Source organism: Pantoea sp. OXWO6B1, assembly GCF_001641135.1.
Lineage (GTDB): Bacteria > Pseudomonadota > Gammaproteobacteria > Enterobacterales > Enterobacteriaceae > Pantoea > Pantoea allii.
In genome coordinates this window covers 598,853-714,195 of sequence record NZ_LWLR01000001.1, presented here as the reverse complement: position 1 = coordinate 714,195, position 115,343 = coordinate 598,853, and the positions used below count along the sequence as shown (strand labels likewise).

Sequence of the window (115,343 nt, the reverse complement as noted above, 5' to 3'; positions counted from 1 at the left end):
GCGATTAACCACGGCATTTTCTCGCCGCTGGGTATTCAGCAGGCGAGCGAAGCAGGCAAATCGATTTTCTTCCTGATCGAAGCAAACCCAGGTCCGGGTATGGGCGTACTGATGGCCTATATGTTCTTTGGTCGGGGCAGTGCTAAGCAGTCTGCTGGCGGTGCAGCGATTATCCACTTCCTTGGCGGTATCCACGAAATCTACTTCCCTTATGTGCTGATGGCACCGCGCCTGCTGCTGGCGGTGATCCTGGGCGGTATGACCGGCGTATTCACCTTAACCGTGCTGCATGGTGGCCTGGTCTCGCCTGCTTCACCCGGTTCAATTTTAGCGGTATTAGCGATGACGCCAAAAGGCGCTTACTTCGCCAATATTGCTGCCATCTTTGCTGCTTTTGCCGTGTCTTTTGTTATTTCTGCCATTTTGTTGAAAACGAGCAAAGTGAAAGAAGATGACGATATCGAAGCCGCGACGCAACGTATGCACGACATGAAAGCGCAGTCGAAAGGACAGAGTCTGGCAGGTGCCCCGGTTGCCAGTGATGCGATGAGCGTTGACCTGGACCATGTGCGCAAAATCATTGTCGCCTGCGATGCGGGCATGGGGTCGAGTGCAATGGGCGCAGGTGTGCTGCGTAAGAAAGTCCATGATGCCGGGCTGAGTAATATCTCGGTGACCAACAGCGCCATTAATGCGTTACCGGGCGATGTTGATTTGGTGATTACCCATCGCGATTTAACTGAGCGGGCTATCCGTCAGGCACCTCATGCTCAGCATATTTCCTTAAACAACTTCCTGGACAGTGCGCTCTACAGCACGCTGACAGAGCGCCTGGTCGCGGCTAATCGCAGTGAAGCCAACCGTGAAGCCGTACAGAAGACGCTGGGTGACAGCTACGATAACAGCCATGCCAACCTGTTTAAGCTCGGTCACAGCAACGTTTTCCTGGGACTGAGTGCCAGCAATAAAGAGCAGGCGATTCGCTTCGCCGGTGAGCAGTTGGTCAAAGGCGGCTACGTAGAACCTGAATACATTGATGCCATGCTGGAACGCGAAAAGCTGACCCCGACTTATCTTGGCGAGTCGATTGCCGTGCCACACGGTACCGTTGAAGCGAAAGATCGTGTACTGAAAACGGGCGTGGTTTTCTGTCAGTATCCTGCCGGCGTACAGTTTGGCGAGGAACCTGATGAAGTGGCGCGTCTGGTGATTGGTATTGCTGCCCGCAATAACGAACATATTCAGGTGATCACCAGCCTGACGAACGCGCTGGATGATGATCAGGTCATTGAAAAACTGGCACACACTGAGAGCGTACAGGATGTTCTGGATCTGTTATCAGGCAAGCCCGCTGTAGCATAATCCGGTTCGACATTTTCCCTGGGGCGGTTGTGCCCGTCCCACTTTTTTGGGGCGGACATGCCCGCCCCATCGTCATTTGATATGGGTCAATTTTATGAAAGCGTTACATTTCGGAGCAGGCAACATTGGTCGCGGTTTTATTGGCAAACTCCTGGCAGATGCCGGTATTGAACTGATTTTTGCAGATGTCAATCAGGCAGTGCTGGATGCCCTTAATGCACGTCATGAATATCCCGTCCACGTCGTGGGTGAACAGGCCAAAGTTGAAGTGGTTAAGGGCGTTAGCGCCGTTAACAGTACCAGCGACGAGATTATCGAATTGGTCGCTGACGTCGATCTCGTTACCACTGCCGTTGGTCCGCAAATCCTTGAGCGTATTGCTGCCAGCGTGGCAAAAGGTCTGGCCAAACGCAGTGATAACGGCAATGTTCGGCCGTTAAATATTATCGCCTGTGAAAACATGGTGCGCGGCACCAGTCAGTTAAAACAACATGTACTGCAAGCGCTGCCCTCTGAGTATCATGTCTGGCTTGAACAACATGTCGGCTTTGTGGATTCAGCGGTAGACCGTATCGTTCCGCCTTCAGAAGCAGGCAGCCAGGATCCGCTGGAAGTCACGGTCGAAACCTTCAGCGAATGGATTGTGGATAAAACCCAGTTTAAAGGCGAGCTGCCTACTATTCCGGGCATGGAACTGACAGATAACCTGATGGCATTTGTGGAACGTAAACTTTTCACACTGAATACTGGTCATGCTATTACGGCCTACCTGGGGCAGTTGGCGGGTCACCAGACTATTCGCGATGCGATCCTCGATGGTAAAATTCGTGCTGTCGTTCAGGGTGCGATGGAAGAAAGCGGCGCGGTGCTCATCAGACGTTATGGTTTTGAAGCGGATAAACATGCTGCCTATATTCAAAAAATTCTTGGTCGCTTTGAAAATCCGTATCTGAAAGACGACGTTGAGCGCGTAGGCCGCCAGCCACTTCGCAAGCTGAGCGCGGGCGATCGCCTGATTAAACCGACCCTGGGGACGCTGGAATACGGTCTGCCACACGCGAACCTGGTGCAGGGGATTGCGGCTGCCATGCATTACCACAGCGATCAGGATCCCCAGGCACAGGAACTGGCTACGCTACTGGCAGAAAAAGGCCCACAGGCGACCCTGGCGCAGGTTTCAGGACTCGATCCTGAGAGTGAAATTATCAAAGAGGCCGTGAGTGCCTGGCACGCCATGGCATAACAGGCCCATGTTAGCGACCCAGATCGGGGGCGATGAACGGGCCCTCGACAGCAGCACTACATTGACGCAGGCAATAATGGAAGAGAAGCAGGCTTTTGAAAACCGGGTGCTTGAACGCCTGAACGCTGGACGCTCGGTGAGAAGCTTTTTGTTCGCCGCCGTCGAGCTGTTAGCTGAAGCTGTCAATTTGCTGGTACTGCAGGTATTCCGTAAAGATGACTACGCGGTGAAATACGCCGTGGAGCCCCTGTTGCTGGGCGATGGTCCGTTAGGGGAACTCTCTGTCCGGCTCAAGCTGATTTATGGCCTTGGCGTTATTAGCCGGCATGAATATGAAGACTGCGAGTTACTTCTGGCCCTGCGCGAAGAGCTCAATCACGATGCAGGCGATTACCGCTTTACCGACGATGAAATCCTGGGGCCGTTTGGTGAGTTACACTGCGTAGCGGCCTGGCCGCCGGTGCCCGCGTTACATGCTGAGGATGCTGCACTGCAGGCTATGCAGCAGCAGCGTTATCTGCAAATGGTGCGCTCCACCATGGTCCTGTCACTCACCGAACTGATTTCCCGCATCAGCCTGAAACAGGCTTTTAAGAAGTCAGCCAGCTAAATCCTGCCGGGAGTCTGACGGCTCCCCTTTTCGCGCTAACCACCGAGAATCTACGTTAAATTTGGTGTATCCTTAGCCTGTTTTCCTCAACGAGTTGTTGTCATGAAAGAGCAAGAAAAGAACGAAATTAAACGCCTCAGCGATCAACTGGACGCCCTGAATCGTAAAGAACCTCAGTTGCTAGAATCCGGTGATGCTGAAAAGCTGGGTGCGCTACTGAAAGAGAAAGAAACGCTGGTGACTGAAATCGAGCGTCTTCGCAGTCAGCGCGAGGTTAAACTGAGTCTGGAAGCGCAGAAACTGCAAAAGCTACCGTTTAGCCGGGCGATTACCAAAAAAGAGCAGGCAAATTTAGGCGCATTGAAGAAAAGCGTGCGCGGCCTGGTGGTGGTACATCCAATGACCGCGCTGGGACGAGAAATGGGTCTTGACGTCATGACCGGATTTGCGAAAAGCGCCTTTTAATATCGGGGTCAGGCGGCGGCCTGTTCGCTATTTTGCTGGCCAGTAGCAGTCCCTACCTGCTCTGCCAGCGAATCCAGCAGCGTATAACGACGACGGTACTCTGCACGCTTCTTGCTGGCAATGTCCTCCAGCGTTTTACGCGGCAACGTCAGCGGCAGTATAAAGATGCCATCTGCACGTTCTTGCCCGTTAACCGTCAGCCAAAATTCACTGTAGCTGGCATGGAATTTATCCCCTTTACTCTGGCGATAACGCAGGCTACGAAAAACATGCGTCTTATCTCCTACCGCTGCTATTTTTCGGACGCCGCATTGCTGCGCTAAAATAAACACGACTTCCATCAGTAAGCGTTTAGGAAATAAGCCATGCGCCGCTTTGGTTGCATCGCGAATAACATCATTACTGATGCTTTTACGCGGTCCCTGTAAACCACCGATTAATAAAGTCCGTGCGTTTTCCTCATTTAAGATCGTAAATGTCAGAGACGCAATGCCTTCATCCTGATAACGCAGCACTAAGGTTACTTCCCCCTCGCGATCGTAATAGCCCGCACTACAGGCAATGACGAATTCTTCGTTATTTTTGCCCGACAGTCTGGCCAGAACATTCTCTTCACCGCTTTGCAGGATCTGACGGAGTGACATGTTTTCCAGATTACTCAGCAAATGGTAGTGATCAAGAATAGCCTGCGCACGTGCTGCTACGCGCATTCCGGCGTGCAGATAAGGGCGATGTAACTTAGCGGGTAATAAACCCTGTACGCGCATTAATTGCGAAATTCTGGGTAACTCAGAGAGCTGCTGTAAATAGCGCAACGTGGTAATGGGTGCAATCAGCGTCCTTAAGGCAAATTTGAGACGAAAACGACGACTCAGCCAGATTTTATTGGGTACGTACTTTCCGCTGATTAATTGAAAAAATAAAGAGGTATACGAATCGGCAACCGGATCGTGTGTAGTGTAAATGGACATGGTGTAAGTTCTTATTAGTCTGATCGTGGCATTGATGATAAAACGACCGGCATCAACGACAGGTTAATGACTCAAATTGTTAAAAACTTAACGGGGTCAACTTACGCTTCGTTTAAAAATGGTTTAACTGATTTATCGCAAGGGACTTTTCTATTGCGGCGATTTGCAGGCAGCCCGCCTGCAACGGAAAACTGCACCGGCAATCGGCAATCGGCAATCGGCAATCGTAGTGGCATCATGCCAACGGCGAAGAGAGAAAACGTGACGTTCAGGCGAAAAAAAACCGGCAGAACAGATTCTGCCGGTTGAGACTCGTGTGGTTATCGCTTACTTAGCGGAGGCAAAGCGGGCTGCCGCTTCGTCCCAGTTAACCACGTTCCAGAATGCTTTAATGTAATCTGGACGCTTGTTTTGGTACTTCAGGTAGTATGCGTGTTCCCACACATCCAGACCGATGATCGGATAACCTGAAACGCCAGCGATAGCCTCACCCATCAGTGGGTTGTCCTGGTTAGCGGTCGAAACCACGGCCAGTTTGTCACCTTTTTTAACCAGCCAGGCCCAACCAGAACCGAAACGGGTTGCCGCCGCTTTCTCAAACTCTTCCTGGAATTTTTCAACGCTACCAAAATCTTTCTCAATCGCCGCCTTCAGCTCACCCTGAAGCGTTGTGCCCGTTTTCAGGCCTTTCCAGAACAGACTGTGGTTAGCATGACCACCTGCGTTATTACGCAGTGGGCCTTTTTTGTCTGCTGGCAGCTGATCCAGTTTCGTGATCAGTTCATCAACAGGCAGATCAGCAAATTCAGTGCCTTCCAGCGCCGCATTGGCGTTGTTGACATAGGTCTGATGATGTTTGGTGTGATGGATTTCCATCGTCTGCTTGTCAAAGTGCGGTTCCAGTGCGTCGTAAGCGTAAGGCAGGGATGGCAGTGAATAACTCATGTTCTTCCTCTCCATTTAGTGTTTGAGCAGCACGACAATATCGGCACGTGCCGCGTAAGCAGTCGTATCATTATAGTTAAATTCATGATCGGTAAAAGCGTAATCAATGCCCTATTAAACATAAGGTTTTGAAAAAACATGCAAAGACTGCGCAATTTTAAGTTTTATGCTGCCCGCAAAATGGCCGATGCGGCGGCTGATCAGCAGGCGCGTGTCGCCGCACTCATTGGTTCTGCGCGCAACGCAACTGCACAGAACAGGATTTACATGAGCCGCTGTGGATGGCTGTAAATGGTTGCACGGCCCGGCTTACTGAACCCCACCAGGGTAAGGTTACAGCGTTCTGCAACCTCTACGGCCAGTCGGGTTGCTGCGGAAACGGCAAACAGAATTTCAACGCCACACATGGCTGATTTCTGCACCATTTCATAGCTGGCGCGGCTGGAAACCAGCAGAGCACCGTCGCCCCACGTGGCCTGACTGCGATAACCCAACAGCTTGTCGAGCGCGACATGACGGCCCACATCTTCGCAGCCGTGAACAAGCTCACCTTCAGGCTGTATCCAGGCGGCAGCATGAGTGCAGCCCGTTTTTTGCCCCACGGGCTGAAAATGCTTCAGTTGCCCCAGCGCGCGGTCCAGGTGCGCTAACGTGAAGCGCTGAGTGAACGGCAGCGGCGTAAGCGGCTTACCAATCTGGTCCAGTTGCTCCACGCCACAAACGCCGCAGCCCGTTCGCCCTGCCAGAGCGCGCCGATGCGCCTTCAACGCCATAAAACGGCGGCTGGATAGCTCAATCTGCACCTCAATACCATTGCAACCCGCGACGACATCCATACCGAAGATATCTGTCGGCGCGTCAATAATGCCCTCTGAGAGAGAAAAACCGATGGCAAAAGCCTCCAGGTCTTTGGGCGTCGTCATCATCACGACGTGAGAAATGCCATTGTAAACCAGCGCCACCGGCACCTCTTCTGCTAACCAGTCAGCCTGGGAATGGTGTAAATCGTCACGTTGCCACACCTGAGTTTCACGCAGACCAGCCAGCTCGCTTACACCAGCATCACATCTCGCTTTGTTTTGATTCACTTTGTTCTGATCCTGGCTAATTCCGCATGGATTAAAAGGTAATAGTATTCCGCTATCCTGAATAGTGCCTATTCTGAACCGGGTCAAAGGCGGCAACAAGCGCATGTCACCCCGAGAGCATAAAGCGTGAAATTGCTCCCTGATGGCCTGGCATCCGTTATGCAAGTCGATGTTCAATCATCCGGTTCACGCGCAGTCAGTCAGGGAAAAAATGCATTTCACACAGAAGGACAGGATTTGGGCTGCTATGATCAGCCTGTCGGGTCGGATCGTGGCATCCAGCCGTGCCGCAGTCTCCTGACTCACAAATATGATTGCTTTGATGTCAGCAGCCGGCGTGACAAGCTGCGAGAACAGAAAGAGCAAACGGGCAAGAGCGCACGTCAATATGGCGCGCGTGAGTACCGAGAACCCTATTCTTGCTGGTGTCGTGAGTAGCGTAATCAGCCAACAAAACAGGAAAATGCCCTCTATGAGCATCCGCATTATCCCGCAAGATCAGTTGGAGAAGAGCGAAAAAAACCCAGCGGAGACGATTCCGCCGTTACTTTTTCCCCGGCTGAAAAATTTATATAGCCGTCGTGCTGCGCGACTGCGCGACCTGGCTGCTAAAAATCCCCTTGGGGATTATTTACGCTTTGCCGCGGTGATAGCACAGGCACAGGAAATTGTCCTGTACGACCATCCCCTGCAGATGAATCTGCACGCGCGTCTGGTGCAAAGCAATCAGGAAGCTAAGCCGCCACTGGATATTCATACCTTACCGCGGGACACGCACTGGCACCGCCTGCTGCATTCGCTGATTGCCGAGCTCAAGCCCGAGATGAGCGGCCAGGCACTGGCGGTACTGGAGAACCTGGAAAAAGCCTCTGCCACTGAGCTGGAAACGATGGCCAGCGCGCTCTTTGCGGGCGAATATGCTCAGGTCAGCAGTGACAAAGCGCCCTTTATCTGGGCTGCACTGTCGATCTACTGGGCGCAAATGGCGGCCTTCATTCCCGGCAAAGCTCAGGCGGAGATGGGCAACCAGCGCCAGTTCTGCCCGGTGTGCAACAGCATGCCGGTTGCCAGCATGGTGCACATGGGCTCACATGAAGGGGCGCGTTACCTGCATTGCAACCTGTGCGAAAGTGAGTGGTACGTGGTGCGGAGCAAATGCACCAACTGTGAGCAATCCCGCGATCTTCACTACTGGTCGCTGGACAGTGAACATGCGGCGGTTAAAGCTGAAAGCTGTGGTGATTGCGGTAGCTACCTGAAAATGTTGTATCAGGAGAAGAACCCGGCAATGGAACCCGTTGCGGACGATCTCGCCTCATTGGTGCTGGATGCCCGCATGGAGCAGGAAGGCTTTGCACGAAGCAGTCTGAATCCCTTTATGTTTCCCGGTGAATAGTTTTTTGCTGAAGAAACCCCGCTCAACCGGAGTCACGCAATGAAACTGATTGGCAGCTATACCAGCCCTTTTGTACGAAAGATCTCCATCATTATGCTGGAAAAAGGCATGATGTTTGAATTCGTCAATGCTTCGCCCTATAGCGACGACAGCCACGTTCCGCAATACAATCCGTTAGGGAAAGTCCCTGCGCTGGTTACTGAGGATCAGCAGACCTGGTTTGATTCCAGCATCATTGCTGAGTACCTGGAACAGCGCAGCCAGGTTCCTGCTCTGCTGCCGGGTGACCCACTTGAGTCACTGAAGGTTCGTCAGTTAGAGAAGCTGGCTGATGGCATCAGTGATGCGGCGCTGGTGATTGTGCGTGAGCAGTTGCGGCCTGGCGATATGCAGTCAGAAGAGGTTTTGCTGCGCCATCGCGAGAAGATTCAGCGTGGGCTGGACAGCCTGGAAGGCTACGTGACGGAAGGAAAATGGATTAACAATGGCACGCTTAACCTGGCAGATATTGCCACGGGCTGCATGATTGGCTATCTGAATTTTCGTCGCGTCGTGCCAAACTGGTGTGTTGAACGCCCGGCCTTAGTCAAACTGGCAGAAAATCTGTTTCAGCGCGAAAGTTTCGCCCGTACTGCGCCACCCACATCCTGATGGGCGAGGCAGATGATCAGCCCTGATGCCGCTAGCAGGGCTGACAGCCTGTTTCGAAAGGATTACACAGTGCGCATTTTCTGCATTACCCGTCTTCTGAATGGCATAAGGTGCAGTTCGCGCATGATGCGATGCACAGCTGGCTTGCAGTGCTGGCCGTCGGACTAAAGGTGTAATCAGAAACGGTAACCCACACCGATGTTAATACCATTAACTGCGCGCGGCTCATCTTCAACCCGGGTTCGGGAACCTTCATAACCCAGCGTAACAGACAGATAATCAACCGGATTAATGATAATGCCGGCACCGTAAGCAAACGCATTAGTGCTGTCTGAAAAATCAATATGCTGAGGCATTCCCTGATTATCATAACCGTTATAATGACGGCGCATGGCGGTATGGGAAAAACCCGCAAGCGCGTAAAGACTCACCATGTTATTCAGGCGATATGCCGGGCCCGCCAGCAAAGAATAATATTCTGCGCTGACATGATCGGACGTATTTAGCGAGAAAAAAGAACGGTTGCTGTCTTCACTGTTCTCCAGCGTGGTGAAAGAAGCAAGCACGCTAACCGGTGAATCCCACTCATAGCGATATTGCAGATTTACACCGGGCATATTTTTAAAATCTTCCGCTTTACTCTGCGCATAGCCTACTGACAGGGTTTGCGTCGCCAGTGCTGGCACCGCATCACTCAGTAAGGCGAGGAAAAGAGTGGAAATAATAATCTTCTTCATAAAACTGTCCTGATATAACAAGGCAGGCGGCGCATAGCCTCTATACAGACGCGCGCGTCCTGTTCATTCTCTGCGACTGACAGCGTGATCCTTTCAAGAAAAATGCTGTGAGCCCGATAGTATTCAGCCCTTTTTCATTCGAAATAAAACAGGCTATTTACGCCAGACACCGTTTTTTCAGCTTTACTACAGATAACAAAAGACGTGATTAACTCACGGCAAAGTAACGGTAATTAACGGCTATCTGGCGGAGCAGGACCTTAACAAAAAACACGACATTCCCACAATAAACGAAAGGGTAATAGTCGCTTAAATCAGAACTGATTGAGAACAGGTTGATGTTGAGTCACCGCAGCCCGTTAATAACCCGTAATGGCGAAAATAAGCGGACGATAACCCCGTGACAATAAGTATCGCCATATCTTGCATTGCGGCATCGAGTCCGATATATCTTTTGCCATCGCCTTTTCCTGAGCCTGAACGGCACGCGCAGGCCGCAAATCAGGGGAAAAGGCGACACAAAGCAGGCTGAATGTTGTTATTTACGCGCATTCCTTTTACGGGCTGTGAGACCTGACAGTCCATCGCCTCAGGCAGACGAAAACCGGATAAATATCTATCATGCAATCACTCTTCAGAACGGCATTGTGTTGCCTCCTGGTCGGTAATATCACGCACGCCTGGGCTGAGGGGCTGACCCTGGGTGCACAGGGCGAAGCGAACTTTACGCCTTATCACCAGTACAAAACCCAATATTCAGGCCTGCCTTATGTGGGCTATGACAACAATCATGTCTACATTGATGGCACCGAAGTTGGTGCGTATTTCATCAAGGATGACACCACACAATTCAAAGCGCGCTGGTGGTATCTGGATAACGAATTCGATCCCGGTCAGTCATCTGATTCGGCGCTGCGGCAGTTACGTATTCGCCACAGCACCATGATGGGCGGCATTAGCTACCAGAAAATAACGCCTGTGGGTGCCTTCAGAACCGAACTGTCTGCCGATACGCTGAATGAAAGCCGGGGAGTGCTGGGGACGGTCGCATGGGCGGGACAGGTCTCTTTCATGCAGCTAGATGTTTATCCACAGGTCGGCGTTGACTGGCTTAATAAGCAACAGGCAAGCTATTACTATGGTGTGAACGCACAGGAATCTGCCCGCAGCGGTTTATCTTCCTGGAACCATCAGGGCGTTACGCCGTGGCTTGCTTTGGCATTTGACTGGCATCCTGTTACGCCTTTGCATATTTATCTGCAACCCAAAGTGACCTTCCTCACTGGCGCACTTCGCGACAGTCCGATGACGGATCAACAGTATTACTGGACGCTCTCTTCCGGTGTGACCTGGACATTTTAAGGCGGGCGTTCGCTTTGCGGGCTATCTGGCCGATAACGCCGGGCGAGGTTGATTCATCAAGCGGTGATCTCCGCAACGCGTGCTGAAACGGGTTGCGGATAAAAATGGCCGTCTTGACGCTGACGAAAGAAAAAATGTGCTGCTATTGCACTCTGTTGTGAAAAGGATGCCCGTTCAAAAGACGGACGGCACAAAATCTCCTGCCGCAGCAGCAATGCTATTCAGGCATGACTAACTGTTCTTCAAATTTGAGATATCTCAACGCTATTCAGGACGGGACACACTGAATAAAAAAAGGGACGATTTCTCGTCCCTTTTTTAGCGCTTCGCATGGGTTACTGCAGCAGTGAAATATCGGCGACCTGCAGGAACAGTTCGCGCAGTTTCGACAGCAGCGTCAGACGATTAATCCGCACCGCCTGGTCTTCTGCATTCACCATGACTTTGTCAAAGAAGTTGTCTACTGCTTCACGCAGTTGGGCCAGCTCAATTAACGCATCCTGATAGCGACCTTCTGCAAAGTAAGGCTGCAGTTTGCTGCTCAGGGCGGTAACAAAAGTGGCCAGCTGGATTTCTTCGTTCTCTTTCAACAATGACGCCTGCACGCTGTCATTCAGCGGTTCGGTCGATTTCGCCAGAATGTTAGAGACGCGCTTGTTGGCAGCGGCCAGTGCGGCAGCCTCATCCAGCGTACGGAAGTGTGATACCGCCTTCATGCGTGCATCAAAGTCTGCCGGACGGGTCGGACGACGTGCCAGTACCGCCTGCAATGTATCAATGCTGTGACCTTCTTCCTGATACCAGGTGCGGAAGCGCCCCAGCATGAAGTCGATGACGTCATTAACCGCATTAGCATTGCTCAGCTTGCTGCCATACAGGCGCACGGCTTCTTCCGTCAGCGTTTGCAGGTCGAGCGGCAGATTTTTCTCTACGATAATGCGCAGTACGCCAAGGGCGGCACGACGCAGTGCAAAGGGATCTTTATCGCCTTTAGGATGTTGACCAATGCCGAAAATACCGGCCAGGGTGTCCATCTTATCGGCGATCGCCAGTGCGCAGGCTACCGGGCTGGAGGGCAAATCATCCCCCGCAAATCGCGGCTGATACTGCTCGTTCAGCGCCACGGCAACATCTTCGGCTTCGCCGTCATGACGCGCATAGTGCATGCCCATCACGCCTTGCGTGTCGGTAAACTCAAACACCATGTTGGTCATCAGGTCACACTTCGACAGCAAGCCTGCGCGCGTCGCGTGGTTCACATCCGCCCCCATCTGCGCCGCAACCCAGCCTGCCAGAGCCTGAATGCGGTCAGTTTTGTCACGCAGCGAACCCAGCTCTTTCTGGAACAGCACGGTGTCGAGGCGTGGCAGATGATCTTCAAGGCGTTTTTTGCGGTCGGTATTAAAGAAAAATTCGGCATCCGCCAGACGCGGGCGAACGACCTTTTCATTACCTGAAATGATCTGCTGCGGATCGCTGGACTCAATGTTGGTCACAAAAATGAAGTTCGGCAGCAGGTTGCCAGCGGCGTCATAAACCGGGAAGTATTTCTGATCGCCCTTCATGGTGTAAACCAGCGCTTCAGAAGGTACTTTGAGGAATTTTTCCTCAAAGGTGGCAGTTAATACAACCGGCCATTCCACCAGCGACGTTACCTCTTCCAGCAGGCTGTCACTCAGGTCGGCTACGCCGCCTAAACGACGTGCCGCGGCTTCCGCATCGGCTTTGATCATGGCTTTGCGGACCTGATAGTCGGCAATCACCTGGCCGCGCTTTTCAAGCACATCCGGATACTGATCGGCGTTCTCGAGCGTGATTTCACTTTCGCCCATAAAGCGATGACCACGAATAACGCGGTCTGACTGAATGCCCAGAATCGTACCGGGGATCAGTTCATCACCGAGCAGCATGGTAACGGTGTGCACCGGACGCACAAACTGCACGTCGCTGTTACCCCAGCGCATCAGTTTAGGCACAGGCAGTTTGCTCAGGGCCGTGGCAATCATTCCCGGCAGTAATGCCTGAGCGGCCTCACCTTTAACCTGGGCACGATAAACCAGCCATTCGCCTTTATCGGTGCTCAGGCGTTCAGCCTGATCAACCGTAATGCCATTACCGCGCGCCCAGCCTTCTGCGGCTTTCGTCGCGTTGCCGTCTGCATCAAACGCTGCGGCTACTGCAGGCCCGCGCTTTTCAACTTCACGGTCAGGTTGGGCGGCACTCAGATTCGCGATTTTCAGCGCCAGGCGACGCGGCGCGGCGAACCAGAGCACCTCGCCATGGTTCAGATTGGCCGCATCCAGCTCGGCCGTAACCTGCGCCGCGAAGGCTTCCGCCAGGCTACGTAATGCTTTCGGTGGCAGCTCTTCGGTGCCGATTTCCACCAGGAACGTTTTCTCAGTCATGGCTGCCTCTTACTTTTTGTTATTGCACATCGGGAAGCCCAGCGCTTCACGAGAAGCGTAATAGGCTTCAGCCACGGCTTTGGTCAGGGTGCGAATACGCAGAATGTAGCGCTGACGTTCAGTCACCGAGATCGCTTTACGCGCGTCCAGCAGGTTAAAGCTGTGCGCGGCTTTCAGGATGCGCTCGTAAGCAGGCAGTGGCAGCGGTTTTTCCAGCGCCAGCAAATGCTGCGCTTCTTTCTCATACTGTTCAAAACAGGTGAAGAGAAAATCCACATCGGCGTATTCGAAGTTGTAAGTAGACTGCTCGACTTCGTTCTGGTGGAACACGTCGCCGTAGGTCGTTTTGCCTAGCGGACCGTCGCTCCAGACCAGATCATAAACGCTGTCAACGCCTTGAATGTACATGGCAAGGCGCTCGAGACCATATGTGATCTCGCCGGTCACCGGTTTGCACTCCAGGCCGCCGACCTGCTGGAAATAGGTAAACTGCGTCACTTCCATGCCGTTCAGCCACACTTCCCAGCCGAGTCCCCAGGCGCCCAGCGTCGGGTTTTCCCAGTTGTCTTCGACAAAGCGAATATCGTGCACAGTCGGATCCATACCCAACTCTTTCAGCGACCCAAGGTACAGCTCCTGAATGTTGTCTGGCGAGGGCTTGATGATCACCTGAAACTGGTAATAGTGCTGTAAGCGATTCGGGTTTTCGCCGTAGCGACCGTCGGTAGGACGGCGGGACGGCTGCACATAGGCAGCGGCAATCGGCTCCGGGCCAAGTGCACGCAGGCAGGTCATTGGGTGTGAAGTACCAGCGCCCACTTCCATGTCCAGTGGCTGAACAATGGTGCAGCCCTGGCGCGCCCAGTAATCTTGCAATGTCAGGATCAGGCCCTGAAAGGTCTTGGTATCAAACTTTTGCATGATGAGTTCGCACGCGGTTCGGCTAGATAAAAAAAGAGTGCGACAGTATACCCTTTGACCGCGCGATGTGCAGCCGGAAATCCTGCCGTGCAGCCCCAAACGTAGATTTTAGGACGCCGTTCGGCACCCAAGCGCCGCTGAACGGCGAAATTAACCTGTGCCGTTTGGCTTTTTTCATGCGATCTTGCGCACAGAGGGTTCTGAATCCCTGTCAACGCGCTTGTTGACTGCGACGCGACTGGCTACGCTTTGCACCGGGACGCACTGCGCCAGAGGAAACCATGTCGCAAAAGATTTACTGGATAGATAATTTGCGGGCGATTGCCTGCCTGATGGTCATCGTCATTCACACTACCACCTGGTATCTGGCCGGGCCGATGGCGATAAAAGGTCACTGGTGGGACGTTGCCAACCTGTTCAACTCGACGTCGCGCATCTGTGTGCCGCTGTTTTTTATGATTTCCGGCTACCTGTTCTTTGGGGAGCGCAGTGCGCAGCCACGTCATTTATGGCGGCTTGTGGGGTGCCTGCTGTTTTACAGTGCCGTCTCGCTGGTCTATATCAGCCTGCTGACGCCCATCGGTGAAGGACGCTCGATTTTAAAAATGCTGCAGAAGCCGGTGTTTTACCATCTGTGGTTTTTCTTCGCGCTGATCGGCATTTACCTGCTGTCGCCACTGATTCAGGTAAAAAGCGTACGACCGCGCTACGTCGCGTTGCTGGTGTTGGTTTTGGTGGTGCTGGCGAATCCCAATACCATGGATCAGTCATGGGGACGATTCCACTGGTTGCCGATTAACCTGTATATGAGCGGAGACAGTATTTACTACCTGCTCTACGCGCTGTTAGGCCGGGCTATCGGAACCATGGAAACAGACAGGCGCGGCGTGACTGCGCTCGCGGCGGTGGCTTTCCTGGCCTGCGTGACCGGCATTATGCTTGGCACCAAACGGGCGCTAATCGTCAACGGCGCGTTTAACGACACCTGGTATCTCTACTGCGGACCGCTGGTTTTTATTGCGGCTATCAGCGCCCTGCTGGTGTTCAAAAATGCCTTTAATCAACGAACCTTGCCCGGTTTAGCGACGATTTCACGTTACTCGCTGCCCATTTACGGTTTTCACGCGCTGTTTATTCATTTCATCCGCACCAACCACTATGACGATATGACGCGGCCCTGGCTGGATCTGCCTGCCGTGTTCACCGTCACCCTGGCAGGCAGTTTACTCCTGGCGATGATACTCAGTCGGATAGACAGACGGCACTGGGTGACCTGAGGGCTATGTTGTCAGATTCCAACCCCGGGCGCGCCATAGCCCGGGCAACGCGGCCATATCCGTGAACACCGTGACCAGTGGATGATCAAGCGCCGGGTTATGTGCATCGGCACAGTAATAGAACACCGGCATGCCGGCGGCGATACCGGCCTGCGCGCCCGCTTCAGAGTCATCCACCAAAATACAGCGTTCAACAGGGACCTGCATGTGCCGGGCGGCGTGAAACATGAGTTCTGGCTCGGGTTTCCAGTGGCCAATGTCGTAACCGCTGTAAAGATGATCGGCAAAATAGTCCAGCATGCCGGTCAAGCCCAGCGAGTGCTGCATCTTCTTGACCGTGCCGTTGGATACCACACACACCGGCACCTTCATCTGCTCCACCAGCGCCTTCGCCCCGGCGATCGGCTTCAGTTCAAGATCAAATAATCGCGCCACTTCGCTGCGGTAGGCAGGTTCAACCTCCTCCAGCGGTAAGGTTATCCGGTGCGATTCCGCGACATCGCGGATAATGTCATACAGTTTTACCCCTTTATACTTTTCAAACATCTCCTGCAGGGAGAGCGTAATACCGTAACGGGCAAACGTGGTGACATAAGCGCGGGTGCACAGTACTTCACTGTCTACCAGGGTACCATCGCAATCGAAAAAGACGCATTCTGCTGACATCTGACTCAATCCTTTTATGTGGGTGCCCTTACACTTTAACGTAACCCTGTCGAATTGCGATAATGGCAATCGGTTGCGAAAAATCATTGTATTGCAGGGGCAAAATCGCCAGGATACGCGCCGGTGAAATTTTCTTCTGGATAAATGGCATGAACAAACACGGCCTTTTTCAGCGCGTATTTAAGCTGCAGGAACATGGTACAACGGTTCGTACCGAGGTCATCGCAGGCATTACCACGTTTTTGACCATGGTCTACATCGTCTTTGTTAACCCACAGATTTTGGGTGTCGCAGGCATGAATACCCAGGCGGTGTTTGTGACCACCTGTCTGATTGCCGCGTTCGGTAGCATTCTGATGGGCCTGTTCGCTAACCTGCCGGTGGCGCTGGCACCCGCGATGGGCCTCAATGCCTTTTTTGCTTTCGTCGTCGTGGGGGCCATGGGCTACTCATGGCAGGTAGGAATGGGCGCAATCTTTTGGGGGGCGCTGGGGCTGTTGATCCTGACGCTGCTGCGCGTCCGCTACTGGATGATCGCCAACATTCCGCTCAGCCTGCGCGTCGGCATTACCGCTGGCATTGGGTTATTTATTGCGATGATGGGGCTAAAAAACGCCGGCATCATTGTGGCGAACCCGGATACGCTGGTCACTGTGGGTAATCTCAGCTCACATCATGTCCTGCTGGGCGCATTGGGTTTCTTTATTATCGCCATTCTGGCGTCACGCAATATTCACGCCGCCGTGCTGATTTCGATGATCGTCACCACGGCGATTGGCTGGATGCTGGGCGACGTTAAGTTTGTTGGCGTATTCTCTGCGCCCCCTTCCATCACCTCGGTGGTCGGTCAGGTCGATATTAAAGGTGCATTTAATGTTGGCATGGCCGGCATTATCTTCTCTTTTATGCTGGTCAATCTGTTTGACTCGTCCGGTACGCTCATTGGTGTTACCGATAAAGCCGGAATCGCCGATGAAAAGGGTACTTTTCCACGGATGAAGCAGGCGCTGTATGTCGACAGTATAAGCTCTGTGACCGGCGCGCTGGCGGGCACCTCGTCCGTTACGGCCTATATTGAAAGTACCTCTGGCGTCGCCGTAGGCGGTCGTACCGGCCTGATGGCAGTGGTTACCGGTCTTCTGTTCCTGCTGGTGACGTTTTTGTCGCCGCTGGCGGCCATGGTTCCGGCTTATGCCGCAGCAGGCGCGCTGATCTACGTTGGCGTACTGATGACGGCCAGCCTGTCTCGGGTGAAATGGGACGATCTGACGGAAGCCGTCCCTGCGTTCGTTACGGCAGCAATGATGCCCTTTAGCTTCTCAATCACCGAAGGCATCGCGCTGGGCTTTATTGCTTACTGTGTGATGAAGCTGGGCACGGGGCGCTGGCGTGAAATCAGTCCCTGCGTGGTGATCGTCGCATTACTGTTTGTGCTTAAAATCGCGTTTATCGACGGACACTAAGCGGCGATAAACGACTTTGCGCGTGCTGGCGACTGGCCTCAGCGGTCAGGATAAGGCCAGCGCGCGTCCATTCAGCGTCGTCAGACGTATCATCTGCGTACCGGCATCCGGCTTGTCCAGGGTGATATCACGCAGTTCAGACCACTGGCCGTCGCCGGTTATTTCCCATAAGTGCAAGTGCCGTATCTGAGGTGATAAAGCACAGGACCACACCAGCGTGGGCTCGGCATCACACAGAATTTGCAGATCGGTATGAAGCGTTGAACGCAGGCGTCCGGCGCCGGGTAACAGCTGGAGCGACGTCAGTCCTGTTTCATCTCCCCCCTGGAGTTTCATCACGCTGCGACGTAGCGTCCAAATCTGCGTCACCGCCTCAGGCACGTCTTGCTGGGCATTAATCCAGGTGATTTCTCCCGAACTTAAGCCCTGCATCATCTGCTCCTGCGTCTGACGACTGTGCGCCCGCACGATATCAATCTCCAGCCCAACCTGACTGCGCTCTTCAGCCAGCAGTACGCCAACGGTATTCCCTGCGTAGGCAATATTAAAGTCCGGGAGATCGGGGTCCACGAAGGCCGGGCGGCCGTTATGGCAGTTAACTATCGGAGGAAGATGATGAAGGCCATAAACGCGTTGCATGAGCTGCTTCAATATAATGCGCGCCGCCAGAAAGCGCTCGCGACGTTTATCCGCCACGTGTCGCACGCTGTCGATAACGTCCTGCGTCATTGTCATGTCAACGAGCCGTTGGCCGGGGTTGCCTGCCCAACGAACAAAATGACCAGCCATCTGTCGCTCCATGAGAATGGTCAGATAATCATCAGCAGGATTATAAGCGCTTTCTCTGGCTGCCGCATTCGGCATACCGTAAACCCTTCGCTTTTCAGAAAAGCATCAGGCTGACACCCGCACGGCAGGCAGCATAAACCGTCAGGGATGGGCGCTACGAAACGACCGCAACGCTCGTGGATATCAGACGAACTGGCACGCCTGCTCAAGGCTCAGACGGGGTAAACGGGGATGAAGCTTATCCGGGATGCCATAGCCCAAATTAATTAACAGATTGGCCTGCCAGGTGGTATCGGCAAAAAAGGCCTCGTTCACTTTTAACGGATCGAAACCCGACATCGGCCCGGCATCCAGCCCCAACGCGCGCGCTGCCAGAATAAAATATCCTGCCTGCAGGCTACTGTTACGAAAGGCCGTCTCTTTGACTAAATCCGGTGTGTTGGTAAACCAGTTACGCGCATCGGCATGTTGAAACAGCATCGTCAGGTGCTGATAAAATTCGCTGTCCCAGGCAATAATAACGGTGACCGGGGCATTCATGGTTTTCTCAAGGTTGCCTGACGCCAGCGCCGGTTTCAGCTTTTCTTTCCCCTCCGCTGAGGTGACAAAAACGAAGCGTCCCGGCGAGCAGTTTGCAGAAGTTGGGGCCAGGGCAACGAGCTGATAGAGTTGCTCCAGCAGGGCCGGGTCCACGGGTTTTTGCTGCCAGTGATTGTGAGTGCGGGCATGGTAAAAAAGGGTATTGAGCGCGTTATCATCAAGCGATGTAGTCATTATAACTCTCCAGGGAAGACATCCAGTATTCAACCTATACGGTGAGTTCAGGTTTTTGGATGCATTCCGGCCCGTCTTATCACGTTTTTTGACCGTCAATGCACAGCAAAAAACGCGGGGCAGAGCATCCTTAACAATAATAACCTACGCCACAATAACGAATAAGCAACACATTACGGTTTATCCCCTGAGCGGCGGCGTTCTGTTTTTGCCATGCCGCTGACGGGTTACGTGCTGTACATCATTTGCCGATACAGAAGCTCGAAAAAATGCGTCCCAGCAAATCGTCCGAGGTAAATTCACCGGTAATTTCGCTGAGCGCCTGCTGCGCAAGGCGCAACTCCTCTGCCAGCAACTCGCCTGCCCAGGCACCTAAGAGCTGAGATTTGCCCTGTTCCAGATGCGTCGCAGCACGCTCCAGTGCCTGCAGATGACGACGGCGTGCCAGGAAGCCACCTTCCATATTATCGGCAAAGCCCATGGTCTGTTTGAGATGGTCGCGCAATGTGTCCAGGCCTTCGCTGGTTCTGGCTGAAAGCCTGATAAGCGAATGACCATCGACTTCTGTCAGGCCCAGTGTTTCACCGGTGATGTCGGCTTTATTGCGCACCACGGTAATCGGCAACTGGGGCGGCAAGCGTGCGACAAAATCTGGCCAGATCTCAGCCGGTTCGGTTGCGTGAGTAGTGGTGCCATCGACCATAAACAGCACTCTGTCGGCCTGTTCGATTTCGTGCCAGGCGCGTTCAATACCAATACGCTCCACTTCATCGCTGGCTTCACGTAACCCGGCGGTATCAATGATATGCAACGGCATACCGTCAATATGAATGTGCTCACGCAGTACATCGCGCGTCGTACCGGCGATATCGGTCACGATGGCCGCCTCACGTCCGGCAAGCGCATTAAGCAGGCTGGATTTTCCGGCATTCGGCCGACCGGCAATGACAACCTTCATGCCTTCGCGCAACAGGCTGCCCTGTTTGGCTTCGGCACGCACGGCATCAAGATCGCTGATGACCTTATTCAGCTGCCCTTCGATTTTACCGTCAGACAGAAAATCGATCTCCTCATCGGGGAAATCAATCGCCGCCTCAACATAGATACGCAGATGAGTCAGTGCTTCCACCAGATGATTAATACGGACAGAGAATGCGCCCTGCAGTGAGTTGACCGCCGATCGTGCCGCCTGTTCTGAGCTGGCATCAATCAGATCGGCAATGGCTTCTGCCTGCGCTAAATCGAGTTTGTCGTTCAGAAAGGCACGCTCAGAGAATTCACCCGGTTGGGCAATGCGCAGACCCGGCAGCGCCACAATCCGTTTCAGCAGCAGATCCAGAATCACCGGGCCGCCGTGCCCCTGCAATTCCAGCACGTCTTCCCCGGTGAATGAGTGGGGGCCGGGAAACCATAGCGCGATCCCCTGATCCAACACGCTGCCGTCACTATCGTTAAACGATAAATAGTCGGCATAACGCGGTTTGGGCAGTTTACCCAATATCTGCTGCGCAACCTCGGCGGCTCGCGGACCGGAAATACGCAAAATGCCAACGCCGCCGCGTCCGGGCGGGGTTGCCTGAGCAACAATGGTATCGCTATGGCTCATAAATTCTCTCTCACTACAAAAAACAAAGGCGGTCGCTTTGACCGCCTGAGCATAACCGTTTTTATCGCGGGAGACCTCCCGCGACGGCTTTACGCTTTCTTCTTGTCGCGGCTGTGTAAGCCACGTTTTTCCAGCCCGCGATAAATCAGCTGCTGCTGGAGGATGGTCACCAGGTTACTGACGATGTAGTACAGCACCAGACCTGACGGGAACCACAGGAAGAACACGGTGAAAATCACAGGCATATACGTCATGATCTTCTGCTGCATCGGATCGGTCACGGTGGTCGGTGACATCTTCTGAATGAAGAACATGGTGATGCCCATCAGAATCGGCAGAATATAGTACGGATCCTGTGCTGACAGATCGTGGATCCATAAAATGAACGGCGCATGACGCAGTTCTACCGAGCCGGACAGCATGTAGTACAAGGCAAGGAAGATAGGCATCTGAATCACCAGCGGCAAACAGCCACCCAGCGGATTCACTTTTTCTGCTTTATACAGCGCCATCATTTCCTGGCTCTGCTTCTGCTTATCGTCACCTAAACGCTCACGCATCGCCTGAATCTTCGGCTGCAGCATGCGCATTTTCGCCATCGAGGTGTACTGCGCTTTGGTCAGCGGGTACATGATGCCACGCACGATGAACGTGATGATGATGATGGAGAAGCCCCAGTTACCGATAAAGCTGTGAATGAACTTCAACAGTTTAAACAGTGGCTGAGAGATAAACCATAACCAACCGTAGTCAACCGTCAGGTCAAGGTGAGGCGCAATGGCAGCCATCTTGTCCTGAATTTCCGGGCCAACCCACAGCGTGGCATCCAGCGTCTGTTGTGCACCCGGCGCAACGGTTACCGGCGCGGATTTATAGCCGATGGCGGCAACGCCATTACCCAGATTACTGGTGTAAAGCGTATTCGCGCCCTGGGTGCGCGGCACCCATGCGGTGGCAAAATACTGCTGCAACATCGCTACCCAACCATTGCTGGTATTGGTATTGAGGTTTTCGTTATCCGCGATGGTATCGAACTTAATCTTTTCGTATTTCGATTCGCTGGTGGAGTAAGCCGTACCGCGGAAGGTGTGCAACGCAAAGTTGTTGCTGCCGGTATCACGGTGTTTAGGCAAATCGATGGTCTGCTTTAACTGGCCAAACATCGACAACTCCAGCGGCTGCTGGCTGGTATTGTTGATGTTGTAGTCAACATTAACCGCATAGTCGCCACGCTTGAACACGAATGTCTTGGTATAGACAACGCCGTTTTCAGCGGTGAACGTCATCGGCACACGCAGTTCGCTCTGACCGTCAGCCAGTTCGAAATGGTCCTGGGCGGTGTTATACAGCGGACGCGCACCATTGTTAGGATTATCCGGACCATTACGACCCGTTAAGCCACTTTGCGCCTGGTAAACAAACGACGGTGTGGTTTCCAGCAGCTCGAACGGCTTATCAGAACCCAGCTTATCTGGGTAAGTCAGCAGTTGTGCCTGGTCAACATCGCCACCGCGGGTGTTGATAGTTAATGACAGGACATCAGTCTTAACGGTGATCGTTTTACCCTGGCCGCTGGCCGGTACACCCTGGCCTGCAGCATCACCGGCTGCACTGTTTGTGTTCTGCGTGGTCTGGGTCTGCAAAGGCTTCGGAGCATGGTCCGTCTGCCAGGCTTGCCAGATCATGAAAGACACGAACAGAAAAGCGATGAGAAAGAGATTGCGTTGCGAATCCATCGTTAATGTTCTCTGGTATCAAAGGTTTTTGGCGGCACAGGATCGTCACCACCCGGGTTCAAAGGGTGGCATTTTAATACGCGTTTTAAAGTCAACCAACTGCCTTTTATCACGCCAAACCTGCGTAAGGCCTCAATTCCGTATTGAGAGCAGGTCGGATGAAACCGACAGTGTGGCCCCAGTAATGGACTGATGCCGCGTTGATAAACGCGTATCAGGACGATCAGGAACCGCGCGCCAGGCGACAGTGACGACGCCATAATTTCTCCAACGCTTCCGCCAACATACGGTTATCGAGATCGGCAACACCCTTCTTCGCAACCACCACAAAGTCCATCGACGGTAATTCATGCTGACGCAGACGAAAGCTTTCGCGGGTCAATCGCTTGATCCGGTTGCGTTCGTGGGCGCGTTTCACATGTTTTTTCGCGACAGTAAGACCGATGCGGGGATACCCCAGCGCGTTGAGGCGGCCGAGAATAGTAATTTGCGGCGTGCCAGCCCGTTGTGGCTGCTGAAAGACGAAAGTGAAATGAGTGGGAGTTAACAAACGTAACTCCCTGGGAAATGCGAGCTTACCCACCAGGGTTAGCTTTATTACTTAGAAACGGTCAGACGAGAGCGGCCTTTAGCACGACGACGTGCCAGAACCTGACGACCATTTTTAGTTGCCATACGAGCACGGAAGCCGTGTGAACGGTTGCGCTTCAGTACGGACGGTTGAAAAGTGCGTTTCATGGCGATTTCTACCTAAACTTGAAAATTTTCACTGGGTGACGCGTTTCCGGACCAAAAAACAGACCGACGCCTCAATGTGTCTTTAATAAAGAGGCGGGATTGTAATAATTGTACAGTCCCGAGTCAATTTACTTCGCTTGTCGCGGTACCAGAAACCCGGATTACAGCCCGCTGAGTCCGGGCATTGAGCATGACGCGACAACGCCGGGGGAAGAATTATACGGGGTCTGTGTTAAAGCGCAAGGATCGCGCAGGATCTTATTGCGATCAAATGGGCGCGTTAGTAAGCAAAAACGAGAGCTCGTCCGAAAAATTGAATCATTCAGCGCGATCCCAGGTGGTTTTTTCTACCACAAGCGTAAACTTTCTTCCGCGTTCATGTCCTGTGGATAAAAAGGATAAAAACTGTGTAGAAAGGGAAGATCTCTGTCGCGCTTTGCGCTATGATCCGCCCTTCCTCTGACGATCCTCCAATGATTGCAGGATGGAAAACCGCTGATAGCGGTCGCAGGCGCTTTCTTTCGTCTGTGTCAAAAATGAACGTTTCTTAGATTAGCGCCTACTTTTCTTATCGAATTTGTACGAGTGGAGTCCGCCGTGTCACTTACGCTTTGGCAACAGTGTCTTGCCCGTTTGCAGGATGAGCTTCCTGCCACCGAATTCAGCATGTGGATCCGTCCACTTCAGGCTGAATTAAACGACAATACGCTTGCCTTATATGCTCCTAACCGCTTCGTACTCGACTGGGTTCGGGATAAATACCTTAATAGCATCAATGCATTGCTGAATGAATTCTGCGGTGTCAACGTACCGTTGTTGCGTTTTGAGGTGGGCACGCGCCCGGTTCAACAAGCCGCAGCGGTCAATCAGCCTGTCATGGCCAGCGTCAGCGCTCCGGCTGCACCCGTTCAAAACCGCCCGGCGCCTGCGCAGATTATGCGCCCAAGCTGGGATAATGTGCCTGCGCCAGCGGATGTGACTTATCGTTCTAACGTCAATAATCGCCATAACTTCGATAACTTTGTCGAAGGTAAATCGAACCAGCTGGCACGCGCGGCGGCACGCCAGGTGGCTGACAATCCTGGCGGGGCCTATAACCCACTGTTTCTCTATGGCGGTACGGGCCTGGGTAAAACCCACCTGTTGCATGCGGTAGGTAACGGCATTATTGCGCGTAAACCCAATGCCAAAGTGGTTTACATGCACTCCGAGCGCTTTGTGCAGGACATGGTTAAAGCGCTGCAAAATAATGCTATCGAAGAGTTTAAGCGCTACTACCGTTCGGTTGACGCGCTGCTGATCGATGACATTCAGTTCTTTGCCAACAAAGAGCGTTCTCAAGAAGAGTTTTTCCATACCTTTAATGCCCTGTTAGAAGGCAATCAGCAGATCATCCTGACCTCGGATCGTTATCCTAAAGAGATCAACGGCGTCGAAGATCGTCTGAAGTCACGCTTTGGCTGGGGCTTAACGGTAGCGATCGAACCGCCAGAACTGGAAACCCGCGTCGCGATCCTGATGAAAAAGGCGGATGAAAACGATATCCGCCTGCCGGGCGAAGTAGCCTTCTTTATTGCCAAGCGTTTACGTTCCAACGTGCGCGAGCTGGAAGGGGCACTGAACCGGGTCATCGCCAACGCCAATTTTACCGGCCGGGCGATTACGATCGATTTCGTTCGCGAAGCGCTGCGGGATCTCCTGGCGTTGCAAGAGAAGCTGGTCACTATTGATAATATTCAGAAGACCGTTGCTGAGTACTACAAAATTAAAGTCGCAGACCTGCTCTCTAAGCGCCGTTCGCGCTCGGTAGCACGTCCGCGTCAAATGGCGATGGCGATGGCTAAAGAGCTGACCAACCACAGTTTGCCGGAAATCGGCGACGCTTTTGGTGGTCGCGACCATACCACGGTGCTTCACGCTTGCCGTAAGATTGAGCAGTTGCGTGAAGAAAGCCACGACATCAAAGAAGATTTCTCAAATCTCATCAGAACATTATCTTCGTGACGCTATGAAATTTATTGTTGAACGTGAACAGTTGCTAAAGCCGCTGCAGCAAGTCAGTGGTCCATTAGGTGGTCGCCCGACGCTGCCAATCCTCGGCAACCTGCTGATGCAGGTTAATGAAGGCTCTTTGTTGCTGACCGGCACCGATTTAGAAATGGAAATGGTCGCACGGGTTGCGCTAACCCAGGCGCACGAGACCGGCGCGACGACCGTTCCGGCACGCAAATTCCTGGATATTTGCCGTGGCCTGCCGGAAGGCGCGGAGATAAACGTAACGCTGGAAGGCGAGCGCATGTTAGTGCGCTCTGGCCGTAGCCGCTTTTCGCTCTCTACGCTGCCCGCCAGCGATTTCCCCAATCTGGATGACTGGCAGAACGAAGTTGAATTCACGCTGCCTCAGGCCACGCTAAAACGCCTGATCGAAGCCACCCAGTTCTCTATGGCCCACCAGGATGTACGTTATTACCTGAACGGCATGATGTTTGAGACGGAAGGCGAAGAGCTGCGTACGGTTGCTACCGACGGACACCGTCTGGCGGTCTGCTCAATGCCCATTGGCCAGGCGCTGCCAAGCCATTCAGTGATTGTGCCGCGTAAAGGGGTCATCGAGCTGTTACGCCTGCTGGACGGCGGCGATACGCCGCTTCAGGTGCAGATTGGCAGCAGTAATATCCGCGCGCACGTTGGCGACTATATTTTTACCTCCAAGCTGGTAGATGGTCGTTTCCCTGATTATCGTCGGGTATTGCCTAAGAACCCGGATAAAGCCCTGGAAGCAGGCTGCGATCTGCTGAAACAGGCTTTTGCCCGTGCGGCGATTCTCTCTAATGAGAAATTTCGCGGCGTTCGGCTGCATATCACCGAAAATCAGCTGAAAATTACCGCCAATAATCCTGAGCAGGAAGAAGCGGAAGAGATGCTGGATGTCAGCTATAACGGCAGCGAACTCGAAATTGGCTTCAACGTCAGTTACGTACTGGATGTGCTGAATGCCCTTAAGTGCGAGAATGTGCGTCTGTTGCTGACGGATTCGGTATCAAGCGTGCAGATCGAAGATGTGGTAAGTCCGGCAGCGGCCTATGTCGTCATGCCAATGCGTTTGTAGAACACGGGCTCATCGGTTCGCTATTTTCATCCGTTCAGTGCGCCTCTCTGGTTACATACGTTGTATGCGCCAGGCGCGCTGAGCGTGTGAAAACAAGCAGAACCGCTAACGTCCGGAACCACTGAGATTTGATAAACCTCATTTGCCCTTCACGCTGGATTGATTCATGGCTTTAACCCGCCTGCTGATAAAAGATTTTCGTAATATTGAACAGGCCGACTTAGCGTTAGCGCCAGGGTTTAATTTTCTGGTGGGTGCGAATGGTAGCGGTAAAACCAGCGTGCTTGAGGCGATTTATACACTGGGACACGGCCGTGCTTTCCGCAGTTTACAGGCGGGCCGGGTGATTCGTCACGATCAGGCAGCGTTTGTGCTGCATGGTCGGCTGGAAGGTCAGGAACGCGAGCTCTCGGTGGGGCTGAGTAAAAACCGGGCCGGAGAAAGCAAAGTCCGCATTGATGGCAGCGATGGTCACAAAGTCGCTGAGCTGGCGCAGCTGTTGCCGATGCAGTTAATTACGCCAGAAGGTTTTACTCTACTAAACGGTGGCCCCAAATATCGCAGAGCCTATGTGGACTGGGGCTGTTTTCATAATACGCCAGGCTTTTTTAATGCCTGGAGCAACCTCCGCCGCCTGCTTAAGCAACGCAATGCGGCGTTGCGTCAGGTCACGCGCTACAGCCAGATTCGCCCCTGGGATCAGGAACTGGTCCCGCTGGCCGAGCAGATCAGCCAGTGGCGCGCTGAATACAGCGCGGCCATCTCAGCCGAAATTGTCACCACCTGTGGACAGTTCTTACCCGAATTTGATCTGCGTTTTTCGTTCCAGCGTGGCTGGGACAAAGAAAGCGATTACGGCGAGCTGCTTGAACGCAACTTCGAACGCGATCGTGCCCTGACTTATACCGCCAGCGGCCCGCACAAAGCGGATTTCCGTATTCGTGCCGAAGGTACGCCGGTGGAAGATTTACTCTCACGCGGTCAGCTTAAGCTACTGATGTGTGCATTGCGTCTGGCGCAGGGCGAGTTCCTGACCCGCCAGAGCGGACGCCGTTGTGTTTACCTCATTGATGACTTTGCTTCTGAACTGGATGACAGCCGTCGTCGCCTGCTGGCGCAACGACTGAAAGCTACCCAGGCACAGGTCTTTGTCAGCGCCATCTCTTCGGAGCATGTAATCGACATGACTGACGAAAAGGGCAAGATGTTCCGCGTGGAACAGGGTAAAATAGCGGTTCAACCTAAAGATTAAATGAGCGAGAAACGTTGATGTCGAATTCTTATGACTCTTCAAGTATCAAAGTCCTGAAAGGGCTTGATGCGGTACGCAAACGCCCGGGCATGTACATCGGCGATACCGATGACGGAACCGGTCTGCATCACATGGTATTCGAGGTCGTGGATAACGCAATCGACGAAGCGCTCGCCGGTCACTGTAAAGATATCGTCGTCACCATCCATGCGGATAACTCTGTCTCCGTACAGGATGACGGACGTGGTATCCCAACCGGCATCCACGAAGAAGAAGGTGTGTCGGCAGCGGAAGTCATCATGACCGTCCTGCACGCCGGTGGTAAGTTTGATGACAACTCTTATAAAGTGTCTGGCGGCCTGCACGGCGTGGGTGTTTCCGTTGTTAACGCCCTGTCGCAGAAGCTGGAGCTGACCATTCGTCGCGAAGGCAAAGTGCATCAGCAGATCTATGTGCACGGGGTGCCTCAAGCGCCACTGGCGGCCACTGGCGATACCGACGCAACCGGTACCCGCATCCGTTTCTGGCCAAGTCATGACACCTTTACCAACGTTACCGATTTCGAATACGACATTCTGGCGAAACGCCTGCGTGAACTGTCCTTCCTGAACTCTGGCGTGTCGATCCGTCTGGAAGACAAGCGTGATGCAAGAAATGACCACTTCCACTATGAAGGCGGCATTCGTGCTTTTGTTGAGTATCTGAATAAGAACAAAACGCCTATTCACCCCACCGTATTCTATTTCTCGACCGAGAAAGATGGCATTGGCGTAGAAGTGGCACTGCAGTGGAATGACGGCTTCCAGGAAAACATTTACTGCTTTACCAACAATATTCCACAGCGCGACGGCGGTACGCACCTTGCCGGTTTCCGCGCGGCGATGACGCGCACCCTGAATGCCTATATGGATAAAGAGGGTTACAGCAAGAAAGCCAAAGTCAGCGCAACCGGTGACGATGCGCGTGAAGGGCTGATTGCAGTGGTTTCGGTAAAAGTACCGGATCCGAAATTCTCTTCACAGACCAAAGACAAACTGGTTTCTTCAGAAGTGAAATCGGCCGTTGAACAGCAGATGAACGAACTGCTGGCTGAATATCTGCTGGAAAATCCGGGCGATGCAAAAATCGTTGTCGGCAAAATTATTGATGCTGCACGCGCCCGTGAAGCTGCACGTCGTGCCCGTGAGATGACCCGCCGTAAAGGCGCGCTGGATCTGGCTGGCCTGCCAGGCAAACTGGCGGATTGTCAGGAGCGCGATCCGGCGCTGTCAGAAATCTACCTGGTGGAGGGTGATTCCGCAGGCGGTTCTGCCAAGCAAGGCCGTAACCGTAAGAATCAGGCCATCCTGCCGCTTAAAGGTAAGATCCTGAACGTCGAGAAGGCGCGCTTCGATAAGATGCTGGCTTCTCAGGAAGTGGCAACGCTGATTACCGCGCTCGGCTGCGGCATCGGTCGCGATGAATATAATCCAGATAAACTGCGTTATCACAGCATCATCATCATGACCGATGCGGACGTCGACGGCTCACACATTCGTACGCTGCTGTTGACCTTCTTCTATCGCCAGATGCCAGAAATTATCGAGCGTGGCCACGTTTATATCGCGCAGCCGCCGCTGTACAAGGTGAAAAAAGGCAAGCAGGAGCAGTACATCAAGGACGATGAGGCAATGCTTCAGTACCAGATTGCTATTGCCCTTGACGGTACCTCGCTGCACACCACCGCCAGCGCACCGGCGTTAGGCGGCGAACCACTGGAAACGCTGGTGGCTGAATTCAACAGCACCCAGAAGATGATCAAACGTATGGAGCGCCGTTATCCGGTCGCCATGCTGCGTGCGCTGATTTATCACGATACCCTGAGCGATATCAGCAACGAAGCGCAAGTGACCCTGTGGATCAACGGCCTGGTTAGCTACCTGACCGAACGCGAAGCGCACGGCAGCACCTATCTGGCACAGGTTCGTGAAAACCGTGAGCAGAGCGTCTTTGAGCCAGTTTTACGCGTCCGTACGCATGGCGTGGATACCGACTATCCTCTGGATGCCGAGTTCCTGCAGGGTGCAGAATACCGCAAGATTTGCACTCTGGGCGGCAAACTGCGCGGTTTGCTGGAAGAAGATGCCTATATCGAACGCGGCGAACGCCGTCAGCCTGTCAGCAGTTTTGAACAGGCGATTGACTGGCTGGAGAAAGAGTCGCGTCGCGGTCTGTCGGTCCAGCGCTATAAAGGTCTGGGCGAGATGAACCCGGAGCAGCTGTGGGAAACGACCATGGACCCGGACAGCCGCCGTATGTTACGCGTGACCATCAAAGATGCGATTGCTGCCGATCAGCTGTTCACCACACTGATGGGCGACGCGGTTGAACCACGCCGCGCCTTCATCGAAGAGAATGCGCTGAAAGCCGCAAATATTGATATCTAATCGCCCTGCGATGAGCAAAACCCTTCCTCTGGAAGGGTTTTTTTTTGCCTGATACCGCTGCCCGATTTGCGCATCGCCAGACGGGCGGTGGCCAGATTATGGTGTAAGCGTGCGATAAAGCGCCGACGAACTGGTCAATATGCGCTGAATCGCGCTAGCATTGCAGCAAACCTGACACAACGAGGATGCTATGGCTATAAAACTGATCGCAATTGATATGGATGGCACGCTGCTGAATCCGCAGCATGAGATCACGCCAGGGGTAAAAACAGCGCTGAACCGCGCCCGGGAAAAGGGTGTTTCCATTGTGTTAGCGACCGGCAGGCCTTTCGTTGGCATTGAACGTTATCTGATGGAGCTGGATCTGCAAACCAGCGGACAGTTCTGCATCAGCAATAATGGTGCCCTGGTTCACCGGGCCGAAGATGGCGAGGTGGTCGCGGATGTGACGCTGGGTTATGACGATTATCTGTATGTCGAGAAGCTGGCTCGGGAACTGGGCGTGCATTTTCAAGCCTTTGATAAGTCGCATCTTTACACGCCAAACAAAGACATCAGCGAATTCACTATTCACGAATCCAGCCTGACCGGTATTCCGGTACGCTATCGCGCCGTGGAAGAGATGGACCCGACCACTCGCTTCCCGAAACTGATGATGATTGATAAGCCCGCCCTGCTCGATGCGGCGATTGCAAAGTTACCTCAACATGCACATCAAACTTACACCATCCTGAAGAGTGCGCCCTATTACCTGGAGATCCTCGATCGCCGGGTGAATAAAGGCTACGGTGTAAAAATGCTGGCTGAAAAACTGGGACTTAAAGCGGAAGAAGTGATGGCGATAGGCGATCAGGAAAACGATCTGGCCATGATTGAATACGCAGGCACCGGTGTGGCAATGGGCAATGCCATTGAATCGGTTAAGCAGATTGCGCAGTTCGTCACCAAAACCAACAGGGAAGATGGTGTTGCGCACGCGATTGAAAAATGGGTGCTTTAGCCTGTTCTGACGCAGGGTGAGGCCGCCGTTGATTGCCTCTTATGAGGCTGTTTCATCCATAAATACACGCGCGTAATTTGCCGCCCCCTGTTCACTGGATTTTGCTATGTCTGAAAAACAGATCACCTTTGCATCGCGCCACCATCAGTTGACGAACATCAACGTCTGGACCGCTGACAGCCAGTGGCTGGCATTTGATGTGCGGCCTTCCGGCGCTTCTTTTACCAGCCAGACCATTGAGCGCGTGAATGTGAACACGGGCGAAGTGGAGGTGGTATATCAGGCAAAGGATGACGCGCACGTTGGCGTCGTCACCGTAAGTCCGACATTGCCCCCACGTTACGTTTGTATCCATGGGCCTGAGCATCCTGACGAAAGCTGGCATTACGATTTTCATCATCGGCGCGGCGTGATCGTGGCAGAGGGCCAGGCCGAAAACCTGGATGCATGCGATATCACGCCGCCCTTCACGCCAGGTGCCCTGCGTGGCGGCTCCCACGTGCATGTTTTTAGCCCGGATGGCACACGCATTAGCTTCACCTATAACGATCACGTAATGCACGAACGGGATCAGCGTCTTGACCTGCGTAATGTCGGAATCGCCGTACCACTGCGATCGGTTAAGCCAGAAAAGCAGCACCCGCGCGAATACGATGGCAGCCATTTTTGCGTGTTAATTAGTGAAACAACCGCCAGTCCGCAGCCGGGTAGCGACCACATCAACCGGGCATATGAAGAGTGCTGGATTGGCAACCAGGGCTATCAAAAACCTGACGGTAGCTGGCAACGCTGGGCCATCGCCTTTATCGGTGACACCCTTTCCGCTACAGGGGAAAAGTGTCCCGAAGTGTTTGTCGTCGATCTGCCTGAATCGCTGGAAGCGTATGCAATGCCGGGAGGTTTACCGCTGGAAGGTGATAACGATCATCTACCTGCGCCGCCGGCTGGCGTTCGGCAACGCCGCATAACGACGACTCAAGGACTGGCGTTACAACCTCGCCACTGGCTGCGAAGTTCGCCAGATGGCAGTGCGATAGCGTTTTTAATGGCAGACAGCCAGCAGGTGATCCAGCTTTGGCACGTGTCGCCTAACGGCGGCAAACCCCGTCAGGTAACCCGCCTGCCCAGCAGCATCCAGTCGGCGTTTAGCTGGCGGCCCTGTGGCGAAGCCATTGCCTTTATCTGCGATAACAGCGTTATGCTTTGCCGCGTGGCAACCGGTGAGTGTCAACGCTTAACGGTACGACGTCGTGAGGCACCGTCCGGTGAGGCCGTGGTCTGGTCACCAGACGGAAAGCAGATTGCTTTTATGCGTGAAAAAGAGGGCTGGCGGCAACTGTTTACCGTTGCGGTTGCATAGCGGGCATGGGTTGAGCATGGGACAGGTTTTCCTCGGTGTGCGCCAGCTTTTCGCTCTGCAGCACCCGGGCGCGCGGTGAATCCAGACGTTGGTCGCTATCGCTACGATAATAATCCCAGGGTAACAACAGCGTATCCATTACCGCAGAAAAAGGCAGGTCAACCAGCGCCAGCGGCTTAAGCGCCCAACTGGCATTGCTGTCGGTAAGGATATCAGCGCTGGCGCGCGTGCCCGGATAATAGCCCTGGCTTGCTCCGGTATGCGTCATCACACTGGAACATCCACTTGAAACGACCGCGCAGCACATCACGCCTGCCAGCGGTAACCTTTTCATCATTTTCATATCGTCATCCCTTCAGTCCTGGCAACACCTGACTGAGTTGGCTCGCCAGAATACCTTATCACCCGCTAGTGAAGTCCGTTCTGGTCCGGCTATGTACCCCTGAGTGTATGTCATTTCACCGATTTGGCGAAAAAAATACGTACGGCACCTTGAAAGCATGTTACCTGCACCCATTTTTATAGCAGGCCGTTAAGGTTGCCGCCGTAAGGGGCAATGCGGTACGACACAACCTGTCCACTGCTGGAAGGTTGCCAAAACTTGCTGACATTCAGGAGTATTTTTATGCGTAACTTTGATCTGTCTCCACTTTATCGCTCTGCTATCGGTTTTGATCGTTTGTTCAACCTGCTTGAGTCCAATCAAAATCAGAGCAACGGGGGTTATCCTCCTTATAATGTCGAACTGGTTGATGAAAACCATTATCGCATTACCATCGCGGTGGCCGGTTTTGCCCAGAGTGAACTTGATATTACTGCCCACGATAACGTGCTGATCGTGCGTGGTGCCCATCCAGAAGAGCAGACTGAACGTAAGTATCTCTATCAGGGCATCGCCGAGCGTAATTTCGAGCGCAAATTCCAGCTGGCTGACCATATCGTCGTGCGTGATGCGCGTCTGGAAAATGGGTTATTGAGCATCGATCTTGAGCGTCTGGTGCCTGAAGAAGCAAAACCACGCCGGATTGAAATTCTGAAATAAAACGGCCGTAACGGCTGAGTCATTCTGGAGAACGGCCACAGCATTGCTGCTGTGGCCGTTTTTTTATGGATGACATTGGCAATAAAGACGTTTTGCAGCCCTGCCTCGTTGAAGCGTGTATCAGGGCGATGCGGCGACTGACGCGGGAACGGGCAAAGCGAAGCATAATGAGGCATCAGGTTTGCAATAGCCTCATGGAGCACGTTGCAGTGGCGTTAAAATCAGTGCTGAATCTGTGCCAGCTCTTCTTCGCTCAGGCCCGTCATTTTCATTACGGTAGAGAGATCGAGACCATTCTGCAGCATGGTTCGCGCGACTTCGCGTTTACCTTCATTGCGGCCTTCCTGTCGTCCGAGCTGAATCCCTCGCTCAATGCCTTTCTGAATGCCTTTCTGAATGCCTTTTTGTTCAAGCTGCTGTGCGATAGTCATTAGCGCGTCTCCGTGTTGCGGTACCCGCCGGGCGAGTTCCTGAATAAAAGCCTCGACGGCCAGGGTTTCCCCCGCCTGCATAATATAATGTACTAAGGATACGACCTGTGATGATGAAAGATAACCGGACAGCAGCACAGGGACAAGTCTGTCCATCAGATCGGCGAGATCGCGCTGATGGATGTGCTTTTGCAGCAGGGTCAGTGCGGCCATACTGCGATGGCCCGCGATTTCATCATCAGGTATAACCGTGATATCAACCAGGGGAAAACATGTACTGTACAGTTTGCTGGCCAGCGCCGGCTGGATAAATTCATCCAGCCAGCAGGTGGAATAAGGATAGGGCCGGCGTTTACCCATATAAAACAGCACCGGTATAACCAGCGGCAGCTTTTTATGACCGGCGTCGAGATGGCGCTGCATCGCCGCAACCGCATAGCGCAGAAGCCGGAACGCCATATGTTTATCGGGTGAAGACTGGTGCTCAATCAGCACATGAATATATCCCTCACCGCATGCGGTTTTCAGGCTATAAAGCACATCGCTGAAATACTGACGCAGATCCGCTTCGACAAAGGAACCTGACTCCAGCTTTAAGGTACTCAGATCACAAATAGCATGCAGCTCGTCAGGAAGATGAAGATTCATGAAATCGCGCGCAATCTCAGGCTGGGTTAAAAACTGGCGGAAAGTCGCATCGTGTGGTGTTGGCGTTGAGTTTTTCTTCTTCATGGCATCGGGCCTGAATGATAAGAATCAGCGTTTCTCAGCCCGGGAATAACGCAAAAGGTTGAGAGCGTCGTGCGATGTATCTGGTCTTTTATCTTGCCAGGGAGGGTGATACTTTCATGCAGAAGGCGAGGTGTCCAGGTTAACGCTCTTTTATGAGCAATGGGTTCCATATTAGCGCTTGCCAATCGGGTTCTACTAAAAAAGACCAGCGCCGCCATGATTTTAAAAAAGCAGATACATCACAAAAAATTCCATGATGAATAATACTTAGATAACTTAATCTATATTTTCATGTAAATCATGTGTATGTAATAACAACTTATTCAGAAGTTGATCATAAGAATTAATTTTTTGAAAAAATTATACTGTTTAATTCCCATAGGCTCATACAGGATCACGTTTAGCCTGATCAATCATGTTGACGAAAAACGCTTATTGCTAAAGGCTACCAAAAGGACAGGTTAGATTATTATCGAATACGACACTGCATTAAACGTCCTTTCCGACATACGTGGAGTCTCTTTATGGCAATAACCCGACGCTTTATTTTACAAGCCGGAGGTGCACTAAGTGCGCTTACCGTTTTTAACGCCCTCAGCAACACGCCTTTTAGCTCAGGGGAAAAACAACCTGTGTTGAACGTCCCCGTAGGCAGCGTGGACTGCCATATGCACCTTTATGACGATAAATATCCTGCTGCACCCGGTGCAAGCTTACAACACGCCAATGCATCGCTTGCCGATTACTCCTCGTTGCAAGCCCGCCTGGGACTTCACCGCATGGTCATTGTCACGCCTTCAACCTACGGCACAGATAACCGGCTGTTGATGGAGGGCCTTAAGCAGAGTGCAGGCCGCGCAAGGGGCGTGGCCGTTATCGATACGTCAGTGAGTGATGCAGAGCTACAAGAAATGGATCGGCATGGCGTACGTGGTATTCGTTTTAATCTGAGCAGAGGAGGAACATCTCTGGATAATCTGGAGCCTCTTGCTTCCCGAATAGCACAGTGGGGATGGCATATTCAGGTCGTTGCGCCCGGCGAAAAACTGGCTGAGCTGGAATCGCGCCTGGCGGCGCTGCCCACAAAACTGGTTATCGATCATATGGGGCATATTCCGCAACCAGAGGGAATCACATCTCCTTGTTTCCAGACAGTAACCCGTCTCCTTGAAGCAGGTAACACCTGGGTAAAACTGTCTGGGCCATACATCAAGTCCCGCGTCGGCTCACCGGGCTATGAGGACGTGGGTCAGGTCGCCGCGGAACTGGTAAGGATTCGGCCTAACCGCCTGTTGTGGGGAAGTGACTGGCCACATCCTACAAAAGAAGAACACGATAAGCCCGATGATGCCGCCATACTCGATTTACTGGCGCGATGGGCACCCTCGTCCGCAGACAGGATGTTAATTCTGCGTGATAACCCATCTGAGCTCTACGGCTTTGATAACCGCGCCCTCGGATAAACATGCAGTAAAGGAGATGGTACGCTCATCAGATGCCTGCAATCTCAGCCGGATGATTTATGTTTGCGAACGCATAAACCATCGCTGCCTGATCATGCCACCAAACATATTCACCAGGAGCCCGACAATAATTACCGCTGCGCCCACAACCTGCTGGAGTGATAGCGTTTCCCCCAACAACAAGGCCGCACTGACGATCCCCACCACAGGCACCAGCAGAGACAACGGCGCAACGCGCCATGTTTCATAGCGGCTGAGCAAGGTACTCCAGATGCCGTAGCCCATAATGGTCGCGACAAACGCCAGATAAACGAGCGCCAGTATCGTTTGCAGGTTAATCTGCGTCAGACTACTCATTATCGCCGATTCACCGTCGAACAGCAGCGAACAGCCAATAAAAGGAAGAACCGGAACCAGGGCGCTCCAGACCACCAATGACATCACCGGTACGGGATAGTGACGCGTAATGATCTTATTGGTGATATTGCCCAGTCCCCAGGAGAACGCCGCCGCCAGCATCAGCATCATCGTCGTCAGCGTAATACCGGCTGCACTCTGGCCCGCCATTCCCGAGGTCGCCAACAAAAACATACCCAGAGTGGCGATAATAATACCCACGATATGATTCCAGCGGAGTTTCTCTGCCAGAAACAGCGCCCCGAGTAGCAACGTAAAGAACGCCTGTGCCTGAAGCACCAGCGAGGCCAGGCCTGCCGGCATGCCCAGCTTGATCGCCAAAAACAGAAACGCAAACTGCCCAAAACTGATGGTCATGCCGTACAGTAAAATCCAGCGCAGTGGTACGGCAGGACGACGCACCAGCAAAATGGCGGGAAAGGCGACCAGAGCAAAACGCAGTCCGGCCAGCAAGAAGGGCGGCATATTCTGCAGGCCCAGTTTGATCACCACAAAGTTCACGCCCCAGGCAACCACCACGCAAAGGGCCAACAGCATATCTTTTCCCGACACAGCACACTCCTTTTGCTCGTCTCAGGCCACAACAGCCATGAGCCCAACCGCGTTGACCGATAATGCAAAAATAGTCGTCTACTGCCCGGCAACACCAGGTTGAGGCAGCTTCACGTTAAAGCACAGGTTAGCCATGGGCACACGGCGGCCTTTTGTGATGATGCAGGCGCAAAATCAGCTGTCGCGCCAGGCGTTTTCCACTTCTTCTGCAAGGATCTGTACCGCTTTTTCAATATTTTCAGCATCCGGCACATAGTTCATACGCATGCACTGATGCGTGTGCGGCCAGTCATGTTCCAGCCCAGGGAAGAAAAAGTGTCCGGGTACCATCAGCACACCTCGCGCCTTAAGTCGTTGATACAGCAACTCCGTACTGATCGGCAAATCGCGAAACCACAGCCAGAGGAAAATTGCCCCTTCGGGTTTATGTATCAGGCAGCGATCCGCAGTTAAGTAACGACGAATAATGGCGATCGTCTGCCTAACCTTGTCCTGATAGAAAGGCTTGATCACCGCTTCAGACAGTCGCAGCAAATCGCCACGCTGGATCATTTCACAGGCGATGGCCGGGCCAATACTGCCCGGTGCCAGACTGATAATGCCGTTCATGTTACCAATCGCCGCAATGGTGCTTTCATCAGCGATGATAATGCCGCAGCGCGCGCCAGGCAGACCGAGCTTGGACAGACTCATGCAAAGAATGATATTGGGATTCCACAGAGGCCGGACATCGCTAAAAATAATGCCCGGAAACGGCACACCATAAGCATTGTCGATCAGTAGCGGAACCTCATGCTGCTGCGCCAGCGCATCCAACTGCAGCAGTTCATCATCAGTAATCACATTGCCGGTGGGATTCGTTGGGCGCGAGACACAAATCAGGCCGACGTCGTCATTCATAGGTAAATGTTCAAAGTCGACGTGATACTTGAACTGTCCTTCCGGCAACAACTCAATATTCGGTTTAGCCGAAATAAACAGGTCCTCATCCAGGCCCGCATCGGCATAACCCAGGTATTCTGGTGCCAGTGGGAACAGCACACGTTTTTTGCTGCCGTCACTGCGGCGGCCCGCAAACAGATTAAACAGATAGAAAAACGCGCTCTGGCTACCATTGGTCAGGGCGATATTCTGTGCAGTGATGGACCAGCCAAGCTGCTCGCGCAGCATCGCCGCCAGCGCATCCAGCAGCACCGCTTTACCGCGTGGGCCATCGTAATTGCACAGGGCCTCACTCAGCTTGCCCTCGTCATGCATATGCTGCAGCAACTGCTGAAAATAGTCGTTCATTGCCGGGATCTGCGCAGGATTGCCGCCGCCGAGCATGATAGTGCCAGGCGTACGTAAGCCTGCGCCCATGTCTTCCATCAGACGTGAGATGCCAGAATGCTGAGTAAATTTGTCGCCGAACTGAGAAAAGGCCATAACGGTTAAAAATTTGTAATAAAGAATGGGTGAACCACCATAACGCCCGCTCCCGGCGGGCGCAATGGAAAGCCGTAGGGATTACGTCAGCACATGCGGATTAACGCAGTTTTTTTCTACCTTGCCGTTCAGCGCTGCGATCAGATTTTCTACCGCATCCTGCATCATCCCGTATCGGGTTTCATGGGTTGCTGAACCAATGTGCGGCAGCGTCACCACATTCGGCAACGACAGCAGTGGCGAGTCAGTGGGTAAGGGCTCTTTCTCGAACACATCCAGTCCGGCGGCACGAATAGTACCGTCCTGCAGGGCGGCAATCAGCGCCTTTTCATCCACCACCGGGCCACGACCGGCATTGATCAGTATGGCATCAGGCTTCATCAGCTTTAACTGTTCCGCGCCAATCAAATGGTGGGTTTCTTCGGTCAGCGGCAGGCTGATGCAGACAAAGTCGCTCTGTTTTAGCAGCGTTTCCAATTCACAGCGTTGCGCCGCGAACTGTGATTCGGCCTGCTCATGCTGGCGGCGAGCCTGGTAGATAATTTTCATGCCAAAACCGAAATGCGCCCGCTGGGCCAGCGCCATTCCAATGCGGCCCATCCCAAGGATTCCCAAGGTTTTATGGTGCACATCGGTGCCAAAGCGATCCGGGCCAATGCCTTTTTGCCAGTTACCCGCCTTTACCCAGGCATCCAGTTCCGGAATGCGTCGTGCGCTGCTGAGGACCAGCGCCATAATGGTATCAGCGACTGTTTCTGTCAGCACCGTTGGCGTATGCATTAGCACCACGCCACGTTGATTTAGCGCATCTACATCAAAGTTGTCATAGCCCACAGAAACGCTGGAACAGGCCCGTAGCTTAGGCATTTTTGCCAGCAGCGCCTCATTGACTTTACCGCCCGAGCCTAATAATCCTTCGGCCTGTTGCAGCGCCTTTTCATGCTGCTGCTGGCTTTCTGGCGACAGATCGTCGATTTCGGTCACCGTGGCATGTTCTGCAAGGCGCGCACGCAGATCGTCAGGCAATTTTTTATAGAGAATGACGGCGGGTTTCATCAGATAGCTCCCTGTAAATGAATGACGGGCAACGCTAAGGTCGCCCGGAGAAGGTGCTAACGCTTACGCTTTCAGGCCGGTTTCGCCCCGTGAAGCGGCGGCGTCTTATTCTGTGCGGGTTTGACGATAAGCGTCAGTACCACTGACAGCAGTAACGCGCCACCCATAAAGATATAGGAGGCAGAAGGACTGCCGGTCGCACCATTCAGATAACCCACAATCCAGGAACCGATAAAGGAACCCAGCGCGCCCATACTGTTAATCAATGCCATTGCACCACCCGCGACATTACGCGGCAACATTTCCGGAATAATGGCAAAGAACGGTCCATATGGCGCGTACATCGCCGCCCCCGCAATCACCAGTAATGTATAGGATAGCCAGAAATTGCCGGAGCCGACCAGATACGAGCCCAGGAACGCCAGTGCACCAATCAGCAGCAGTGGCCAGACAAACAGCTTACGGTTTTGCGTTTTGTCTGAGGCCCAGGAAACCAGCACCATCGCAATGGTGGCCGCCAGATAAGGTACGGCTGACAGCCAGCCGGCTTCAACCATGCCCATTTGAGTGCCATTACGCAAAATTGAAGGCAACCACAGTACGAAACCGTAAACGCCAATGCTCCAGGCAAAATATTGCAAACAGAGAATGATGACATTGCGGTTGCGGAAGGCTTCGCCGTAGTTGCGTACCGCCTTAATACTTTCCTGCTCTTTTTGCAGCTCAGCCTGCAGCGCGGCTTTTTCTGCCTCGCTCATCCAGCGCGCCTGCGACGGTTTGTCCTGCACTAAGAACCACCAGGCCACGGCCCAGATAACCGCGGGAATGCCTTCAAAAATGAACATTTCCCGCCAGCCGAAGGCCTCGATTAAATAACCGGACACCACTGACATCCACAATACCGTGACCGGATTGCCCAGGATCAGAAAGGTATTGGCCCGCGAGCGTTCAGATTTAGTAAACCAGTTACTGATATAAATCAGCATGGCGGGCATCACAGCGGCTTCGACAACGCCAAGAACAAAACGAATGGCCGCCAGCATGGGAATGTTACTGACGATACCGGTCAGTGAAGCACAGCCGCCCCACAGAATCAGGCACCAGAAAATCAGTTTTTTTACACTGCGGCGTTCGGCATAAATTGCCCCGGGGATCTGGAAAAAGAAATATCCCAGAAAGAACAGGGCGCCCAGTAATGATGACATGCCTTTCGTGATGCCCAAATCGTCATTAATGCCCGCTGCCGACGCAAAACTAAAATTTGCCCGGTCGAGGTAGGCAAGGCTGTAAGTAATAAACACGATGGGCATGATGAACCACCAGCGTTTTGGCGCGATAGTCTGCGTTTTCATCGGAAACTCCTCTGTCTGTGTTTGCGGGCTGGGCTACGCATCGCCTAACTGCTGACGTGTCGGCAAACCTTCGCTATCGCCAATAACCTGAATCGCCAGTGAGCCTATTTTGTTACCCCGGCGAATCGCCTGTACCAGTGGCTTCCCTTCCAGCAACGCACTCACCACACCCACGGCAAAACCATCTCCCGCCCCCACAGTATCAACGACGTTATCGACTTTCATCGCCTCAACCTGGCCCTGCTCACCGCTGGCCGTTTTGTACCAGGCACCGTCACAACCGGTTTTAATGATGACCGCTTTCACGCCCTTATCGAGATAAAAATCGGCAATATCCTGCGGCTGACGATAGCCGGTTAAGATATAGCCCTCTTTTTCTCCAGGCAGTACCCAGTCCGCGTATTCCGCGAACAGATTGAGCTGCTTGCGCATTTCATCTTCGCTGCGCCACAACACAGGTCGCAGATTGGGGTCAAACGAAATAGTTTTGCCTCGTGCCCGCATCTCTTTAGCCGCATGCTTTGTCAGCGCAAGCGAGCTGTCTGAAATCGCCGCCGCCACGCCGCTAAGATGCAAATGGCGCGCGGAACCGAAATAGTCGTGGTCAAAATCCTTTGGCGACAGATGACTGGCAGCGGAGCCTTTACGGAAGTACTCCACAAGCGGATCTGAACCGTCATCGACTTTGGATTTAAGCTGGAAACCGGTGGGATAGTGCGAGTCGACGATCACCTGGCGGTGGTCAATATTTTCCTTATCCAGCACCTGACAGATAAAGCGACCAAAGGCGTCCTGCCCAATGCGGCTTACCCAGCCCACTTTCAGGCCAAGGCGCGCCAGACCGATTGCCACATTCAGTTCAGCGCCAGCGGCGCGCTTAACAAAGGTTTCTACAGCAGCCAAATCGCCCGTTTCACGGGCGACAAACATGGCCATGGCCTCACCGATGGTGATCACATCAAGCGTGCCGTTTGGATGGGTTGTCATATGTACTCCTCAGACGTTACGCAGCAGCGTCACGTAATGGCGCGTAACCGCAATCAAATCGTTGCCTTCCAGCGGAAACTCAATGCCGCGAGGCGCTGTTGCAGGTAACCGGTGTAACAGGCTTTGCCAGCCAGGCGGAGCGTCATCCAGCGCTATCGCGCGGTAGCTGGTCCCCTGCGGCGCCGCCGCTTTGACATGCACGTAACCCACATGGCCCGCCAGCAGGTCCGCCGCCTGGCGCGGGTCTTCATCCGTCCAGTACCAGTTGCCCATATCAAACGTCATGCCGATCGGCAGCGCCGCCTCCTGGGCAGTGTTGAAGAAACGCAACATGGGCTGCTGCTTACCAAAGCGCGTTTGATCATTTTCTACGGTGAGGGGAATGCCATATTCCGTCATAAGCTTACGCAGCATTTCGCTGTACAGCGCACCTGTGAAGTTTCCCAGCGCCACTTTCAACCGTTGTGCATTGAGCTGAAGTGCTTCGCTAAAGTAGCTTTTCAACAGTGGGTTTAGCCTGCCGTCCTCGCTGAACAAGGTGTCGGGCACCGAATAACTGACGCGTAACTGGTGCTGCCGCGCCGCCTGCGCCAGCGCGGGTAAATGCGTTAGCGTGGTGTCATCACACAGTTCACGGCGGATTTCCACACCGTCGGCACCGGCCTGCTGGATAATGGGCAAAAGCGCTAACTGCCCGCCCAGTGCAGCAACCTGTTGATGACCATAAGCAGCGGTCACGACGATGATTTCGGGCTTCATTACGGGCTCCTGATGTGAAAATCGGCATTTGCGTTACAAAAACGTTAAATGGAACCGGTTCCAAAGCAAAGTAGCAAAACGCGGAATTATGATCGTGCTCACGAAGTGAGCACGTAATCGAAAGGAAGAGTCTGAAAATCAGCGCAGGCGTTGGCTGGAACCGCGAACAATCAGTTCGCCCGAAAAAACCTGTTCGCAAGGGGGATGATCGTGACCGTCGATACGGGAAATAAGACGCTCAAGCGCGTGATAACCGATTTGCCAGGTCGGCTGCTTTAAGGTGGTAATACCCACCCCGGCCAATGCAGCCCACTCAAGCTCGTCAAATCCCAGCAGACCAATGTCGCTGCCCCAGTGCAGCGCAAGACGCTGGAGAGAGCGGGCCACCTGCAGGGTTAGCGCGCCATTGGCAACCATTACCGCACAGCGTTTTCCCGCATGGCGCTGATGAAAGTCGCGCAGGACGTTATCCATCAGCTCCGGTTGGTGCAGCGCGACCTCAGCGTTCTCATGGACGATCGCGGGATGCGCAGCCAAACGCTGGCGAAACGCCTGTAGCCGTTCCCGACGCGTATTCACGCTTCCAAGCGGTTCACTGAGAAACAGCAGTGACTCATAGCCGTTATCAATAAGATGGCCGGTGGCCGTTTCTGCCGCTTCGGCATTATTCAGCCCGACAACATCGCACGGGAAATCAGGGATTTTTCGATCGATCAGTACCATGGGCAGCAACGACTGTTGTAACCGGCTCAGGACCTTTTCATGCATGCCAACCGCATTGACCACAATGCCTTCAACCTGATAGCTGCTCAGCAACTGCAGGTAATGTTGCTCCAGATCGACTTCGTTATTGGTATTACACATCAGCAATGTAAAGCCACATTCGCGGCAGGCGGCTTCAATGCCGCACATCACGTCCACAGAATAGGGATTCGTAATATCGGCGATGATCAGGCCAATCAGTCGGGTACGCCCGCGTTTCAGGCCACGCGCCATCTGACTTGGCCGATAGTTAAGATCGCTAATCGCCTGCTCGATGCGCGCTTTTAAATCGGCAGAGAGCAAATGTTGCTCGCCGTTTAAATAGCGTGAGACGCTGGTTTTACCGGTTTTTGCCGCGTGAGCAACATCGCTGATCGTGGCGCGAGACGGCCTGGTTTTCATAAAGTCTTCCGCAAATTAAGCATCCGGCGAGACTACCACAGGCATACAACATGGCAAAAAAGATAGCGTCATTGGGGAAGTTGCAGCCAGGGTTGCCACAGTACCTGCAGTTGCGCCAACGGCGCGCCTTCCAGCAGGCGCATTATCATCGTCGCTACCTGCTCCCCTCTCTGCTGCTCGCTGGCCTGGCGAATGGCGATAATCGGGTAATCGATAATGGCATCAGCCGGTAGCCCGTCCCACGCAATTAAGGTGATGGCGTCTTTACCCTGCAGGCGACCCGCCTGCTGCAATGCCATTAGCGCGCCTTCCGCCAGCGCACTGCAATCGGTGATAATTGCCTCAGGTTGCAGCCCTTGCGCCAGCCAGTCTGTAATTTGTTGATAACCCGCCCGACGCGACGGTTCAACCACGGCGGTGGCATAAGGTGGCACGGAATCCAGCGCATTCAGATAACCCTGGCGGCGATCGCGCACAAACGTGCAGGTCTCGTTGCCACCGAGCCAGGCGATACGTTGCATGCCGAGCGCCAGACAGTGCTTCACGGCCAGAACCGAACCGGCGGCATTGTCGACGTCAAACCAGGCATGATCCTGCTGTGCATCACTCCGTCCCAGCGTAAGAAAATTAAAACCTTTCTGCTGCAGGCTGAGCAGGCGCTCGTCATGAGGTAAGGTGTGCGTCACGACGATCGCATCGACCGCCCGGCTGCGCAGCATGCGAATCAGTGAACGCTGCCCGTCATGCGGTTTATCGGTTAATAACAGGAGATCGATATCGTAGTGAGAAAGACGCTGATCGAGCGCCACTAATATCTTGTTAAAGTGCGTGTCGCTGAGTGGCGGAGCGCTCATCGGATAAACCAGTCCTACCGCGTTGGCACGCCCGGTTTTTAAACGTCGGGCGGCAACATTGGGACGGTAGCCGCGTCGCTGTGCTTCTTCTTCCACACGCTGGCGTGTTTGTTTGGCCACATCCTCATAACCGTTGAGTGCACGGCTCACTGTGGTAACGGAGAGACCTAATACTGACGCAATGGCTTTCAGTGACATGATGCGTTATCCATTGTTCAATTTGAATCATTCTGGCATAAAGCGTTGACAGGCACCGTGCGCAGGTTCCCAACTGGAACCCTTGCCAATTTTATTACCGAAAATTGTCGAAAAAATGACAGCGAGCCGTATTTCGCCCCCGGAGACGGGGGCGGGATAATCAATTCAACGGACTGAGCGTAATTTCAACGCGACGGTTCTGCGCTTTACCGGCTTCAGTACTGTTAGTGGCAATCGGGCTGTCTGGCCCTGCGCCCTGAGTATGCAAACGATTCTCTGCGACACCCTGAACGATCAGGGCACTGGCAACGCTCTCGGCACGCTGCTGCGACAGACGCATGTTTAACGCACGCGAGCCGGTGCTGTCAGTATGTCCCACAACATTGACGGCCGTTTTGGGATACTCTTTCAGCACCATTGCCACACCGGTCAGTGTATTGGCCCCCGCCGGTTTCAGGCTGCTGCTGCTGGAATCAAAGGTCACATTGTTCGGCATGTTCAGCACGATGTTATCGCCCTGACGGGTCACACTAACGCCGGTTCCTTTCATTTTGTCGCGCAGCTTCGCTTCCTGGACATCCATGTAATAACCCACGCCGCCGCCTAATGCCGCGCCGCTGGCCGCACCAATTAATGCCCCTTTACCGCGATCTTTCTTCGAGGAAGAAAGTACGCCAACGCCTGCGCCCACTAATGCGCCAAGGCCTGCACCTACACCGGATTTACCGGCCTGAGATTCGCCAGTGTAAGGATTGGTGGTACAACCCGATATCACCAGGCTACCGCTTAACAACAGGGTGAGAGCAATTAACTTTTTCTGCATTATTTATCCCTTACGTTCATCACAACGAGGCATCTTATCCCCTAAGTGGTACTGATTATGCCGCGCAAAAGTGAGGAAAATCCTGAGACAATGTCTTATTTTGTAAAGGATCGGCGTTAAATGTTGTCAGGATGGCAAAAACAGTTGGTTTGATGATCGTTAATCAGGCCGCAGGCCTGCATAAATGAATAACAAATTGTCGGGCCGATGAATTTAAAACCACGTGTTTTGAGTGCTTTTGAAAGCGCAATGGCCTGCGCGGAGGTTGTCGGGCTCTGTTTATAGTCGGCGAAGTGATGGACAATGGGCTGATTATCGACGAACTGCCAGACAAAACGGGCAAAATCCTCGCCTTCTGCTTCCATTGCCAACATGGCTCGGGCATTTGCAATAATCGCCGCGATTTTGCCTGGATGACGGATAATGCCGCTGTTCTGCATAAGCTGCGCGATATCCTGCTCATCCATCAACGCAATGGCCTGCGGATCAAACTGGTGAAACGCGGCGCGGTAATTTTGGCGTTTTTTCAGCACGGTAATCCAGGACAACCCCGCCTGCTGGCCTTCCAGGCACAGCATTTCAAACAGCGCCTGTTTATCTCTCTGCGCGATGCCCCACTCCTTGTCATGGTAGGCCAGATAGACAGGATCTTGCGTTACCCAGCCACATCGTTGCATTGCATTAGTCCTTATATAGCGCGCTATTTTGATTTCCCCGATAGTAGAGGCAATCCCTGACGTTTTGAACCCTAAGGCGCGTAATTTGCGAGACCGCTTCGGCTATCAACGCAGGTTATGTTGTTCGCTGAATCGATCACGCATAAAAAGCGAAGGCAGGTGCGACGAATAAAAATATAATGATAACGATAGTCATTTTCAGGTAACTCCATGCGTAACGATGTAATCCTTATTGGCCGTGAGCTCACGGTATTTCTTTTTACTTCTCTGTTTATCACCTTAATGATCGGCCCCCTCTATGTGGATGTGGTCTGGATGGATAATGCGCTGCATGAAGCGTCTTTTACCGAAACCGTGCAGGAATTGTTATTGGTCAGTCTTGCCGCGCTGTTTTTTATTGCCGCCCGTCATCGGCCCGAACAACGGGGTGGATTAACCTTAATTGCCGGTTTTTACAGTTGTATGCTTATCCGTGAACTGGATTTTTTCTTCGATCTCATCCGTCATGGTAGCTGGGTGTGGTTTGCGCTGGCGATTGCGCTGGGCAGTGTAGCGGTAGCCATGCGAACCCCGAAGCAAACCATCAGCGCGCTGGCGGATCTGCTGAATCACAATCGCTGGCCCGTCATGGCGGCCGGATTGATGATTGTGCTGGTTTTCTCCCGGCTGTTTGGTATGAACACGCTGTGGGAGCACCTGATGCCCGATCACTATAATCGAGGCGTCAAAAATATGGCTGAAGAAGGCGTTGAACTGCTGGGTTACAGCCTGTGCTGGCTGGCCGGGCTTCGCTATCTGTGGCAAACCCGGCGCTAAACGCGCCAGGTAAACACTGCCACGTCAACCCAACGGTTGTGCTAACGCATTAGGTTGGGTTGCTATCCACAACGCTTTTTCAGCGATCCTGCGCGTTAAAAAAGGTACAATATGCGCTTCTGCACCGGGTTATTTTATCCGGTGTTCGGTGTAAGTTAACCGCAGGTCTTTTCATGTCAGTCAAAATCTTAACGTCAACGCTTATTGGTCTTGAGGCTTTCCGTCAGGATCCACTCAGCGCCTTGCAGCAGGCTGAAGACGGCACGCTGGCGGTGCTGGAAAATTACACGCCCGTGATGTACGCCATCACGCCAGCACGTCTGGCACGGCTGCTGGCACTTGAGGCAGCCTCTCAGCAACCCACTGATGTGGCGCTGGATGACAGCCTGTATGACGATGTTTCTGCTACGCTGCATACACCAGTGGGTAAATTTGCCATGTATGATGGCTGGCAACCGGACGCTGACTTTACGCGTCAGGCGGCCATCTGGGGCGTGGCGCTAAGCGAGCCGGTCACGGCGGCCGAACTGGCTGCCTTTGTGGCTTACTGGCAGGCCGAAGGCCGTCTGTTTCATCATGTGCAGTGGCAGCAGAAACTGGCGCGCAGCCTGCAGATGAACCGCGCCGCGAATGGCGGACAGCCCAGACGTGATATTACACAGTTGCCGAATCCTGACAGCACAATTCCTGATGGTTTCCGGGGTGAATAATGAAAACGCCGAACGATCTGTTTAACCGTCTGAAACGGATGATGCCCGCGGGCACTCGCCCAAAGTTCACCAATGGTGAAGAGTTACTGGCCTGGAATCAGGAACAAGGCCGCCTGCGCTCAGAATCCATTGTGCGTGAGAACCGCGCCATGAAAATGCAGCGCATCATGGGCCGTTCTGGTATTCGCGAGTTACACATCAATTGCTCGTTCGATAACTATCGGGTTGAAAACGAAGGCCAGCGCAAAGCCCTGGAACTTGCTCGCCAGTACGCGGCAGAATTTGACGGCAGTATTGCCAGCTTCGTTTTCTCAGGCCGTCCCGGTACCGGTAAAAATCACCTGGCGGCAGCCATTGGTAACGACCTGATTTTACGCGGTAAGAGCGTGCTCATCGTCACGGTAGCTGACCTGATGTCGAGCATGAAAGGCACCTTTAGCGGCAGCAGCGGAATCACGGAAGAGCGACTGATTCAGGATCTCAGCAGCGTTGATTTGCTGGTGATCGATGAGATCGGTATGCAAAGTGAATCGCGCTACGAGAAAGTGATTATTAACCAGATCGTGGACCGCCGTTCATCCTCAAAACGCCCCACAGGTATGCTCTCTAACCTTGATCACGCCGGTATGAATGCGTTGCTGGGTGAGCGCGTTATGGATCGTATGCGCCTGGGCAACAGTTTGTGGGTTCGCTTTGACTGGGAAAGCTATCGCAGCCGCGTTCGCGGTGATGAATACTGATATTTGCTGCCCGCTAAGGCGGGCCAGCGCGTTATCCTGCCGTTACAGGATCGTGTGGCCTGGCACCCATTTCTGACTTAATTCCCCCGTCCAGATGCTATTGCCGTTTGGCAGCCTATCTGCCCAATGCTAAGTTTTGATTAGACATCAAACTAATAAGACTTCATCGTTGGTAGGTCCGCTACCGATTTTCACATCTGGGGTAAGCCGCCATGAAAGTAACTGGCAAAGGGCCTGCATTAATGCGGCTGAATAACCAAAAGCGGGTGATGGCACAACTGCGTCAGCTGCGTATCACGTCGCGTCAGGATCTGGCACACATACTGGCAATCAGTAAAAATACCGTGTCGCAGATTATTGATGACCTGCTGGAACAGGATTTAGTGCAGGAGCTGGGAAAGGCCAGCGTCTCTGCGGCGGGCCGCCCTAAAATCCATATCACCCTGCGCCCGGAAAAGCTGGTCAGCGCCGGCATCATGGTGGAAAAGAACCTGATTCACTGGCAGGTGTGTGATTATTTTTCCCAGACGATTGCCGAGCAAACCCTGCGTACAGATACCAGCAGGCCGGAGCCGCTGTTGGCCGAGGTGGCCGCCTTATGTGACAAACTTACCGAGGCGTGGCCGGGTCTGTTAGGCATCGGGCTGGGTTTTCCTGGCGTCGTTGATCCCAGGCGGGGCTGGATGCATTTATCCACCCATTTGGGCTGGCAGGACGTTGACCTGGCGAGCAACCTACGCAAACAGGTTCAGTTGCCGATTCGCATTATGAATAACGTCAGAGCGGCTGCGCTGCTGTCTGTGCAACAACTCAAATTGCCCGCCGAGAGCGGGCATTTTTATTTACGTATCGCTGAAGGCATTGGCGGTGCGCTGGTACAGCACGGTGTCGTTTTCACGGGCAACAGTTGGACCGCAGGTGAAGCCGGTCACCTTACTGTGCAACCTAATGGCCCTCGCTGTAGCTGCAACCGTCAGGGTTGTCTGGAAGCCATGATCAGCAAACCCGCCATTAATCAGCAACTGGCTCAGCGTCAGCCGGGATTGACCTGGCAAAGCCGTGACAGCGCACCTAACGTGGTGAACGAAGTCATGCAACTGGCGGGCAACTATCTGGGCATCGCGCTCAGCCAGATCATGTTGTTACTGAATCCCGCCAATATCATTATTGATTGCCCCTGGAGCATCAGTCCGACATTTTGCCAGGCCGTACTCAATCAGACGCAGGCAAACAAACTGGCGTTTATTGCCGCTCATACTCAGGTGCATTTCCTGACCTCACATCTTGCGCCGGCAACAGGCCTGGCGCTGGCAATCATTGAGCAGATGGAGCAACGTATGGATTAACGGTGCTCGCGCTGGCGAAAATCGGGAATAATCAGGTCACCCCGCATCACATAGGCGTTTAGCACGCTTCGCGTCTGTTCCGTCAGTGCCTTCACGATGCGCGCAGCCATGGCGTCCATTGAATACTCAATCGCCGGAATGGTTGGGATGCCAGGCAAATTCAGCGATCCAGCCAGGCTAAAAACCATAATATCGGTGGGAACCTGTTTGTTGAATGCCTGCAACTGTGGAATGACTTTTTGGGCCTGCTGTTCATCCGCCACCAGCAATGCGCTAAAGTTCAGCGTGGACGCGTTATTCAACAACTCCTGTAGGGCGACCGAGGAGGATGTGGAGTCCATAAACACCAGGTTACGGTTAAAAGGCAGAAAGTTTTTTTCCAGGGCGTGCTTATAGCCCAGCAGCACCTGCTCGGAAAAACCCATTCCGTCAGAATGGATCAGGGCGATCTGGCGGCGATTCTGGCTTATCAGATAGTGACAGGCGGTTTCAGCAGCGAAAGCGTGATCGAACTGAATACTGCTCACGTCATCCCCTGTTTCCAGACAATCCACCAGAATCACGTTTTTTTGCTGAAGATTGAGCGGGAAGCGAGCGCCGATAATCAATACATCATCACACAAGCCACAGGTCAGCTCATTCAGACAGTGCATCACTTCTGATTTGCTGTTCGCGAAACGGAGCAACAGGTGTTTTTGGTGCTGACTAAGATGTTTTTCCAGCGCATAAAGATAACCGGTCGTCTGGTTAATATTGTCCTGCGCGCAAATTACGCCAATACAACCGGTGGACTGACTCAGCAATGACTGAGCGATCACGTTTGGACGATAATTCAGTTCATCCACCGCTTTTAATACTGCGACGCGGCTGGCTTCTTTTACGCCGCGTGACCCACTCAACACGCGTGACACCGTGGCTTTTGACACACCAGCCAGACGCGATACATCGTTGATAGTAGACATCATTTTCCCCTAAAAAAACCACAGGCCCCCTGAATTACTGACTAACGCTGCGGCTCAAATTATCACCATTGGCAGTATAGCGTTTTCATTTTTTTGTGGAAACCGATTTTCCATCTCTTCTCAATTTCCGACAAAAAACCCCAATTACGTGATCTGAATCGTAATAAAACACCTCGTTTCCTTAAGATCATGACGCCTGTCACAGTTCCTTTTGCGACAAATGGAAACCGGTTTCCGTATCGTATCAAATCATATCCGTCCACGTTTTCATTTAAAGGAGCGTTACTCATGATCAGGATTATGTTGTGTTGTTCAGCGGGCATGTCCACCAGCCTGCTGGTACGTAAAATGGTAGAGGTTGCGGAACAGCGTGGTCTCAGTGTGCAGATCGATGCCTGGGGCGTTTCAGAATTTGATACGCAGTTTCCACACTATCAGGTTGTCCTGCTCGGCCCACAAGTAAAGTACATGTTAGCCATGCTCTCTGAAAAAGCTGCCACCCACGGCATTCCTGTCCGGGCTATTGATATGACGGATTACGGCATGCAACGCGGTGACAAGGTGCTGGATTACGCTCTGTCGCTTATTGAAGCGGCACACTAGAAAGGTGTCATTATGAGTTCGTTATATCAGTCGATGGTGACGGTAATTGAACAGTCCATTACGCCACTCGCCGGAAAGTTAGGTCAGCAAAAGTATGTGATAGCGATTCGTGACGGCTTTACGGCGGCACTGCCGTTTATGATTATCGGGTCGTTTATGTTGGTATTTATCTTCCCGCCATTTTCAGCGGACACCACTAACAGCGTTGCCCGTGCGTGGCTCGACTTTTCCATCACCTATCGCCAACAGCTGATGCTGCCATTTAATCTCAGCATGGGCGTTATGACCTTTTTCATCTCGGTCGGGATTGGTGCCAGCCTGGGCCGTCAGTTTAACCTTGATCCCATCATGTCGGGTTTGCTGGCGTTTATGGCGTTTTTACTGGTGGCCGCGCCCTATGCGGATGAAAAGATCTCAACCCAGTATCTTTCCGGTCAGGGGATTTTTACTGCCTTGATTACCGCCATTTACGCCACCCGGGTTTATGCCTGGCTAAAGCAAAATAATGTCACTATCCGACTGCCTAAAGAAGTGCCCACCGGCGTGGCCCGCTCCTTTGAGATTCTGATCCCAGTCCTGGTGATTATCGCAACGTTACATCCGCTCAACCTGTTTATCGAAGCGCAAACCGGCATGATTATGCCGCAGGCCATCATGCATTTACTGGAGCCGCTGGTCTCTGCTTCGGACTCCTTGCCCGCCATTTTACTTTCCGTACTGCTCTGTCAGATTTTCTGGTTTGCCGGTATTCACGGTGCCCTGATCGTCACCGGCATTATGAACCCCTTTTGGATGGCTAACCTGTCTGCTAACCAGGCAGCTCTGGCAGCCGGTGCCGCCCTGCCGCATGTTTACCTGCAGGGCTTTTGGGATCACTACCTGCTGATTGGCGGCGTGGGTTCCACCTTACCCCTGGCCTTCCTCCTGCTGCGTAGCCGGGTGCTGCATCTGCGCACCATCGGTAAAATGGGCGTGGTACCCAGCTTTTTTAATATCAATGAACCGATCCTGTTTGGTGCCCCGGTCATTATGAATCCACTGCTGTTTATCCCCTTCGTGTGCGTTCCGATGATTAACGCCGTGCTGGCGTACACCGCGACAAAACTCGGCTGGATCGCTCAGGTGGTTTCGCTCACGCCCTGGACCACACCCGCCCCGATTGGTGCATCCTGGGCAGCCAACTGGGCGCTCAGCCCGCTGGTAATGTGCCTTGTTTGTATGCTGATGTCGGCGCTGATGTACCTACCCTTCCTGCGAGCCTATGAACGCAGTCTGATTAAGGCTGAAGAGAAAAAAATCAAGGATGCCGCGCCAGCAGGCCATCCCGTGCACGGTCATCCACACGCTTAAGGAGCCAGTGACATGAACTACCGTTTTCCTGAAAATTTCTGGTGGGGCAGCGCCAGTTCGGCGTTGCAAACCGAAGGTGACAGCCTGAATGGCGGTAAAAGCCCGACCACCTGGGATCGCTGGTTTGCACGGCAACCCCACCGTTTCCATCAGGGCATTGGCCCGCAGAACACCTCTGGCTTTTACCAGCACTGGCAGCACGATATCGCGTTACTGAAGCAGTTAGGACACAACAGCTTTCGTACGTCGCTGAGCTGGGCGCGCCTGATGCCTGACGGCACCGACACAGTGAATCCCGAAGCCGTGGATTTTTATAACAAGGTGATCGATGCGTTACTGGCGCAAGGCATTACGCCCTTTATCACCCTGTTTCATTTCGATATGCCGTTGGCCATGCAGGAAAAAGGCGGCTGGGAGAACCGTGAAGTGGTGGAAGCGTTTAGCCGCTACGCCCAGCGCTGTTTCGACCTGTTCGGTGACAGGGTGAAGCACTGGTTTACCTTTAACGAGCCGATTGTGCCGGTCGAAGGTGGCTATCTGTATGATTTTCACTACCCGAACGTGGTGGATTTCAGACGCGCCGCGACCGTGGCCTGGCACACTGTGCTGGCTCACGCGCTGGCGGTGCGGGCCTGGCGTAACGGCGGTTATGACGGCGAGATTGGCGTGGTGCTGAATCTCACGCCGTCCTATCCGCGCTCGGCGAATCCGGCAGATGTACAAGCCGCGCATCATGCAGACCTGCTGTTTAACCGCAGCTTTTTAGATCCGGTTCTTAAGGGCGAATACCCAATGGATCTGATGAGTTTACTGAGTCAGTACCATCAGCTTCCGCGCTGCCAGCCCGGGGACCGCGAAGTCATGGCCGATGGCATCATCGACCTGCTGGGCGTTAACTATTATCAGCCGCGCCGTGTTAAGTGTCGGGATAGTGCCGTCAATCCTGAGGCACCTTTTATGCCGGAATGGTTATTCGATCATTACGAAATGCCAGGACGAAAAATGAATCCATACCGCGGATGGGAAATTTACGCGCCCGGTATTTACGATATTCTGACCAACCTACGCGTTAATTATGGGAATCCACGCTGTTTTATTTCTGAAAATGGCATGGGCGTAGAGAATGAACAGCGTTTTATCCAGAACGGTGAAATACTGGATGATTATCGTATCGAATTTGTTTCCGAACATCTTAAATGGCTCCATAAAGGCATTAGCGAAGGCTGTAACTGCCTGGGTTATCATATGTGGACATTTATCGATAACTGGTCATGGCTGAACGGCTATAAAAACCGTTACGGTTTTGTGCAGTTAGATTTGGCAACGCAAAAACGTACGATTAAAAAGAGCGGCAAATGGTTTGCTGAGGTTGCCGCAAATAACGGTTTTAATTGAGAGCAGCGATTATGATTGAACTTGAAGAGGCCGTAATGACGATCATCGTCAATGCAGGACATGCCCGCAGCCTGTGTTTCGAAGCCCTGCAGGCGGCAAGAAAGGGTAACGTCGACGAGGCCAAAGATCGACTAAGGGAAGCCGATGACTATTCTCGTCTGGCTCATCAAATGCAAACCCGATTAATTGAGCAGGACGCTGGCGAAGGGCGACAGCCTATGACGTTAATTATGGTTCATGCTCAGGATCATTTAATGACGTCGTTACTGGCGCGTGAACTCTCAGAAGAAATTATTCATCTCTATCAACGGCAATAAAAATATATATCACAGGAGAAAAACGGAAAAATAAGCGTCCTCTGGAAAAAACCATAATATAAAAATCAACTTGTTCTGGTGATCAATTGACCGGTGCAGGATGGTTATTGTCTGTTCATTAACACACGCCGTTATTCGGATTGAACATAATCAACCTGAAGGACGCTGTGCAAACGAGACAACCATGAATATTATTCGAAACCTTCCATTACCTCTGGCGGTGGTCGCCGCGCTGTGCCCTGCTGTGAGCGCAGCACAGGAATTTACGCAGGAACAAATCGACGCCATCGTCGCCAAAGCCGTCGATAAAGCCCTGGCAGAACGTCAGGCAAAGAGGGATGCAGCAGTGGCGAAGACAACGGATGAGGTGACCGAACCACAAAGTCCGGTTCAGTCACCGGACCGGGCTATTCCGTTTGGGGTGACGTTCAGCGGCTACGCACGCTACGGTGCGCATTACCAAAGCGGCGATCAGAAATATGTTGGCGTGGACGGCTCTTACAACGGGGCCTCCGGTATTGGCCGCCTGGGCAACGAAGGCAACGGTGGCGAGTTCCAGCTCTCCAAAGCATTTAAGAGCCAAAGTGGTGCCCTCTGGGACGTCAATGTGATGATCGATCACTGGGGCGATGAAGTTAACCTGAAAAAAGCCTATGCCGGCGTCACCAATGTGCTGGCATCAAATCCTGACGCCTATCTCTGGGCCGGACGGGACTTTCATCAGCGTCCACAGCAGAACATCAATGATTATTTCTGGATGAACCATGATGGTCAGGGCGCGGGGGTGAAAAACTTCGACGTGGGCGGGATAAAATTTGACGTCGCTGCTGTTGCTGCCGTGGAATCCTGTAGCCCTGAAGTGCTCAGCGACGAGTCCAATCCGTCGCGCATCACCTGTACGGGCGGTTCGGGTACCGGGGATAAAGGCAACTACGCCGCGACGTCTAAAATTCACGGCATGAAGCTGGGCGCACTGGATCTGGAGATCTACGCTAATTACGGTTTCGACTCCAAAGCGGTGGACAGTGACGATCGCCTGAAAGCCTGGCAGGGCGCGTTTGTGCTGAGCCACACCAACGACCACGGCGTGAATAAAGTGATTACCCGCTACTCTGACAACTCGGATAACAGCGTTTTCAGCAAAACCGAGGGCCTTCGCACTGTCTACACCAGCTTTGAAGGTAAGCATCAGTTTACCCAGCAGGCACAGGTGGAGTATTTGCTGGGTTATCACGATTACGACAACCGTCGACTGAAAAGCGATAATCGGAAAAACTACGCCGCGATTGTTCGCCCGATGTATTTCTGGAATGACGTCCATTCAACCTGGCTGGAAGCCGGTTATCAGCGCGTAAACTATGATGAAGGCGGCAGTAACAATGGCTGGAAATTGACCCTGTCGCAAAACATCGCCATTGATATGGGACCGGAGTTCCGCCCCATGCTGCGCTTCTATGTCACCGGCGGCAAAGTCGACGATGCGCGCACCGCGCGCGTGAATGGTCGTGAAAACGACATCCAGGACGACTTCAATCTGGGTGCAATGTGGGAAGCCTGGTTCTGAGGACAGGCGACAAGCCTTATGACCCCGTTCTCACGAATGACAGGCACAGAAGTTTATCCGCAACGTTGATAAAACCGCTCCGTTCGGGCGTTTCTGCCGTATGCCCGATCGGCTTTTATGTCGTCAGGATCACGCTTGCTGTCACGCCCTGCTGTCTCAACGGTATCCCTGCTGTTTCACATCATGACCTCAGATAAGAAATGTACCCTGATGGCTATCAGCAACAACGTCATCGGTTCAGGCTATTCAGGACAGCGAAGCCAGATATGTCGACATACGGGGATTTTCTCGCCTGTGTGGTCAGGGCTGGGCAGAACGTTGATAGCGCGAGGCACCGTGGAAACGGCGCTTTTTCAGCCGCGCTGATCGCCTGGTTAGCGGCGCTGGCACGTCTTACTGCTCTCCCTTTTTTGCGGCCATTACGCCCTGAGCGCCCGCATCGACTGATATAGCCTTACAAACGCTTTACGCTGTGCTTTCTGATTCAAATACCCGTATGAACCCTGTCACAAAACGCGCATTAAGTTTCCCGGCCCTGATCTGTAAGCGCTTATCTCGCCATCTTGTTAAAGGCTTGTTGCGCATAGCCTCAGGTAATTGTTAACTGCCATTGATGCACAGTGCGCATTAGTCGATGAGTTTATTGCGCTTATTTACTTTATTTACCTGATCCAGTCTTCAGCAACAGACGCGGCAAAAAGCGTCAACGATAAACTGGAGATACCGATGCATTCCTCGACTTCACCGATGACCACCCGCGCCAGAGCCGGCGCAATATTACGCGTTACCTCGGGCAACTTTCTGGAACAGTTCGACTTTTTTCTGTTTGGGTTCTATGCCACCTATATCGCCCACACTTTCTTTCCGGCGAGCAGTGAATTTGCCTCGCTGATGATGACCTTCGCCGTCTTCGGCGCGGGCTTTCTGATGCGTCCTGTCGGCGCAGTGGTGCTGGGCGCTTACATTGATAAGGTCGGCAGACGTAAAGGCCTGATCGTCACCCTGTCGATTATGGCGGCAGGTACTTTTCTGATCGTCCTGATTCCGTCTTATCAAAGCATTGGGCTTTGGGCACCGATGCTGGTGTTAATCGGCCGCCTGCTGCAGGGTTTCTCCGCTGGAGCGGAGTTGGGTGGCGTTTCTGTGTATCTGGCTGAGATCGCCACACCGGGCCGCAAAGGCTTTTATACCAGCTGGCAGTCAGGTAGCCAGCAGGTGGCCATTATGGTCGCCGCCGCGATGGGCTTTGCCCTGAACGCCGTGCTGGAAGAGAGCGCGATTCGTGAATGGGGCTGGCGGATTCCGTTTCTGTTTGGCTGCATGATTGTGCCTTTCATTTTCTTCCTGCGCCGCAAGCTGGAAGAAACCCAGGAGTTCAACGCCCGCCGTCATCATCTGGCGATGCGCGACGTGTTTAAAACTCTGCTGGCCAACTGGCAGGTTGTGATTGCAGGCATGCTGATGGTGGCCATGACCACCACAGCGTTTTATCTGATCACCGTTTATGCGCCGACCTTCGGCAAGAAAGTGCTGATGCTCAGCGCCTCCGATAGCCTGTTAGTCACGCTGCTGGTTGCCATCTCTAACTTCCTTTGGTTACCGGTTGGCGGGGCGCTGTCTGACCGTTTCGGACGTAAACCTGTACTGGTTACCATGACGCTGATCGCGCTGGCGACCGCCTACCCAGCCCTGTCGATGCTGGCTGCTGCACCCAGCTTTTCCATGATGCTCAGCGTTCTGCTGTGGCTGTCATTTATCTATGGTCTGTATAACGGCGCGATGATTCCGGCACTGACTGAAATCATGCCAGCGGAAGTTCGGGTGGCGGGCTTTTCACTGGCCTACAGCCTGGCAACCGCCGTCTTTGGCGGCTTTACACCGGTGATTTCAACCGCATTGATTGAGTACACAGGCGATAAAGCCTCCCCGGGTTACTGGATGAGCTTTGCTGCCGTCTGCGCCTTACTGGCAACGCTGTATCTGTACCGTCGCAGCACTGTAAATCTTCAAACCGCCGTTAAACACTAAGTCAGGGATTCCATAATGAAAATAATTTACCGTTCACTCCTTGCCACGCTGGTCCTTTCCTCCGTCAGCACCAGTGTGCTGGCAAAAGAGGTGACCGTGATGATTTCTGGCGGCTTTAAAGCCGCACTGGAAAAACTCACACCGCAGTTTGAAGCTAAAAGTGGCGACAACATTATTCTGGTGTCCGGGCCGTCGATGGGTAAAACACCGCAGGCGATTCCCAACCGTCTGGCGCGCGGGGAAAAAGCCGATGTGGTGATTATGGTCGGCGATGCGCTTAGTCAGCTGGAAAAAGGTAAGTGGATAAAACCGGACTCCCGCGTTGAGCTGGCTGACTCGCCGATCGGGATTGTCGTGAAGAAAGGGGATGCTAAACCCAATATCAAAACGGATGCCGATCTGCGTAAAACCCTGTTAAATGCGAAGTCGATTGCCTACTCAGACAGCGCCAGCGGTCAGTACATTAGCAGCCAGTTGTTTAAAAAGTTAGGCATTGAAGACAAGGTGAAAGACAAAGCGCACGAGGTGGAACGCATCCCGGTAGCGTCTGAAGTGGCAAAAGGCCACTATGCGCTGGGCTTCCAGCAGGTCAGTGAACTCCTGCCCGTGCCGGGCGTGACCTTTGTAGGTGAACTGCCTGAGGACGTGCAGTACATCACCCGGTTTGCCGGCGCGGTTCCTGCCAAAGCAGACCATCCTGAGGAAGGCAAAGCGTTACTGGATTTCCTGGCGTCTGCCCCGGCTCAGGAAGTCGTCCATGCCACGGGTTTGCACTCGGTCAACGCGCAGCAACCCGTTAAGCAGAGTGATACTGTTCAGTAATCAGCTTTTCCAGCTCTGCAGCGATATAAGACTGTATGCGTCCACTGCGCCTGATCAGGCCAACGGTGCGTTTCACGACCGGATCGGTAAGCGGCAGGTGAACCAGCACCGAATGGCCTGATGACGGCATCGACATCGCGGGAACGGCAGCAATGCCGATTCCCGCTTCGACCATGCCCAGCATCGTTGTTACATGCCGGGTTTCGCAGATGCTCGGGCGCGCCGGAACAACATGGCCCAGTGCGGAATCCAGTAGATTTCGATTGCCAGAGGTCTTATCCAGTCCGACATAATCCTGCTGGTAAAACTCCTGCCACGTCAGGCTTTTGCGGTTAGCAAGGGGATGATCGTGTCGGCAAGCCACGACGTAAACATCCTCCACCAGCGGTAAAAACTCAGTATTGGGTGGCGGGTTGCCCGAGAAACAAATGCCAAAATCTGCCTGACCACTGGTGACAGCTTCAATAACGTTGCCTGCGCTACTGTCAATAATCTTGACCCGCACCCGAGGATAGCGCACCTGAAAGCGGCGAATCACATCCGGCATAAAGTAATAGGCGGCGGAAGGCACCGTGGCAACCGTCACCAGTCCGGTTCTGTCCTGGCTGACTTTACTGATATCCGCCATCACTTCTTCAAAGTTGGTCAGTAGTTGCTCTGAACGCGCGGCGAACGTCTGGCCGTAAAGCGTCAGCGTGACCCGGCGGGTGGTCCTGTCAAACAGCTTTATCCCCAACGCCGTTTCCAGCTTCTCAATCCTGCGGCTCAGCGCCGACTGGGACAGGCAGATGGATTCCGCGGCGATACGGAAATTGCCATATTCAACCAGGGCGCGAAACGCATACAGATCGTTGAGATCGAAATTGACGGGCATGTGGGCTGGCGTTCCTTTCAACAATGATGTGGCAGGGACAGAGAGGGCTAATAGTGCCTTATCGAATGGCGGCAAACAAAGTGAAATGTTGGCGGAGCGCCTGACAGAAAACAGCCGGACAGGCAGCAGGTCACCCGCGCAGACGGGTGACCTGCTGCTGCAGGGTTAAGCGCTAAATAGGCGACGTCGAGCGTGAAACGTTTCTGACCGCCTCTTCTGCCCGCTCCGAATTGCTCTGAATGCTGGCGATAACCTCTCCGGCCTGGCGCATCAGGTTGACGCCGCGAGCGGTGTTTTTCAGGTTATTTTCGATATCTTCCAGCACCTTTTTTGCCAGCTGATTATTGCTGGATACCACGCGACCTATCTCTTCAGTGGCTTCATTGATGCGGGCAGCCAGAGTACGCACCTCGGCGGCCACGATGGCAAAACTGCGGCCGGACGTGCCGGCACGGGCTGCCTCAATTGCCGCGTTTAATGCGATAAATCGCGTCTGCTCAGCGATGTTGCGAATGGTGTGCACCATATCGGCAATGCGATCTGACTGGCCGTTTAACCCAAAGACGTCAGCGGAAACGCTGTTCATCTCTTTGGCGATCTCGGCCATGGTTCTGACGCTGTCTTCAATCACATCCGCACCCGTTACCGAGCTTTCGCGGGTTTGCTGCGCCATCTTCCACGCGTGCTGAGCCGCTTCATTTTCTTGCTGGTTTTGCAGCACCTGCTCGGTAACATCGCTGGCGAATTTTACAATCTTATATAACCGGCCATCGGCATCGAAAACCGGGTTATACGTCGCGCGCAGCCAGATAGTTTCGCCATGACGATTAAGTCGCGGATACTGCCCAGAGAAAAATTCGCCCTGATTGAGACGCTGCCAAAACTGCTGGTATTCCTTGCTGCTGCGCAGTTCCTCGGAACAGAACATACGGTGATGCCTGCCCAGAATCTCGTCGGCTTTATAGCCCGTTGCTTTGAGGAAGTTTTCGTTAACCTCTAACACTTCCCCGGCTTTGTTAAATGCGATGACCGCCATTGAGCGGCTGATCGCCTGCACCAGGGCATCCTGCTGCTGTGCCTCACTGATGCGCTCGGAGATATCTGCCGCCAGCTTGATGACCTTGATGACGCGGCCATGTTTGTCTTTCACCGGGACATAGCTGGCTTCCAGCCAGACCGGATGGCTGTCTTTGCCCAGACGCAAATATTTGCCGCTGAAGCTCTTGCCGCTGGCAAGGCGCTGCCAGAACTGGCGGTACTCAGATGAGTTCACCATTGATGGCGGGCAAAACATACTGTGGTGATGGCCGACGATCTCTTGCGCTTCGTAACCCATCTTGCTTAGAAACAGTGCATTGGCCCGAAGGATGGTGCCATCCGGGGTAAATTCGATGATTGGAACCGCATCGTCCAAAGCTCTGAGCGAATCGGCGGCGTGTTTATGCTGGTGTTTAGGAAAAATAGAAAATATTTTTTTAAAAATTGTCATTTTTTATACTGCCATGTTGAGTGGTCTGGAGGGTTTATCGGCAGGATAAAGAACGGGCTTGAGACAATGGCGAATAAACAACCATAAGATTGTGACCGGGCTAACCCTCTTCTGTAAAATTTACGTTATGGCTGAATGAAGCGGTTACGGCATCGACATTATGCTGATCTGACGCGGTTTATGTGCGGGGAAGCCTGACCTTTTAATCATGACGCTGCTTGCAGAGCGCAAACGGCGCACGGCGGCGATTCAATCTGACAAGGTTGGTGCGCTGCTGTCTGTGCAGACACAAAAAGGGCTGCTCATTAAGCAGCCCTTTTTCGCGCCGGCGCATCCGTAACGCTTATTTATACAGCTCAGCTGTCATGTGAACGCGATCGTTCGTATTGGCTTCGATGATTTTGTACTGTGCGCCCTGCTGCTCGGCCTGAGCGGCAATTTTGGCTTCTGTACCGTCCAGCGTTGAACCCGTTGCGGTAACGGTTTGTGCAAAAGCTGAGGCCGACATGAATGACAGTGCAGCAACGGCAGCAATCGACAGTGTTTTAATGGTTTTCATAATCCTGTTCCTTAATGTTGTAAGTGTGAAAGCAATTCGCTTTCGATGGGGTTATGATAACCAATGTTATTAATACAAAGTTAACAATAAGTGCAGTTATTGTGATCATGCTATCTATTGCACTGATAGCTCTCGCCTGTGATCGGTGGCGCGTGGCCTGGCAGAAGATCATGTTGGCCGTGGCTGAACGGGATATCTATCAAGACACAGTGGGTGGCGTGAGGAAACGTCTTTGCAAACGGACAGGCCGTGACAGGACTAAAAACCTGTGGCTATCGCCTGCTCGTGCTGAGGAGCCAGCGGGCCGTTGTCATTCAGCACAACAACGTGGTCGGGAGCCAGAGAACAGGATGGGGCGGACGCCAGGCCGGTTTATCTCTGTCTGAAAGACCGACACCCATGAGGGACGTCTCAGTGCCCTGCATCTTCACGCGCGGTTTCATTTTACGCGTAGCCATCACTTAGCGGACGGGCCCTTCTTATGCGTCTTCGGCTCACAGACGCCCATATTCACTAACGGCTTGTATTTTAGCGCGGTGATGGACGTATTCACCTCTTTCTTCTTTCCAAATGAGAAAAGCAGGCAACAGTTCGCTATCAGGTTTAAAAAATCATCCATCTTCACCTCCCCCCGATTTTCATCGAAAGAACACATCGAAAAAATGCCTCACTACCGGTCAGGTTCAACATCTCTCTTGCGCTGGCGGGTACACACATATCCGTCCCGAAATAAGGTTAATATAGCCTGCCTGAATGGTCTTGTCAGAGCCACATCGCTCTGATGCTTAACGTAAGAGGGCTTCTTATGGCGCTGCACGCTCTGGACTGGTTTAGCCGCAATGGCATGGAGTGCTCTCGCGTGAACGCCAATGACGCCGTGTTTCCTAGACATACGCATGATGAATACGTTATCAGCGCTAACCTGGCGGGCATTGAGGAAATTGCGCTCAATGGTCAGACACAGTGGGTTAACGCAGGCCAGATCACCCTGTATAACCCTGCAAGCGTTCAGTCCTCGCGCTTCGATCACCATGGGGCGGAGTTCCTGAGCATTCATATTCCGCAGTGCGTGTTGAAAACGCTCAGCATTAGCCAGAACCTTAGCAGCAGCCATGCGGCACCCGTGTTGCCTGAAGGCGTTTTCACCGATCAGGCATTATTTAACGCCATATGCCGCTATGCCAGCCTGACCCAACATCATGACTGCGCCGAGGAAGAGCAGGCATTGCTGCTGCTGTGCGCTGAGCTGCTATCCACAAATGCCCCCTTGGGGACCTTTTCAGATAAGAAGATGGATCGGGTAAAAGTATTTATGCGGCAGCATCTGAGCGTAAAACTTTCGCTGGAAACACTGGCACAGGTTGCGGGTATCGGAAAATATTATCTGGTCAGACGTTTTACGCAGTACACCGGGCTTCCTCCTCTGCAGTATCACATGCAGCTTCGCCTGTGTGCGGCACGGGATTTACTCCGGCAAAACAGCCATCCTCTTGATACGGCTTATCAGCTGGGATTTTACGATCAGAGCCATTTTATCAATGCGTTTCGAAAAGTGATGGGGATAACACCCCATCACTATGCTTCACAGGTGGGTTCAGGAAAGAATAAATTCTTTATATCCTGACACGATCACATATAAGGCAAAGTAGGCAAAGATGAGCGCGGAAGCCATATAGGAATATCTCAATAGCTTTTGCCCTAACAACCTGCCGCCGAGGCTACCGACCAGGCACAGGGCCGCTGTCCATACGATCCCCGCCAGAAAAAAACCGCTCAGAAACAGTGCCGATCCCGTAATGCTTTGCTGCCCGAATCGGGAAATCAATGCACCACCCACCGTGGCAAACCACAAAATGGCAGTCGGCGACGATATTGCCAGCACGATACCGTGCCGGAACTCACGCCACATTGACCGTCTGGCCGCACTCAGCGTGGTATCGATATCGTTGACGTTACGAAAGGCGGACAGCAGCATTTTGATGGTAAACCCCACCAGCAAAGCACCACCACCTATCCAGATGATCCACCGTACGACCTCGAACTGCAGCAACACCGCCATGCCAGCCAGCGCCAGAACGGCATAGATCAAATCGCCCACACAGGTGCCGACTCCCAACCAGAACCCCTGAAAATAGCCACGCTGCATCGCCAGCGTAATCATGGCAATGTTGGCAATCCCGATATCAAGGCACAGTGACAGGCTCAACAGGAAACCCGTTGAAAAAGACATCATAACAATGGCTCCTCAGATTTAAGGCGCTCTGCGTGGGCCGTGATAGTGAAGAAGCATATAGCGGTCAAAAAACCCCTCAATGTCGTGCGAAGAACATCTAAAGGGTACGTCGCGATTAAACGTGTTTTAGGCATTGAATAACCAATCGATAACAGGCGCGAAGACATAGCATTCCCAGGCAACAGATGAGCGATAACCTATTTAATCCAGGTGAGGTTCACGGATATTGGAAGAAATTGCTGTGATGAAAGCGTTGAGTCAAGGCCGTTGACTCAGCCAGATTCAGACAAGGGAATAAACCGCGCCATGCATTAAAACGGGCGGCACAGCGAAAGCCGCCCGGGGATCCGTAACGGCATTATCAGGCGGTGGTGTTGATGTTACGCCCTACAGCCGGATTAGAGGGAAGTGCTGTCACACCCTCAACAAGCGTAGTGATGGTATCTGCCTGTTGATTCAGCGTTTTTTTCAACAGATTCGCATTGGCTTCACCGCGAGCCTGCCATTGTTCTAAACCTGCAGACAGAGTGGTGAGTTGCTGTATATCCATGCAGTTGCTCCTTATGTTGACTGAGCCCCAGATGGGGGTCACATAATACTGGCGACGGATTTCGCCAGTTGCGCATAAAGTATCGGCCTGGGGCTAAAATACTTTAATAACTCTGACGAATGAATACGAAAAGAGGGAAATTTCTTCCAGATTTAAGCACCACACAGGATTTTAGGATAGTGATATCAGCGCGCTCATAGTAATTTCGTGAAATTGAGATTCTGAAAAAATAAACTTATATAAAATATGAAAATTATGAGCGAAAAACTCTACCCACCTTAACCACCACCGTCGTATAAAAAAGGTGCAACCAACTGAATAAAATAAATAAAAAATTTTAAAAAGAATAATAAACTATATTTTTTTATTTTCCCACACTCTTTAAAAACATTAAACTATATAAACTTAACTAATGCTCAAAAACGCATAAAAAATAAAAAACACCTATTGATATTGAAAAATTAATAGGCAAACAACCATCTTAACTTTTAAAGAAAAGGGCTAACTTTAAATAAAATTACGAACAGGATTACCCGTTAGCATACCCGGAAACAGCCACTTTCTTAGTAAATATCAAAAGGAATAGTCACTCATGAGCCAGCCTCTTTCTGATAACAGTTTAAAAGAATTAGACTTTTTAACATTTCAAAACGTAACATCGCCTTTTCTCGACAAAATCGTTGCAGAAAATCCGCCTCCCGCTGGTGAAACGCTGGATAAAGATAAAGCAATTCGTGACATGTTTGACTTGGTTCACGGTCAGTATGATATTCCATGGTCGGATTCGCCAGGTTCGCGTTCTGTATCAACAGCCGGAAGATCGGTTGCGATTAGTGAATGCACAAGTAAAGAAATAATCGTGGCGATTGATTGTTTTACCGTTTTTTTTCAGTTTCTTGGCATCACAGGTAAAGTTTGTGGTGAAGCCGCTACAGAAGTTGTTAACGGCCTTACCCGAACTCAACTGGACGGACTCTCCAGTTTATTCCAGGCAATCAGTAATGCAGAGGGGGCATTGAATACTGCAACGGCAATCTTCAACCTTATTTCTGCCATTTATAAATTAACAGGTATCCGCCAAATCCTGGGAGCAATTGAGGATAACATGGCCTGGTATAACTGGGTGCTCATGGCAACCGTGATTACTGCCCAAGCGGTGGCATTGTTAGCAACCGATGGCGCTGCGTTTATCGGCGAATTAGTGCTAATGGGTGCATTTCTTACGCAACTGGGTATAGACGCCTCATCAATGGCTGACGCCTGCGGCTGGTCGTCGTAAAAGTTAATTTAAGCGTTAATCCTGACGTTCTTAACTACGTTTAATTAGCATGTTGAGCGTCAAACTTACGATGTAAGGGAGAAAACTCCATGATTAAACAGAGTGATATTCATTTGTAGAATAAAGGGCAACATGGTAAAACAGCCTATTTAACTCTTCATTTTCGGTGCCAGACTCAGGTGTAGGGTTGAATATTTTTTTGATTTGCGTTGTTTGAAAGTTATTAAACCCTGCCATCAACTACAATTTTTTACTTGTTTAAGCAGACATCTCTATTTTATTCTGAAACTGCTTTTAGGATTTTTTCTAATAAAAAACAGGGTGGTAAAAATGAAAAAATGCTTTTTTGTAATGATGATGGCAGGGTTTTCAGCTGGCGTTCAGGCTAAAGAGATATCACTTTCACCTAATATCTCCGCGGATAGTCTTAGTATATCTGCCTCAACAGGTATGCTAGGTGGGAAATCCGGGGAACTTGTTTACGACCCTGACACGGGTCGTAAAATTAGTCAGCTGGACTGGAAGATCAAAAATGTGGCCATTTTGAAAGGCGACATTTCGTGGGATGCCTACTCATTCCTGACACTCAATGCACGTGGATGGACTTCTCTTGCCAGCGGTTCTGGTCATCTGGACGATTATGACTGGCAAAACAGTAATCAGGGTAACTGGACCGACCATTCTTCACATCCCTATACGCGTATGAATCATGCTAATGAGTACGATCTTAATCTGAAAGGCTGGTTTATACAGGGAGACAGCTATCGGATAGGTGCGGTGGCTGGCTATCAGGAGACCCGCTTCAGCTGGACTGCTATTGGCGGCTCATTTGATTACAATAATGGCACTCTGGTAGGTGATTTTCCACGTGATCAAACAGGCATAGGTTACAGTCAGCGCTTTTCAATGCCGTACGTAGGACTGACCGGGCGCTACAGAATAAATAACTTTGAATTCGGTACTCTTCTTAAATTCAGCGACTGGGTTAATGCCCATGATAACGACGAACACTATGTTCGCCAGTTGACGTTCCGTGAAAAAACATCAAGTTCGCGTTACTACGGTGCTTCAGTTGACGCAGGTTATTACGTTACCCCTAATGCTAAAGTTTTTGCTGAATTTACCTACAGTAAATACGAAGAAGGCAAAGGTGGTACACAGATTTTTGATAACGTCAGCGGCCAGTCAGGAACGATTGACGGCGATGCGGCAGGTATTGCCAACCATAACTATACCGTGACAGCAGGATTGCAGTACCGATTTTGATTATGTACTGACATTCACAGGCGAAACGCTGTTTCGCCTGTTCTTATGCTGGTTAGATCCCGCGTTATCACTAACTGCCGACAGGCGAAATCTCACCGTTAAATAAACATCGGCTCAAAACGCACCGGAAAATTCAGCGAGTTCGCAATAAAGCAGGCTTCATGGGCATGATGATGCAGCGCTTCGGCTCGGGCTGCGTCGTCCTTATTACGCAATGTCACCACGGGTTTCAGGGTGATCTGAGTGAAATGGCCCCTTTCGCCTTCAACCATGGTGCCTTCTGCCGTGTCTTCATAGGCTTCCACAATGATGTCCGCATCGGCGCAAAGATGCAGATACCACAGCTTATGGCAGGCCGACGCTGACGCCAGTAAAAGCTCCTCTGGATTCCAGCGCGTGGCATCACCACGAAAAGCGGGATCGGCACTGAGCGCAACCGTGGCTTTACCTTCAACCGACAGCTCGCCGTTTCGATCATAAGCGGTATAGGACTGCGTGCCATCCCCTCGATTACCGCTCCAGCGCACGTTGACCTGGTAGTGATGCTCCCGTTTTGCCATTCGATGTTCCTTTGGAATCGTTGAGGATAGTGAAAGTGGTTGCTCTGGCTATTTTCGTTTATGGGCGACGGCCAGCATGGTGCGGCCCAGCTGGCGTTCGGCCTGTGCATAGTCGCGCTGTGCGACCACAACAAAAAGGGCATCCAGAATATTTAACTGTGCAATGCGCGCAGCCGCGTTTTCACCGGTCAGCGGCGAACCCTGAGCGGTGGAGCAGATCACGGTGTCGGCAAGGTTAGCCAGCGGCGAGCCAATGGAATTGGTGATGGCAATCACCGGTACGCCCTGAAGCTGCGCGGCTTTTACCGCTTCGATGATGTCCTTCGTCCGGCCGGAATGGGAAATAGCGACAACCACATCCTGCTCGTTCAGTAACGCAGCCGACATCAGCATCATATGGGGATCGTCATAAGCGGCCGAACGGGTACCGATACGCAGAAACTTATGCACCGCATCCCGCGCGATTTGCGCCGAACCGCCGAAGCCGTAAAAATCACGCTGACGTGCCCTGGCCAGCAGATCCGCGGCTTTTTCAAAAGCCGCCATATCCAGAATGGCCAGCGTTTCCTCAATCGCCTGGACGGAGGTGCGAAACACCTTACTGACGATCTCACGTGTCGTATCGCTGGGAGAAAGCTCCTGATGCATTTCGGTGATGGGCAGGCGGTTATACAGGGCGGCTTTTATGCGTAACTCTTTGAAACCGGAGAAACCCAACTTCTTTGCTGTTTTCACCACCATCGCCTCAGACATCTCACAACGGCTGGCAATGGCTTTGATTGAGACATTCTCATCAAAATCGCTTGATAACACGGCATGAACCAACCGGGCTTCCAGAGAGGTTAATGAGGCGATCATTAGTCGTAACCGGGGACCTATAGCACTGACATCATCAGCTCGATTACTCATGACATACCTTATTGAATGATTATTTTTTAAATCTATCATGTCATGAGGCCCGATAGCCACGCCGCCTCAGGTGCGACGTGGTGATGCAGTAACAGGGTTTACAGAATTTACGCCTTTCGTGTCATCGCGGGCACTTTTTTACGCAGTTTCCGCCGCTCAGAGTGCCATTCTTTGAGCACGACGCCGCCCGATGCCACAATCAAAATTGCGCCCCACAGCGCCAGCGTGATGAACTGACTGAGATCCAGCAAAATCGAGGCGGTAGAGACCAACTGCAGAATCAGCAGTGACAGAATCACGCCGCTGACCCGGCCAAATCCCCCCAACGGATCGACACCGCCCAGTACCGCAGCCAGGATAGCGACCAACAGGTAGCTTTCACCGTACGCCGCGTTGGCCGAGTCGAAGCGTGCCATCATGATGATGCCCGCGATACCGGCAAATAAGCCAGAAATCAGATACACCCACACCAGGCTTTTACGCGTGTTAATGCCGGAATAATGGGCCGCTCGCTCATTGGAGCCGATCATGGCTATCGACTTACCCAGCGGGGTTTTGTTGACGAAAATACTTAACGGAATAATCGCCAGGGCAAAGATGATAAGGGCGAAAGGAATGCCGAACAGGGTGCCGTTACCGATAAACACAATCGGTGCCGGAAAACCGGAAATAACATCCCCATGGCTGAATCCGATTGCAATGCCTTTCACCGCCGTCATCGTACCCAGCGTTGCCAGCATTGGCGGCACGCGCAGATAAGCCACCAGCACGCCATTCAGTAACCCCACCAGGGCCGACAACACCAGGCCCAGCAACAGTGCGCCAATTTGTAGCAGATCCCCGGATGCGCCCTGCATTTCAGGCATGAAGGTGGTCAACGTGTAGGCGACCGTTAAGGCGCACAGGTTGGCGGTGGAGATGATGGAAAGATCGATACCGCCGGAAAGCATAGGAATCATCATGGCGAGCGCAAGAAACCCCAGCTCCGGCAACTGGAAGCCCATCGATCGCAATCCCGCCGCCGCAAACAGCTTGTCGCCCTCAAGTAGCCCAAGACCGATCACCATGACTATCAGGATAAACAACAGCCGGACGTTGGTCGTTCCCAACCGTTTTTCCACCTGCGCTAACACATTGCCAGTCTGCTTCATGATATCGCCCCTTCATTGACGAGCTTGTTCTGTTTGCGGGTTTCTCTGGCCATCATGATCATGGCGGCGATGATCACCAGGCCGGTACTGAATAACGACCAGTAAGATGAAACACCCAGCAGGATCAGGCCATTCTGCATCACGGCAATCAGTACCACGCCCAGTACGGTGCCCAACACCGTCCCCTTACCGCCAGTGAGGCTCGCCCCACCGATAACCACCGCAGCCACCACATCCAGTTCCCTGCCAACCAGCGCCGTCGGGGATACCGACTGGGCAAGCTGTGCCTGAACCAGCGACGCCAGACCAGCCAGCGCCCCCATGTAGCCATAAACCAGCATATTCAGTTTGAATACGTTGAAGCCGACGCGTTGCGCGGCATCCGGATTGCCACCGGTGGCATAAATTTGTCGGCCGGTATTGCTTCTGTTGAGCAGTAGCCACGTCAAAACAAACGCCAGGACCAGGGCGATAATCTGGAAGTTCAGCGCATAGGTGGCACCTTGTGCATCGGTATAGAACACCAGTTCAAAGCCGGCGTTAAACCAGTCAGGCAGCATGAAGATGTCCTGGCCGCTGGTTACCGTCAGCAGGATGCCGAAGAAAACGTTCAGGGTCGCAATGGTGATAATCAGCGCGGAGGTCCGAAGTACGTTTACCAGCACGCCATTGATAAAACCCAGCACGATGCCCAGGCCGATGGCAACGGCAAAAATGCCCACCCAGCCCAGGCCCATATTGTTCGCTAAGGTCAGGGCAACGTACTGGGTGATAGAGGCGGTAGCGGCGAAAGAGAGATCGATGCCGCCAGTAATAATCACCACCAACAGGCCTGCGGCCATAATGCCAATAAAGGCCGTTGCACCTGAAACGTCTAAGAGATTTTGTAACGTTGCGAACTCCGTGGTGAATACGGTCAGGAACACAATCATCAGGGTCATCACCGCCAGCAGGCGGCATTCGTGGGTATGAATAAAGCGCTGGAGGAAATCACGCATTTACTGCCTCCTTTAATTCTTCTTCGCTACAGCGGCCAGGGAAATATTCCCCATTAAGCCTGCCGCCGCGCATCACTAACACCCGATCGCTGTGGTAATAAATTTCGGGAATCTCATCGGAAATCATGATGATGGCAATACCGCTGGCGGCGAGTTTGCGCACAATGGCGTAAATACCGTCTTTGGCATGGATATCAACGCCTACTGTGGGGCTGTCGAGAATCAGGAGTTTGGGTTGGGTCGCCAGCCATTTTGCCAGCACCACTCGCTGCTGGTTACCGCCTGACAGGGTTTTGACTTTGTTGTCGGGATTACCGGCTTTAATAGACAGTGAGGCAATTGCCTCGTTGACCGTTTGCTCATAGAGATCGTCACGAATCAGTCCGGCTTTATTCACCAGCTTCTCCACCACGGAGAGCGTGATGTTGGCGCTGATTGACTGCTCCAGAACTAAGCCCAGTCCCAGACGGTCTTCTGACAAATAGGCAATGCCGTACTCAATGGCGTCGCGGTTAGATCGCATCTGCACGGCCTGGCCGTGAAGTTTTATTTCGCCCTGATGCGGACGCTTCAGGCCAAACAGGCTCAGCGCTAATTCGGTTCGCCCCGATCCCAACAGGCCAGTGAGGCCGAGAATTTCGCCCCGCCGAATATCAAATGAAATATTCCGGTACTCGCCTTTACGGGACAGGTTGCTGACTTCGAGCACCGTTTCGGTTTGTGGTCTGTCTTTGGCAACGGATTCATAATGGAACTCTTTACCCGTCATCAGCGTGGCCAGTTTACGGTCTGACATCTCGCGGGCATCGTAGGTGCCCAGCTTCACGCCATCGCGCATCACGGTAACGCGGTCAGCAATTTCCAGCACTTCATCCAGACGATGGCTGACAAAAACAATCGTGATACCGCGTTGTTTAAGCTGCAGGGTGAGCTTCAGTAAGGCGTCCACTTCATGGCGCGTCAGGGAGGATGTAGGTTCATCCATAATCACCAGCCGGGCATTCGCCGCCATCGCCCGGCAAATTGCCACCAGCTGACGCTGAGCAATGGAGATATCCGCCACTTTGTCATTCAGGTCGAGCGAAACGCCAATGCGCGCAACCGCGTCGGCCGCTATCTCATAAATCTTTTTCCAGTTAACCCGTTTAAAGCGGCCGGTATGCTGGCCGACGGCAATGTTCTCCGCCACGGTTAAATTGGGGAACAGCGACAGGTCCTGATAGATCACCTGCACGCCCAGGCGAGTACTTTCCACGGGCGTCAGCGGCGAGACTTCATTACCGCTAATAATAATACGGCCGCCCGGCTCGGGCTGGTGCACGCCAGACATCACCTTGATCAACGTCGACTTACCGCATCCATTCTGTCCGCACAGACAATGTACCTCGCCTTCTTCCAGCGTGAGGCTGACATCCGAAAGCGCGTGGACGCCGCCGAATATTTTCGATATGCCATCGAGTTGTAAAAATGCAGGCATAGCACTATCCCTTATCTAATCAGAATACGGGGAGGCTGACCGGATTCTGTTGAACCCGGCCAGCAGCAACATTGATGGTGTGACTTACAGGCCGAGCTTGACGAGATCGTTGACGTTGGCTTTGGTGATTTGGAGGATGCGATCCACCATGATCACTTTGTTTTCGTTATCCACGGTGGCTTCACCCAGCCCAGGGATGGTCATGCCGGTTTTAAATTCCTCGTTATCCAGCGCCAGGCGTGCGACATCGGTCATCGCCAGTCCGGCTTCTTTTGGACTCCACAGGAAACCTTCACGAATCACGCCAGACATAATGTATGCGCGCGCCTGTGAGGGAATAGTGGTGCCCACCAGGGCGATTTTTTTCTCCAGATGGCGTTTCTTCAGCACGTTGCCCGCCCCGATCGGCCCGTTCGAGCCCATCGACATAATGCCTGTCACGTTCGGATGCGCTTTCAGGATATCCTGAGTAACGCGTTCGGATTCATCGATAAAGTCCGCGCCAGGAAAGCGGTCGGCGGCCAGTTTCATATTCGGGTAGTGCTCTTTTTGATACGCGATCGCGGCATCGGCCCACTGATTATGACCGGTGGTGGTTAACGTGCCGACCAGCACGACGTATTCGCCTTTTTCACCCATTTCACGCGCCAGGGCTTTCATCTGTGCTTCACCGTAGGCTTTCGCGCTCATCAGCTCCACATCCCAGGTTTTGCCTTCCTGGTTAGGGCCTTCCTGCGTGATCACCATGATGCCCGCGTCACGCGCGCGCTTCACCACCTGCGCCGTCACTTTGGTATCGAGCGGTACCAGACCAATCACATCGACTTTCTTGGCGATCAGATCTTCAATCAGTTTCACCTGCTGCGCAGGATCGGCACGCGTGGGTCCCACCATAGAGGTTTTAAGATTATTTTTTTCTCCGCCCTCTTTGAGTCCCTGATTAAGGATGTTGAACCAGGGCACACCGGCTTCTTTGACCACCGTCACCATGGTTTTGGTTTCGGAGGCCAGCGCGGACATGGGAAACGCTAAACTCACAGAGACCGATAACAGCGTAGAGATGCTTAACATTTTAATTAGATTGCGGCGATTCATTTTACTACCCCTGGTTATCATTAATATGATGAGATTTTCTCTTGCCAGAAATTGATATAAAGATGCCGCTGCCAGCAATAAAACAGCAGATAAATAATCATTTCTGAACACTGGGTATTCGTATTAATAAAAATGAGAAAATAAACCGTTCAGCCGGTTAGTCTTTTTTTCCCGTTTCCCAAAACAAACCGCATAAATTGTCCGGGTGCAGCACCGAATTTACTGCAAAGAAAAGTAAAGTAAATTACCTGATGCCAATAAAGATCTCTTCTTTGATAAAGCTCACACATTCCATTAACAATTCCGGTGTGCCGATCACACCGACGCACGGATCAGCGCCTCTTCGTGCTGGCTTTCCTGCGCATTAAGATAGCCGAGCGTCATGCTGAAAAAGGCCTTTTCCCCGCCAGCCAGTGACCGTATATGCCCGGCCCGTTTTTCGGCCTGATAGCCTTCAACGCCGCAGGTCGCCGGCATCGCAAAAGCGCACACCTTCTGCATAGGGTTTGCCAGAATCCAGCGAGTCAGAAAGGGGAAATTGTCGGGGTTGTAGTTCACCGTAAAAGCATCGCCGTCTGGCCGACGTAGCATGACGTGCACATGGCCATCCTGCGCTTTACGCAGATTTTTAATGTAGAAAACCAGTTCGGGATCGGGCTGCAACTCGGCAGTGATGACTTCTGTGCTGGCGGGATCTTGCTTAAGCTGCTTAAGCCTTGCCAGATAGGCATCATTCGCTTTCACGATGGCGGGCACTGACGAACGGATAACCGTGTCGGCCGCGGTAAAAGCAGCGGGCTGAATGATGCGTGCACCTTCAACATAGGCAAAGTTGGCATGGCACATGTACATCAGGTCCATGGCGTTGAGCGATAAGTTCTCTACTGCCATGCATACCTCAAAGGTGGCGCTGTCCGGACGGATAACCACCCGAGGCTGGGCCAGATAATGGTCGCCAAATCCCATCAGGTACTCGCGCTCGCTCACCAGCGCCAGCCAGGGCCCTTGCGCATCCTCGCCAGTTTCAATGCGCGCCCGCTGCATCGGTGCGATGGGCATTTCACCGTGCAGGGCATGGTTGTCTTCCGCTGTTGGGTTACCGTTGCGCAGCAGCCCGGAGTGATACATAAAGCAGCCATAGGTTCCAACAATGTCGCTGGCAGGACGCGGCTCGGTAAAACGGCTTTGCATTGTCAGGTCGACGCCATCAAACATGGCCTGCCAGATCATCTGACCATAGTAAGGGAGCACCACCAGATAGCCACGGGCGTTTTTCAGCCGCACGGCCTCAATGCCTGATTCATAGATAAAAAGTTCCGCGCTGCATCCCGCAGCATTGACGATCTCCAGGGGTTGAGTACGGAAAAAAGACTTGTGAAGCTGGAAGACAGTAGGTGACAGAGTGCGTTGCATAATCGGCCTCGGAATTTACTGATTGTTATTTTTTAGTAAACCCATTCATATTGTGATCGGCTCCATTTTATTTCAATGGGCTTTTTCGATTTTCGGGATACCAGCCGTTGGAAAAAACGTTCTGCGGTGATGACAAAGCAGGAAACATTAAGAATGGTCGCAATTACGCTTATTAGAATAATATTGAGATATTAATCACAGATTATTTTTAGTATTGGCATGTGCCAATAATGATGGGGAAAGAGGTGAGTCATCTCTGCCCTTATTATTTTGATAAGAGCAGTATTCATAACGATCAGGACGGCACCGCGGGCATGTAACAGAGAGACCGATCTTCAGAACCTGATGTTGTAGCGGACCACATCATCAACCTGGGCTAGCTTGTCGTAGAGTTTACGCGCGGGGTTATTTTCATTTGTCACCCAGTACACCTTTGCTCAGCCTTTTTCGCGGGCTTCATCGCAGACCGCCGTGATGAGCACTTTTCCCGCCCCCAGACCACTCACACTCTCTTCAACGAAGAGATCTTCCAGATAGCACACAGGCTGTGTGAACCATGTACCTTTATGTATCACGCAGACCACGAAGCCAGCCACCTTCCCCTCAAGTTCGGCGAACCAACACATCAGCGCTGATTCGGGCGACTGTATTCTCCGTCAGGTGGATAAGGTGACGGCGTCCTCCAGCTCCTGTTCATAAAAATGCAGATCACCTTCCCGAGGATTCGCCAGGCAGGGTAATTGTCCGGCAGGGCTTTGCGGACCTTGAGCATTAGGGGACAGGTTAATTTTATTAGGTAGGAGACAATTAAATTCAGAATATTGATTACAGTATTTATTACCATACTAAATTTATAAATGGCAGTGGATAATTAAATGTGAATGCTGATTTCAGATTTGCTTCAGAAAATAATTCAAGCCAAAAAATTAAGATGCGCATGCTAATTTATGCGCACCCTGCACCACTATTATTAGTGCTACGTTTAGGTCCAGAAGTAATAAATGCATGCTAGCGAGCAGCTATCAGTCGTTTATCATAATCAGAGTAAGTTAGCCTAACCTTAACTGCGGCGTAATAGTGCTTATTAAATCCTACCTTACGTAATTAACTTCTTGCAATCAGTGATTTGCGGCGTGGATCTTTCCAGCCTACTTGAGCGATAACCTAAAGTTAACTTTTGATTGGATTCAGTCGTGGGGAGGTCTATGTGAAAACGCGTGTCAGCTATAATCAACTCCTTAGATAGTTCGTGTAGTTACTCTGGTTAGGTGCTCGTAATACCGGACCAGGATGAATTCATTTTTTAAAAATAGTCATAAATCATCTCTCTCTAATAATAATTTTCAAAAAAACCATCGTAGATAAAAATACGGCTCTAAGAAAAAACAAGACACTACTCTCAAATCATTGTAAAAACCCATGAGACATTCATAATATTTTCAAAACTAGTTGCAATTCATGCGATTTTGATATAAACAGTTATTCAAAATAGGTCTCCAAAAAATTTAAATCCAAGGTTAAATTATAAAAAATAAAAACCCTACAAGAAAGGAGTTGTATATGAAACCCATCAGCATCTATCATAGAATGTTAACTCAGAATCAATTAATGCTAAAAAACTGAAATCACTCAGAGACGGAATAAAAATGTTTGATTTAATAAAAATTGTTGTGACTTTTTTACTCTCCGGTTGTGTAGGCGTTTTCATCACTTACCGCTTTCAGAAGAAACAGTTTCAAAATCAATACTTTTTCAAAAAAGCAGAAATGAAAGCTATTGAGTTAAAAGAAGTTAGAAATAGTTTTGAAGCATTAGCTAGCGAAAGAATATACAGAAGTAAAACATTGATAAATTCCTTCAGGGAAGGAAAAACGAACGACTCTGAAATCGAATCCTATATTTCATCAGTTGTAAATTGGAATACGAAGTTGAATAGGCTTTATTTCGATCTTAATAGCCAACAATTATCAAGTCTGGCCAATGTTATTGAGGATAGCATTCAGAAAGAGTTTTATAATGCTCATTTAGAAATTAAAAAAGAAATCCATAAACATAAAGAACAGCGAACTGGAAGTTCGGGAGCATCCCTAAAAACCGCACTAAATGCAATTAACAGAGCTTATGAAAAAATAAAAAATGTAACAACTCAATTGACTGAAACCTCTGATTCAAGATGGGATGAAATTAAAAATGCAGATACAATTTCGTTTAACTACCATCATTTAGAGTATGCAAGTACACTGACATTATTAAGGGCACTTTTTCACTCTTCCCCTCATAGATTGCGCATACCTCGCTCTAACTTCGATAATCGAATACCATTTATGTGAAGGCGACTCAGGTCTTGGATTTAGCAACATCGCTGCAAGTCTGGCTTTTTCATTATAGCTAAGTTCGCTCAACATTCTACCATATTCAATAATGCATGCTTTGGTTACCCCGGTTGCACGGTGACCAAAGTAGGCATTATCCATATAGCACTTCATAATTTCACTCTTAGTAAATCTAAAATTAACAAGTAAAGCCAGTATCATTTCATATATTTTTCGTCGAAAAGTTAAATCTTTATAGTTAGTTAATGTTCTAACCATTTGCATATTAATAGTGCTTGCACCTCCATATTTTCGGAACGTAATCATTTTCAAAATTTCGCGAATTATTGAGATTATATCTATACCTCTATGCTTAAGATAACGCCTATCCTCTAGGGCCATAACGAGATAATCAAACTCATCGAAAACATAAGGTCCTCGTTCGACAATAGAAGTGATGTCCATAATATCCCTATTAAGCTTAATTAATAAAAATCTTAAAGACAGGTAAGTTTTTTTATTTCTCGGGAAATCAATGCTTTTCATAGCAATCCTTTTTTAAGAAAAGTGTTAAAAAATCAATTAAACATAAATTATCATGATACTTTTTTATCTTTCAGTTAAAACTGCAAAGGTCTTTTTTACGTCTAGTTTAATCTAATAGAATCAGCAAAAAAAATCAATTCCTTCAAAAGTAGCATTATGCCTTTTCTATTCCTAACTTCAAGAAAAAATATTTTTTTGATCTCCCGGCGATTAAATTAATAATTCTTAAAGCAATAATTAGAAAATATAATTTTTATTATCATTTTTTGCACTTAGTGTTAGCATACTACAAGTTATGAGCACGCCAGATTGAAGAATGATAATGGGCATAAACATCTTATAGTTCCTAATTTGATAAAATCATTAACAAAATCACAGTAATGTAACCAAACTAAAAATATATCTACTAAACCACCACCTCTCCATGCTCCTGGCGGTACTCCTTTGGCGTCGTGGCATAGCTCTTCTTAAACACCGAATAGAAATACTGCAACGACGGATAGCCGCACATCTGTGAGATCTCATTGATACTCAGCGACGAACCCGCCAACAGTTCCCTGGCCTTCTCCAGTTTCTCGCGGTGGATCATGGCGTGAATCGTATCGCCAGTTTCATCCCGGAAACGCTTCTCCAGGTTTGAGCGCGACATGCCAATGGCATCCAGCACCTGCTCAACCTTGATGCCCTTGCAGGCGTTGAAGCGGATAAAGTGCATCGCCTGAATGACAGCGGGATCGTGCAACGAGCGGAAATCGGTGGAACGGCGGGCAATGACTTTTACCGGCGGCACTAAGATGCGCTGTAACGGCAGAGATTGTTGATCGAGCAGACGATGCAGCAGTTTAGCGGCCTGGTAACCCATCTGCCGCGATCCCTGAACGACTGAGGACAGCGCCACGCGGGACAGGTAACGCGTCAGCTCTTCGTTATCGATCCCGATGACGCACAGCTTCTCCGGCACCGGAATCTTCAGGTATTCGCAGGCCTGCAGCAGATGGCGCGCACGGGCGTCGGTAACGGCGATAATGCCGGTATGGGGAGGAAGCGTTTGCAGCCAGTCGGCCAGACGGTTTTGTGCGTGCTGCCAGTTCTCAGAGGCAGTCTCCATGCCCTGATAGACCACGCCCATGTAACGCTCGCGCATCACCATTTTGCGGAACGCCAGTTCACGCTCCTGCGCCCAGCGTTTACCGCTGGAGGCCGGTAAACCGTAAAAGGCGAAACGGTTGATGCCGCGCTCTTTCAGATGCAGAAAGGCGCTTTCCACCAGCGCAGTGTTATCGGTGGCAATATAGTGCACTGGTGGATAGTCTTCTTCCCTGTGATACGAACCGCCCACGCCGACAATCGGCACAGCCACGTCGGCCAGAGAGCGCTGAATCGAACTATCGTCATAATCCGCAACAACCCCGTCACCCAGCCATTCCTGAATATTATCAATGCGGCAACGGAAGTCCTCCTCAATGAAAATATCCCAGTTGGTCTGCGAAGCTTGCAAATACTCGCCAACGCCTTCTACTACCTGACGATCGTAAACCTTGTTGGCGTTGAACAGCAGGGTAATGCGGTATCGTTTTTCATGCATAGTGGCACAGTCCCTTTAACTCCCAGCGCATTGCATAACACAGCTGGATGCGCCACAGAAATGGTTTGCGCCACAGTGTGATCGTTCACACGATTACAGGCGGCGACGCGTGGCGGTATCCATCCACACCGCTAACAGTAAAATGGCCCCTTTGACGATGTACTGCCAGAAAGTCGGTACATCCATCATGCTCATACCGTTGTCCAGTGAGGCCATGATAAACGCGCCCATCACGGCGCCCGCTACCGACCCCACGCCACCCGCCAGGCTGGTGCCGCCAATCACGCAGGCCGCAATGGCATCCAGCTCGGCAATGTTCCCGGCGGAAGGGGAACCCGCGCCGAGCCGCGAGCTGAGAATCAGCCCGGCAATCGCCACCATCAGGCCATTGATGGCAAACACCGCCAGCTTGGTGCGCGCCACGTTAATACCAGAGAGCCGCGCGGCATCAATATTGCCGCCAATGGCATAGATACGGCGTCCAAAGGCAGTGCGAGTGGCCATAAACATCCCCACCAGCAGCAGCAATGCCAGCAACAGAACCGGTGTCGGTACGCCACGATAGTCGTTCAGCAGCCAGATCGCGCCCAGTACCAGAACGGCGGTAATGGCCTGTCGTGCTACGGTGCCGGAGGCGGCAGGTTGAGCCAGACCCAGTTGCTGACGACGCAGTCGTAGGCGCCACTGCCACAGAATAAACAGCGCCAGGCCCGCAACACCAAAGCCAAAACCGATACCGCCGGGCAGATAACTTTGCCCAATCTGCGACATCGCCGGGCTCGTTGGGGCCACGGTGGTGCCATTGGTGATGCCCACCAGAATGCCGCGAAACGCCAGCATGCCGGCCAGGGTCACAATAAATGATGGCACCTTGCGGTAAGCCACCCACCAGCCGTTCCAGGTGCCGAGCAACAGCCCCAGCACCAGCGTGACCACGATAGTCAGCGGCAGCGACCAGCCCAGCCAGACGTCAAAGATTGCCGCCGCGCCGCCCAACAGCCCCATCATGGAGCCGACGGACAGATCGATCTCGGCGGAGATAATTACAAACACCATGCCCACCGCCAGAATGCCGGTGATCGCCGTCTGGCGCAGCAGGTTAGAAACGTTGCGCGGACTGAGCCAGGCACCGTCGGTCGTCCAGGTAAAGAACAGGGCAATCAAGACAATCGCCCCCAGCATCACCAACACCTGCAGGTTACGCAGGCCGAGCTTGCTGGATACGTGCTTGTTAGCCGGTGCCGCTACGGCAGGTTTACTCTCGCTGTTAAGCATAATGTTCACTCCGTAGGGCGGCTTCCATCACCTGCTCCTGAGTCAGATTGTCGTTAATCAGATCGGCTTTGATTTGCCCTTCATGCATAACCAGAATGCGATCGCTCAGGCCCAGCACTTCAGGCAGCTCAGACGAAATCACAATCACCGAGATGCCCTGCTGTACCAGGGCGTTGATCAGCACATAGATCTCCTGACGCGCCCCAACATCAATGCCGCGCGTCGGCTCGTCCAGAATCAGGATTTTTGGGTTGAGTAGCAGGCACTTCGCCAGAATCGCTTTTTGCTGATTGCCGCCGCTGAGGCGACCAATCGGCAGCTCAGGCGAAGAGGTTTTCACCCGCAGTCGTGCAATGGCGGCGTTGATGGCGTGCAGTTCTTCGGCCTCATCAATGGTGGAAAGCCGATGACTGAACTGGTCCAGCGCGGCCAGCGTGATGTTTTTGCCTACGCCCATCAGCGGCACGATGCCGTCTTTTTTACGATCTTCCGGCACCATGGCAATGCCGTGCGCGATGGCGTGCTGGCAGTCGCGAATCGTGACTTTTTTGCCGTGAATCGCTATCTCCCCTTGCCAGCGGCCGGGCCAGACGCCAAACAGGCACTGCACGGTTTCCGTTCGACCCGCGCCCACTAATCCGGCAATGCCGAGGATTTCCCCCTTTCGCAGGGTAAAAGAGACGTTATTAACCCGCTTCACGTGACGGTTAACCGGATGCCAGGCCGTCAGGTTATCGACCTGCAACACCGTGTCGCCAATCTCGTGGGGCGAATGGGGATAAAGCGCCGTGAGTTCGCGTCCCACCATCATGGTGATGATGTCATCCTCACTCAGGCCCGCAGCAGGTCGGGTGGCAATGTGCTGACCATCGCGAATGACACAGATCGTGTCCGAGATAGCCTTCACTTCGTTGAGCTTGTGCGAGATATACACGCAGGCAATGCCATGTTCGCGCAGGTTCTGGATGATGCTGAGCAGCACTGTCGTCTCCTGCTCGGTCAGCGAAGAGGTGGGCTCATCCAGGATAAGCAGGCGCACCTGCTTGTTAAGGGCACGGGCAATCTCCACCAGCTGTTGTTGCCCAAGGCCCAGTTCGCCCACGCGCGTATCCGGGGAGACGTTGAGTTTGACGCGCTCCAGCAGCTGCTGGCAGCGCAGCGTCATGGTTTCATCATCCACCATGCCGAAGCGCCCCAACTCTGCGCCGAGAAAGATGTTCTCCATCACCGTAAGTTGCCGCACCAGCGCCAGCTCCTGGTGGATAATCACAATACCTTTGCGCTCGGTATCGCGAATGGTCTGCGCCTGAATAGCGTCCCCGGCAAAGTGGATCTGCCCGTCGAAATCCCCGTGCGGATAGAGTCCGCACAGGATTTTCATCAACGTTGATTTGCCCGATCCGTTTTCACCGCACAACGATAGCACTTCACCCGCATCCAGCTGCAGGCTGACGTTATCCAGCGCCTTCACCGCGCCAAAGCGCTTGGTGATGTTCTTCATTTCCAGCAACATCGTTTACTCTCCTTCGCGTAACGCGATTAGAGTTCGCTTTTCTTGTGGAAACCGTCTTTCACCACGGTGCTGTCAATGTTGTCTTTGTTCACCTCAATCGGTGTCAGCAGGCGCGCTGGCACATCTTTCAGGCCGTTGTTGAGTTTGGCATTGCTGGCTGGCGTCTGACCATTGCCCAGCTCGATGGCAATCTTCGCGGCTTCGGTAGCCAGTTCTTTGATGGGTTTGTACACGGTCATGGTCTGGGCGCCGTTCATAATGCGCTTGATGGCGGCCAGATCCGCGTCCTGCCCGGAAATAGCGACTTTACCGGCCAGTCCCTGAGCACTCAGCGCCTGAATCGCGCCGCCCGCGGTGGCATCGTTAGAGGCGACAACCGCATCGATATTGTTTTTATTGGCAGTCAGGGCGTTTTCCATGATCTTCAGCGCGTTTTCCGGTAGCCAGGCATCAACCCACTGGTCGCCGACGATTTTAATGCTGCCGTTATCGATATAGGGTTTTAACACCTTCATCTGCCCTTCGCGGAACAGGCGTGCGTTATTGTCTACAGGTGATCCGCCCATCAGGAAGTAATTTCCTTTTGGCACCTTTTTCACCAGACTTTCCGCCTGCATTTCACCCACTTTTTCATTATCAAAGGAAATATAAAAGTCGATATCGGCGTTATTTATCATACGGTCATAGGCCAGCACTTTAATCCCTTCACGTTTGGCTTCTGCCACCACGTTACTTAATACCTGACCGTTGTAGGGAATGATAACCAGCACATCAACGCCGCGGTTGATCATATTTTCAATTTGCGACATCTGGGTTTCTTCGTTGCCATTGGCTGACTGCACAAATACTTTTGCGCCTTGCGCCTCAGCCTGTTTAACAAAGATGTCACGGTCTTTTTGCCAGCGCTCCAGGCGTAAATCATCGATTGCCATACCGATTTTGACTTCTTTTGCCAGACTGGCCTGACTGAACAGGGCCAGCGCCGCAAAGGCAGCGAGTAATGCAGGTTTCATTTTCATCATGGTCATCCTGTAGGGAACGGTTATTGTCGTTGTAAGGCTATGAACCAGGCGGATGAATTGTTCACCTTATTTTCAGCTGCCAGCAATTACTGATTTTTATCCCGCTATTACGTTTTTTGGTTTATTTCTGTATTTTTGAGCGCGATCGAAAATTTTACATTTTCAGACTCGCCGATCGCGACATAAGACCTGTCAGGCGTCATAAAGCCTTCATATTTTTTTGCGAGCAAGTGCACAATAAATAATTATCTTACTGGCTGTGTGAAATATCGTAATTGAGCGCGCTGAGAGCGGGTACGCACAATAACGCTTCCGGGTAACCCATTCGGGGCCGATGCTAAGGAGCCAATCATGCACGCTTATTTTGACCAGCTTGATCGCGTTCGCTACGAAGGAACAAAAACCACCAATCCCCTGGCGTTCCGCCATTACAATCCGGATGAAGTGATCATGGGTAAAACCATGGCCGAGCATCTGCGCTTCGCCGCCTGTTACTGGCATACGTTCTGCTGGAACGGTGCGGATATGTTTGGCGCGGGCGCGTTTGATCGTCCGTGGCAAAAAACGGGCGAAGCGCTGGATCTGGCAAAACTGAAAGCGGACGTGGCGTTTGAGTTTTTTCACAAACTGAATGTGCCCTATTACTGCTTCCACGATGTAGACGTGTCACCAGAAGGGGAGTCGCTGAAAAGCTATCGCGAAAACCTGGCCGTCATGACCGATAAACTGCAGGAAAAACAGCAGGAAACCGGAATTAAACTGCTGTGGGGCACGGCGAACTGCTTTACGCATCCGCGCTACGGTGCAGGTGCTGCGACCAGTCCCGATCCGGAGGTGTTTTCCTGGGCAGCCAGCCAGGTATGCAGTGCCATGAAAGCGACCCAGACGCTGGGCGGCGAAAACTATGTGCTGTGGGGCGGTCGCGAAGGATACGAAACCCTGTTAAATACTGACCTGCGCCAGGAGCGCGAGCAGATCGGCCGCTTTATGCAGATGGTGGTTGAGCACAAGCACAAAATCGGATTTCAGGGCACGCTGCTGATCGAACCTAAGCCGCAGGAACCCACCAAACACCAGTATGATTATGATGTGGCCACGGTTTATGGCTTCCTGAAGCAGTTTGGTCTGGAAAAAGAGATTAAAGTGAACGTCGAAGCGAACCATGCGACGCTGGCCGGCCACTCATTCCATCATGAAATTGCGACGGCAATTGCCCTTGGCGTGTTTGGTTCGGTGGATGCTAACCGTGGCGATCCGCAGTGCGGCTGGGATACGGACCAGTTCCCGGTCAGCGTGGAAGAAAACGCATTGGTGATGTACGAAATCATCAAAGCAGGCGGTTTCACTACCGGCGGCCTAAACTTTGATGCCAAAGTACGCCGTCAGAGCACCGATAAATATGACCTGTTCTATGGCCATATCGGCGCGATGGACACCATGGCGCTGGCGCTGAAAGTGGCGGCACGCATGCTGGCTGACGGTGAGCTGGATAAACGCGTAGCACAGCGCTACAGCGGCTGGAACGGCGAATTTGGTCAGCAGATTTTGAAAGGTGAATTCTCGCTGGATGCGCTGGCGGCTCATGCACATCAGCAGCAGTTTAATCCGCAGCACAACAGTGGACGCCAGGAACAGCTGGAAAACCTGGTGAATCACTATCTTTATGACTTTTAATCCGTAAGGAGCGCGACATGGTAATCGGGATCGATATCGGCACATCCGGCGTCAAGGTGGTGCTGCTGGATGAACACGGGCAGGTTGTGGCAGTGGAAACCTCCCCCTTGACGGTTTCCCGCCCGCATCCGTTGTGGAGCGAACAAGATCCCGAAAGCTGGTGGCTGGCCACGGACCGCGCCGTACAGGCCCTGACCCATCAGCATGACCTGAGTAGCGTAAAAGCGATTGGCCTGACCGGGCAAATGCACGGTGCTACGCTGCTTGGTGCACAACATCAGGTGTTGCGCCCGGCCATTCTCTGGAATGACGGGCGCAGCGGCGATCAGTGCCATACGCTGGAGCAGCGCGTGCCTGAATCGCGTCAGATTACCGGCAACCTGATGATGCCGGGTTTCACTGCGCCAAAGCTGCTGTGGGTAAAAGAGCATGAACCTGACGTCTTTGCTCAGGTCGCAAAAGTGCTGTTGCCCAAAGATTACCTACGCTGGCGGCTGAGCGGCGAATTTGCCAGCGATATGTCGGATGCGGCGGGCACAATGTGGCTGGACGTAGAAAAGCGTGACTGGAGCGATGTGATGCTGGCGGCCTGCGGGCTGGAACGACGCCAGATGCCTGCGCTGTTTGAAGGTAATCAGATTACCGGTACCTTGTCGGCGGCTATTGCACAGCGCTGGACACTGCCGCAGGTGCCCCTGGTGGCGGGCGGTGGCGATAATGCGGCAGGTGCAGTTGGCGTCGGCATGACATCGCCGGGACAAGGCATGCTGTCGCTGGGGACATCCGGGGTTTATTTTGTCGTCAGCGACGGCTATCTCAGTAATCCGCAACGTGCTGTTCACAGCTTTTGCCACGCTCTGCCGCAGCGCTGGCATCTGATGTCCGTGATGCTCAGTGCCGCGTCCTGCCTTGACTGGGCGGCTGCGCTGACCGGCTGTGACGATGTTCCGCATCTGCTGGCGGAGGCAGAGCGGGCAAAACAGGATGCGCCGTCGCTGTGGTTTTTGCCTTATCTGTCGGGAGAACGCACCCCGCATAATAATCCGCACGCCTGCGGCAGCTTCTTTGGCTTTACCCACCAGCATGGACGACCCGAACTGGCGCGGGCGGTGCTGGAAGGCGTGGGGTTTGCACTGGCCGAAGGGATGGATGTGGTACACGACTGCGGCGTCACGCCCAGCAGCATCATGCTGATTGGCGGCGGTGCCCGAAGCGGTTACTGGCGACAGATGCTGGCCGATATCAGCGGACAGACGCTGGATTACTGCGAAGGCGGCGATGTCGGACCCGCACTGGGCGCTGCACGTCTGGCGCAAATGGCGCTGGATGAGAATCTGACCGTGCCTGCCCTGAAGCAGGTGCAGCGCCACCAGCCCAACCCGGCGCGTCATGCGCACTATCAGCCGAGACGTGAGACGTTCAGCCGGCTGTATCAGCAGCTGCTGCCGTTGATGCAGCAGTAATCCAACCCGAGGGCAACGACGTTGCCCTTTTATTTGAGCGATGTCTCCCGTCATGCTCGCAACAATCTGCCACAGTGGCACTGTCGGGCTATCTTGCCCTCATCATTTCCTGAGGGTTCATAAAGGTTGTTGCAGCAGAATCTGACCCTGCGCGACCAACGATGCAAATCGCGCGATTCATGCGAAAAAGTAGCCTGAAAGTTGAAATGGTGAGAGGTGCATCAGGTATCGCCCCGGATCACCACGTAAACCAGCTTCTTTGTGAGGCCGGTTTACGTCAGTCAGGTTACTTAACCAATTGCCCCCAGTGCATCGTCCTGGCTCTGCTTCTTCGGCAGCAGGAACAGCGTTGCCACAATATCCAGCAGGTAGATAAGCGCCAGTAAGGTAATGGCCGCCACAAAAGAGAACTTGCCTGCCAGCAGGCCGATAACCAGCGGGCCAAACCCACCGACGCCACGTCCCAGGTTAAACAACACATTTTGCGCGGTGGCGCGCACCTGCGGTGGAAAGGTATCCGAGATTAATGCCCCGTAACCGCCGATCATGCCGTTAACAAACAGCCCCATCAAGGCGCCGGTGAACAGCATAACAGTGGGATCGCGCAGTTGCGCATAAACCACCACCATCACAACTGCGCCGAACTGATATAGCAGGAAAATTTTCCAGCGCGCAAAGCGATCTGCCAGCACGCCAAACAACCAAATCCCGAAGGTCATACCTACGACAGTGACCGCCGTCCAGATGCCGGATTTCGTCAGACTAAAACCAAAGTTTGAGGAAAGGTAACTTGGCATCCAGATCATCAGGCCGTAATAACCGAAGTTCTGGACGGAGCAGAGAATAAAGATCCCCAGGCTGGCTTTACTGGTGGCGCGGTCTTTAAACAGCAGTTTCAGTCGGGCGGGAAAGGACAGTGAGGGAACATGTTGGATCTGACGGGTAAAGCTCTCAGGCTCACCCATACTGCGGCGAATGACAAACGACACCAGCGCGGGCAGCAGTCCCACCAGGAACATCCCGCGCCAGCCAATAACACTCAGCAGCGGTGGCGTGATAAATGCCGCCAGCAGAACACCCAGTTGCCAGCCGATCCCGACCCACGCCGAGGCGCGGTTGCGTTTCTCTGCCGGCCAGGCTTCCGCAATCAGCGCCATGCCGATGCCAAACTCACCGCCAAGCCCCATTCCCGCCAGCGTGCGATAGGCCAGCAGATCCCAGTACCCCTGGGCCACCGCACACAGACCGGTAAAAAGGGAAAACATCAAAATGGTGAGGGTTAACACACGAATGCGACCATAGCGATCGCTGAGATGACCAAACACGATGCCGCCAATTACGGCACCAATCAGCGTCCAGGTCACCAGTGAACCGGCCTGGGAGGGATCAAGTGCCAGAGACAGGCTAATCGCGGGCAGCATAAACCCCAGAATAAGCAGGTCGAATCCATCCATGGCATAACCACTGATGGCGGCCAGCATCGCTTTAGCAGGCGTAATGCTCTGTTTAGAAGGGGAAGAAGAGGACATGAGTCAGCACCCGTTGGTTAAAAAACTGGCGCAAGTATAAAGAGCTACGATGATGGGGTCTATGCAGAATAGCCGCAACCGTGTGCCGGAATCGCACACGGTTGCCCAGGATCAAGACGGCTTATTGCTGCCGTCGTCGCCGGATAACAGCTCATCAAGCCTGTCACCGCCGACGTGACGGAAATCCTGTCCTTTTACGAAGTAGAAAATGATTTCGCAGATGTTCTGGCAGCGGTCACCGATACGCTCAATGGCGCGGGCGCAGAACAGTGCCGTTAATACACTGGGGATGGTGCGCGGATCTTCCATCATGTAAGTCATCAACTGACGCACGATACCTTCGTACTCTTTATCCACTTTTTTGTCTTCGCGGTAGATCTGAACGGCTTCGTTAAGATCCATACGCGCAAACGCGTCCAGCACGTCATGCAGCATCTGTACGGTGTGGCGGCCCAGGGATTCCAGGCTAACCAGCAGCGGCAGATGTTGCTGACCAAACTTCTCCAGTGCGGTACGGCTGATTTTCTCGGCCACATCGCCAATGCGTTCCAGCTCGGAAATGGTCTTGATAATTGCCATCACCAGGCGCAGGTCGATAGCGGTAGGCTGACGTTTGGCGATGATGCGCACGCAGGCCTCATCAATCTCCACTTCCATCATGTTGACCTTCTGGTCGCCATCAATGACGCGCTGGGCCAGATCACCGTCCAGATTATGCATCGCGGTGATCGCATCGGTCAGTTGCTGTTCGACCAGCCCGCCCATGATCATCACCTGAGTGCGTATGTGCTCCAGCTCAGCATTGAACTGACCGGAGATGTGTTTATTCAGATTTAAACTGTCCATGGCGATCTCCTGTCGAATCAGCCGTAGCGACCTGTGATGTAGTCTTCTGTTTGTTTCTGTGCCGGCTTGGTGAACAGCGTGTCAGTGTCGCTGAACTCAATCAGTTCGCCCAGATACATAAACGCCGTGTGATCGGAACAACGTGCAGCCTGCTGCATGTTATGGGTCACGATCACCACCGTGTAATCCTGCTTCAGTTCGGTAATTAATTCTTCGATACGGCCGGTAGAAATGGGGTCCAGTGCAGAGCATGGCTCATCCAGCAACAGCACTTCCGGACGGATAGCGATGCCGCGGGCAATGCACAGACGCTGCTGCTGTCCACCAGACAGGCTGTAGCCACTCTGGTGCAGCTTGTCTTTGGTTTCGTTCCACAGGGCCGCTTTGGTCAGCGCCCACTGCACGCGCTCATCCATGTCGGCACGAGACAGCTTCTCGAACAGGCGCACGCCGAAAGCGATATTGTCATAAATCGACATCGGGAAAGGCGTCGGCTTCTGGAATACCATGCCAACCCGGGCGCGTAACAGTGCGATATCCTGATGCGACGCCAGAATATTGTCGCCATCCAGCAGAATATCACCCTCTGCTCGCTGATCCGGATAGAGCGAATACATTTTGTTGAAAGTGCGCAGCAGGGTGGACTTACCACAGCCTGATGGCCCAATAAACGCCGTGACCTGGTTTTTAGCAATATCCAGGTTGATATTTTTCAGAGCGTGAAACTTGCCGTAATAGAAATTCAGATTACGAACCTCGATTTTTCCGGCTGATGCAGTCGCAGTACTCATTGTTTTTCTCTCTTAATCAACACCGCGCAGGGCAGTGTCGGTAGTTAACCGTGTTTGCCCTTGGCGAAAACAACTCTTGCTACGATATTCAGCAGCAGCACGCACAGGGTAATAATCAGTACGCCAGCCCAGGCCAGACTTTGCCACTCGGCAAACGGGCTCATGGCGAATTTAAATATGGTGACCGGGAGGTTAGCCACGGGCTGCATCATGTCGGTGCTCCAGAACTGATTCGACAGCGCAGTAAACAGCAGCGGCGCGGTTTCACCAGCGATACGGGCAATCGCTAACAGCACACCAGTGATGATGCCGGAAACCGACGCTTTAAGCGTAATAGCCGAGATCATCTTCCATTTCGGCGTGCCCAACGCATAGGCGGCTTCGCGCATGCTGTCTGGTACCAGTCGCAACATGTTTTCCGTGGTTCGAATCACTATCGGAACCTGCAGCAGCGCCAGCGCAATCACGCCCGCCCAGCCGGAGAAGTGGTGCATTTGCGCCACGACGATGGTGTAGACAAACAGGCCAACCACAATCGACGGCGCTGACAGCAGAATGTCATTAATAAAACGAATCACTTCTGCCAGTGCTGATTTGCGTCCGTATTCCGCCAGATAAACGCCGGCCATAATGCCCAGCGGCGTACCGAAGAAGGTAGACCAGAAAATCAGTAAACCACTTCCTGCCAGGGCGTTGGCTAAGCCACCACCCGCGGTGTTTGGCGGCGGAGTGGACTCTGTAAACAGCGACCATGACAAACCATCGATGCCACGGCTTACCGTAGTAAACAGAATCCACACTAACCAGAACAGGCCAAAAGCCATGGTCAGTAACGACATCGTCAGCGCAATTTTATTCTTGGTACTGCGCCATGACTGCATCTTACGACGTGACGCTTCCAGTTCTGCGCGAGCCTGCACTTCCATCGTTGTCATGATCGCGTTCCTTCACTTTTGGCCAGCCGCATAATCATTAACTTTGAAATCGCCAGCACGATAAAGGTGATAACAAACAGAATCAGGCCCAGCTCCATCAGAGCCGCAACGTGTACGCCTGATTCTGCTTCAGCGAATTCGTTCGCCAGCGCTGAGGTGATACTGTTGCCAGGCATAAACAGCGAGGCGCTGTCTAACTGGTAGGTGTTACCGATAATAAAGGTCACGGCCATGGTTTCACCCAGTGCACGTCCCAGACCGAGCATGACACCGCCGATCACCCCATTTTTAGTGAAGGGCAGAACAATGCGCCAAATCACTTCCCAGGTCGTGCAGCCAATGCCATAAGCCGACTCTTTCATCATCACCGGCGTCTGTTCAAACACGTCACGCATTACCGAGGCGATATACGGGATGATCATGATGGCCAGGATAACGCCTGCGGCCAGGATACCGATACCAAATGCGGGGCCAGAAAACAGCTCGCCAATGACAGGAATGCCCGACATCACATCGCCAACCGGCGTCTGGAAGTACTGTGCGAACAGTGGCGCAAAAACAAATAAGCCCCACATGCCGTAAACAATGCTGGGGATCGCCGCTAACAGCTCAATGGCGGTACCCAGTGGACGACGTAACCAGCCTGGTGCGAGTTCAGTAAGGAAAAGCGCAATACCGAAACTGACCGGTACCGCAATAATCAGGGCAATAATTGAGGTGACAAGCGTACCGTAAATCGGTACCAGCGCACCAAATTGTTCGTTAGGGGCGTCCCAGGTTTTGGTCCACAAAAACGCGAAACCAAATTTCTGTATGCTTGGCCAGGAAGAGAAGATCAGGGAGACAATGATGCCGCCCATCAGTAACAGGACGATCAGCGCAGCGAGTTTTACCAGTGCACCGAAAATTCTGTCGCCTTGCTTGCCTGGGGCTTTGAATGCCGACTTCGTTGCAGCCATAGAAGTCTCAGTCCTCAGAAGTTATCAGGGCGGCAGACGCCGCCCCTGAAGGCTGACCAGACGTCGGTCTGGCCAGGGTCATTCACTTACTTATAAAGCGCTTTACCTGAACTGTCTTTGATATTGGCTTTCCATGCAGCGCGGATCTGCTGAACTACGCTGTCAGGCAGGGTGGCATAATCCAGCGCGTTTGCCGTTTTGCCGCCGTCTTTGTAAGCCCAGTCGAAGAATTTCAGCACTTCGGCACCTTTCGCCGCGTTAGCCTGGTCTTTGTAAATCAGGATAAACGTGGTTGAGGTGATTGGCCATGCGTCGTTGCCTTTCTGGAAAGTCAGGTCCTGAGCAAAAGATTTGCTCCAGTCCGCGCCTTTCGCCGCGTTAGAGAAGCTGGTTTCGCTTGGCGCAACCGCTTTACCATCCGCATCCACCAGCCTGGTGTAGGTCAGATTATTTTGTTTGGCATAAGCATATTCAACGTAGCCGATTGAGCCTGGCAGACGCTGTACGAAGGCGGCGACGCCGTCGTTACCTTTACCGCCCAGACCGGTTGGCCAGTTAACAGTATTGCCCTTACCAATTTTGCTGTTCCACTCTTCGTTCACTTTTGCCAGATAGCTGGTGAACACGAAAGAGGTACCGGAACCATCCGCGCGGCGTACCACGTTGATGTTAGTGTCTGGCAGTTTCACGCCTGGGTTCAGTTTAACAATCGCAGGATCGTTCCACTTTTTGATGTTACCCAGATAGATGTCGCCAACGGTTTTACCGTCCAGCGTCAGTTGACCTGATTTGATGCCCGGCAGGTTAACCGCCAGCACCACACCACCGATCACGGTTGGGAACTGAAACAGGCCATTTTTCTGCAAATCTTCGTCTTTCATAGGCGCATCAGACGCACCGAAATCAACGGTTTTGGCGATAATTTGTTTTACACCGCCAGATGAACCAATGCCTTGATAGTTGATTTTGCTACCGGTGGCTTGCTGATATTCTGCTGCCCACTTGGCATAAACCGGCGCCGGGAAAGTCCCGCCCGCACCCGTCAGATCGGTGGCTGCAAAGGCAGAAACCGCGCTAACGGCAAAAGAGGCGGCAAGGATTCGGGCTACGGTGCTACGCATCAGTGTCATGTTCCCTCCAGGGGAGAAAATTCAGGCTCAATGCCTTTTTAGTAAGAGTCAGTGATTGCTGCAGGAGGGAAAATAGGACAGTTTAGTGACAGAAAAATGTAGTTAATATTACAGTTATATGACAGACACAATTATTGCTCATTTTTACAAGCCCACTATTGAAAAGGACATGTTCAATGACATTTATGAAGAAGCTTCTGGTATGCAATGTCGTCCTCCTCTGTACGCTGGCCAGCGCCCATGCGTACGACGTACCGCAGATTCATTCGAATGAATCTTTTGCAATGACAGATAACAGAGGCACTCTGGCCACAATTGACAGTAGTGGCGCGGTCAGACAATCTTCTGTCAATGCTGAGGATGTGAGTGAAACGAAGAAACAAGTACAAGCGTTAATAAAAACGCAAGAAAACCAGACTGATACCCTCAATACGCTCTCACAAAAGCTAAGCAAAAATGAAGATGTGATCACTAACCTGCAACGTTCACTCGATGAGGCTAACCGCAAAATCAGCGATCAGCAGCGCGCACTTGAGCAAGTCAGCAGCAAAATTAAATAAAAGAAACGCGTGAATCCCGCCAGGGATTCACGCGTAAGACGCATTACTCGACCGTCACCGATTTCGCCAGATTACGCGGCTGATCCACATCGGTCCCTTTAATCAGGGCCACGTGATAGGAGAGCAGCTGCAGCGGCACGGTATAGAAGATAGGCGCAATCGCTTCTTCCACGTGCGGCAGGGGAATGATCTTCATTCCATCGCTGTCGCTAAAACCAGCATCTTCATCAGCAAACACGTACAGCAGACCGCCGCGCGCGCGCACTTCTTCGATATTCGATTTCAGCTTCTCTAACAGCTCGTTATTCGGTGCCACGACGATAACCGGCATATCGGCATCAATCAGCGCCAGCGGCCCGTGTTTGAGCTCACCAGCAGCATAAGCCTCGGCATGAATATAAGAGATCTCTTTTAACTTCAGCGCGCCTTCCATCGCAATCGGATATTGATCGCCACGGCCCAGGAACAGCGCATGATGTTTATCAGAGAAATCTTCTGCCAGATCTTCAATCAGCTTATCCTGCGCCAGCATTTGTTCAATGCGGCTTGGCAGTGCCTGCAGACCATGAACAATCTCATGCTCTTTTTCCGCTGGCATACCGTTCAGGCGACCCAGTTTTGCCACCAGCATCAGCAGCACGGTGAGCTGGGTGGTAAAGGCTTTGGTCGACGCGACACCAATTTCCGTGCCCGCTTTGGTCATCAGCGCCAGGTCAGATTCTCGTACCAGGGACGAACCGGCGACGTTACAGATAGCCAGCGATCCCAGATAACCCAGCTCTTTTGACAGGCGCAACGCAGCCAGCGTATCCGCAGTTTCACCCGACTGAGACAGCGTAATCAGCAGGCTGTTTTTACGCACCGCCGATTTGCGATAGCGGAATTCAGACGCGATTTCGACATCACAAGGGAGATTAGCCAGTGCTTCAAACCAGTAGCGCGAAACCATGCCTGAGTTATAAGACGTACCGCAGGCAATGATCTGGATATGCTCAACTTTGCTGAGCAGCGTTTCTGCATGCGGGCCGAGCTCGCTGAGATCCACTTCGCCGTGATTAAAACGACCGGTTAAGGTGTTTTTAATCGCGTTAGGCTGCTCGTAAATCTCTTTCTGCATGTAGTGACGATACAGGCCTTTGTCACCGGCATCGTACTGCACGCTGGATTCGATCTCTTCGCGACGGACCTGGTTACCGGCACCATCAATAATGGTGACATCACGGCGACTCACTTCAGCGATATCACCCTCTTCCAGATAGATGAAGCGACGGGTGACCGGTAGCAGTGCCAGTTGGTCAGACGCGATAAAGTTTTCGCCCACACCGCGCCCAATGACCAGCGGACTACCGGAACGGGCCGCTACCAGCAGCGACGGATCGCGGCTGTCCATGATCACCATGCCATAAGCACCGCGCAGTTGAGGGATCACGCGCTGCACGACTTCACGCAAAGAGCCACCTTGTTTCTGTTCCAGATGGACCAGATGCGCCACGACTTCAGTATCGGTTTCTGAGGCAAAGTGATAACCCTGAGCCATCAGCGCTTCGCGAAGAGGCTCATGGTTTTCGATGATGCCGTTATGTACGATAACGATGTGCTCAGAAACGTGCGGGTGCGCGTTGGCTTCTGAGGGCTCGCCATGCGTTGCCCAGCGCGTGTGGGCAATACCGGTTCCACCCACCAGGGGCTGTTCTTCTGCGGCAGCAGCCAGCATCTGCACCTTACCCAGGCGACGCAGGCGCGTTATGTGCCCCTGCTGATCGACGACGGCCAGACCGGCTGAGTCATAACCGCGGTATTCCAGGCGGCGTAAACCTTCTAATAAAATTTCTGCGATATCACGTTGTGCTACTGCACCAACAATTCCACACATAGTTATTTCCTGACTTCATGGCGTTAAGCCATTGCGTTGTCATATGACCTGATAGTCCGGCTTTGCCGGTTCCCCGAGCCTTGTAGAGAGTGGGGATTATAGTTTTGGTACTACAGCGGCCCGTTAATACGGGCCGTAAAAATTATTTTTTCTTCTGCGGACGCTGCCAGTCGGCTTTGTGATTCTGCTCTTTACGGTTATAGACCAGATCAGCGCCGGAAATATCTTTCATCACCGTGGTACCTGCCGCAATCGTTGCGCCTGCCGCCACGGTGACCGGCGCAACGAGTTGCGTGTCCGATCCCACAAAGACGTTATCGCCAATGATCGTTTTAAATTTGTTGGCACCATCGTAATTACAGGTGATTGTCCCGGCGCCAATGTTCACATTGGCACCAATTTCAGCATCGCCAAGGTAAGAGAGGTGACCCGCTTTGGACCCTTTGCCGAGACGCGCTTTCTTCATCTCAACAAAATTGCCCACGTGCGCAGCCTGAGCCAGTTCACTACCCGGGCGCAGACGCGCGAATGGTCCTACGGTACAGTCAGTGGCCAGATTTGCATCCTCGATCACCGAATAAGGGCTGATGTCACAGTCATCCCCGATAACGCTGTTTTTGATAATACAGCCCGCGCCAATTTTAACCCGGTTGCCCAGCGTCACCTGGCCTTCAATAATGACGTTGGTATCAATTTCAATATCCCGACCGTGCTGCAGCGTTCCGCGCAGGTCGAAACGTGCAGGATCGCGAAGCATAACGCCAGCCAACAGCAGTTTTTCAGCCTGCTCGTGTTGATAAGTACGCTCAAGCGTAGCCAGTTGCAGGCGATTGTTGACGCCGTCAGTTTCGCTATTGCGGGCCGGATGGACGGCATTAATTACCCGACCTTCACCGTGCGCTAATGCGATGATGTCGGTAATGTAATACTCGCCTTGGGCATTATTGTTATTTAGCCTGGACAGCCAGCGCTTAAGATCACCGCCGTTGGCGATCAGAATACCGGTATTAATTTCATTGATAGTCAGTTGAGAAGGGTTAGCATCTTTTTGCTCAACAATACCGACGATGGTGCCATTTTCACGCACGATGCGGCCGTAACCTGTCGGGTCATCCAGTACAACCGTCAATAATCCGATACCGCCCGCGGGCTTAGCCTCGCGCAAACGCTGTAAGGTGGCTTCAGAAATCAGCGGAACGTCACCATAGAGCATCATGATGTCTTCGTCATCAGCAAAGTGCGGGGCCGCCTGCTGCATAGCATGACCCGTACCCAGTTGTTCTGCCTGCAGCACCCAGTTGACTGCGCTGTCAGTTAACGTTGCTTTCAGTTGATCGCCGCCGTGTCCGTATACCAGGTGCACCTGCTGTGCACCCAGCCCTTTTGCGGCATCAATCACGTGCTGAACCATCGGTTTACCTGCCAGCGTATGCAACACTTTTGGCAGATCGGAATACATACGGGTGCCCTTGCCAGCGGCAAGAATTACCACGCTCATCGCACTGTTAGACATATCCATCCTGACTGATTGTAGACTGAAGAAAGTTAAACGATTTAGCACTGAGATTACTACATTTTTCTTGTCCCGAAATTAGCCAGAATCTTGTTACCCCTACGGCAGGCAAAAAAAAATGCCAACCCAAAGGGCTGGCATTTCGTGACGCATAAAGCCGGATTACATCGCTTTTTTGGTCAGCTCGATCACGCGCAGTTTCGCAATGGCTTTCGCCAGCTCCGCAGAGGCCTGAGCGTAGTCCACGTCGCCGTGGCTGCTGTTCATATGCTCTTCTGCTTTACGTTTTGCTTCCAGCGCACGCGCTTCATCCAGATCGGTACCGCGGATCGCGGTATCGGCCAGAACAGTGGTGCTGCCAGGCTGCACTTCCAGCACGCCGCCAGAGAGGTAAATAAACTCCTCTTCGCCGTGCTGTTTCACGATACGGATCATTCCAGGCTTAATGGCAGTCAGCAGCGGGGCGTGACCAGGAAAAATTCCCAGTTCACCTTCGCTACCTGACACCTGAATTTTCTGCACCAGACCAGAGAACAGTTGGCTCTCTGCACTGACAACATCCAGGTGATAAGTCATAGCCATAATTTTCCTCCTGGGAAACCGTTATTACAGTTTCTTCGCTTTTTCGACCGCTTCTTCGATGGCGCCAACCATGTAGAAGGCCTGCTCTGGCAGGTGGTCAAATTCACCTTCCATGATGCCTTTAAAGCCACGGATGGTGTCTTTCAGCGTCACGTATTTACCTGGAGAACCGGTGAACACTTCTGCTACGAAGAACGGCTGAGACAGGAAGCGCTGGATCTTACGCGCACGTGCCACCAGCAGTTTGTCTTCTTCAGACAGTTCGTCCATACCCAGGATGGCGATGATGTCTTTCAGTTCCTGATAACGCTGCAGCAGTGACTGTACGCCACGTGCAACGTCATAGTGCTCCTGACCCACAACTAATGGGTCCAGCTGACGGCTGGTGGAGTCCAGCGGATCAACTGCCGGGTAGATACCCAGAGAGGCGATCTGACGGCTCAGGGTGACTGTTGAGTCTAAGTGAGCAAAGGTGGTTGCTGGTGACGGGTCAGTCAAGTCATCCGCTGGCACGTAAACGGCCTGTACGGAGGTGATTGAACCTGTCTTAGTGGAGGTAATACGCTCCTGCAACACACCCATCTCTTCTGCCAGCGTTGGCTGATAACCTACCGCAGATGGCATACGACCCAGCAGTGCTGATACTTCCGTACCGGCCAGGGTATAACGGTAGATGTTGTCGATGAACAGCAGAACGTCACGGCCTTCATCACGGAATTTCTCCGCCATGGTCAGACCGGTCAGCGCCACGCGCAGACGGTTACCCGGCGGCTCGTTCATCTGGCCATACACCAGCGCGACTTTATCGATAACGTTGGAGTCAGTCATTTCGTGGTAGAAGTCGTTACCCTCACGAGTACGTTCACCCACGCCAGCAAAGACCGAATAACCTGAGTGCTCAGCCGCGATGTTACGGATAAGCTCCATCATGTTTACGGTTTTACCTACACCCGCACCACCGAACAGACCGACTTTACCGCCCTTAGCGAACGGACACATCAGGTCGATAACCTTGATGCCGGTTTCCAGCAGTTCCTGCGAGTTAGACTGATCTTCATAAGAAGGCGCAGGGCGGTGAATAGAGGAGACCTCTACGACGCTGCCGTCTTCTTCTTTCAGGTCGCCTTTCATGTCGATAGGCTCGCCCAGCACGTTCATGATACGGCCGAGGGTTGCTTTACCAACCGGTACCTGGATCGGTTTTTTCAGGTCGGTGACGTTCAGACCGCGCTTCAGGCCGTCAGAAGTACCCATGGCGATGGTACGAACCACGCCACCACCCAGCTGCTGCTGAACTTCCAGCACCAGACGAGCATCACCATTCATAACCTCAAGAGCGCTGTACACTTGCGGTACTGCATCCTGAGGGAATTCGACGTCAACTACGGCGCCGATAATCTGGACAATCTTTCCAGCTGCCATCTTGAATCCTCTACCTAATTCCAAACCTGGTTAAACCGCGGAGGCTCCCGAGACGATCTCGGTAAGTTCCTGGGTGATGCTGGCCTGACGAGCTTTGTTGTAAACCAACTGCAGCTCTTTGATCAGATTTCCGCCGTTATCGGTTGCAGCTTTCATTGCCACCATACGTGCGGCCTGCTCACTGGCCAGGTTTTCCACCACACCCTGATAAACCTGCGATTCGACATAGCGACGCAGCAGCGTATCCAGCAGCGCTTTCGGATCGGGCTCGTACAGGTAATCCCAGGTCTTCGCCTTCATCTCTTCTTCACCTTCCGCTGGCGGTAACGGCAGCAGTTGGGTAATGGTCGGAGTCTGAGACATGGTGTTGTTGAACTTATTGCTGACAATGTACAGCTTGTCGATGCGGCCTTCATCATAGGCCTGCAACATCACTTTTACCGGGCCGATAAGATCAGAGAGCGCAGGCTTATCGCCCATGCCAGTGACCTGTGCCACGACGTTGCCACCAACAGCGCCGAAGAATGACACGCCTTTCGATCCCACAATCGCCAGATCGCTCTGGACGCCTTTGTCGGACCAGGCCTTCATCTCTGCCAGCAATTTTTTGAACAGGTTAATGTTCAAACCACCACAAAGCCCGCGGTCAGTCGAAACGACCAGGTAGCCGACGCGCTTAACGTCGCGCTCATCCAGGTAAGGGTGCTTGTATTCCAGATTACCTAACGCAAGGTGACCAATCACTTTGCGCATGGTATCTGCATACGGACGGCTGGCCGCCATGCGTTCCTGCGTTTTACGCATTTTGGAGGCGGCGACCATTTCCATCGCTTTGGTGATCTTCTGCGTATTTTTTACGCTTCCGATCTTGGTACGTATTTCTTTTGCGCCGGCCATTAGCTTCTCCTCAAAGCCTTGCGGCCTGCCTTTTCAGACAAGCCGCCAGACATTACCAGGACTGGGTTGCTTTAAACGTCTCGAGGAGGCCTTTCAGCTTCTCTTCGATGTCGTTATTGAAGTTACCAGACTGGTTGATTTCAGCCATCAGCTCGGCGTGATCGCGATCTGCGAACGCCAGCAGAGCAGCTTCGAAGCTACCAATTTTTGCCAGCTCAACGTCGTTCAGATAGCCGCGTTCCGCTGCGAAAAGAACCAGACCCTGCTGCGCGACAGACATCGGCGCATACTGTTTCTGCTTCAGCAGCTCGGTCACTTTCTGACCGTGGCTCAGCTGTTTACGGGTTGCATCGTCCAGATCAGAAGCGAACTGGGAGAATGCTGCCAGTTCACGATACTGTGCCAGCGCGGTACGAATACCACCGGACAGTTTCTTGATGATCTTGGTCTGTGCAGCACCACCAACACGGGATACAGAGATACCCGGGTTAACAGCCGGACGGATACCGGAGTTGAACAGGTTAGATTCCAGGAAGATCTGACCATCAGTAATCGAGATTACGTTGGTCGGAACGAACGCAGAAACGTCACCCGCCTGAGTTTCGATGATTGGCAGCGCGGTCAGAGAACCGGTCTGGCCTTTCACTTCACCATTAGTGAAGCGCTCAACGTAGTCAGCGCTCACGCGTGATGCACGCTCCAGCAGACGAGAGTGGAGATAGAACACGTCGCCTGGGAAAGCTTCACGGCCTGGTGGACGGCGCAGCAGCAGCGAAATCTGACGGTAAGCAACAGCCTGTTTAGACAGGTCATCGTATACGATCAGCGCATCTTCACCGCGGTCACGGAAGTATTCGCCCATGGCGCAACCTGCATACGGAGCCAGATACTGCAGTGCAGCAGACTCAGACGCAGACGCTACGACGACGATGGTGTTAGCCAGCGCACCGTGCTCTTCCAGTTTACGAACCACGTTGGAAATGGTTGACGCTTTCTGACCAATCGCAACGTAGACACATTTGATGCCTGAATCGCGCTGGTTGATGATGGCGTCGATTGCCATTGCGGTTTTACCGGTCTGACGGTCACCGATGATCAGCTCACGCTGGCCACGGCCGATTGGAATCATCGCATCGACAGATTTGTAACCGGTCTGAACAGGCTGGTCGACAGACTGACGGTCGATAACACCAGGTGCAATGACTTCAACTGGCGAGAAGCCGTCGTTGTCGATTGCGCCTTTACCGTCGATAGGTGCACCCAGGGTGTTCACCACGCGGCCCAGCAGGCCACGGCCAACCGGTACTTCAAGAATACGGCCAGTACACTTGACCTTCATGCCTTCGGCCAGGTCAGCATACGGACCCATCACCACCGCACCTACAGAGTCACGCTCGAGGTTCAGGGCGATAGCGTAACGGTTTCCCGGCAGGGAAATCATCTCACCCTGCATAACATCGGCCAGGCCGTGTACGCGGATGATACCGTCACTTACAGAAACAATAGTACCTTCGTTGTGAGCTTCACTCACGACATTGAACTGAGCAATGCGCTGCTTGATCAGTTCGCTGATTTCGGTGGAATTCAGTTGCATATGCTCCAGTCCCCTTAAGACTGCAAGACGTCAGCCAGACGGTCAAGACGGCCGCGTACGCTGCCATCAATAACCAGATCACCCGAACGGATGATCACGCCTGCCATCACAGACTTATCAATTTTGCAATTCAGCTTAACTTTGCGTGACAGACGTTTTTCCATCGCGGCGCTGATTTTAGTCAGCTGGTCGTCACTCAGCGTGCTGGCAGAAATAACATCCACTTCGGCAGTCGCTTCATAAGCGTCTCGCAGTTGAATGAATTGCGCCAGAACAGCCGGAAGCGCTGTCAAACGTCCGTTTTCCGCCATCACCTTAATCAGGTTCTGTGCGGGTTCATCCAGTTGATCACCACAGACTGCATTAAACGAGGCAGCCAGTGCTTCAGGTGCTAAAGCACCAGAAAGCAGGTCGGCCATCTGTTCATTGGCAGCCACTTCTGCGGCAAACGCCAGCATCTTTTGCCAGCGTTCAATACTTTGATGCTCAACAGCAAAGTCAAAAGCTGCTTTGGCGTAGGGGCGAGCTACAGTAATCAGATCAGACATCAGCCCCTCCCTCCTTACAGTTCAGCGACCAGTTTATCAACGATGTCGCTGTTAGCAGCTTCATCCACGGAACGTTCGATGATCTTCTCGGCACCAGCCATAGCCAGCAACGCGACTTGCTTACGCAGTTCTTCACGTGCACGTTTGCGTTCGGCGTCAATTTCGGCCTGCGCTTGTGCAACAATGCGAGTGCGTTCGTTATCAGCTTCAGTCTTGGCTTCGTCCAGAATCTGCGTGCGACGCTTGTTCGCCTGCTCGATAATGACCTGAGCTTCCTCTTTCGCTTTTTTCAGCTGGTCGGTCGCATTAGCCTGCGCGAGATCCAAATCTTTCTTCGCGCGTTCAGCAGAAGCAAGGCCTTCAGCAATTTCTTTCTGGCGCTTTTCGATGGCAGCCATAATCGGTGGCCATACGTACTTCATGCAGAACGCGACAAACAGGATGAACGCGATGGCCTGGCCGAGGATTGTTGCATTAATGTTCACAGCACAATGCCTCTAATTAAGTATTTAACTTTTCTGCCGCTATCAACGATAAACGGCAGAATCCGTTCACTCTCACACCAGGTGCGGAGTGAACACGGGGGCTTTAGGCGACAGCGAACATCACGTAGAGGCCCAGACCAACAGCGATCATTGGGATTGCATCCACCAGACCCATTACAACAAAGAACTGCGTACGCAGCAGAGGAATCAGGTCAGGCTGACGAGCAGCGCCTTCCAGGAATTTTCCTCCGAGGATGCCGATACCGATCGCAGCACCGATTGCCGCCAGGCCCATCATCACAGCGGCAGCCATGTACAGCAGATCCATATTCAGGTTTTCCATGACAGTCTCCAGTTTGTTTCAGTTAAACGCGTATTGTTGAGAAAAAAATCAATGTTCTTCAGATGCCATCGACAGATAGACAATCGTGAGGACCATGAAGATGAAAGCCTGTAGCGAAATAATCAGGATGTGGAAAATGGCCCAAGGCACATTCAGAATCCACTGTGACCACCACGGCAACAGACCGGCAATAAGGATAAAGATCAGTTCACCCGCATACATGTTGCCGAACAGTCGCAGACCGAGAGAAACCGGTTTGGACAGCAGGCTAACACCTTCCAGAATAAGGTTAACGGGGATAAAGATCGGGTGATTAAAAGGCTGCAGCGTCAGCTCTTTCGTGAAGCCGCCAATGCCTTTCATTTTGATGCTGTAGAACAGAATCAAAATAAAGACGCCCAACGCCATTGATAACGTGATGTTCACGTCTGCAGAAGGTACCACGCGCAGCGCCGGTAACCCCAACCAGTGCTCACCAATATAGGGCAGCAAATCGATTGGCAGCAGATCCATGAAGTTCATCAGAAAGACCCAGACAAAAATTGTCAGAGCCAGCGGGGCGATAAGTTTGCTCTTACCGTGATACATGTCGCGCACGTTGCTATCAACGAAACCGACAACCAGTTCGATAGCCGCCTGCATTTTCCCTGGCACACCGCTGGTGGCGCTTTTCGCCACGCTACGGAACAACACCAGGAAGATAACTCCCAGCACCAGAGAGAAAAACATGGAATCGATATTTAATACCCAGAACGTCGCGGGAGCGTCGTGAGCATTCACTAACTCGAAGGTACGCAGGTCCAACTGAAGATGAGTCAGGTGGTGACCAATGTACTCTTGCGGAGTAGAGATTTCTCCTGCAGCCATGATGCCTCTTACCCTTTGTTGTTAATTACCGCCGGTGCCAACATCTGAACGACCAGCACCGATAACCAGGTGATCCCGACCGGCCAAAAGACCGCATCGAATACGCCCAACGCCACAATGAGCAAAATAATGGTCGCGAACACTTTGGCTATTTCACCCAAAGCGAAGCTCCACGCGACGCGCCCCGAAGCCGGAGTTTGCCCTTGCAGGCGCCAGGCTATAAACAAGAACAACACGTTTGGCAGCCAGGCTGCCATCCCGCCAGCAAGAGCAGAGCTGCCCCAGGTGACATCTTTCAAGGCAAAGAGTGCACCGACGATGACAATGGTCACTAGCTGAATCATCAGCACCGTTCGGGCGTATTTTACACTGTAAAGAGACACTGACATGACGCTGATACTCTCCTGCCCCTTTAGGGGTATGTCGCGTGTCGTATAAGACTGCCTTTGTGCATTTGAGTCAAGTAGCAAAAGCCGTGCAAATTATACGGGCCGTCCCTGTGATTTCAATCGTTAAGTAACGAAAAGGTGAACAATTATCTAAATTTCTTTCCGAATGACTATTTTTCCAAAGATACGGAGCAGCCGTTTATGGATAAAGCTGTGAAAAGTTCTGCAGCGGCTCAATTTTAAAGCGTGCTTTAGATCACATAATAAGCATTCACACCACAGTAACTTTTATTAAGGAGCCATTATCCAACTAAGGTATGAAGGATAAAAACATTGATAATCATCACGTTAAAAAGAAAAACGTCCTTGATAATTTTTGTTGTCGATGAAAATGGTCTATTGACATCGAAGTCACCTTCAGAATCGTAAAATGCCTATTACTCATGCAAAAATTTTATTGCCCTTAAATAGGATTAATCGCGATGCACGCGTTTAATACCAAGCGGAGTAGTGATTATTTTGATAAAACTTTGTGAAATAAAAGTTAAATGTGAAAAAGTTTTTCAGATAATTTCCGGGGCGAAATTTAACAATGTGACACTCAACATCGCCGGGTTCGCCCCTCAAACTATCGCATCTTTGGTAACACAGGCACGATGAAACGCCAGGCTTTCACGGTGCCTGAACGCTTCCTGGCGGTGTAATAATAACCAGATGACGCTCACCGTCCAGTTGTGGAACCTGGAGCGAGATAACCCTGTCCAGCGAATAGCCTGCGGGCAGGCTGGTAATTTCATCATCGGGCCGGACCCCTTTCAGGGCATAAAAACGGCCGTTCTTCGTCGGCAAATGGTGACACCAGTTCACCATATCCTCCAGCGAAGCAAAGGCACGGCTGATCACGCCGTCAAAGGGCGGCTCAGACGGAAACGCTTCTACCCTGCTCTGTACCGGTTCGATATTGGTCAGCCCCAGCTCGTGTTGGACCTGCCGTAAAAATCGTACCCGCTTACCCAGGCTGTCCAGCAGGGTGAAATGCGCATCCGGCATGACGATGGCCAGTGGAATGCCCGGTAAACCAGGACCGGTGCCGACATCAATAAAGCGCGCCCCCTCAAGATGAGGTGCCACCACGATACTGTCGAGGATATGGCGAACCAGCATCTGCTGAGGATCGCGCACCGAAGTCAGGTTATAGGCTTTATTCCATTTATCCAGCAGCCCGACATAAGCGACCAGTTGCTGTTTTTGTTGATCGGAGAGGGAAATTTTAGCCGCTTGCAGCAGCGAAGTGAGTTTGTTGATCACAGCATCAGTCCAGTCAGCGGGGGCGGGATAACCCGCCCCGGTTCAGATCAGGCGCTTTTGCGCAGCAGACCTTGTTTTTTCAGGTAAATAAGTAAAATCGAGATGGCAGCAGGCGTGATGCCTGAGATACGTGATGCCTGGCCGATAGAAACCGGTTTGTGATCGTTCAGCTTGGCGATAACTTCATTTGAAAGGCCACTGACCTGGCGATAATCAAGCGTCGCGGGCAACAGCGTATTTTCGTTACGCAGCTGACGATCGATCTCTTCCTGCTGACGTGCAATGTAGCCTTCGTATTTAACCTGGATTTCAACCTGATCGGCAGCCTGATCATCCGCTAAAGCCGGACCGAACGCATCAAGCGCCATCAGCTTCAGGTAGGTCATTTCAGGACGACGTAGCAGATCCTCCGCACTGGCTTCTTTCGTCAGTGGCGAGCTGGTAATGGCGTTAACCGCATCGACATGTTCTGACTTGGGGTGCACCCAGATATCACGCAACCGCTGGCGTTCCTGCTCAATGGCTTCCAGCTTCTGATTAAAACGAGCCCAGCGCGCATCATCCACCAGGCCAAGTTCACGGCCGGTTTCCGTCAAACGTAAATCAGCATTGTCTTCGCGCAGCATCAGGCGATATTCCGCACGCGAGGTAAACATGCGGTAAGGCTCTTTGGTACCCAGCGTGCACAGGTCGTCGACCAGAACCCCCAGATAAGCCTGATCGCGGCGCGGCGCCCAACCTTCTTTGTCAGCAGACTGGCGTGCCGCATTAAGGCCAGCCAGCAAACCTTGTGCTGCGGCTTCTTCATAGCCTGTGGTGCCGTTGATCTGACCGGCAAAAAACAGACCGTCGATAAATTTGCTTTCCAGCGTGAGTTTCAAATCGCGTGGATCAAAGAAGTCATACTCAATGGCATAGCCCGGACGCACGATCGTCGCATTTTCCAGACCCTGCATAGAACGAACGATCTGCATCTGTACGTCGAATGGCAGGCTGGTAGAGATACCGTTAGGGTAGATCTCATTGCTGGTCAGCCCTTCAGGCTCAAGGAAGATCTGATGTGAATTACGATCGGCAAAGCGCATCACTTTGTCTTCGATCGACGGACAATAGCGTGGACCGATCCCTTCGATGATCCCGGCGTACATTGGGCTACGATCGAGGTTATTACGGATCACATCATGTGTTTTTTCATTGGTATAGGTCATCCAGCACGGCACCTGCTGGGGGTGCTGTCCGGCATTGCCCATGAAAGAGAACACCGGCATCGGGTTATCGCCATGCTGCGGGGCGAGTACGCTAAAATCGATGCTGCGTGCATCAATGCGCGGCGGTGTACCGGTTTTCAGGCGGTCAACGCGCAGTGGCAAAGCGCGCAGGCGTTTTGCCAGAGGAATCGACGGCGGATCACCTGCACGACCACCGCTGTAGTTATCCAGCCCGATATGAATTTTACCGTCGAGGAAGGTTCCCACGGTTAACACGACCGTTTTGGCACGGAATTTCAGGCCCATTTGGGTTACCGCACCGACGACACGATCGTTTTCGACGATGAGATCGTCCACGGCCTGCTGGAAGATCATCAGGTTTGGCTGATTCTCCAGCGCTTTACGCACGGCCTGGCGATAGAGCACGCGGTCTGCCTGAGCACGAGTGGCCCGTACAGCAGGGCCTTTGCTCGCGTTTAGTATCCTAAACTGAATACCTGCCTGGTCGATTGCTCCAGCCATCAAACCGCCTAAGGCATCCACTTCCTTTACCAAATGTCCCTTGCCAATTCCACCGATTGCAGGATTACAAGACATTTGTCCCAGCGTATCGATGTTATGGGTCAGTAACAGGGTTTGCTGACCCATTCGGGCTGCTGCCATGGCAGCTTCCGTGCCCGCATGACCACCACCAATTACGATGACGTCAAAAGGATCTTGATAAAACATGAAGTGGTACCTCGTTGATGAATAGTCAGAGATCGTTCTCTCTGGGCCGTGGATTCTACTGAAATTATGGCTGAGGTGAAAGCAGCGGGATCGTCAGGTATTAAAAGAAAAGATCTTAATTCTTTATATGATCTTTCTGTTAGATCTCTTATTAGGATCGCGGTTCCCTGTGGATATCTGCGAAAAGCACAGCGTAAACAAGCGTATAGAGAGGATCGATACCTGTTAATGATCGGTGTTCCTGATCCGTATAAGCTGGGATCAAAATGGCTTGTTATCCACAGCTCACAAAGTGAACTCCGGTTGCTCTTTGGATAACTACCGGTTATACGCAACTAAACAGGGTAGTTATCCACAAAATAAATGGCAGGATCGTGTGAAAAACAGTATCTTCTGCTGGGGATCGTAGCTATTTCCCGATCCCCGACCAGCTTAGATCGCATCTTTCCAGGTCATCACCCACTCTTCAGCCGGATCTTCAGGGATCTCATGTTCCAGAATATCAATTTCGAGCCTTTCACCGATGCGCTGTGCACCACAGGCAATTAACAGGGCATCAAGATTGCGTATTGCACCACAAAACAGATCGTATTCATGGTTGCCGATGCCAACTGCGCCAAAACGTACGGCTGACAGATCGGGACGGCTCTCATCAATGGCCTCATAAAAAGGTTGCAGATTATCCGGCAACTCTCCGGCACCGTGGGTAGAACTCACCACCAGCCAGATGCCCTGTTGCGGCACGTCATGCAGCTCAGGGCCGTGCAGCATCTGCGTTGAGAAGCCCGCTTCCTGCAGTTTTTCTTCGAGATGTTCAGCAACATATTCGGCGCTGCCTAAGGTGCTGCCACTGATTAACGTAATGTCGGCCATCGTGCTCTCCTGAGATCAAGGAAAGCATTGTACGCTGTGATCAAGCGGTGATCCACCTGTGGAAAACAGGGTTATTAGTTTAGATGATGTCGATGCAGCCGTTGTCAGGCGGCCGATCGTCTAAGGATAAGATTGTGCACAAGCTGGTGGAAAGATCAGGGCTTGATGGTTCGCATGATGGGGTTTTGCAGAGAAATAAGGGTTTCCGTTGACTGGATTTCGTCAATAGTTTGGATCTTGTTGATTAATACCTGCTGCAGGGCATCAATAGATCGGCACATTACCTTGATGAAAATACTGTAGTGCCCGGTGGTGTACCAGGCTTCAACAACTTCATCCAGGGCTTCCAGCTTGCTCAGTGCCGACGGGTAATCACGGGCGCTTTTAAGAATAATGCCGATAAAACAGCAGACATCAAAGCCCAGCTGGCGGGGATCGATCTCAACCCGCGTGCCCAGGATAATGCCTGCCTGCTTCATCTTTTCGACACGGACGTGAATGGTTCCCGGGCTGACATTGAACTGTTTTGCCAGTTCGGCGTAAGCGGTGCGCGCATTTTCCAGTAATGCATTCAGGATACCCCGGTCGAGATTATCCAGTTGCAGATGTTCGGGCATGGTCATCCTCGTTATCGTTTTTCTTCAATGAACTGAGGAGAATGTGCAGCAAAATAATCAAACTGGCAACTCACCGGCAGCGGCATCAGCCGCTGCCGGTTATCTTAACGCTTACGCCACAGCGTCACCTGAGCGAGCGTGTGCTGGAACTTACGGGCCGTTTCACGGATGACAAACGGCACATCCTGTGGAGAACCGATTTGCTCGAAGTCCGCGGCCAGTAGGCGTTGTAACGCCTGCTGAGTGGTCAGGGCTTCGCCATTCTCACGCACGCCGCCCAGCCAGTTTTCCTTCGGTGTAAACTCTTCCAGCCAGGTATAAGGCGATGACAGCACTAAGACACCACCCGGACGCAGCATCGGTGTTACATCCTGAAGGAAGCGCGCCGGCTGACGCAGACGATCGATCAGGTTCGATGCCAGCACCAGATCGTAACGCGCGGGTTGAGGCTTCATATTACAGGCATCGCCCTGTACAAACTGAATACGCTTCGCCTGTTCGTTACTGACATCAAAGTCCTTAAGCCGTACCTGCCGATATTCCACCAGCTCGCCTTCTTCTGGCACCACGTAACGGAAATCTTCGCCGGTCGTGAGCTGTAGAGCCACATCGATAAAGCGCGCCGAATAATCCATCCCGGTGACATGTTCAAAGTGGCGGGCAAGCTCGAAACTGGCGCGGCCGGTTGCACAACCGATGTCCAGTGCTTCACCTCGATTCTGACTGTGCGGCAGGGCCAGTTTGACCAGTGCTTCAGCGTAGTTATCGACACCGAAATAGCGCGGACCGTACTGGAAATCGAGATACTGCGAAACCATGCTGTCTGTTTCATAGGGATTCAGCGCCATGGTTTCCTGATGCGAGGAGACCACATAGCGGAAACCGGCATGCTGGAAAAAGTGGCGACGGAAAGCATAACGTGACGATTTGATCGCCTCATTGCCGGTAGAAATCCAGCTTCCACCTTTTATAAGTGAGTGCTTACCATCAAAGGTGGGCGTAGAGAAATCGTCATACAGCGGATGGACTTTAAACCCCTCAAAACCATTGATCGGCGTCGTTGTCCATTGCCAGACATTCCCCACGATGTCGTAAAACTCACCCTGAGGGAAACGATCGACCGGGCAGGAAGAAGCCCAGTAAGCCAGGTTAATATTGCCCGGAGCCTGCTGCCAGTCTGGCTGATCGCCTTCTACCTGCCCACGGAGTTGGTACCATTCAGCCTCACAGGGTAGCTGCACTGATTTACCGGTTTCTTCTGCTTTCCAGCGACAGAAAGCAGCGGCTTCCAGCTGATTGACTTCCGCTGGCCAGTCCCAGGGCATGGAAATTTCTTCACACATCAGGCGGAGTTTTAGCTGATCGGGCATCGTAGCGTCGCCCACCCAGAAGGTGGGCATCTCTGCCTGCGCAAACTGACGCCAGCCCAAACCTTCTTCATCCCACCAGCGAGTTTCCCGATAGCCACCAGCCTGCACAAACTCATAAAATTCTGCATTACTGACCAGCATTTTGCTGGCTTTAAACGGTTTTAGCTCAATTTGCTGAGTACCGTATTCATTGTCCCAACCATAGGTCTCATCTGTCTTGCCAAGGGTGATGTGACCGCCGGGCTGGGGAACCAGCGTATTCGCGGGTACTGACTGTCGGTCATGGCGCGCTTCAGCACACGCAGGCCACTGCGGCTGGGGTTTCACCCATTCAACCGGCAACTGACGAATCAGTACGCTAGAGGTTTCGAGGTGGATTCGCTCATGCTCAATGCCCATAAGGATCACCCAGGCCGGGCTGTCCCAACGAATGGGCAGTTCAAGCGGCATCTCCTGAATAAATTGCGTCACTAATGCTTTTACGCTGCCGCGATAGTCGCGCACGGCTTCCACTGTAGGCCAGTCATAATGGTTGTCGTTGAGGTCATCCCAGCTCATTTCGTCCACGCCGATGGCCAGCATGGCTTCAATGTGGTCATCAATGCGGTCATCGATGTAACGGCCCGCCATTAACTTATTAATGTAGAAGGTGGCGGTGTGACCAAAATAAAAGATCAGCGGATGGCGCAGGGGAATCGCTTTGGTAAACCAGGCGCGCTGATCGTTAAGACAGGTAAACAGGTCTTCGTACAGCGCCCAGGTCTGATTGAAGTAAGCCAGCAGCTCTGCACGTTTTTGTTCGACATTTTGGCCAGAGAGCATCAGCGTACGGGTCGGCGCAGGTAAATCGCGATGGGGTTGAACGGTATTCACAGGACACTCCTGATTGCTGAATAAGTAATTGCAGATATTTACTATAAAGCAAAATGGAATTTCTGCTGCCTCGCTTAACGGCGCCAGTGACGTAACAGGCGGCTCTTTAAGCCGGTATCGAAACGCCAGATGTGATCGAAGATGCGCATAATGCCGGGTTTTCCATGCGTAGACATGGCGACGGCATGGAAGCGCTGCTGCTGTTGCTGCTGACGGTGTTTAACGCTGCGTACCACCTCTTCTGGCAGGCGCTGCGCAATAAAATCCGACACTATCACGGCATCGGCATCGTGCCATAACGCGCCCTCCATCCGCTTGACCACGGCTGAAAGACAGGCCGCAAGGTCGGTTCCGCCACGAAAACGTTGGCTGAGAAAACGGATGGCCTGCTCCAGTCCGTCATCACCTGTTAATTCGTAACCAATTACGTCATGGGCGAATAACATGATGTAACAGCGGCGGCGATCGGCCAGTGCGACCTTGAGAAGTGCCAGGCAAAAGGCTTTTGCGCAGCGTTCATTAAAACCGCCCATCGAACCGGAGGTGTCGACACACACGATAAACGGACCTCGTGGCTGTTCTTCGTGCTGCTGGTGGCTGACGGGACGTTGGGTGATTTTTTCATGCCAGGCATCACCCTGAAGTTTGTAAGTAAGCAGTCGCTTCTCTACCAGCCTGCGGTAGAACTCAAGTTCAAGCTCGCTGACGCTTAACGCCGCCAGCTCGGGCGGCAGCAAACGCAGCACATCATCACTCTGATGAATGCCGCTGACTTCTTCCGGTACGGCATCAGGTTCGCGCACCAGGTGATGAAAGGCCTCCATCGGTGCGTCCTGCGAGGGAACCGATTTTGCTTCACGGCTGCGGCCTAACTGCTGGGCCAGCTTCATTAATTCAGGCTGCTGCGCCAGAAACTCACCGTATTGCAGCATCAGCTGGTAGTCGCCGTGCTGAAGCGGGGCTTTGCCCATATCCCATAAGCGTCCGGCTGCGGCTTCGTCATCGTCTGCCAGAACCGGCGCCAGTTGACCGCTCAATGCCATACGTTGCTGTAACTCGGCCATCAGACGTTCGCGCTGCTGCTCAAGAAGCTGCTCATTAAGCGTGAGCGTTTGCAGCGTAAGGCTGAGCCGCCAGCGTTGCAGGAACAGCGTATGCTGAGCGCTGCTAAGATTGCCGGGATCGTTATGAAGCAGCAGGCGTTGTGCTTCTTCCAGAAAAGGGGACGTCAGACGTTCAAGGTGAGCAAGGGTTTCATCAAGCTGCTGGCTGAATTCACGATCGCTGAGTAACTGAATACGCTGGAATAACTGAAACTCTTCCGCCAGCGCTTCCGGTACGGGCGTGGCTTTGAGTTCGGCATCAATCTCCGCCTTCCAGCGAGGAACGTCGCGTAACAGCGCCTTTTTCATGCCGGGGAATTTTTCAAAGAACAGGGCCAGCTGTGGGGACGCGAGGAGTGCCAGAATTAACTCTTCAATCAGTTCGGTTTCACCGATTGACAGCAGGGTACTCAGCGTCTCCAGAGAGATCATTTACGCGCCTGTTTAAGTTGTTCCGCCACGTCCTGCAGGCTGGTTTCGACGCGAGCCAGCCAGTCATCACTGATAAACAGGCAACGTTGTTGCTGGCTGAACTGATGGCGCTGCTGACGTAGCTGGCTGTCGAGTTCATCCAGCGCTTCGCGGATTTCCTCAGGCAGCGCATCACTGCTGCTTGCGCCTGGCAGAGTCAGCCTGGACGTTTGCAGACTGACATCACGCACGGCCAGACAATGTTGAGCATCCACCAGCATATCCAGCGTTTGTGCAAAGCCAATGCCGTTTAATTTGCCGCGAACGTCACCACCTTTCTGTAGCCAGTGATTCAGCGCTTCACGCTCAATAACCAGATGCGTGACCTGCATATCATGCAGTGTAAGCGGCTTTTGCAGCATCAGGGTCAACTGCGCATCGGTAAAGCTTTCGGGCATATCGTAATGCGGTTTACGGCTGAACATGCCGCTGTGTTTCTCAAGCGTAATGGCGACGGCCACGCTTTGCTGCTGTTGCAGTGCCAGACGTCGCGCCTTGAGTTGCTGAAGCCTGAGTAGCATGGCCTGCTGTTGCCAGGCATGTTGCGTCATCAACTGATCGATTTCGCGATCCAGAAGTTGCATCGAAGTGACGTCGTGCCACAAACAGTCTTTCAACAAGATAAGATCCAGCGGAGCAATGGTGTTTCGCCCGCTGTAAAAGGCGCTGGCCTGCAGCAGATGTATGGCTTTTTTCCAGCGACGATCGGAGATGTAAGGCGCGTCTGGCAACTTTTCCAACTGCTGACGTAGCTGATAGATCAGTTCGAACACGTTATCGGGCAGCGTGACCTGACTGATACCTTGTTGCCATTGCACATACTCTTCGTCGCTGATGCGCAGCGATTCGGCGACCGGATTGTCATTTTCATCCTGATGATGAGTCAGCATGCTGCGGAAGTTCTGCTTTTCATGCACGTTATCCAGCCACAGACGAATTAACATACGGTCATAGAGGGCTTCGAGCCCGCTGTCGGCTTCCGGTAGCTCATTCGAGGCCGTGACCAGCAAGCGCATGGGGATTTTTTCTTCGCTATCGCCGTTGCGGAAACGGCGTTCGTTGATGGCGGTGAGCAGCGTGTTGAGGATTGCCGGGCCTGCTTTCCAGATCTCATCCAGAAATACGATTTCTGCATCCGGTAGATAGCCTTTGGTCAGCCGCTGATAGCGGCCTTCATCTTTTAACGCCTGAATCGACAGTGGACCAAACACTTCCTCCGGCGTGGAAAAGCGGGTCATCAGATACTCAAAGGCGCGGGCATGCTGGAAGGCGCACTTCAGGCGGCGGGCAATCAGGCTTTTTGCTATGCCCGGCGGCCCCAGCAGAAACACGCTTTCGCCGCTGAGGGCGGCGAGAAGACAAAGGCGAATGGCATGATGACGCTCATACAAACCTTTTTCTAACGCATTGCTGAGACGAGAAATTCTTTCTGCCAAAAGATGGGGTTGAGCCATAATCACATCAATGTCCTTACAATCGTCGAGCCGCCGCGTTTTAGCGAACGCAATACTCTATAGGGTATGATGCGCGAAAGCGTTAATCGATGTCAGCTTTTTTGTTTCAGAAGGTTCGACAACACGGCTTTAAAGATTGCAGGCAACAGAAAAAACAGGGGATGGCCGTCTGTTACCACGACGGAGGTAGGAATTTTTGTGAATACGTGCATACTGTGCGCTTTTTGATGGCTTGTGCGCCTCTCAGACTCCAACAAAAGATAATTTTATGAGCTCGGATAATAAGCACTCACTAGGCGGATTAACGCTGGCTGCCATTGGTGTCGTCTACGGGGATATCGGCACCAGCCCGCTTTACACCTTACGCGAATGTCTTTCGGGGCAGTTTGGCTTTGGCGTGGAACGGGATGCGGTCTTTGGCTTTCTTTCGCTGATTTTCTGGCTGCTGGTGCTGGTGGTGTCGCTGAAATATATCAGCTACGTGATGCGTGCCGACAATGCCGGAGAAGGCGGTATTCTGACGCTGATGTCGCTGGCGGGGCGAAATACGGGCGGACGTGCCACTGCGATCCTGGTGATTATGGGGCTCATTGGCGGCAGTTTTTTCTATGGTGAGGTGGTGATCACCCCTGCCGTATCCGTATTGTCGGCGATTGAAGGTCTGGAAATCGCTGCGCCAAGCCTCGACAGCTATATTGTGCCGATGGCCATTGCCGTGCTGACCCTGCTGTTTGTCATTCAAAAACATGGCACCGGTATCGTGGGTAAACTGTTCGCGCCCGTCATGCTGCTGTGGTTTATCGTGCTGGCCGTACTGGGTGCGCGCAGCATTCTTAATAACCCTGAGGTATTACAGGCGTTAAACCCCTACTGGGCGCTGCACTTCTTTGTGGAATATAAGACAGTTTCCTTTTTTGCGCTCGGCGCGGTGGTACTGGCGATTACGGGCGTCGAAGCACTGTATGCGGATATGGGGCATTTTGGTAAATTCCCTATCCGGCTGGCATGGTTTGTGGTGGTGCTGCCTTCGCTGGTGCTCAACTACTTCGGTCAGGGCGCGTTGTTACTGAAGCATCCTGAAGCGATCAAAAACCCGTTTTTCCTGCTGGCACCCGACTGGGCGCTGATTCCCATGTTAATTCTGGCGACGTTAGCCACCGTCATCGCCTCACAGGCGGTGATTTCCGGGGTTTTCTCGTTAACCCGCCAGGCCGTGCGCCTGGGCTATTTACCCCCTATGCGCATCGTTCATACATCAGAAAATGAGTCTGGGCAGATCTATATTCCGGTAATTAACTGGCTGCTTTATTTCTCTGTTGTGATTGTCATCATCGGCTTTGAGCACTCCAGTAACCTGGCCGCGGCTTACGGTATTGCGGTGACGGGGACAATGGTACTGACCTCTATTCTTTGCGCGACCGTCGCGATACTGAACTGGCACTGGAATCGGTATCTGGTGGGGCTGATTTTAATTGCCATGCTGTGTATTGATGTGTCGCTGTTCTCGGCCAACCTGATCAAGATTTTCTCTGGTGGCTGGCTGCCGCTGACGCTGGCGCTGATGATGTTTATCGTGATGACCACGTGGAAGAGCGAACGTTTTCGTTTGCTGCGCCGCATGCATGAACACGGTAACTCCCTGGAGGCGATGATTGCTTCTCTGGAAAAATCGCCGCCTGTGCGCGTGCCGGGCACCGCGGTTTACATGTCGCGTGCACTGAACGTTATTCCTTTTGCCATGCTGCACAACCTGAAGCACAACAAGGTGCTGCATGAACGCGTCGTGCTGTTAACCCTGCGTACTGAAGATGCACCTTACGTGCATAACGTCCGGCGCGTCACCATCGAACAGCTGTCGCCCACCTTCTGGCGCGTGGTGGCGAGTTACGGCTGG

The 115,343-nt window shown here is 52.5% G+C and carries 106 protein-coding genes and 1 pseudogene (2 of these 107 running past the window's edge); 38 read left to right on the top strand and 69 right to left on the bottom strand.

The window, feature by feature from the left end:
* From A6A26_RS05670 to A6A26_RS05655, 4 genes are all read left to right on the top strand, one after another.
* Positions 1 to 1,362, top strand: partial view of a PTS mannitol transporter subunit IICBA gene (locus A6A26_RS05670; protein WP_063877848.1) — the 3' portion only. It extends 573 nt beyond the left edge of the window; 1,362 of the gene's 1,935 nt are visible here — the last part of the coding sequence; its start codon lies beyond the left edge, outside the window; the stop codon is at positions 1,360 to 1,362.
* A gap of 94 nt (positions 1,363 to 1,456) precedes the next feature.
* Positions 1,457 to 2,605: a mannitol-1-phosphate 5-dehydrogenase gene (mtlD, locus tag A6A26_RS05665; protein WP_063877847.1), complete on the top strand. Its 1,149-nt coding sequence runs from the start codon at positions 1,457 to 1,459 to the stop codon at positions 2,603 to 2,605.
* A gap of 7 nt (positions 2,606 to 2,612) precedes the next feature.
* On the top strand, positions 2,613 to 3,215 hold the full coding sequence (locus A6A26_RS05660) for an MltR family transcriptional regulator (protein ID WP_074180985.1): 603 nt from the start codon (positions 2,613 to 2,615) through the stop codon (positions 3,213 to 3,215).
* A 102-nt stretch (positions 3,216 to 3,317) separates the two neighbouring features.
* Entirely contained in the window at positions 3,318 to 3,680 is a 363-nt protein-coding gene (locus tag A6A26_RS05655; RefSeq protein ID WP_063877845.1) for a YibL family ribosome-associated protein, read from the top strand.
* Between the two features lie 8 nt (positions 3,681 to 3,688).
* On the opposite strand, the gene A6A26_RS05650 is transcribed toward A6A26_RS05655, so the two are convergent.
* The gene (locus A6A26_RS05650) at positions 3,689 to 4,651 is read right to left on the bottom strand and encodes a VirK/YbjX family protein (RefSeq protein WP_063877844.1); all 963 of its coding nucleotides are present in this window, start codon (positions 4,649 to 4,651) and stop codon (positions 3,689 to 3,691) included.
* A 66-nt stretch (positions 4,652 to 4,717) separates the two neighbouring features.
* Between A6A26_RS05650 and A6A26_RS25375 the strand changes: the two genes are divergently transcribed.
* Complete coding sequence (locus A6A26_RS25375; RefSeq protein WP_156506644.1) at positions 4,718 to 4,960, top strand: hypothetical protein; 243 nt, start codon at positions 4,718 to 4,720, stop codon at positions 4,958 to 4,960.
* Between the two features lie 18 nt (positions 4,961 to 4,978).
* Here A6A26_RS25375 and sodA read toward each other — a convergent pair whose 3' ends face one another.
* Positions 4,979 to 5,596 carry a superoxide dismutase [Mn] gene (gene sodA / locus A6A26_RS05645; protein WP_006121393.1) on the bottom strand — a complete coding sequence of 206 codons (618 nt, stop codon included), beginning with the start codon at positions 5,594 to 5,596 and terminating at the stop codon, positions 4,979 to 4,981.
* A 263-nt stretch (positions 5,597 to 5,859) separates the two neighbouring features.
* Positions 5,860 to 6,642 (bottom strand): formate dehydrogenase accessory sulfurtransferase FdhD, encoded by a 783-nt coding sequence (gene fdhD / locus A6A26_RS05640; RefSeq protein ID WP_371560257.1) that lies wholly within the window; start codon positions 6,640 to 6,642, stop codon positions 5,860 to 5,862.
* A 514-nt stretch (positions 6,643 to 7,156) separates the two neighbouring features.
* Here fdhD and fdhE point away from each other — a divergent pair.
* Both fdhE and A6A26_RS05625 read left to right on the top strand, forming a co-directional pair.
* On the top strand, positions 7,157 to 8,080 hold the full coding sequence (gene fdhE, locus A6A26_RS05630) for a formate dehydrogenase accessory protein FdhE (protein WP_063877841.1): 924 nt from the start codon (positions 7,157 to 7,159) through the stop codon (positions 8,078 to 8,080).
* A 39-nt stretch (positions 8,081 to 8,119) separates the two neighbouring features.
* Positions 8,120 to 8,731 (top strand): glutathione S-transferase, encoded by a 612-nt coding sequence (locus tag A6A26_RS05625; RefSeq protein ID WP_063877840.1) that lies wholly within the window; start codon positions 8,120 to 8,122, stop codon positions 8,729 to 8,731.
* A 176-nt stretch (positions 8,732 to 8,907) separates the two neighbouring features.
* Here A6A26_RS05625 and A6A26_RS05620 read toward each other — a convergent pair whose 3' ends face one another.
* On the bottom strand, positions 8,908 to 9,468 hold the full coding sequence (locus A6A26_RS05620) for an Ail/Lom family outer membrane beta-barrel protein (RefSeq protein ID WP_063877839.1): 561 nt from the start codon (positions 9,466 to 9,468) through the stop codon (positions 8,908 to 8,910).
* Positions 9,469 to 10,089: 621 nt separating this feature from the next.
* Here A6A26_RS05620 and A6A26_RS05615 point away from each other — a divergent pair.
* The gene (locus A6A26_RS05615) at positions 10,090 to 10,830 is read left to right on the top strand and encodes a MipA/OmpV family protein (RefSeq protein ID WP_063877838.1); all 741 of its coding nucleotides are present in this window, start codon (positions 10,090 to 10,092) and stop codon (positions 10,828 to 10,830) included.
* 335 nt (positions 10,831 to 11,165) lie between these two features.
* Here the strand turns inward: A6A26_RS05615 and glyS are convergent, their stop codons facing one another.
* Both glyS and glyQ read right to left on the bottom strand, forming a co-directional pair.
* Positions 11,166 to 13,235, bottom strand: coding sequence for a glycine--tRNA ligase subunit beta (gene glyS / locus A6A26_RS05610; protein ID WP_063877837.1), 2,070 nt, complete (start codon positions 13,233 to 13,235; stop codon positions 11,166 to 11,168).
* Positions 13,236 to 13,244: 9 nt separating this feature from the next.
* Complete coding sequence (glyQ, locus tag A6A26_RS05605) at positions 13,245 to 14,156, bottom strand: glycine--tRNA ligase subunit alpha (RefSeq protein WP_031375581.1); 912 nt, start codon at positions 14,154 to 14,156, stop codon at positions 13,245 to 13,247.
* 281 nt (positions 14,157 to 14,437) lie between these two features.
* On the opposite strand from glyQ, the gene A6A26_RS05600 reads away from it, so the two are divergent.
* Positions 14,438 to 15,433 (top strand): acyltransferase, encoded by a 996-nt coding sequence (locus A6A26_RS05600; RefSeq protein WP_063877836.1) that lies wholly within the window; start codon positions 14,438 to 14,440, stop codon positions 15,431 to 15,433.
* A gap of 3 nt (positions 15,434 to 15,436) precedes the next feature.
* Here A6A26_RS05600 and yieH read toward each other — a convergent pair whose 3' ends face one another.
* Positions 15,437 to 16,099, bottom strand: coding sequence for a 6-phosphogluconate phosphatase (gene yieH, locus A6A26_RS05595; RefSeq protein WP_063877835.1), 663 nt, complete (start codon positions 16,097 to 16,099; stop codon positions 15,437 to 15,439).
* A 149-nt stretch (positions 16,100 to 16,248) separates the two neighbouring features.
* Here yieH and A6A26_RS05590 point away from each other — a divergent pair, with 149 nt between their 5' ends.
* Positions 16,249 to 17,562, top strand: a complete 1,314-nt coding sequence (locus A6A26_RS05590; protein WP_063877834.1) for an NCS2 family permease — start codon at positions 16,249 to 16,251, stop codon at positions 17,560 to 17,562.
* A gap of 45 nt (positions 17,563 to 17,607) precedes the next feature.
* Here A6A26_RS05590 and A6A26_RS05585 read toward each other — a convergent pair whose 3' ends face one another.
* From A6A26_RS05585 to rpmH, 7 genes are all read right to left on the bottom strand, one after another.
* On the bottom strand, positions 17,608 to 18,351 hold the full coding sequence (locus tag A6A26_RS05585) for a 4'-phosphopantetheinyl transferase family protein (protein WP_063881070.1): 744 nt from the start codon (positions 18,349 to 18,351) through the stop codon (positions 17,608 to 17,610).
* A 183-nt stretch (positions 18,352 to 18,534) separates the two neighbouring features.
* A complete protein-coding gene (locus tag A6A26_RS05580; protein WP_063877833.1) occupies positions 18,535 to 19,125 on the bottom strand; it encodes a malonic semialdehyde reductase in 591 nt (196 codons plus the stop codon).
* Between the two features lie 241 nt (positions 19,126 to 19,366).
* A complete protein-coding gene (gene mnmE / locus A6A26_RS05575; protein WP_063877832.1) occupies positions 19,367 to 20,731 on the bottom strand; it encodes a tRNA uridine-5-carboxymethylaminomethyl(34) synthesis GTPase MnmE in 1,365 nt (454 codons plus the stop codon).
* Between the two features lie 89 nt (positions 20,732 to 20,820).
* Entirely contained in the window at positions 20,821 to 22,467 is a 1,647-nt protein-coding gene (gene yidC, locus A6A26_RS05570) for a membrane protein insertase YidC (RefSeq protein ID WP_063877831.1), read from the bottom strand.
* 2 nt (positions 22,468 to 22,469) lie between these two features.
* Entirely contained in the window at positions 22,470 to 22,727 is a 258-nt protein-coding gene (yidD, locus tag A6A26_RS24640; RefSeq protein WP_006121380.1) for a membrane protein insertion efficiency factor YidD, read from the bottom strand.
* Positions 22,691 to 23,050 (bottom strand): ribonuclease P protein component, encoded by a 360-nt coding sequence (gene rnpA / locus A6A26_RS05565; protein WP_013023999.1) that lies wholly within the window; start codon positions 23,048 to 23,050, stop codon positions 22,691 to 22,693. Before rnpA ends, yidD begins: the two co-directional genes overlap by 37 nt.
* 14 nt (positions 23,051 to 23,064) lie before the next feature.
* Complete coding sequence (rpmH, locus tag A6A26_RS24635) at positions 23,065 to 23,205, bottom strand: 50S ribosomal protein L34 (protein WP_003849659.1); 141 nt, start codon at positions 23,203 to 23,205, stop codon at positions 23,065 to 23,067.
* Between the two features lie 597 nt (positions 23,206 to 23,802).
* Here rpmH and dnaA point away from each other — a divergent pair.
* The 6 genes from dnaA to A6A26_RS05535 all read left to right on the top strand — a co-directional run bounded on the left by dnaA (position 23,803) and on the right by A6A26_RS05535 (position 32,352).
* Positions 23,803 to 25,209 (top strand): chromosomal replication initiator protein DnaA, encoded by a 1,407-nt coding sequence (gene dnaA, locus A6A26_RS05560; protein WP_063877830.1) that lies wholly within the window; start codon positions 23,803 to 23,805, stop codon positions 25,207 to 25,209.
* A gap of 4 nt (positions 25,210 to 25,213) precedes the next feature.
* Positions 25,214 to 26,314, top strand: a complete 1,101-nt coding sequence (gene dnaN, locus A6A26_RS05555) for a DNA polymerase III subunit beta (RefSeq protein WP_063877829.1) — start codon at positions 25,214 to 25,216, stop codon at positions 26,312 to 26,314.
* A 166-nt stretch (positions 26,315 to 26,480) separates the two neighbouring features.
* The gene (gene recF, locus A6A26_RS05550) at positions 26,481 to 27,566 is read left to right on the top strand and encodes a DNA replication/repair protein RecF (RefSeq protein WP_063877828.1); all 1,086 of its coding nucleotides are present in this window, start codon (positions 26,481 to 26,483) and stop codon (positions 27,564 to 27,566) included.
* A gap of 17 nt (positions 27,567 to 27,583) precedes the next feature.
* Positions 27,584 to 29,992 carry a DNA topoisomerase (ATP-hydrolyzing) subunit B gene (gene gyrB / locus A6A26_RS05545; protein ID WP_063877827.1) on the top strand — a complete coding sequence of 803 codons (2,409 nt, stop codon included), beginning with the start codon at positions 27,584 to 27,586 and terminating at the stop codon, positions 29,990 to 29,992.
* Positions 29,993 to 30,182: 190 nt separating this feature from the next.
* Positions 30,183 to 30,992: a sugar-phosphatase gene (gene yidA, locus A6A26_RS05540; RefSeq protein ID WP_063877826.1), complete on the top strand. Its 810-nt coding sequence runs from the start codon at positions 30,183 to 30,185 to the stop codon at positions 30,990 to 30,992.
* Between the two features lie 106 nt (positions 30,993 to 31,098).
* On the top strand, positions 31,099 to 32,352 hold the full coding sequence (locus tag A6A26_RS05535; RefSeq protein ID WP_063877825.1) for a DUF3748 domain-containing protein: 1,254 nt from the start codon (positions 31,099 to 31,101) through the stop codon (positions 32,350 to 32,352).
* Here A6A26_RS05535 and A6A26_RS05530 read toward each other — a convergent pair.
* Positions 32,333 to 32,695 (bottom strand): YceK/YidQ family lipoprotein, encoded by a 363-nt coding sequence (locus A6A26_RS05530; RefSeq protein WP_063877824.1) that lies wholly within the window; start codon positions 32,693 to 32,695, stop codon positions 32,333 to 32,335. The genes A6A26_RS05535 and A6A26_RS05530 overlap by 20 nt on opposite strands.
* Before the next feature lie 282 nt (positions 32,696 to 32,977).
* On the opposite strand from A6A26_RS05530, the gene ibpA reads away from it, so the two are divergent.
* Entirely contained in the window at positions 32,978 to 33,394 is a 417-nt protein-coding gene (gene ibpA / locus A6A26_RS05525) for a small heat shock chaperone IbpA (protein WP_014332924.1), read from the top strand.
* Between the two features lie 221 nt (positions 33,395 to 33,615).
* Here the strand turns inward: ibpA and A6A26_RS05520 are convergent, their stop codons facing one another.
* Positions 33,616 to 34,557, bottom strand: coding sequence for an Rpn family recombination-promoting nuclease/putative transposase (locus tag A6A26_RS05520; RefSeq protein WP_063877823.1), 942 nt, complete (start codon positions 34,555 to 34,557; stop codon positions 33,616 to 33,618).
* A gap of 524 nt (positions 34,558 to 35,081) precedes the next feature.
* Here A6A26_RS05520 and A6A26_RS05515 point away from each other — a divergent pair.
* Positions 35,082 to 36,020: an amidohydrolase family protein gene (locus A6A26_RS05515; protein WP_063877822.1), complete on the top strand. Its 939-nt coding sequence runs from the start codon at positions 35,082 to 35,084 to the stop codon at positions 36,018 to 36,020.
* Positions 36,021 to 36,077: 57 nt separating this feature from the next.
* Here A6A26_RS05515 and A6A26_RS05510 read toward each other — a convergent pair whose 3' ends face one another.
* The 10 genes from A6A26_RS05510 to A6A26_RS05465 form a co-directional block, all read right to left on the bottom strand.
* Positions 36,078 to 36,989, bottom strand: coding sequence for an EamA family transporter (locus A6A26_RS05510; RefSeq protein ID WP_063877821.1), 912 nt, complete (start codon positions 36,987 to 36,989; stop codon positions 36,078 to 36,080).
* A gap of 174 nt (positions 36,990 to 37,163) precedes the next feature.
* Complete coding sequence (locus A6A26_RS05505; protein WP_063877820.1) at positions 37,164 to 38,414, bottom strand: valine--pyruvate transaminase; 1,251 nt, start codon at positions 38,412 to 38,414, stop codon at positions 37,164 to 37,166.
* Positions 38,415 to 38,495: 81 nt separating this feature from the next.
* Entirely contained in the window at positions 38,496 to 39,470 is a 975-nt protein-coding gene (gene ghrB, locus A6A26_RS05500) for a glyoxylate/hydroxypyruvate reductase GhrB (RefSeq protein WP_063877819.1), read from the bottom strand.
* A gap of 71 nt (positions 39,471 to 39,541) precedes the next feature.
* On the bottom strand, positions 39,542 to 40,822 hold the full coding sequence (locus tag A6A26_RS05495) for an MFS transporter (protein ID WP_063877818.1): 1,281 nt from the start codon (positions 40,820 to 40,822) through the stop codon (positions 39,542 to 39,544).
* Between the two features lie 33 nt (positions 40,823 to 40,855).
* On the bottom strand, positions 40,856 to 41,809 hold the full coding sequence (locus A6A26_RS05490; protein WP_063877817.1) for a sugar kinase: 954 nt from the start codon (positions 41,807 to 41,809) through the stop codon (positions 40,856 to 40,858).
* A 9-nt stretch (positions 41,810 to 41,818) separates the two neighbouring features.
* On the bottom strand, positions 41,819 to 42,568 hold the full coding sequence (locus tag A6A26_RS05485; protein ID WP_063877816.1) for a sugar phosphate isomerase/epimerase family protein: 750 nt from the start codon (positions 42,566 to 42,568) through the stop codon (positions 41,819 to 41,821).
* 138 nt (positions 42,569 to 42,706) lie between these two features.
* The gene (locus A6A26_RS05480; protein WP_063877815.1) at positions 42,707 to 43,732 is read right to left on the bottom strand and encodes a LacI family DNA-binding transcriptional regulator; all 1,026 of its coding nucleotides are present in this window, start codon (positions 43,730 to 43,732) and stop codon (positions 42,707 to 42,709) included.
* A gap of 68 nt (positions 43,733 to 43,800) precedes the next feature.
* Positions 43,801 to 44,784 carry a LacI family DNA-binding transcriptional regulator gene (locus tag A6A26_RS05475; RefSeq protein ID WP_063877814.1) on the bottom strand — a complete coding sequence of 328 codons (984 nt, stop codon included), beginning with the start codon at positions 44,782 to 44,784 and terminating at the stop codon, positions 43,801 to 43,803.
* Positions 44,785 to 44,944: 160 nt separating this feature from the next.
* Positions 44,945 to 45,607, bottom strand: coding sequence for an OmpA family lipoprotein (locus tag A6A26_RS05470; RefSeq protein ID WP_063877813.1), 663 nt, complete (start codon positions 45,605 to 45,607; stop codon positions 44,945 to 44,947).
* Positions 45,608 to 45,723: 116 nt separating this feature from the next.
* The gene (locus A6A26_RS05465) at positions 45,724 to 46,284 is read right to left on the bottom strand and encodes a DNA-3-methyladenine glycosylase I (RefSeq protein WP_063877812.1); all 561 of its coding nucleotides are present in this window, start codon (positions 46,282 to 46,284) and stop codon (positions 45,724 to 45,726) included.
* Positions 46,285 to 46,494: 210 nt separating this feature from the next.
* Here A6A26_RS05465 and A6A26_RS05460 point away from each other — a divergent pair, with 210 nt between their 5' ends.
* The 4 genes from A6A26_RS05460 (at position 46,495) to A6A26_RS05445 (ending at position 49,896) form a co-directional block, all read left to right on the top strand.
* Positions 46,495 to 47,100, top strand: coding sequence for a hypothetical protein (locus A6A26_RS05460; RefSeq protein WP_063877811.1), 606 nt, complete (start codon positions 46,495 to 46,497; stop codon positions 47,098 to 47,100).
* 173 nt (positions 47,101 to 47,273) lie between these two features.
* On the top strand, positions 47,274 to 47,810 hold the full coding sequence (dnaT, locus tag A6A26_RS05455; RefSeq protein ID WP_063877810.1) for a primosomal protein DnaT: 537 nt from the start codon (positions 47,274 to 47,276) through the stop codon (positions 47,808 to 47,810).
* A complete protein-coding gene (gene dnaC, locus A6A26_RS05450) occupies positions 47,810 to 48,550 on the top strand; it encodes a DNA replication protein DnaC (protein WP_063877809.1) in 741 nt (246 codons plus the stop codon). The genes dnaT and dnaC overlap by 1 nt, the downstream gene beginning before the upstream one ends.
* 212 nt (positions 48,551 to 48,762) lie before the next feature.
* Positions 48,763 to 49,896: an ROK family protein gene (locus A6A26_RS05445; RefSeq protein WP_063877808.1), complete on the top strand. Its 1,134-nt coding sequence runs from the start codon at positions 48,763 to 48,765 to the stop codon at positions 49,894 to 49,896.
* Here the strand turns inward: A6A26_RS05445 and A6A26_RS05440 are convergent.
* Positions 49,893 to 50,858, bottom strand: coding sequence for a LacI family DNA-binding transcriptional regulator (locus A6A26_RS05440; protein WP_063881069.1), 966 nt, complete (start codon positions 50,856 to 50,858; stop codon positions 49,893 to 49,895). The genes A6A26_RS05445 and A6A26_RS05440 overlap by 4 nt on opposite strands.
* A 288-nt stretch (positions 50,859 to 51,146) precedes the next feature.
* Between A6A26_RS05440 and A6A26_RS05435 the strand changes: the two genes are divergently transcribed.
* From A6A26_RS05435 to A6A26_RS05400, 7 genes are all read left to right on the top strand, one after another.
* On the top strand, positions 51,147 to 51,461 hold the full coding sequence (locus A6A26_RS05435) for a PTS sugar transporter subunit IIB (protein WP_063877807.1): 315 nt from the start codon (positions 51,147 to 51,149) through the stop codon (positions 51,459 to 51,461).
* Positions 51,462 to 51,473: 12 nt separating this feature from the next.
* Entirely contained in the window at positions 51,474 to 52,811 is a 1,338-nt protein-coding gene (locus A6A26_RS05430) for a PTS sugar transporter subunit IIC (protein WP_063877806.1), read from the top strand.
* A gap of 12 nt (positions 52,812 to 52,823) precedes the next feature.
* Positions 52,824 to 54,206 carry a glycoside hydrolase family 1 protein gene (locus A6A26_RS05425; protein WP_063877805.1) on the top strand — a complete coding sequence of 461 codons (1,383 nt, stop codon included), beginning with the start codon at positions 52,824 to 52,826 and terminating at the stop codon, positions 54,204 to 54,206.
* Between the two features lie 11 nt (positions 54,207 to 54,217).
* On the top strand, positions 54,218 to 54,523 hold the full coding sequence (locus tag A6A26_RS05420; protein ID WP_063877804.1) for a PTS lactose/cellobiose transporter subunit IIA: 306 nt from the start codon (positions 54,218 to 54,220) through the stop codon (positions 54,521 to 54,523).
* Positions 54,524 to 54,707: 184 nt separating this feature from the next.
* Positions 54,708 to 56,087: a carbohydrate porin gene (locus A6A26_RS05415; protein ID WP_063881068.1), complete on the top strand. Its 1,380-nt coding sequence runs from the start codon at positions 54,708 to 54,710 to the stop codon at positions 56,085 to 56,087.
* Between the two features lie 726 nt (positions 56,088 to 56,813).
* Positions 56,814 to 58,115, top strand: coding sequence for an MFS transporter (locus A6A26_RS05405; RefSeq protein WP_063881067.1), 1,302 nt, complete (start codon positions 56,814 to 56,816; stop codon positions 58,113 to 58,115).
* A 15-nt stretch (positions 58,116 to 58,130) separates the two neighbouring features.
* A complete protein-coding gene (locus tag A6A26_RS05400) occupies positions 58,131 to 58,937 on the top strand; it encodes a substrate-binding domain-containing protein (RefSeq protein ID WP_063877802.1) in 807 nt (268 codons plus the stop codon).
* Here the strand turns inward: A6A26_RS05400 and A6A26_RS05395 are convergent.
* A complete protein-coding gene (locus A6A26_RS05395) occupies positions 58,912 to 59,811 on the bottom strand; it encodes an L-proline-binding transcription factor PsrA (RefSeq protein WP_063877801.1) in 900 nt (299 codons plus the stop codon). The two genes, A6A26_RS05400 and A6A26_RS05395, sit on opposite strands and share 26 nt — an antisense overlap.
* Before the next feature lie 172 nt (positions 59,812 to 59,983).
* Positions 59,984 to 61,300, bottom strand: a complete 1,317-nt coding sequence (locus A6A26_RS05390; RefSeq protein ID WP_063877800.1) for a methyl-accepting chemotaxis protein — start codon at positions 61,298 to 61,300, stop codon at positions 59,984 to 59,986.
* Positions 61,301 to 61,508: 208 nt separating this feature from the next.
* Between A6A26_RS05390 and A6A26_RS26145 the strand changes: the two genes are divergently transcribed.
* A complete protein-coding gene (locus tag A6A26_RS26145) occupies positions 61,509 to 61,640 on the top strand; it encodes a hypothetical protein (RefSeq protein WP_256391432.1) in 132 nt (43 codons plus the stop codon).
* A gap of 3 nt (positions 61,641 to 61,643) precedes the next feature.
* Here A6A26_RS26145 and A6A26_RS05385 read toward each other — a convergent pair whose 3' ends face one another.
* On the bottom strand, positions 61,644 to 61,859 hold the full coding sequence (locus tag A6A26_RS05385; protein ID WP_063877799.1) for a YdgH/BhsA/McbA-like domain containing protein: 216 nt from the start codon (positions 61,857 to 61,859) through the stop codon (positions 61,644 to 61,646).
* An 805-nt stretch (positions 61,860 to 62,664) separates the two neighbouring features.
* Between A6A26_RS05385 and A6A26_RS05370 the strand changes: the two genes are divergently transcribed.
* Entirely contained in the window at positions 62,665 to 63,483 is an 819-nt protein-coding gene (locus A6A26_RS05370; RefSeq protein WP_063877796.1) for a helix-turn-helix transcriptional regulator, read from the top strand.
* On the opposite strand, the gene A6A26_RS05365 is transcribed toward A6A26_RS05370, so the two are convergent.
* Together A6A26_RS05365 and A6A26_RS05360 are read right to left on the bottom strand one after the other, a co-directional pair.
* On the bottom strand, positions 63,454 to 64,092 hold the full coding sequence (locus tag A6A26_RS05365) for a LysE family translocator (protein WP_063877795.1): 639 nt from the start codon (positions 64,090 to 64,092) through the stop codon (positions 63,454 to 63,456). The genes A6A26_RS05370 and A6A26_RS05365 overlap by 30 nt on opposite strands.
* 361 nt (positions 64,093 to 64,453) lie before the next feature.
* Positions 64,454 to 64,642: a YjfB family protein gene (locus tag A6A26_RS05360; protein ID WP_063877794.1), complete on the bottom strand. Its 189-nt coding sequence runs from the start codon at positions 64,640 to 64,642 to the stop codon at positions 64,454 to 64,456.
* 592 nt (positions 64,643 to 65,234) lie between these two features.
* On the opposite strand from A6A26_RS05360, the gene A6A26_RS05355 reads away from it, so the two are divergent.
* Both A6A26_RS05355 and A6A26_RS05350 read left to right on the top strand, forming a co-directional pair.
* Complete coding sequence (locus tag A6A26_RS05355) at positions 65,235 to 65,921, top strand: hypothetical protein (RefSeq protein WP_063877793.1); 687 nt, start codon at positions 65,235 to 65,237, stop codon at positions 65,919 to 65,921.
* Between the two features lie 330 nt (positions 65,922 to 66,251).
* Positions 66,252 to 67,187 carry an omptin family outer membrane protease gene (locus A6A26_RS05350; protein WP_063877792.1) on the top strand — a complete coding sequence of 312 codons (936 nt, stop codon included), beginning with the start codon at positions 66,252 to 66,254 and terminating at the stop codon, positions 67,185 to 67,187.
* Positions 67,188 to 67,285: 98 nt separating this feature from the next.
* Here the strand turns inward: A6A26_RS05350 and A6A26_RS05345 are convergent, their stop codons facing one another.
* From A6A26_RS05345 to A6A26_RS05310, 8 genes and pseudogenes are all read right to left on the bottom strand, one after another.
* On the bottom strand, positions 67,286 to 67,747 hold the full coding sequence (locus A6A26_RS05345) for an OsmC family protein (RefSeq protein WP_063877791.1): 462 nt from the start codon (positions 67,745 to 67,747) through the stop codon (positions 67,286 to 67,288).
* Positions 67,748 to 67,795: 48 nt separating this feature from the next.
* On the bottom strand, positions 67,796 to 68,695 hold the full coding sequence (locus A6A26_RS05340; protein ID WP_063877790.1) for a MurR/RpiR family transcriptional regulator: 900 nt from the start codon (positions 68,693 to 68,695) through the stop codon (positions 67,796 to 67,798).
* A 68-nt stretch (positions 68,696 to 68,763) separates the two neighbouring features.
* Positions 68,764 to 69,807 carry an ABC transporter permease gene (locus tag A6A26_RS05335; protein ID WP_063877789.1) on the bottom strand — a complete coding sequence of 348 codons (1,044 nt, stop codon included), beginning with the start codon at positions 69,805 to 69,807 and terminating at the stop codon, positions 68,764 to 68,766.
* Positions 69,804 to 70,805, bottom strand: a complete 1,002-nt coding sequence (locus A6A26_RS05330; RefSeq protein WP_063877788.1) for an ABC transporter permease — start codon at positions 70,803 to 70,805, stop codon at positions 69,804 to 69,806. Before A6A26_RS05330 ends, A6A26_RS05335 begins: the two co-directional genes overlap by 4 nt.
* Complete coding sequence (locus tag A6A26_RS05325; RefSeq protein ID WP_063877787.1) at positions 70,798 to 72,282, bottom strand: sugar ABC transporter ATP-binding protein; 1,485 nt, start codon at positions 72,280 to 72,282, stop codon at positions 70,798 to 70,800. Before A6A26_RS05325 ends, A6A26_RS05330 begins: the two co-directional genes overlap by 8 nt.
* Positions 72,283 to 72,366: 84 nt before the next feature.
* Entirely contained in the window at positions 72,367 to 73,377 is a 1,011-nt protein-coding gene (locus A6A26_RS05320; protein ID WP_063877786.1) for an autoinducer 2 ABC transporter substrate-binding protein, read from the bottom strand.
* 315 nt (positions 73,378 to 73,692) lie between these two features.
* The gene (locus A6A26_RS05315; protein ID WP_082875156.1) at positions 73,693 to 74,790 is read right to left on the bottom strand and encodes an aldose 1-epimerase family protein; all 1,098 of its coding nucleotides are present in this window, start codon (positions 74,788 to 74,790) and stop codon (positions 73,693 to 73,695) included.
* A gap of 335 nt (positions 74,791 to 75,125) precedes the next feature.
* Positions 75,126 to 75,562: pseudogene (locus tag A6A26_RS05310) on the bottom strand (GNAT family N-acetyltransferase).
* An 874-nt stretch (positions 75,563 to 76,436) separates the two neighbouring features.
* On the opposite strand from A6A26_RS05310, the gene A6A26_RS25370 reads away from it, so the two are divergent.
* On the top strand, positions 76,437 to 77,120 hold the full coding sequence (locus tag A6A26_RS25370) for a hypothetical protein (RefSeq protein ID WP_156506643.1): 684 nt from the start codon (positions 76,437 to 76,439) through the stop codon (positions 77,118 to 77,120).
* Here the strand turns inward: A6A26_RS25370 and A6A26_RS05305 are convergent.
* From A6A26_RS05305 to xylF, 5 genes are all read right to left on the bottom strand, one after another.
* A complete protein-coding gene (locus A6A26_RS05305) occupies positions 77,040 to 77,648 on the bottom strand; it encodes a transglycosylase domain-containing protein (RefSeq protein ID WP_063877785.1) in 609 nt (202 codons plus the stop codon). The genes A6A26_RS25370 and A6A26_RS05305 overlap by 81 nt on opposite strands.
* A 406-nt stretch (positions 77,649 to 78,054) precedes the next feature.
* Positions 78,055 to 79,233: a D-xylose utilization transcriptional activator XylR gene (xylR, locus tag A6A26_RS05300; protein WP_063877784.1), complete on the bottom strand. Its 1,179-nt coding sequence runs from the start codon at positions 79,231 to 79,233 to the stop codon at positions 78,055 to 78,057.
* Between the two features lie 93 nt (positions 79,234 to 79,326).
* The gene (gene xylH, locus A6A26_RS05295; RefSeq protein ID WP_063877783.1) at positions 79,327 to 80,508 is read right to left on the bottom strand and encodes a xylose ABC transporter permease XylH; all 1,182 of its coding nucleotides are present in this window, start codon (positions 80,506 to 80,508) and stop codon (positions 79,327 to 79,329) included.
* A complete protein-coding gene (locus A6A26_RS05290; RefSeq protein ID WP_063877782.1) occupies positions 80,501 to 82,021 on the bottom strand; it encodes a xylose ABC transporter ATP-binding protein in 1,521 nt (506 codons plus the stop codon). Before A6A26_RS05290 ends, xylH begins: the two co-directional genes overlap by 8 nt.
* Before the next feature lie 26 nt (positions 82,022 to 82,047).
* Positions 82,048 to 83,040 (bottom strand): D-xylose ABC transporter substrate-binding protein, encoded by a 993-nt coding sequence (xylF, locus tag A6A26_RS05285; protein ID WP_063877781.1) that lies wholly within the window; start codon positions 83,038 to 83,040, stop codon positions 82,048 to 82,050.
* Positions 83,041 to 83,394: 354 nt separating this feature from the next.
* Here xylF and xylA point away from each other — a divergent pair, with 354 nt between their 5' ends.
* A complete protein-coding gene (gene xylA / locus A6A26_RS05280; protein ID WP_063877780.1) occupies positions 83,395 to 84,717 on the top strand; it encodes a xylose isomerase in 1,323 nt (440 codons plus the stop codon).
* Positions 84,718 to 84,734: 17 nt separating this feature from the next.
* A complete protein-coding gene (gene xylB / locus A6A26_RS05275; RefSeq protein ID WP_063877779.1) occupies positions 84,735 to 86,180 on the top strand; it encodes a xylulokinase in 1,446 nt (481 codons plus the stop codon).
* A gap of 290 nt (positions 86,181 to 86,470) precedes the next feature.
* On the opposite strand, the gene A6A26_RS05270 is transcribed toward xylB, so the two are convergent.
* The 6 genes from A6A26_RS05270 to pstS all read right to left on the bottom strand — a co-directional run bounded on the left by A6A26_RS05270 (position 86,471) and on the right by pstS (position 92,370).
* The gene (locus A6A26_RS05270; protein WP_063877778.1) at positions 86,471 to 87,709 is read right to left on the bottom strand and encodes an MFS transporter; all 1,239 of its coding nucleotides are present in this window, start codon (positions 87,707 to 87,709) and stop codon (positions 86,471 to 86,473) included.
* A 111-nt stretch (positions 87,710 to 87,820) separates the two neighbouring features.
* Complete coding sequence (phoU, locus tag A6A26_RS05265; protein WP_063877777.1) at positions 87,821 to 88,555, bottom strand: phosphate signaling complex protein PhoU; 735 nt, start codon at positions 88,553 to 88,555, stop codon at positions 87,821 to 87,823.
* Positions 88,556 to 88,572: 17 nt separating this feature from the next.
* Entirely contained in the window at positions 88,573 to 89,346 is a 774-nt protein-coding gene (gene pstB / locus A6A26_RS05260; RefSeq protein ID WP_013023943.1) for a phosphate ABC transporter ATP-binding protein PstB, read from the bottom strand.
* Between the two features lie 44 nt (positions 89,347 to 89,390).
* On the bottom strand, positions 89,391 to 90,281 hold the full coding sequence (gene pstA / locus A6A26_RS05255) for a phosphate ABC transporter permease PstA (RefSeq protein WP_013023942.1): 891 nt from the start codon (positions 90,279 to 90,281) through the stop codon (positions 89,391 to 89,393).
* Positions 90,278 to 91,240 carry a phosphate ABC transporter permease PstC gene (gene pstC / locus A6A26_RS05250; protein ID WP_063877776.1) on the bottom strand — a complete coding sequence of 321 codons (963 nt, stop codon included), beginning with the start codon at positions 91,238 to 91,240 and terminating at the stop codon, positions 90,278 to 90,280. The genes pstA and pstC overlap by 4 nt, the downstream gene beginning before the upstream one ends.
* A gap of 86 nt (positions 91,241 to 91,326) precedes the next feature.
* Positions 91,327 to 92,370 carry a phosphate ABC transporter substrate-binding protein PstS gene (gene pstS, locus A6A26_RS05245; protein ID WP_063877775.1) on the bottom strand — a complete coding sequence of 348 codons (1,044 nt, stop codon included), beginning with the start codon at positions 92,368 to 92,370 and terminating at the stop codon, positions 91,327 to 91,329.
* 176 nt (positions 92,371 to 92,546) lie between these two features.
* On the opposite strand from pstS, the gene A6A26_RS05240 reads away from it, so the two are divergent.
* On the top strand, positions 92,547 to 92,930 hold the full coding sequence (locus A6A26_RS05240; protein ID WP_063877774.1) for a DUF4349 domain-containing protein: 384 nt from the start codon (positions 92,547 to 92,549) through the stop codon (positions 92,928 to 92,930).
* A 43-nt stretch (positions 92,931 to 92,973) separates the two neighbouring features.
* Here the strand turns inward: A6A26_RS05240 and glmS are convergent, their stop codons facing one another.
* From glmS to ravA, 18 genes are all read right to left on the bottom strand, one after another.
* Positions 92,974 to 94,803, bottom strand: a complete 1,830-nt coding sequence (gene glmS, locus A6A26_RS05235; RefSeq protein WP_063877773.1) for a glutamine--fructose-6-phosphate transaminase (isomerizing) — start codon at positions 94,801 to 94,803, stop codon at positions 92,974 to 92,976.
* Positions 94,804 to 94,945: 142 nt separating this feature from the next.
* Entirely contained in the window at positions 94,946 to 96,316 is a 1,371-nt protein-coding gene (glmU, locus tag A6A26_RS05230) for a bifunctional UDP-N-acetylglucosamine diphosphorylase/glucosamine-1-phosphate N-acetyltransferase GlmU (protein WP_063877772.1), read from the bottom strand.
* Between the two features lie 162 nt (positions 96,317 to 96,478).
* The gene (locus A6A26_RS05225; RefSeq protein WP_013023936.1) at positions 96,479 to 96,898 is read right to left on the bottom strand and encodes a F0F1 ATP synthase subunit epsilon; all 420 of its coding nucleotides are present in this window, start codon (positions 96,896 to 96,898) and stop codon (positions 96,479 to 96,481) included.
* Positions 96,899 to 96,922: 24 nt separating this feature from the next.
* Positions 96,923 to 98,320, bottom strand: a complete 1,398-nt coding sequence (atpD, locus tag A6A26_RS05220; RefSeq protein ID WP_063877771.1) for a F0F1 ATP synthase subunit beta — start codon at positions 98,318 to 98,320, stop codon at positions 96,923 to 96,925.
* Positions 98,321 to 98,350: 30 nt separating this feature from the next.
* The gene (atpG, locus tag A6A26_RS05215) at positions 98,351 to 99,217 is read right to left on the bottom strand and encodes a F0F1 ATP synthase subunit gamma (protein WP_063877770.1); all 867 of its coding nucleotides are present in this window, start codon (positions 99,215 to 99,217) and stop codon (positions 98,351 to 98,353) included.
* 52 nt (positions 99,218 to 99,269) lie between these two features.
* The gene (atpA, locus tag A6A26_RS05210; protein WP_013023934.1) at positions 99,270 to 100,811 is read right to left on the bottom strand and encodes a F0F1 ATP synthase subunit alpha; all 1,542 of its coding nucleotides are present in this window, start codon (positions 100,809 to 100,811) and stop codon (positions 99,270 to 99,272) included.
* Positions 100,812 to 100,825: 14 nt separating this feature from the next.
* Positions 100,826 to 101,359, bottom strand: coding sequence for a F0F1 ATP synthase subunit delta (atpH, locus tag A6A26_RS05205; protein ID WP_006121199.1), 534 nt, complete (start codon positions 101,357 to 101,359; stop codon positions 100,826 to 100,828).
* A 14-nt stretch (positions 101,360 to 101,373) separates the two neighbouring features.
* Positions 101,374 to 101,844 carry a F0F1 ATP synthase subunit B gene (atpF, locus tag A6A26_RS05200; RefSeq protein WP_013023933.1) on the bottom strand — a complete coding sequence of 157 codons (471 nt, stop codon included), beginning with the start codon at positions 101,842 to 101,844 and terminating at the stop codon, positions 101,374 to 101,376.
* Between the two features lie 103 nt (positions 101,845 to 101,947).
* Positions 101,948 to 102,187: a F0F1 ATP synthase subunit C gene (atpE, locus tag A6A26_RS05195; RefSeq protein ID WP_003849523.1), complete on the bottom strand. Its 240-nt coding sequence runs from the start codon at positions 102,185 to 102,187 to the stop codon at positions 101,948 to 101,950.
* A 48-nt stretch (positions 102,188 to 102,235) separates the two neighbouring features.
* Positions 102,236 to 103,054: a F0F1 ATP synthase subunit A gene (gene atpB / locus A6A26_RS05190; protein WP_063877769.1), complete on the bottom strand. Its 819-nt coding sequence runs from the start codon at positions 103,052 to 103,054 to the stop codon at positions 102,236 to 102,238.
* An 8-nt stretch (positions 103,055 to 103,062) separates the two neighbouring features.
* Entirely contained in the window at positions 103,063 to 103,443 is a 381-nt protein-coding gene (gene atpI, locus A6A26_RS05185; protein ID WP_063877768.1) for a F0F1 ATP synthase subunit I, read from the bottom strand.
* A 672-nt stretch (positions 103,444 to 104,115) separates the two neighbouring features.
* Positions 104,116 to 104,751: a 16S rRNA (guanine(527)-N(7))-methyltransferase RsmG gene (gene rsmG, locus A6A26_RS05180; RefSeq protein WP_063877767.1), complete on the bottom strand. Its 636-nt coding sequence runs from the start codon at positions 104,749 to 104,751 to the stop codon at positions 104,116 to 104,118.
* 47 nt (positions 104,752 to 104,798) lie between these two features.
* Positions 104,799 to 106,688: a tRNA uridine-5-carboxymethylaminomethyl(34) synthesis enzyme MnmG gene (gene mnmG, locus A6A26_RS05175; protein WP_063877766.1), complete on the bottom strand. Its 1,890-nt coding sequence runs from the start codon at positions 106,686 to 106,688 to the stop codon at positions 104,799 to 104,801.
* A 432-nt stretch (positions 106,689 to 107,120) separates the two neighbouring features.
* Positions 107,121 to 107,561 carry an FMN-binding protein MioC gene (gene mioC, locus A6A26_RS05170; RefSeq protein WP_063877765.1) on the bottom strand — a complete coding sequence of 147 codons (441 nt, stop codon included), beginning with the start codon at positions 107,559 to 107,561 and terminating at the stop codon, positions 107,121 to 107,123.
* A 155-nt stretch (positions 107,562 to 107,716) separates the two neighbouring features.
* Positions 107,717 to 108,178, bottom strand: a complete 462-nt coding sequence (gene asnC, locus A6A26_RS05165; protein WP_063877764.1) for a transcriptional regulator AsnC — start codon at positions 108,176 to 108,178, stop codon at positions 107,717 to 107,719.
* Between the two features lie 104 nt (positions 108,179 to 108,282).
* The gene (gene ovoA, locus A6A26_RS05160; RefSeq protein WP_172823885.1) at positions 108,283 to 110,421 is read right to left on the bottom strand and encodes a 5-histidylcysteine sulfoxide synthase; all 2,139 of its coding nucleotides are present in this window, start codon (positions 110,419 to 110,421) and stop codon (positions 108,283 to 108,285) included.
* A 74-nt stretch (positions 110,422 to 110,495) separates the two neighbouring features.
* Entirely contained in the window at positions 110,496 to 111,956 is a 1,461-nt protein-coding gene (gene viaA, locus A6A26_RS05155; protein WP_063877763.1) for an ATPase RavA stimulator ViaA, read from the bottom strand.
* Positions 111,953 to 113,449 carry an ATPase RavA gene (gene ravA / locus A6A26_RS05150; protein WP_063881064.1) on the bottom strand — a complete coding sequence of 499 codons (1,497 nt, stop codon included), beginning with the start codon at positions 113,447 to 113,449 and terminating at the stop codon, positions 111,953 to 111,955. Before ravA ends, viaA begins: the two co-directional genes overlap by 4 nt.
* 268 nt (positions 113,450 to 113,717) lie before the next feature.
* On the opposite strand from ravA, the gene kup reads away from it, so the two are divergent.
* On the top strand, positions 113,718 to 115,343 hold the 5' portion of the coding sequence (gene kup, locus A6A26_RS05145; RefSeq protein WP_063877762.1) for a low affinity potassium transporter Kup. Its footprint extends 243 nt past the window's final position; the window shows 1,626 of its 1,869 coding nt (coding positions 1-1,626); its start codon is at positions 113,718 to 113,720; the stop codon falls past the right edge of the window.

What these genes read in the sequence shown, in the direction of transcription:
- mtlD (WP_063877847.1), top strand. Translation starts at nt 1,457, where the DNA reads ATGAAAGCGTTACATTTCGGAGCAGGCAACATTGGTCGCGGTTTTATT.
- A6A26_RS05660 (WP_074180985.1), top strand. Translation starts at nt 2,613, where the DNA reads ATGTTAGCGACCCAGATCGGGGGCGATGAACGGGCCCTCGACAGCAGC.
- A6A26_RS05655 (WP_063877845.1), top strand. Translation starts at nt 3,318, where the DNA reads ATGAAAGAGCAAGAAAAGAACGAAATTAAACGCCTCAGCGATCAACTG.
- A6A26_RS05650 (WP_063877844.1), bottom strand. Translation starts at nt 4,651, where the DNA reads ATGTCCATTTACACTACACACGATCCGGTTGCCGATTCGTATACCTCT.
- A6A26_RS25375 (WP_156506644.1), top strand. Translation starts at nt 4,718, where the DNA reads ATGACTCAAATTGTTAAAAACTTAACGGGGTCAACTTACGCTTCGTTT.
- sodA (WP_006121393.1), bottom strand. Translation starts at nt 5,596, where the DNA reads ATGAGTTATTCACTGCCATCCCTGCCTTACGCTTACGACGCACTGGAA.
- fdhE (WP_063877841.1), top strand. Translation starts at nt 7,157, where the DNA reads ATGAGCATCCGCATTATCCCGCAAGATCAGTTGGAGAAGAGCGAAAAA.
- A6A26_RS05625 (WP_063877840.1), top strand. Translation starts at nt 8,120, where the DNA reads ATGAAACTGATTGGCAGCTATACCAGCCCTTTTGTACGAAAGATCTCC.
- A6A26_RS05620 (WP_063877839.1), bottom strand. Translation starts at nt 9,468, where the DNA reads ATGAAGAAGATTATTATTTCCACTCTTTTCCTCGCCTTACTGAGTGAT.
- A6A26_RS05615 (WP_063877838.1), top strand. Translation starts at nt 10,090, where the DNA reads ATGCAATCACTCTTCAGAACGGCATTGTGTTGCCTCCTGGTCGGTAAT.
- glyS (WP_063877837.1), bottom strand. Translation starts at nt 13,235, where the DNA reads ATGACTGAGAAAACGTTCCTGGTGGAAATCGGCACCGAAGAGCTGCCA.
- glyQ (WP_031375581.1), bottom strand. Translation starts at nt 14,156, where the DNA reads ATGCAAAAGTTTGATACCAAGACCTTTCAGGGCCTGATCCTGACATTG.
- A6A26_RS05600 (WP_063877836.1), top strand. Translation starts at nt 14,438, where the DNA reads ATGTCGCAAAAGATTTACTGGATAGATAATTTGCGGGCGATTGCCTGC.
- yieH (WP_063877835.1), bottom strand. Translation starts at nt 16,099, where the DNA reads ATGTCAGCAGAATGCGTCTTTTTCGATTGCGATGGTACCCTGGTAGAC.
- A6A26_RS05590 (WP_063877834.1), top strand. Translation starts at nt 16,249, where the DNA reads ATGAACAAACACGGCCTTTTTCAGCGCGTATTTAAGCTGCAGGAACAT.
- A6A26_RS05585 (WP_063881070.1), bottom strand. Translation starts at nt 18,351, where the DNA reads ATGGCTGGTCATTTTGTTCGTTGGGCAGGCAACCCCGGCCAACGGCTC.
- A6A26_RS05580 (WP_063877833.1), bottom strand. Translation starts at nt 19,125, where the DNA reads ATGACTACATCGCTTGATGATAACGCGCTCAATACCCTTTTTTACCAT.
- mnmE (WP_063877832.1), bottom strand. Translation starts at nt 20,731, where the DNA reads ATGAGCCATAGCGATACCATTGTTGCTCAGGCAACCCCGCCCGGACGC.
- yidC (WP_063877831.1), bottom strand. Translation starts at nt 22,467, where the DNA reads ATGGATTCGCAACGCAATCTCTTTCTCATCGCTTTTCTGTTCGTGTCT.
- yidD (WP_006121380.1), bottom strand. Translation starts at nt 22,727, where the DNA reads ATGGCGTCGTCACTGTCGCCTGGCGCGCGGTTCCTGATCGTCCTGATA.
- rpmH (WP_003849659.1), bottom strand. Translation starts at nt 23,205, where the DNA reads ATGAAACGCACTTTTCAACCGTCCGTACTGAAGCGCAACCGTTCACAC.
- dnaN (WP_063877829.1), top strand. Translation starts at nt 25,214, where the DNA reads ATGAAATTTATTGTTGAACGTGAACAGTTGCTAAAGCCGCTGCAGCAA.
- recF (WP_063877828.1), top strand. Translation starts at nt 26,481, where the DNA reads ATGGCTTTAACCCGCCTGCTGATAAAAGATTTTCGTAATATTGAACAG.
- gyrB (WP_063877827.1), top strand. Translation starts at nt 27,584, where the DNA reads ATGTCGAATTCTTATGACTCTTCAAGTATCAAAGTCCTGAAAGGGCTT.
- yidA (WP_063877826.1), top strand. Translation starts at nt 30,183, where the DNA reads ATGGCTATAAAACTGATCGCAATTGATATGGATGGCACGCTGCTGAAT.
- A6A26_RS05535 (WP_063877825.1), top strand. Translation starts at nt 31,099, where the DNA reads ATGTCTGAAAAACAGATCACCTTTGCATCGCGCCACCATCAGTTGACG.
- A6A26_RS05530 (WP_063877824.1), bottom strand. Translation starts at nt 32,695, where the DNA reads ATGAAAATGATGAAAAGGTTACCGCTGGCAGGCGTGATGTGCTGCGCG.
- ibpA (WP_014332924.1), top strand. Translation starts at nt 32,978, where the DNA reads ATGCGTAACTTTGATCTGTCTCCACTTTATCGCTCTGCTATCGGTTTT.
- A6A26_RS05520 (WP_063877823.1), bottom strand. Translation starts at nt 34,557, where the DNA reads ATGAAGAAGAAAAACTCAACGCCAACACCACACGATGCGACTTTCCGC.
- A6A26_RS05515 (WP_063877822.1), top strand. Translation starts at nt 35,082, where the DNA reads ATGGCAATAACCCGACGCTTTATTTTACAAGCCGGAGGTGCACTAAGT.
- A6A26_RS05505 (WP_063877820.1), bottom strand. Translation starts at nt 38,414, where the DNA reads ATGGCCTTTTCTCAGTTCGGCGACAAATTTACTCAGCATTCTGGCATC.
- ghrB (WP_063877819.1), bottom strand. Translation starts at nt 39,470, where the DNA reads ATGAAACCCGCCGTCATTCTCTATAAAAAATTGCCTGACGATCTGCGT.
- A6A26_RS05495 (WP_063877818.1), bottom strand. Translation starts at nt 40,822, where the DNA reads ATGAAAACGCAGACTATCGCGCCAAAACGCTGGTGGTTCATCATGCCC.
- A6A26_RS05490 (WP_063877817.1), bottom strand. Translation starts at nt 41,809, where the DNA reads ATGACAACCCATCCAAACGGCACGCTTGATGTGATCACCATCGGTGAG.
- A6A26_RS05485 (WP_063877816.1), bottom strand. Translation starts at nt 42,568, where the DNA reads ATGAAGCCCGAAATCATCGTCGTGACCGCTGCTTATGGTCATCAACAG.
- A6A26_RS05480 (WP_063877815.1), bottom strand. Translation starts at nt 43,732, where the DNA reads ATGAAAACCAGGCCGTCTCGCGCCACGATCAGCGATGTTGCTCACGCG.
- A6A26_RS05475 (WP_063877814.1), bottom strand. Translation starts at nt 44,784, where the DNA reads ATGTCACTGAAAGCCATTGCGTCAGTATTAGGTCTCTCCGTTACCACA.
- A6A26_RS05470 (WP_063877813.1), bottom strand. Translation starts at nt 45,607, where the DNA reads ATGCAGAAAAAGTTAATTGCTCTCACCCTGTTGTTAAGCGGTAGCCTG.
- A6A26_RS05465 (WP_063877812.1), bottom strand. Translation starts at nt 46,284, where the DNA reads ATGCAACGATGTGGCTGGGTAACGCAAGATCCTGTCTATCTGGCCTAC.
- A6A26_RS05460 (WP_063877811.1), top strand. Translation starts at nt 46,495, where the DNA reads ATGCGTAACGATGTAATCCTTATTGGCCGTGAGCTCACGGTATTTCTT.
- dnaT (WP_063877810.1), top strand. Translation starts at nt 47,274, where the DNA reads ATGTCAGTCAAAATCTTAACGTCAACGCTTATTGGTCTTGAGGCTTTC.
- dnaC (WP_063877809.1), top strand. Translation starts at nt 47,810, where the DNA reads ATGAAAACGCCGAACGATCTGTTTAACCGTCTGAAACGGATGATGCCC.
- A6A26_RS05445 (WP_063877808.1), top strand. Translation starts at nt 48,763, where the DNA reads ATGAAAGTAACTGGCAAAGGGCCTGCATTAATGCGGCTGAATAACCAA.
- A6A26_RS05440 (WP_063881069.1), bottom strand. Translation starts at nt 50,858, where the DNA reads ATGTCTACTATCAACGATGTATCGCGTCTGGCTGGTGTGTCAAAAGCC.
- A6A26_RS05435 (WP_063877807.1), top strand. Translation starts at nt 51,147, where the DNA reads ATGATCAGGATTATGTTGTGTTGTTCAGCGGGCATGTCCACCAGCCTG.
- A6A26_RS05430 (WP_063877806.1), top strand. Translation starts at nt 51,474, where the DNA reads ATGAGTTCGTTATATCAGTCGATGGTGACGGTAATTGAACAGTCCATT.
- A6A26_RS05425 (WP_063877805.1), top strand. Translation starts at nt 52,824, where the DNA reads ATGAACTACCGTTTTCCTGAAAATTTCTGGTGGGGCAGCGCCAGTTCG.
- A6A26_RS05420 (WP_063877804.1), top strand. Translation starts at nt 54,218, where the DNA reads ATGATTGAACTTGAAGAGGCCGTAATGACGATCATCGTCAATGCAGGA.
- A6A26_RS05415 (WP_063881068.1), top strand. Translation starts at nt 54,708, where the DNA reads ATGAATATTATTCGAAACCTTCCATTACCTCTGGCGGTGGTCGCCGCG.
- A6A26_RS05405 (WP_063881067.1), top strand. Translation starts at nt 56,814, where the DNA reads ATGCATTCCTCGACTTCACCGATGACCACCCGCGCCAGAGCCGGCGCA.
- A6A26_RS05400 (WP_063877802.1), top strand. Translation starts at nt 58,131, where the DNA reads ATGAAAATAATTTACCGTTCACTCCTTGCCACGCTGGTCCTTTCCTCC.
- A6A26_RS05395 (WP_063877801.1), bottom strand. Translation starts at nt 59,811, where the DNA reads ATGCCCGTCAATTTCGATCTCAACGATCTGTATGCGTTTCGCGCCCTG.
- A6A26_RS05390 (WP_063877800.1), bottom strand. Translation starts at nt 61,300, where the DNA reads ATGACAATTTTTAAAAAAATATTTTCTATTTTTCCTAAACACCAGCAT.
- A6A26_RS26145 (WP_256391432.1), top strand. Translation starts at nt 61,509, where the DNA reads ATGACGCTGCTTGCAGAGCGCAAACGGCGCACGGCGGCGATTCAATCT.
- A6A26_RS05385 (WP_063877799.1), bottom strand. Translation starts at nt 61,859, where the DNA reads ATGAAAACCATTAAAACACTGTCGATTGCTGCCGTTGCTGCACTGTCA.
- A6A26_RS05370 (WP_063877796.1), top strand. Translation starts at nt 62,665, where the DNA reads ATGGCGCTGCACGCTCTGGACTGGTTTAGCCGCAATGGCATGGAGTGC.
- A6A26_RS05365 (WP_063877795.1), bottom strand. Translation starts at nt 64,092, where the DNA reads ATGATGTCTTTTTCAACGGGTTTCCTGTTGAGCCTGTCACTGTGCCTT.
- A6A26_RS05360 (WP_063877794.1), bottom strand. Translation starts at nt 64,642, where the DNA reads ATGGATATACAGCAACTCACCACTCTGTCTGCAGGTTTAGAACAATGG.
- A6A26_RS05355 (WP_063877793.1), top strand. Translation starts at nt 65,235, where the DNA reads ATGAGCCAGCCTCTTTCTGATAACAGTTTAAAAGAATTAGACTTTTTA.
- A6A26_RS05350 (WP_063877792.1), top strand. Translation starts at nt 66,252, where the DNA reads ATGAAAAAATGCTTTTTTGTAATGATGATGGCAGGGTTTTCAGCTGGC.
- A6A26_RS05345 (WP_063877791.1), bottom strand. Translation starts at nt 67,747, where the DNA reads ATGGCAAAACGGGAGCATCACTACCAGGTCAACGTGCGCTGGAGCGGT.
- A6A26_RS05340 (WP_063877790.1), bottom strand. Translation starts at nt 68,695, where the DNA reads ATGATAGATTTAAAAAATAATCATTCAATAAGGTATGTCATGAGTAAT.
- A6A26_RS05335 (WP_063877789.1), bottom strand. Translation starts at nt 69,807, where the DNA reads ATGAAGCAGACTGGCAATGTGTTAGCGCAGGTGGAAAAACGGTTGGGA.
- A6A26_RS05330 (WP_063877788.1), bottom strand. Translation starts at nt 70,805, where the DNA reads ATGCGTGATTTCCTCCAGCGCTTTATTCATACCCACGAATGCCGCCTG.
- A6A26_RS05325 (WP_063877787.1), bottom strand. Translation starts at nt 72,282, where the DNA reads ATGCCTGCATTTTTACAACTCGATGGCATATCGAAAATATTCGGCGGC.
- A6A26_RS05320 (WP_063877786.1), bottom strand. Translation starts at nt 73,377, where the DNA reads ATGAATCGCCGCAATCTAATTAAAATGTTAAGCATCTCTACGCTGTTA.
- A6A26_RS05315 (WP_082875156.1), bottom strand. Translation starts at nt 74,790, where the DNA reads ATGCAACGCACTCTGTCACCTACTGTCTTCCAGCTTCACAAGTCTTTT.
- A6A26_RS25370 (WP_156506643.1), top strand. Translation starts at nt 76,437, where the DNA reads ATGTTTGATTTAATAAAAATTGTTGTGACTTTTTTACTCTCCGGTTGT.
- A6A26_RS05305 (WP_063877785.1), bottom strand. Translation starts at nt 77,648, where the DNA reads ATGAAAAGCATTGATTTCCCGAGAAATAAAAAAACTTACCTGTCTTTA.
- xylR (WP_063877784.1), bottom strand. Translation starts at nt 79,233, where the DNA reads ATGCATGAAAAACGATACCGCATTACCCTGCTGTTCAACGCCAACAAG.
- xylH (WP_063877783.1), bottom strand. Translation starts at nt 80,508, where the DNA reads ATGCTTAACAGCGAGAGTAAACCTGCCGTAGCGGCACCGGCTAACAAG.
- A6A26_RS05290 (WP_063877782.1), bottom strand. Translation starts at nt 82,021, where the DNA reads ATGTTGCTGGAAATGAAGAACATCACCAAGCGCTTTGGCGCGGTGAAG.
- xylF (WP_063877781.1), bottom strand. Translation starts at nt 83,040, where the DNA reads ATGAAAATGAAACCTGCATTACTCGCTGCCTTTGCGGCGCTGGCCCTG.
- xylA (WP_063877780.1), top strand. Translation starts at nt 83,395, where the DNA reads ATGCACGCTTATTTTGACCAGCTTGATCGCGTTCGCTACGAAGGAACA.
- xylB (WP_063877779.1), top strand. Translation starts at nt 84,735, where the DNA reads ATGGTAATCGGGATCGATATCGGCACATCCGGCGTCAAGGTGGTGCTG.
- A6A26_RS05270 (WP_063877778.1), bottom strand. Translation starts at nt 87,709, where the DNA reads ATGTCCTCTTCTTCCCCTTCTAAACAGAGCATTACGCCTGCTAAAGCG.
- phoU (WP_063877777.1), bottom strand. Translation starts at nt 88,555, where the DNA reads ATGGACAGTTTAAATCTGAATAAACACATCTCCGGTCAGTTCAATGCT.
- pstB (WP_013023943.1), bottom strand. Translation starts at nt 89,346, where the DNA reads ATGAGTACTGCGACTGCATCAGCCGGAAAAATCGAGGTTCGTAATCTG.
- pstA (WP_013023942.1), bottom strand. Translation starts at nt 90,281, where the DNA reads ATGACAACGATGGAAGTGCAGGCTCGCGCAGAACTGGAAGCGTCACGT.
- pstC (WP_063877776.1), bottom strand. Translation starts at nt 91,240, where the DNA reads ATGGCTGCAACGAAGTCGGCATTCAAAGCCCCAGGCAAGCAAGGCGAC.
- pstS (WP_063877775.1), bottom strand. Translation starts at nt 92,370, where the DNA reads ATGACACTGATGCGTAGCACCGTAGCCCGAATCCTTGCCGCCTCTTTT.
- A6A26_RS05240 (WP_063877774.1), top strand. Translation starts at nt 92,547, where the DNA reads ATGACATTTATGAAGAAGCTTCTGGTATGCAATGTCGTCCTCCTCTGT.
- glmS (WP_063877773.1), bottom strand. Translation starts at nt 94,803, where the DNA reads ATGTGTGGAATTGTTGGTGCAGTAGCACAACGTGATATCGCAGAAATT.
- glmU (WP_063877772.1), bottom strand. Translation starts at nt 96,316, where the DNA reads ATGTCTAACAGTGCGATGAGCGTGGTAATTCTTGCCGCTGGCAAGGGC.
- A6A26_RS05225 (WP_013023936.1), bottom strand. Translation starts at nt 96,898, where the DNA reads ATGGCTATGACTTATCACCTGGATGTTGTCAGTGCAGAGAGCCAACTG.
- atpD (WP_063877771.1), bottom strand. Translation starts at nt 98,320, where the DNA reads ATGGCAGCTGGAAAGATTGTCCAGATTATCGGCGCCGTAGTTGACGTC.
- atpG (WP_063877770.1), bottom strand. Translation starts at nt 99,217, where the DNA reads ATGGCCGGCGCAAAAGAAATACGTACCAAGATCGGAAGCGTAAAAAAT.
- atpA (WP_013023934.1), bottom strand. Translation starts at nt 100,811, where the DNA reads ATGCAACTGAATTCCACCGAAATCAGCGAACTGATCAAGCAGCGCATT.
- atpH (WP_006121199.1), bottom strand. Translation starts at nt 101,359, where the DNA reads ATGTCTGATCTGATTACTGTAGCTCGCCCCTACGCCAAAGCAGCTTTT.
- atpE (WP_003849523.1), bottom strand. Translation starts at nt 102,187, where the DNA reads ATGGAAAACCTGAATATGGATCTGCTGTACATGGCTGCCGCTGTGATG.
- atpB (WP_063877769.1), bottom strand. Translation starts at nt 103,054, where the DNA reads ATGGCTGCAGGAGAAATCTCTACTCCGCAAGAGTACATTGGTCACCAC.
- atpI (WP_063877768.1), bottom strand. Translation starts at nt 103,443, where the DNA reads ATGTCAGTGTCTCTTTACAGTGTAAAATACGCCCGAACGGTGCTGATG.
- mnmG (WP_063877766.1), bottom strand. Translation starts at nt 106,688, where the DNA reads ATGTTTTATCAAGATCCTTTTGACGTCATCGTAATTGGTGGTGGTCAT.
- mioC (WP_063877765.1), bottom strand. Translation starts at nt 107,561, where the DNA reads ATGGCCGACATTACGTTAATCAGTGGCAGCACCTTAGGCAGCGCCGAA.
- asnC (WP_063877764.1), bottom strand. Translation starts at nt 108,178, where the DNA reads ATGCCCGAACATCTGCAACTGGATAATCTCGACCGGGGTATCCTGAAT.
- viaA (WP_063877763.1), bottom strand. Translation starts at nt 111,956, where the DNA reads ATGATCTCTCTGGAGACGCTGAGTACCCTGCTGTCAATCGGTGAAACC.
- ravA (WP_063881064.1), bottom strand. Translation starts at nt 113,449, where the DNA reads ATGGCTCAACCCCATCTTTTGGCAGAAAGAATTTCTCGTCTCAGCAAT.